Annotated in this window: 103 protein-coding genes (1 of these 103 running past the window's edge); 52 read left to right on the top strand and 51 right to left on the bottom strand. The window is 64.8% G+C overall.

Annotated features, from left to right (window positions below):
• The 4 genes from CHB99_RS21340 to CHB99_RS21325 all read right to left on the bottom strand — a co-directional run.
• Positions 1 to 904 carry the 5' portion of an ABC transporter ATP-binding protein gene (locus tag CHB99_RS21340; RefSeq protein ID WP_042122051.1) on the bottom strand. It extends 134 nt beyond the left edge of the window, so 904 of the gene's 1,038 nt are visible here — the first part of the coding sequence; its start codon is at positions 902 to 904; its stop codon lies off the left edge, out of view.
• A 212-nt stretch (positions 905 to 1,116) separates the two neighbouring features.
• Positions 1,117 to 2,268, bottom strand: coding sequence for a putative ABC transporter substrate-binding protein YdcS (gene ydcS / locus CHB99_RS21335; protein ID WP_042122049.1), 1,152 nt, complete (start codon positions 2,266 to 2,268; stop codon positions 1,117 to 1,119).
• An 82-nt stretch (positions 2,269 to 2,350) separates the two neighbouring features.
• Positions 2,351 to 3,814, bottom strand: coding sequence for a gamma-aminobutyraldehyde dehydrogenase (locus CHB99_RS21330; RefSeq protein WP_042122046.1), 1,464 nt, complete (start codon positions 3,812 to 3,814; stop codon positions 2,351 to 2,353).
• A 118-nt stretch (positions 3,815 to 3,932) separates the two neighbouring features.
• Positions 3,933 to 4,844, bottom strand: coding sequence for a LysR family transcriptional regulator (locus tag CHB99_RS21325; protein WP_042122045.1), 912 nt, complete (start codon positions 4,842 to 4,844; stop codon positions 3,933 to 3,935).
• 33 nt (positions 4,845 to 4,877) lie between these two features.
• Here CHB99_RS21325 and CHB99_RS29620 point away from each other — a divergent pair, with 33 nt between their 5' ends.
• Positions 4,878 to 5,255 (top strand): hypothetical protein, encoded by a 378-nt coding sequence (locus CHB99_RS29620; protein ID WP_141137322.1) that lies wholly within the window; start codon positions 4,878 to 4,880, stop codon positions 5,253 to 5,255.
• Here CHB99_RS29620 and CHB99_RS21320 read toward each other — a convergent pair.
• The 13 genes from CHB99_RS21320 to CHB99_RS21260 form a co-directional block, all read right to left on the bottom strand.
• Positions 5,171 to 5,791 (bottom strand): TetR/AcrR family transcriptional regulator, encoded by a 621-nt coding sequence (locus CHB99_RS21320; protein ID WP_042122043.1) that lies wholly within the window; start codon positions 5,789 to 5,791, stop codon positions 5,171 to 5,173. The genes CHB99_RS29620 and CHB99_RS21320 overlap by 85 nt on opposite strands.
• 120 nt (positions 5,792 to 5,911) lie before the next feature.
• Positions 5,912 to 7,012 carry an endonuclease/exonuclease/phosphatase family protein gene (locus tag CHB99_RS21315; RefSeq protein WP_245655579.1) on the bottom strand — a complete coding sequence of 367 codons (1,101 nt, stop codon included), beginning with the start codon at positions 7,010 to 7,012 and terminating at the stop codon, positions 5,912 to 5,914.
• A gap of 155 nt (positions 7,013 to 7,167) precedes the next feature.
• Positions 7,168 to 8,136: a S1/P1 nuclease gene (locus tag CHB99_RS21310; protein WP_052419375.1), complete on the bottom strand. Its 969-nt coding sequence runs from the start codon at positions 8,134 to 8,136 to the stop codon at positions 7,168 to 7,170.
• Positions 8,126 to 9,355 (bottom strand): phosphopentomutase, encoded by a 1,230-nt coding sequence (locus CHB99_RS21305; protein ID WP_042122041.1) that lies wholly within the window; start codon positions 9,353 to 9,355, stop codon positions 8,126 to 8,128. The genes CHB99_RS21310 and CHB99_RS21305 overlap by 11 nt, the downstream gene beginning before the upstream one ends.
• Positions 9,352 to 10,674, bottom strand: coding sequence for a thymidine phosphorylase (deoA, locus tag CHB99_RS21300; RefSeq protein WP_042122039.1), 1,323 nt, complete (start codon positions 10,672 to 10,674; stop codon positions 9,352 to 9,354). Before deoA ends, CHB99_RS21305 begins: the two co-directional genes overlap by 4 nt.
• The gene (deoC, locus tag CHB99_RS21295; protein WP_042122037.1) at positions 10,674 to 11,450 is read right to left on the bottom strand and encodes a deoxyribose-phosphate aldolase; all 777 of its coding nucleotides are present in this window, start codon (positions 11,448 to 11,450) and stop codon (positions 10,674 to 10,676) included. Before deoC ends, deoA begins: the two co-directional genes overlap by 1 nt.
• A gap of 31 nt (positions 11,451 to 11,481) precedes the next feature.
• A complete protein-coding gene (locus tag CHB99_RS21290) occupies positions 11,482 to 12,741 on the bottom strand; it encodes a NupC/NupG family nucleoside CNT transporter (RefSeq protein ID WP_042122035.1) in 1,260 nt (419 codons plus the stop codon).
• Positions 12,742 to 12,805: 64 nt separating this feature from the next.
• Positions 12,806 to 13,222, bottom strand: a complete 417-nt coding sequence (locus CHB99_RS21285; protein ID WP_042122033.1) for a cytidine deaminase — start codon at positions 13,220 to 13,222, stop codon at positions 12,806 to 12,808.
• Positions 13,212 to 14,924 carry a bifunctional metallophosphatase/5'-nucleotidase gene (locus CHB99_RS21280; RefSeq protein ID WP_042122031.1) on the bottom strand — a complete coding sequence of 571 codons (1,713 nt, stop codon included), beginning with the start codon at positions 14,922 to 14,924 and terminating at the stop codon, positions 13,212 to 13,214. The genes CHB99_RS21285 and CHB99_RS21280 overlap by 11 nt, the downstream gene beginning before the upstream one ends.
• A 16-nt stretch (positions 14,925 to 14,940) precedes the next feature.
• Positions 14,941 to 15,582: a MotA/TolQ/ExbB proton channel family protein gene (locus CHB99_RS21275; protein WP_042122029.1), complete on the bottom strand. Its 642-nt coding sequence runs from the start codon at positions 15,580 to 15,582 to the stop codon at positions 14,941 to 14,943.
• Between the two features lie 62 nt (positions 15,583 to 15,644).
• A complete protein-coding gene (locus tag CHB99_RS21270; protein ID WP_170946403.1) occupies positions 15,645 to 17,945 on the bottom strand; it encodes a TonB-dependent receptor in 2,301 nt (766 codons plus the stop codon).
• A 117-nt stretch (positions 17,946 to 18,062) separates the two neighbouring features.
• A complete protein-coding gene (locus tag CHB99_RS21265) occupies positions 18,063 to 18,830 on the bottom strand; it encodes an energy transducer TonB family protein (RefSeq protein WP_042122028.1) in 768 nt (255 codons plus the stop codon).
• A gap of 3 nt (positions 18,831 to 18,833) precedes the next feature.
• On the bottom strand, positions 18,834 to 19,241 hold the full coding sequence (locus CHB99_RS21260) for an ExbD/TolR family protein (RefSeq protein ID WP_042122026.1): 408 nt from the start codon (positions 19,239 to 19,241) through the stop codon (positions 18,834 to 18,836).
• A gap of 398 nt (positions 19,242 to 19,639) precedes the next feature.
• Here CHB99_RS21260 and aphA point away from each other — a divergent pair, with 398 nt between their 5' ends.
• The gene (gene aphA / locus CHB99_RS21255; protein ID WP_052419374.1) at positions 19,640 to 20,281 is read left to right on the top strand and encodes an acid phosphatase AphA; all 642 of its coding nucleotides are present in this window, start codon (positions 19,640 to 19,642) and stop codon (positions 20,279 to 20,281) included.
• A 42-nt stretch (positions 20,282 to 20,323) separates the two neighbouring features.
• Here aphA and CHB99_RS21250 read toward each other — a convergent pair whose 3' ends face one another.
• From CHB99_RS21250 to CHB99_RS21225, 6 genes are all read right to left on the bottom strand, one after another.
• A complete protein-coding gene (locus CHB99_RS21250; RefSeq protein ID WP_042122024.1) occupies positions 20,324 to 21,586 on the bottom strand; it encodes an FAD-dependent oxidoreductase in 1,263 nt (420 codons plus the stop codon).
• Between the two features lie 3 nt (positions 21,587 to 21,589).
• Positions 21,590 to 23,167: an aldehyde dehydrogenase (NADP(+)) gene (locus tag CHB99_RS21245; protein ID WP_042122021.1), complete on the bottom strand. Its 1,578-nt coding sequence runs from the start codon at positions 23,165 to 23,167 to the stop codon at positions 21,590 to 21,592.
• A 92-nt stretch (positions 23,168 to 23,259) separates the two neighbouring features.
• Entirely contained in the window at positions 23,260 to 24,207 is a 948-nt protein-coding gene (locus CHB99_RS21240) for a dihydrodipicolinate synthase family protein (protein WP_042122020.1), read from the bottom strand.
• A gap of 143 nt (positions 24,208 to 24,350) precedes the next feature.
• Positions 24,351 to 25,277: a 4-hydroxyproline epimerase gene (locus CHB99_RS21235; RefSeq protein WP_042122017.1), complete on the bottom strand. Its 927-nt coding sequence runs from the start codon at positions 25,275 to 25,277 to the stop codon at positions 24,351 to 24,353.
• 33 nt (positions 25,278 to 25,310) lie between these two features.
• Positions 25,311 to 26,324, bottom strand: coding sequence for an Ldh family oxidoreductase (locus CHB99_RS21230; protein WP_042122016.1), 1,014 nt, complete (start codon positions 26,322 to 26,324; stop codon positions 25,311 to 25,313).
• Positions 26,325 to 26,341: 17 nt separating this feature from the next.
• Entirely contained in the window at positions 26,342 to 27,970 is a 1,629-nt protein-coding gene (locus CHB99_RS21225; RefSeq protein WP_042122014.1) for an APC family permease, read from the bottom strand.
• A 463-nt stretch (positions 27,971 to 28,433) separates the two neighbouring features.
• On the opposite strand from CHB99_RS21225, the gene CHB99_RS21220 reads away from it, so the two are divergent.
• Positions 28,434 to 29,222, top strand: coding sequence for an AraC family transcriptional regulator (locus tag CHB99_RS21220; RefSeq protein ID WP_042122012.1), 789 nt, complete (start codon positions 28,434 to 28,436; stop codon positions 29,220 to 29,222).
• 17 nt (positions 29,223 to 29,239) lie between these two features.
• Here the strand turns inward: CHB99_RS21220 and CHB99_RS21215 are convergent, their stop codons facing one another.
• Positions 29,240 to 29,479, bottom strand: coding sequence for a hypothetical protein (locus CHB99_RS21215; protein WP_042122010.1), 240 nt, complete (start codon positions 29,477 to 29,479; stop codon positions 29,240 to 29,242).
• A 570-nt stretch (positions 29,480 to 30,049) separates the two neighbouring features.
• On the opposite strand from CHB99_RS21215, the gene CHB99_RS21210 reads away from it, so the two are divergent.
• The 15 genes from CHB99_RS21210 to CHB99_RS21140 all read left to right on the top strand — a co-directional run bounded on the left by CHB99_RS21210 (position 30,050) and on the right by CHB99_RS21140 (position 46,224).
• Positions 30,050 to 30,724 carry a tellurite resistance TerB family protein gene (locus CHB99_RS21210; RefSeq protein ID WP_042122008.1) on the top strand — a complete coding sequence of 225 codons (675 nt, stop codon included), beginning with the start codon at positions 30,050 to 30,052 and terminating at the stop codon, positions 30,722 to 30,724.
• Positions 30,725 to 30,861: 137 nt separating this feature from the next.
• A complete protein-coding gene (locus tag CHB99_RS21205; RefSeq protein WP_042122006.1) occupies positions 30,862 to 32,484 on the top strand; it encodes a methyl-accepting chemotaxis protein in 1,623 nt (540 codons plus the stop codon).
• Between the two features lie 7 nt (positions 32,485 to 32,491).
• Positions 32,492 to 33,019 (top strand): chemotaxis protein CheW, encoded by a 528-nt coding sequence (locus tag CHB99_RS21200; protein WP_042122004.1) that lies wholly within the window; start codon positions 32,492 to 32,494, stop codon positions 33,017 to 33,019.
• Complete coding sequence (locus CHB99_RS21195) at positions 33,016 to 34,287, top strand: CheR family methyltransferase (protein ID WP_042122002.1); 1,272 nt, start codon at positions 33,016 to 33,018, stop codon at positions 34,285 to 34,287. The genes CHB99_RS21200 and CHB99_RS21195 overlap by 4 nt, the downstream gene beginning before the upstream one ends.
• Complete coding sequence (locus tag CHB99_RS21190; RefSeq protein ID WP_042121999.1) at positions 34,284 to 34,943, top strand: chemotaxis protein CheW; 660 nt, start codon at positions 34,284 to 34,286, stop codon at positions 34,941 to 34,943. The genes CHB99_RS21195 and CHB99_RS21190 overlap by 4 nt, the downstream gene beginning before the upstream one ends.
• Positions 34,940 to 37,234, top strand: coding sequence for a hybrid sensor histidine kinase/response regulator (locus CHB99_RS21185; protein ID WP_042121997.1), 2,295 nt, complete (start codon positions 34,940 to 34,942; stop codon positions 37,232 to 37,234). The genes CHB99_RS21190 and CHB99_RS21185 overlap by 4 nt, the downstream gene beginning before the upstream one ends.
• Positions 37,231 to 38,244: a chemotaxis response regulator protein-glutamate methylesterase gene (gene cheB / locus CHB99_RS21180; RefSeq protein WP_042121995.1), complete on the top strand. Its 1,014-nt coding sequence runs from the start codon at positions 37,231 to 37,233 to the stop codon at positions 38,242 to 38,244. The genes CHB99_RS21185 and cheB overlap by 4 nt, the downstream gene beginning before the upstream one ends.
• Positions 38,245 to 38,295: 51 nt before the next feature.
• Positions 38,296 to 39,300 carry a response regulator gene (locus CHB99_RS21175; protein ID WP_042121992.1) on the top strand — a complete coding sequence of 335 codons (1,005 nt, stop codon included), beginning with the start codon at positions 38,296 to 38,298 and terminating at the stop codon, positions 39,298 to 39,300.
• A gap of 255 nt (positions 39,301 to 39,555) precedes the next feature.
• A protein-coding gene (gene prfB / locus CHB99_RS21170) for a peptide chain release factor 2 (RefSeq protein WP_141137321.1) occupies positions 39,556 to 40,651 on the top strand; the annotation gives its coding sequence in 2 pieces (ribosomal slippage) (positions 39,556 to 39,627 and positions 39,629 to 40,651; 1,095 coding nt in all).
• A 95-nt stretch (positions 40,652 to 40,746) separates the two neighbouring features.
• Positions 40,747 to 42,249, top strand: coding sequence for a lysine--tRNA ligase (lysS, locus tag CHB99_RS21165; RefSeq protein ID WP_042121988.1), 1,503 nt, complete (start codon positions 40,747 to 40,749; stop codon positions 42,247 to 42,249).
• Between the two features lie 182 nt (positions 42,250 to 42,431).
• Positions 42,432 to 43,136 carry a TetR/AcrR family transcriptional regulator gene (locus CHB99_RS21160; protein ID WP_042121987.1) on the top strand — a complete coding sequence of 235 codons (705 nt, stop codon included), beginning with the start codon at positions 42,432 to 42,434 and terminating at the stop codon, positions 43,134 to 43,136.
• Between the two features lie 27 nt (positions 43,137 to 43,163).
• Positions 43,164 to 43,709 (top strand): hypothetical protein, encoded by a 546-nt coding sequence (locus CHB99_RS21155; RefSeq protein ID WP_042121984.1) that lies wholly within the window; start codon positions 43,164 to 43,166, stop codon positions 43,707 to 43,709.
• 19 nt (positions 43,710 to 43,728) lie between these two features.
• On the top strand, positions 43,729 to 45,006 hold the full coding sequence (locus tag CHB99_RS21150) for a flavohemoglobin expression-modulating QEGLA motif protein (RefSeq protein WP_042122179.1): 1,278 nt from the start codon (positions 43,729 to 43,731) through the stop codon (positions 45,004 to 45,006).
• Positions 44,978 to 45,901, top strand: coding sequence for an alpha/beta hydrolase (locus CHB99_RS21145; RefSeq protein WP_042121981.1), 924 nt, complete (start codon positions 44,978 to 44,980; stop codon positions 45,899 to 45,901). Before CHB99_RS21150 ends, CHB99_RS21145 begins: the two co-directional genes overlap by 29 nt.
• On the top strand, positions 45,898 to 46,224 hold the full coding sequence (locus CHB99_RS21140; RefSeq protein ID WP_042121979.1) for a PA3694 family proteiin: 327 nt from the start codon (positions 45,898 to 45,900) through the stop codon (positions 46,222 to 46,224). The genes CHB99_RS21145 and CHB99_RS21140 overlap by 4 nt, the downstream gene beginning before the upstream one ends.
• Positions 46,225 to 46,328: 104 nt before the next feature.
• Here the strand turns inward: CHB99_RS21140 and lptF are convergent, their stop codons facing one another.
• The 3 genes from lptF to CHB99_RS21125 form a co-directional block, all read right to left on the bottom strand.
• Positions 46,329 to 47,117: a lipotoxin F family OmpA-related lipoprotein LptF gene (lptF, locus tag CHB99_RS21135; RefSeq protein WP_042121977.1), complete on the bottom strand. Its 789-nt coding sequence runs from the start codon at positions 47,115 to 47,117 to the stop codon at positions 46,329 to 46,331.
• A gap of 45 nt (positions 47,118 to 47,162) precedes the next feature.
• Positions 47,163 to 47,591 carry a DUF4398 domain-containing protein gene (locus CHB99_RS21130; protein WP_042121975.1) on the bottom strand — a complete coding sequence of 143 codons (429 nt, stop codon included), beginning with the start codon at positions 47,589 to 47,591 and terminating at the stop codon, positions 47,163 to 47,165.
• A gap of 236 nt (positions 47,592 to 47,827) precedes the next feature.
• Complete coding sequence (locus CHB99_RS21125; RefSeq protein ID WP_042121973.1) at positions 47,828 to 48,172, bottom strand: hypothetical protein; 345 nt, start codon at positions 48,170 to 48,172, stop codon at positions 47,828 to 47,830.
• 128 nt (positions 48,173 to 48,300) lie between these two features.
• Here CHB99_RS21125 and ppc point away from each other — a divergent pair, with 128 nt between their 5' ends.
• From ppc to CHB99_RS21095, 6 genes are all read left to right on the top strand, one after another.
• Entirely contained in the window at positions 48,301 to 50,928 is a 2,628-nt protein-coding gene (gene ppc / locus CHB99_RS21120) for a phosphoenolpyruvate carboxylase (RefSeq protein ID WP_042121972.1), read from the top strand.
• A gap of 266 nt (positions 50,929 to 51,194) precedes the next feature.
• On the top strand, positions 51,195 to 51,842 hold the full coding sequence (gene adk, locus CHB99_RS21115) for an adenylate kinase (protein ID WP_042121971.1): 648 nt from the start codon (positions 51,195 to 51,197) through the stop codon (positions 51,840 to 51,842).
• 84 nt (positions 51,843 to 51,926) lie between these two features.
• Positions 51,927 to 52,601, top strand: coding sequence for a tRNA (adenosine(37)-N6)-threonylcarbamoyltransferase complex dimerization subunit type 1 TsaB (gene tsaB, locus CHB99_RS21110; RefSeq protein WP_042121970.1), 675 nt, complete (start codon positions 51,927 to 51,929; stop codon positions 52,599 to 52,601).
• Between the two features lie 129 nt (positions 52,602 to 52,730).
• On the top strand, positions 52,731 to 53,024 hold the full coding sequence (locus tag CHB99_RS21105; RefSeq protein ID WP_042121968.1) for a hypothetical protein: 294 nt from the start codon (positions 52,731 to 52,733) through the stop codon (positions 53,022 to 53,024).
• 4 nt (positions 53,025 to 53,028) lie between these two features.
• Complete coding sequence (locus CHB99_RS21100) at positions 53,029 to 53,898, top strand: DUF72 domain-containing protein (RefSeq protein WP_042121967.1); 870 nt, start codon at positions 53,029 to 53,031, stop codon at positions 53,896 to 53,898.
• Positions 53,899 to 53,928: 30 nt separating this feature from the next.
• Entirely contained in the window at positions 53,929 to 54,759 is an 831-nt protein-coding gene (locus CHB99_RS21095) for an isocitrate lyase/PEP mutase family protein (protein WP_042121966.1), read from the top strand.
• A gap of 29 nt (positions 54,760 to 54,788) precedes the next feature.
• Here CHB99_RS21095 and CHB99_RS21090 read toward each other — a convergent pair whose 3' ends face one another.
• Entirely contained in the window at positions 54,789 to 55,409 is a 621-nt protein-coding gene (locus CHB99_RS21090) for a hypothetical protein (RefSeq protein WP_042121965.1), read from the bottom strand.
• Between the two features lie 91 nt (positions 55,410 to 55,500).
• Here CHB99_RS21090 and CHB99_RS21085 point away from each other — a divergent pair, with 91 nt between their 5' ends.
• Positions 55,501 to 56,280 (top strand): class I SAM-dependent methyltransferase, encoded by a 780-nt coding sequence (locus CHB99_RS21085; protein ID WP_042121964.1) that lies wholly within the window; start codon positions 55,501 to 55,503, stop codon positions 56,278 to 56,280.
• A 72-nt stretch (positions 56,281 to 56,352) separates the two neighbouring features.
• Here CHB99_RS21085 and CHB99_RS21080 read toward each other — a convergent pair whose 3' ends face one another.
• On the bottom strand, positions 56,353 to 56,988 hold the full coding sequence (locus CHB99_RS21080; protein WP_042121963.1) for a TetR/AcrR family transcriptional regulator: 636 nt from the start codon (positions 56,986 to 56,988) through the stop codon (positions 56,353 to 56,355).
• 187 nt (positions 56,989 to 57,175) lie between these two features.
• On the opposite strand from CHB99_RS21080, the gene CHB99_RS21075 reads away from it, so the two are divergent.
• Positions 57,176 to 58,411, top strand: coding sequence for a hypothetical protein (locus tag CHB99_RS21075; RefSeq protein WP_042121961.1), 1,236 nt, complete (start codon positions 57,176 to 57,178; stop codon positions 58,409 to 58,411).
• Positions 58,412 to 58,519: 108 nt separating this feature from the next.
• Here the strand turns inward: CHB99_RS21075 and CHB99_RS21070 are convergent, their stop codons facing one another.
• A complete protein-coding gene (locus CHB99_RS21070; RefSeq protein WP_042121960.1) occupies positions 58,520 to 58,732 on the bottom strand; it encodes a tautomerase family protein in 213 nt (70 codons plus the stop codon).
• 31 nt (positions 58,733 to 58,763) lie between these two features.
• Positions 58,764 to 59,495, bottom strand: coding sequence for an SDR family NAD(P)-dependent oxidoreductase (locus CHB99_RS21065; RefSeq protein ID WP_042121959.1), 732 nt, complete (start codon positions 59,493 to 59,495; stop codon positions 58,764 to 58,766).
• Between the two features lie 123 nt (positions 59,496 to 59,618).
• On the opposite strand from CHB99_RS21065, the gene CHB99_RS21060 reads away from it, so the two are divergent.
• Entirely contained in the window at positions 59,619 to 60,542 is a 924-nt protein-coding gene (locus CHB99_RS21060) for a LysR family transcriptional regulator (RefSeq protein WP_042122177.1), read from the top strand.
• Positions 60,543 to 60,596: 54 nt separating this feature from the next.
• Here the strand turns inward: CHB99_RS21060 and CHB99_RS21055 are convergent, their stop codons facing one another.
• Positions 60,597 to 61,445: a type 1 glutamine amidotransferase domain-containing protein gene (locus CHB99_RS21055; protein ID WP_042121958.1), complete on the bottom strand. Its 849-nt coding sequence runs from the start codon at positions 61,443 to 61,445 to the stop codon at positions 60,597 to 60,599.
• A gap of 16 nt (positions 61,446 to 61,461) precedes the next feature.
• Complete coding sequence (locus CHB99_RS21050) at positions 61,462 to 61,767, bottom strand: putative quinol monooxygenase (protein ID WP_042121957.1); 306 nt, start codon at positions 61,765 to 61,767, stop codon at positions 61,462 to 61,464.
• Positions 61,768 to 61,855: 88 nt separating this feature from the next.
• Here CHB99_RS21050 and CHB99_RS21045 point away from each other — a divergent pair, with 88 nt between their 5' ends.
• A complete protein-coding gene (locus CHB99_RS21045) occupies positions 61,856 to 62,794 on the top strand; it encodes a LysR substrate-binding domain-containing protein (RefSeq protein ID WP_042121956.1) in 939 nt (312 codons plus the stop codon).
• An 8-nt stretch (positions 62,795 to 62,802) separates the two neighbouring features.
• On the opposite strand, the gene CHB99_RS21040 is transcribed toward CHB99_RS21045, so the two are convergent.
• The gene (locus CHB99_RS21040) at positions 62,803 to 63,087 is read right to left on the bottom strand and encodes a type II toxin-antitoxin system RelE family toxin (protein ID WP_042121954.1); all 285 of its coding nucleotides are present in this window, start codon (positions 63,085 to 63,087) and stop codon (positions 62,803 to 62,805) included.
• A 10-nt stretch (positions 63,088 to 63,097) separates the two neighbouring features.
• On the bottom strand, positions 63,098 to 63,331 hold the full coding sequence (locus tag CHB99_RS21035; protein WP_084702555.1) for a Phd-YefM: 234 nt from the start codon (positions 63,329 to 63,331) through the stop codon (positions 63,098 to 63,100).
• A 275-nt stretch (positions 63,332 to 63,606) separates the two neighbouring features.
• Between CHB99_RS21035 and CHB99_RS21030 the strand changes: the two genes are divergently transcribed.
• The gene (locus CHB99_RS21030; protein WP_042121952.1) at positions 63,607 to 64,707 is read left to right on the top strand and encodes an efflux RND transporter periplasmic adaptor subunit; all 1,101 of its coding nucleotides are present in this window, start codon (positions 63,607 to 63,609) and stop codon (positions 64,705 to 64,707) included.
• 6 nt (positions 64,708 to 64,713) lie between these two features.
• Positions 64,714 to 67,785 carry an efflux RND transporter permease subunit gene (locus CHB99_RS21025; RefSeq protein ID WP_042121950.1) on the top strand — a complete coding sequence of 1,024 codons (3,072 nt, stop codon included), beginning with the start codon at positions 64,714 to 64,716 and terminating at the stop codon, positions 67,783 to 67,785.
• Positions 67,786 to 67,860: 75 nt separating this feature from the next.
• On the opposite strand, the gene CHB99_RS21020 is transcribed toward CHB99_RS21025, so the two are convergent.
• From CHB99_RS21020 to plsB, 3 genes are all read right to left on the bottom strand, one after another.
• The gene (locus CHB99_RS21020; RefSeq protein WP_042121949.1) at positions 67,861 to 68,550 is read right to left on the bottom strand and encodes a DUF4197 domain-containing protein; all 690 of its coding nucleotides are present in this window, start codon (positions 68,548 to 68,550) and stop codon (positions 67,861 to 67,863) included.
• 36 nt (positions 68,551 to 68,586) lie between these two features.
• On the bottom strand, positions 68,587 to 68,985 hold the full coding sequence (locus CHB99_RS21015; RefSeq protein ID WP_042121948.1) for a YbaY family lipoprotein: 399 nt from the start codon (positions 68,983 to 68,985) through the stop codon (positions 68,587 to 68,589).
• A gap of 106 nt (positions 68,986 to 69,091) precedes the next feature.
• Positions 69,092 to 71,587 (bottom strand): glycerol-3-phosphate 1-O-acyltransferase PlsB, encoded by a 2,496-nt coding sequence (gene plsB, locus CHB99_RS21010; protein WP_042121947.1) that lies wholly within the window; start codon positions 71,585 to 71,587, stop codon positions 69,092 to 69,094.
• A 219-nt stretch (positions 71,588 to 71,806) separates the two neighbouring features.
• Here plsB and CHB99_RS21005 point away from each other — a divergent pair, with 219 nt between their 5' ends.
• Positions 71,807 to 72,016, top strand: coding sequence for a cold-shock protein (locus CHB99_RS21005; protein WP_009395290.1), 210 nt, complete (start codon positions 71,807 to 71,809; stop codon positions 72,014 to 72,016).
• A gap of 75 nt (positions 72,017 to 72,091) precedes the next feature.
• Here CHB99_RS21005 and CHB99_RS21000 read toward each other — a convergent pair whose 3' ends face one another.
• The 4 genes from CHB99_RS21000 to CHB99_RS20985 all read right to left on the bottom strand — a co-directional run bounded on the left by CHB99_RS21000 (position 72,092) and on the right by CHB99_RS20985 (position 77,280).
• Positions 72,092 to 72,469: a hypothetical protein gene (locus CHB99_RS21000; RefSeq protein WP_042121946.1), complete on the bottom strand. Its 378-nt coding sequence runs from the start codon at positions 72,467 to 72,469 to the stop codon at positions 72,092 to 72,094.
• A 19-nt stretch (positions 72,470 to 72,488) separates the two neighbouring features.
• Entirely contained in the window at positions 72,489 to 73,301 is an 813-nt protein-coding gene (locus CHB99_RS20995; protein ID WP_042121945.1) for a putative RNA methyltransferase, read from the bottom strand.
• Positions 73,301 to 74,452 carry a succinyl-diaminopimelate desuccinylase gene (gene dapE / locus CHB99_RS20990; protein ID WP_042121944.1) on the bottom strand — a complete coding sequence of 384 codons (1,152 nt, stop codon included), beginning with the start codon at positions 74,450 to 74,452 and terminating at the stop codon, positions 73,301 to 73,303. The genes CHB99_RS20995 and dapE overlap by 1 nt, the downstream gene beginning before the upstream one ends.
• A gap of 239 nt (positions 74,453 to 74,691) precedes the next feature.
• The gene (locus tag CHB99_RS20985; protein WP_042121942.1) at positions 74,692 to 77,280 is read right to left on the bottom strand and encodes a glycosyltransferase; all 2,589 of its coding nucleotides are present in this window, start codon (positions 77,278 to 77,280) and stop codon (positions 74,692 to 74,694) included.
• Between the two features lie 303 nt (positions 77,281 to 77,583).
• On the opposite strand from CHB99_RS20985, the gene tcdA reads away from it, so the two are divergent.
• On the top strand, positions 77,584 to 78,408 hold the full coding sequence (tcdA, locus tag CHB99_RS20980; protein WP_042121941.1) for a tRNA cyclic N6-threonylcarbamoyladenosine(37) synthase TcdA: 825 nt from the start codon (positions 77,584 to 77,586) through the stop codon (positions 78,406 to 78,408).
• Here tcdA and CHB99_RS20975 read toward each other — a convergent pair.
• The 4 genes from CHB99_RS20975 to CHB99_RS20960 are packed head-to-tail and all read right to left on the bottom strand — an operon-like array spanning position 78,387 to position 81,475.
• Positions 78,387 to 78,797, bottom strand: a complete 411-nt coding sequence (locus CHB99_RS20975; protein WP_042121940.1) for a SufE family protein — start codon at positions 78,795 to 78,797, stop codon at positions 78,387 to 78,389. The two genes, tcdA and CHB99_RS20975, sit on opposite strands and share 22 nt — an antisense overlap.
• Positions 78,794 to 79,999 carry an aminotransferase class V-fold PLP-dependent enzyme gene (locus CHB99_RS20970; RefSeq protein ID WP_042121939.1) on the bottom strand — a complete coding sequence of 402 codons (1,206 nt, stop codon included), beginning with the start codon at positions 79,997 to 79,999 and terminating at the stop codon, positions 78,794 to 78,796. The genes CHB99_RS20975 and CHB99_RS20970 overlap by 4 nt, the downstream gene beginning before the upstream one ends.
• Positions 80,000 to 80,053: 54 nt before the next feature.
• On the bottom strand, positions 80,054 to 81,088 hold the full coding sequence (dapD, locus tag CHB99_RS20965; protein WP_042121938.1) for a 2,3,4,5-tetrahydropyridine-2,6-dicarboxylate N-succinyltransferase: 1,035 nt from the start codon (positions 81,086 to 81,088) through the stop codon (positions 80,054 to 80,056).
• Between the two features lie 39 nt (positions 81,089 to 81,127).
• On the bottom strand, positions 81,128 to 81,475 hold the full coding sequence (locus CHB99_RS20960; RefSeq protein ID WP_042121936.1) for an ArsC family reductase: 348 nt from the start codon (positions 81,473 to 81,475) through the stop codon (positions 81,128 to 81,130).
• Here CHB99_RS20960 and CHB99_RS30175 point away from each other — a divergent pair.
• Positions 81,469 to 82,191, top strand: coding sequence for a lysozyme (locus CHB99_RS30175; RefSeq protein ID WP_245655578.1), 723 nt, complete (start codon positions 81,469 to 81,471; stop codon positions 82,189 to 82,191). The two genes, CHB99_RS20960 and CHB99_RS30175, sit on opposite strands and share 7 nt — an antisense overlap.
• 59 nt (positions 82,192 to 82,250) lie before the next feature.
• On the opposite strand, the gene pncA is transcribed toward CHB99_RS30175, so the two are convergent.
• Entirely contained in the window at positions 82,251 to 82,901 is a 651-nt protein-coding gene (gene pncA, locus CHB99_RS20950) for a bifunctional nicotinamidase/pyrazinamidase (protein WP_042121933.1), read from the bottom strand.
• Positions 82,902 to 83,179: 278 nt separating this feature from the next.
• Here pncA and CHB99_RS20945 point away from each other — a divergent pair, with 278 nt between their 5' ends.
• A complete protein-coding gene (locus CHB99_RS20945) occupies positions 83,180 to 84,826 on the top strand; it encodes a Na+/H+ antiporter (protein WP_042121932.1) in 1,647 nt (548 codons plus the stop codon).
• A 23-nt stretch (positions 84,827 to 84,849) separates the two neighbouring features.
• Here the strand turns inward: CHB99_RS20945 and CHB99_RS20940 are convergent, their stop codons facing one another.
• The 4 genes from CHB99_RS20940 to map form a co-directional block, all read right to left on the bottom strand.
• Complete coding sequence (locus tag CHB99_RS20940; protein ID WP_084702546.1) at positions 84,850 to 85,503, bottom strand: EF-hand domain-containing protein; 654 nt, start codon at positions 85,501 to 85,503, stop codon at positions 84,850 to 84,852.
• Positions 85,504 to 85,685: 182 nt separating this feature from the next.
• Entirely contained in the window at positions 85,686 to 86,882 is a 1,197-nt protein-coding gene (gene dapC, locus CHB99_RS20935; protein WP_042121931.1) for a succinyldiaminopimelate transaminase, read from the bottom strand.
• A gap of 23 nt (positions 86,883 to 86,905) precedes the next feature.
• A complete protein-coding gene (locus CHB99_RS20930) occupies positions 86,906 to 89,608 on the bottom strand; it encodes a [protein-PII] uridylyltransferase (RefSeq protein ID WP_042121930.1) in 2,703 nt (900 codons plus the stop codon).
• Positions 89,609 to 89,625: 17 nt separating this feature from the next.
• Entirely contained in the window at positions 89,626 to 90,408 is a 783-nt protein-coding gene (map, locus tag CHB99_RS20925; RefSeq protein ID WP_042121929.1) for a type I methionyl aminopeptidase, read from the bottom strand.
• A 340-nt stretch (positions 90,409 to 90,748) separates the two neighbouring features.
• Between map and rpsB the strand changes: the two genes are divergently transcribed.
• The 18 genes from rpsB (at position 90,749) to tilS (ending at position 111,384) form a co-directional block, all read left to right on the top strand.
• On the top strand, positions 90,749 to 91,480 hold the full coding sequence (rpsB, locus tag CHB99_RS20920; protein ID WP_009395267.1) for a 30S ribosomal protein S2: 732 nt from the start codon (positions 90,749 to 90,751) through the stop codon (positions 91,478 to 91,480).
• A 186-nt stretch (positions 91,481 to 91,666) separates the two neighbouring features.
• The gene (gene tsf / locus CHB99_RS20915) at positions 91,667 to 92,533 is read left to right on the top strand and encodes a translation elongation factor Ts (RefSeq protein WP_042121928.1); all 867 of its coding nucleotides are present in this window, start codon (positions 91,667 to 91,669) and stop codon (positions 92,531 to 92,533) included.
• Between the two features lie 195 nt (positions 92,534 to 92,728).
• Positions 92,729 to 93,472: a UMP kinase gene (pyrH, locus tag CHB99_RS20910; protein ID WP_042121927.1), complete on the top strand. Its 744-nt coding sequence runs from the start codon at positions 92,729 to 92,731 to the stop codon at positions 93,470 to 93,472.
• A complete protein-coding gene (gene frr / locus CHB99_RS20905; protein ID WP_042121926.1) occupies positions 93,469 to 94,026 on the top strand; it encodes a ribosome recycling factor in 558 nt (185 codons plus the stop codon). The genes pyrH and frr overlap by 4 nt, the downstream gene beginning before the upstream one ends.
• Positions 94,027 to 94,042: 16 nt before the next feature.
• The gene (gene uppS / locus CHB99_RS20900) at positions 94,043 to 94,798 is read left to right on the top strand and encodes a polyprenyl diphosphate synthase (RefSeq protein WP_042121924.1); all 756 of its coding nucleotides are present in this window, start codon (positions 94,043 to 94,045) and stop codon (positions 94,796 to 94,798) included.
• A complete protein-coding gene (locus CHB99_RS20895; protein WP_042121923.1) occupies positions 94,798 to 95,613 on the top strand; it encodes a phosphatidate cytidylyltransferase in 816 nt (271 codons plus the stop codon). The genes uppS and CHB99_RS20895 overlap by 1 nt, the downstream gene beginning before the upstream one ends.
• Complete coding sequence (gene ispC / locus CHB99_RS20890; RefSeq protein ID WP_042121922.1) at positions 95,610 to 96,800, top strand: 1-deoxy-D-xylulose-5-phosphate reductoisomerase; 1,191 nt, start codon at positions 95,610 to 95,612, stop codon at positions 96,798 to 96,800. Before CHB99_RS20895 ends, ispC begins: the two co-directional genes overlap by 4 nt.
• A gap of 31 nt (positions 96,801 to 96,831) precedes the next feature.
• Positions 96,832 to 98,184 carry a sigma E protease regulator RseP gene (gene rseP / locus CHB99_RS20885; RefSeq protein WP_042121921.1) on the top strand — a complete coding sequence of 451 codons (1,353 nt, stop codon included), beginning with the start codon at positions 96,832 to 96,834 and terminating at the stop codon, positions 98,182 to 98,184.
• Positions 98,185 to 98,259: 75 nt separating this feature from the next.
• Positions 98,260 to 100,614 carry an outer membrane protein assembly factor BamA gene (gene bamA / locus CHB99_RS20880; RefSeq protein WP_042121920.1) on the top strand — a complete coding sequence of 785 codons (2,355 nt, stop codon included), beginning with the start codon at positions 98,260 to 98,262 and terminating at the stop codon, positions 100,612 to 100,614.
• 45 nt (positions 100,615 to 100,659) lie between these two features.
• Positions 100,660 to 101,163 carry an OmpH/Skp family outer membrane protein gene (locus tag CHB99_RS20875; RefSeq protein WP_042121919.1) on the top strand — a complete coding sequence of 168 codons (504 nt, stop codon included), beginning with the start codon at positions 100,660 to 100,662 and terminating at the stop codon, positions 101,161 to 101,163.
• A 1-nt stretch (position 101,164) separates the two neighbouring features.
• Entirely contained in the window at positions 101,165 to 102,232 is a 1,068-nt protein-coding gene (gene lpxD, locus CHB99_RS20870) for a UDP-3-O-(3-hydroxymyristoyl)glucosamine N-acyltransferase (protein WP_042121917.1), read from the top strand.
• A gap of 99 nt (positions 102,233 to 102,331) precedes the next feature.
• A complete protein-coding gene (fabZ, locus tag CHB99_RS20865; protein ID WP_042121916.1) occupies positions 102,332 to 102,772 on the top strand; it encodes a 3-hydroxyacyl-ACP dehydratase FabZ in 441 nt (146 codons plus the stop codon).
• Entirely contained in the window at positions 102,769 to 103,545 is a 777-nt protein-coding gene (lpxA, locus tag CHB99_RS20860; RefSeq protein ID WP_042121915.1) for an acyl-ACP--UDP-N-acetylglucosamine O-acyltransferase, read from the top strand. The genes fabZ and lpxA overlap by 4 nt, the downstream gene beginning before the upstream one ends.
• Position 103,546: 1 nt before the next feature.
• Entirely contained in the window at positions 103,547 to 104,674 is a 1,128-nt protein-coding gene (lpxB, locus tag CHB99_RS20855; protein ID WP_042121914.1) for a lipid-A-disaccharide synthase, read from the top strand.
• On the top strand, positions 104,675 to 105,298 hold the full coding sequence (rnhB, locus tag CHB99_RS20850) for a ribonuclease HII (RefSeq protein WP_042121913.1): 624 nt from the start codon (positions 104,675 to 104,677) through the stop codon (positions 105,296 to 105,298). It begins immediately after the preceding gene.
• 105 nt (positions 105,299 to 105,403) lie between these two features.
• On the top strand, positions 105,404 to 108,928 hold the full coding sequence (dnaE, locus tag CHB99_RS20845) for a DNA polymerase III subunit alpha (protein ID WP_042121911.1): 3,525 nt from the start codon (positions 105,404 to 105,406) through the stop codon (positions 108,926 to 108,928).
• Positions 108,929 to 109,026: 98 nt separating this feature from the next.
• Positions 109,027 to 109,974, top strand: coding sequence for an acetyl-CoA carboxylase carboxyltransferase subunit alpha (locus tag CHB99_RS20840; protein ID WP_042121910.1), 948 nt, complete (start codon positions 109,027 to 109,029; stop codon positions 109,972 to 109,974).
• Between the two features lie 111 nt (positions 109,975 to 110,085).
• Complete coding sequence (tilS, locus tag CHB99_RS20835) at positions 110,086 to 111,384, top strand: tRNA lysidine(34) synthetase TilS (protein WP_042121909.1); 1,299 nt, start codon at positions 110,086 to 110,088, stop codon at positions 111,382 to 111,384.
• Positions 111,385 to 111,704: the final 320 nt, after the last annotated feature.

The raw sequence follows: 111,704 nt of genomic DNA, 5'->3' as shown, positions 1-111,704 counted from the left end.
GCAGCTGGCCGTTGTCCAGTTTCAGTTCGTAGCGGGTCGCGCTGCCCTGGTACTGGATGTCGTGGAGCACGCCGCTGACCTGCACCTGGCCACTGGCCGCGGCTTCGCCGAGGCGGATGTGCTCGGGGCGGATGGAGAACGGCAGGGCGTTGCCGGCGAGCTGGCTGGCGAGGTCGCCGCGGAGCACGTTGGAGGTGCCGACGAACTCGGCGACGAAGGTGGTGGCCGGCTTCATGTACAGGTTGCGCGGGGTGTCGACCTGCTCGATGCGACCGCGGTTGAACACCGCGACGCGGTCGGACATCGACAGCGCTTCGGTCTGGTCGTGGGTGACGAAGATGAAGGTGATGCCCAGCTGGCGCTGGAGTTTCTTCAGCTCGCTCTGCATCTGCTCGCGCAGCTTCAGGTCGAGGGCGCCCAGCGGCTCGTCCAGCAGCAAGACCCGTGGGCGATTGACCAGGGCGCGGGCCAGGGCCACGCGCTGGCGCTGGCCGCCGGACAGTTGTACCGGCTTGCGTGCGCCGTAGCCGCCGAGGGCGACCATGCCCAGGGCTTCCTCGGCGCGGGCGCGGCGTTCCTGCTTGCCGACGCCCTTGACCTTGAGGCCGTAGGCGACGTTGTCCAGCACACTCATGTGCGGGAACAGCGCGTAGTCCTGGAATACCGTGTTGACGTCGCGCTGGTAGGGCGGCAGGCCGGCGGCTTCGGCGCCGTGGATGCGGATCGAGCCGTGGCTGGGTTGTTCGAAGCCGGCGATCAGGCGCAGGCAGGTGGTCTTGCCCGAGCCGGACGGGCCGAGCATGGAAAAGAACTCGCCGTCCTGGATATCGATGGATACCCGGTCGACGGCCTTGACCTCGCCGAACAGACGGGAAACCTGGGTGAACTGGACTGCAAGGGTCATGGTGCGGTGCTCCGGATAGGCGTGGGTGTGTGCAGCGGCCCAGGCCTGGACGACTGTACTGAAGTGTTAAGGAGGGGCGTTCCCGTCGTAGGAGCGTGGCTTGCCCGCGAAGGACCACGTAGTGGTCCCCGATAGCGGTGAGGTCCGGGACCGCTGCGCGGTCCTTCGCGGGCAAGCCACGCTCCTACAGAGGTGTGTGTGACAAGACTCGGTCAGCGCCCACCCATGATCGCGATGTAGTCCTGGGTCCAGCGGCTGTACGGCACGAACTTGCCGCCCTCGGCCTGCGGGGTCTTCCAGAAGGCGATCTTGTCGAACTGGTCGAAGCCGTTGGTCTTGCAGCCTTCCGCCCCGAGCAGCTCGCTGCCGGTGCAGGCCGCCGGTACCGCCGGCAGCGAACCGAACCAGGCCGAGACATCACCCTGGACCTTCGGCTGCAGCGACCAGTCCATCCACTTGTAGGCGCAGTTCGGGTGCTTGGCCTCGGCGTGCAGCATGGTGGTATCGGCCCAACCCGTGGCGCCTTCCTGCGGAATGGTCGAGGCCACCGGCTGGTTGTCGGCCTTCAGGCCATTGACCATGTAGCCCCAGGAGCTGGACGCGGCCACGCCTTCGTTCTTCACGTCGCTCATCTGTACCGTCGCGTCATGCCAGTAGCGGTGGATCAGTGGTTGCTGCTGGCGCAGCAGGTCGAGCACGGCCTTGTACTGGGTTTCGTTCAGCTCGTAGGGGTTCTGGATGCCCAGCTCAGGCTTGGCCGACTTCAGGTACAGCGCCGCGTCGGCGATATAGATCGGCCCGTCGTAGGCCTGCACGCGGCCCTTGTTCGGCTTGCCGTCGGGCAGGTTCTGCGGTTCGAACACCACGCCCCAGCTGGTCGGCGCCTGCGGGAATACCTGGGTGTTGTACATCAGTACGTTCGGTCCCCACTGGTACGGCGTGCCGTAGACCTGCTTGTTGACCACGTACCACGGCCCGTCCTGCAGGCGCGGGTCGAGGTTCTTCCAGTTGGGGATCAGCGCGGTGTTGATCGGCTGCACGCGCTTGCCGACGATCAGGCGCAGCGAGGCGTCGCCGGAGGCGGTGACCAGGTCATAGCCGCCCTTGGCCATCAGGCTGACCATCTCGTCGGAGGTGGCGGCGGTCTTCACCGAGACCTTGCAGCCGGTTTCCTTCTCGAAGCCGGTCACCCAGTCGTAGGCCTTGTCGCTCTCACCGCGCTCGATATAGCCCGGCCAGGCGACGATATCCAGCTGGCCTTCGCCGGCACCCACGGCCTTCAACGGTTCGGCGGCCTGCAGGCTGGCGCTGGCCAGCAGGGCGGTGCTCAGGGCGCTGAGCAGTGCGGTCTTGTGCGCGAACATGGTGTTCCCTCTTGTTCAAATCATTGTCGGGGGCAGGTTGGCAAACGGTGCAGCGGTACAGCTTGTTGTAGTGCGAATGTCGTCAGGTCAGGGTTTCGCCGTGACGCGCCATGATGTGGCGGACCACGCTGTAGTCCTGCAGCGAGTCGCTGGACAGGTCCTTGCCGTAGCCGGAGCGCTTCAAGCCACCGTGGGGCATCTCGCTGACCAGCATGAAATGGCTGTTGATCCAGGTGCAGCCGTACTGCAGGCGCGCGGCGATCTGCATGGCTTTGTCGAGGTCGCGGGTCCAGACCGAGGAGGCCAGGCCGTATTCGGAATCGTTGGCCCAGTCCACGGCCTGGGACAGTTCGTCGAAGCGGGTCACGGTAACCACCGGGCCGAACACTTCGCGCTGGACGATCTCGTCGCGCTGCAGGCAGCCAGCCAGCAGGGTCGGCTGGTAATAGTAGCCGGCCCCCGAATGCACGGCGGCGCCGGTGACCCGCTCGATATGCGGCTGGCTCAGGGCCCGTTCGACGAAGCTGGCCACGCGGTCGCGTTGGCGGGTGCTGATCAGCGGGCCGATCTCGTTGTCGGCGTCGCGCTTGCTGGCGAAGCGCAGGCTGCTCACCGCCCAGCCGAGTTCGGCGACCAGCTTGTCGTGAATACCGGCCTGGGCGTAGATGCGGCAGGCCGCGGTGCAGTCCTGCCCGGCGTTGTAGTAGCCGTAGGTGCGCACGCCCTGGACCACGGCTTCGAGGTCGGCGTCGTTGCAGACGATCACCGGCGCCTTGCCGCCCAGTTCGAGATGGGTGCGTTTCAGGGTTTTCGAGGCGGCCTGGAGGATCTTCTGCCCGGTGACGATATCGCCGGTCAGCGAGACCATGCGTACCCGCGGGTGGCTGACCAGATGGCTGCCGACCCCTTCGCCGCCGCCGCAGACGATGTTCAGCACGCCCGCCGGCAGCAGCTCGGCGAGGGCAGGGGCCAGCGCCAGGATCGACAGCGGAGTGTGCTCGGACGGCTTGAACACCAGGGTGTTGCCGGCGGCCAGGGCCGGGGCGATCTTCCACGCGGCCATCATGATCGGGTAGTTCCACGGCGCGATGGAGGCGACCACGCCGAGCGGATCGCGGCGCACCATGCTGGTGTAGCCGGGCACGTATTCCCCGGCCAGTTGCCCGGTCTGGCAGCGCACCGCGCCGGCGAAGAAGCGGAACACGTCGATGGCCGACTCCAGATCGTCCTGGCGCGCCAGGTGCTGCGGCTTGCCGCAGTTCAGGGCTTCGAGGCGGGCGAGGTGGTCGGCCTGGCGGTGAATGGCATCGGCGATGGCGAGGAGGAGGTTCGAACGCTGCTGCGGGGTGGTTCGCGACCAGTTGGCGAACGCCCGGTGGGCGGCCTGGATGGCGCTTTCCACCTGCTCGGTGCTGGCCTCGGCGATATGGGTCAGCACTTCGCCGCTGGCCGGATTGAAGATCGGCTCGGCGATGCCCGCGCCGGCAACCAGTTCGCCGTCGATCAGCAAGGCGGTGGACAACGGGGTCGAGGGCGCGCCGGACATTGGAATTCTCTTTGTTCTGTTTTTATGCTTCGCCCGACTGGGGTGGGCGATATTTCTTACAGAGCCTAGAGCGGAGCACGCGGGTCGACAAATTCTAAATACTGAAGGGGGCGTTCGATTAAATCGATAGCTTGCGTCCCGTCCCCGGTTCCCGGGCCACGGTCAGGAACGGATCGACCAGCGCCGGCCGCGCCGTGCCCCGGCGCCAGGCCAGGCCGATATCCAGGGTCTGGCTGAGGTCGGCCAGGGGCCGCGCCTCGATGATGTCGCCTTCCAGCGACCACGGACGGTAGGTCATGTCCGGCTGGATCGACACCCCGAGCCCCGCCGCCACCAGGCTGCGCACCGCCTCGGTGGACGCCGTGCGCAGGCTGATCTGCGCCTGCAGCCCGGCACTGGCCCACATGCGTCGGGCGTTCTGCTCCATCTCGTCGACGTTCAGCTGGATCAGGGGTTCGTCGGCCACGTCGGCGAGGCTGATGCTGTCGCGCTCCAGCAGCGGGTGCTGGGCCGGCAGCCAGAGGCGGTGCGGCGAATGGGTGAGGACTTCGGTCTGCAGGGCCAGGCGGTCTTCCAGGTTGGACAGGATCAGCACCCCGACATCGATCTCGCCGGACACCAGCAGGTGCTCGATATACGGTCGTTCGTCCTCGGTGACGCGGATTTCCACGTTGGGGTAGGCGCGCTGGAAGCGGGTCAGCAGGTCGGCGAGGTAATAGCCGGCGACCAGGCTGGTCACGCCGATGGTCAACTGCCCGGCGACCTGGTCGGTGCTCTGCTGCAGGCTGCGCTTGGCGTTGTCCACGGTGGCCAGGATCAGGTGCGCCTGGCGCAGGAACTGATGGCCCTGGTGGGTCAGGGTCATGCCCTTGGCGTGTCGGTTGAACAGACTGACGCCGATTTCCTGCTCCAGTTGCTGGATCGCCAGGGTCAGGGTGGACTGGGAAATGAACACCGCCTGGGCGGCGGCGGAGATCGAACCGGTTTCCGCGACGGCGATGAAGTGGCGGATCTGGCGCAGGGTCATCATCAGAGGAGGGCTTTCATGAGTTTTTAGGGGTGAGTGCCAGTCTATATCTTTTTTTTCGAAGGGCAGGCGCGAGAAACGAATCGGGCAGCGTGCGGCCAACGGCTCATCGTCGAGGGTTGGCGTCGCAACGCCTTTTCCCTGTTCGGTTTCGTCTACCTGCTGCTGGACGACTACCGCGAACTGCTACGCACGGCGAAGAACAGCCTGCTGTTCACCTTCAACCTGCAGGCGCGGGGTCTCGGCAACAAGGTGGATATCTCGGCGTCGTCGTTCGCGAGCAAGCTCGCTCCTGCAGGATGGCGCCGCCGCCTGCCCCTCGGTCCGCTTCAGGGCTCCAGGCCGATGCCCCGCAGCACCACCGCCGTGATGGTCTGCACCGCCTGCTCGAACTGTTCGTCACTCAACGGCTGATGGTCGTTCAGTGCCCGCACCTGGTAGTCAAAGTCGGCGTAGTGCTGGGTCGAGGCCCAGATCAGGTACAGCAAGGCAAACGGCGCGATCGGCTTGATCCGCTTCTCCTCGACCCACTGACGGATCTTGTTCTCCTTGAACTTCGCCCCGGCGAACAGGTGTTCGTCGAGGATGTCGCGGAACAGCGGGGCGCCATGCATGATTTCGTTGGCCCAGAGCTTCGAGCCGTGGGGACGGGTGCGTGAGTGGGTCATCTTTTCCCGCACGTAGCTGGTCAGCACCACCCTGGGGTCGTCGAAGTGGGCGAAGCAGGCGCCTTCCTTTTCCCAGACATTGAGCAGGTTGACCAGTACCTCGCGGTACAGCTCGTCCTTGGTGGTGAAGTAGTAGTGCAGGTTGGAGCGTGGCAGGTCGGCGCGCCTGGCGATATCGGACATGGACGTGCCCGCATGGCCCTGCTCGGCGAACACCTGCTCGGCAACCAGGAGGATTTTCTCGACGTTCTTGCGGCGAATGTTGATCTTGTGATTGCTCATTCCATTCCCGGCCAGGGGTAAGTTGTTCAGGTTCAGACGCCCGATCTCGGGCGTGGCGCCACATCCTGTGGCGCTGCTTGGCATCCTGTCGCGATCAGGCAAGGACGGCATTGCCCCGGGTCAGGGCGTGCGGCGATAGATTTCCGCGTACATCGGCCAGTGATCGGAGACGCCCTGCGGATACTGGCCGCCTTCGAAACGCGCCGGCGAGCCCCACTGGTTGACCTGGTACGGACTTTCCTTCGGCGTGCGGATGCTGGCGCTGTCCACTTTCCAGCCATTGAAGCCGTTGCCGGTCATTTCCCTGGGGAACAGCAGGATGTCGAAGAACGACCACTGCCGTTCGCGATGATAGTAGTAGCTGCCCTTGCACGTGTCGCAGCCGATCAGGTGCGACACGCTCCAGGTGCTGGCCAGGCCGTTGGCGATGTAGTGGTGCTGGCTTTCCTCGCCGGCATTGATGTTGAAGTCGCCGCCGACGATCGGCAGCACGTCCGCCGGCAACTGGCGCTTGAGCTCGGCCAGATGCTCCACCGCCTGGCGGCGCAGGTAGCCTGGCCCGCCACCGGACGGCAGGTGCACGGCGAACACCGCGGCCTTCTGGCCGTCGGGCAGCAGCAGGCGTACTTCGAGGATGCCTCGGGTCTTGCCGGTCTTGTCCGAGGTGTCGCTGTGCTCGTTGCGGTACGGCACGCGATGCAGGATCGGCTCGCCCCACTGCGGCAGGCGACTGAGCACGGCGGTGTCGATGCCGCGCTCGTCCCAGCCTTCGAGCAGCACCCGGGTCTGGTAGCCGGAGGTGTCCAGGCGGGCATTGAGCAGCTCCACCACGGTGCGGTTCTCCACTTCTTCCAGCAGCAGGATATCCGGGCCGCGACCGGCATCGATCTGCTGGATCACCGCCGCCAGGCGGGTGAGTTTTTCCGTGAGCCGGGCATCGCTCCAGTCGTTGTTCTCGCACTCGTCGCGCCAGGCCTGCACGTTGATCCTGGCGCAGGTCGCCAGCCATTCCGGGTGCGCCTGCTTCAGGTCCAGGGGCAGGTAGGCGAAGTCTTCCTTGCCCGCGTCGTGGACGGTGTCGAAGAGGTTCTCGACGTTCCAGGTCATCAGCGAAACACGCTGTTCGCCCTGCGGCGAAACAGGCGTGGAGGCACAGCCGGCGAGGCCGAGGGCGAGCAGCAGGGGCAGGTGGCGCAAGGGCAGGGGGATCATGGTGTTCATATTTCTCAGTCTTATCCAATCGATTTGCACCCATTTCTCGTAGGAGCTGGCTTGCCTGCGAAGGACCGCGCAGCGGTCCCCGACGGCAGTGAAATCCGGGACCGCTGTGCGGTCCATCGCAGGCAAGCCAGCTCCTACAAGGGGGGGGTGCGCCATCAGGCGCCGGGGCGACCGGCGACCAGCGCCGCGTTGAGCAGTTGCGCAAGGCGCACCGAGGCCAGTTGCACCTGCTTCTCGGCCACCGGCACGAAGGTGCTCATGTACTGCGCGTCGATGCCGTCGCCAGCACCCCTGGGCTTCTCGTTCATCAGCTTGTCGCCGCGGCTGTAGTCCTTGCCGGTGCGGTTGTACTCGATGGCCTTGGCGGCATAGTCGACACCGCCGTCATCGTCGTCGCCCTGGGCGCGGTGGGTCGGCAGTTTGCGTTTCTTCTCGGCTTTCTGCGGGTAGATGCCGTCGTCGCGGACGATGCGGCAGGCCTGCTGCGACCACTGCGCCGGATCGGCGGAGTCGGCGCCGGGCAGGCTGGCTTGCAGCTTGTCGGCATAGGCTTTGACGTCCAGCTTCGCCGAGCCGAGCAGGAAGTCGTCCCAGACCTGGCGCAGGTTGTAGGTCTTGCCCCCGGCCTTGACCGGGAAGTCGTAGCCACCCTTGTCATCCTTGAAACTGTTGTTCAGCGGCGAACTGGCATCGCTGCTGTGGTGGATGAGGAACAGCAGGGCCATCAGCCGGGTCTGGTTGGACGCCCTGGGATCGGCGAGGGCGGCGCGATTCTGTTCGATGGCGGCCACGCTGCAGGCCCCGCCGGGGCAGTCGCGGGGCGGCTGGAAGGTGCAGTCGTCGGCTTTGTAGATAACCAGGCGCTGGTTCCTGGTCTGCTCCCACAACTCCCTGGTCTGCGGGTTCTGGTCCAGGTTGCCGGCCCAGTTGGCAACCACGGCGAAGTCGTTCTGCTTTATCAGGCCCAGCAGGCGCGTGGCCTCGGCCCTGGCTTGCGGGGTCAGCTGACGCTGGGCCAGTTCACCGACCAGGGCGGTGCCTTGCTGGCCCCAGGCGAACACCTGGCCAGCCCACAGGCCGGCGAGCAGCGCCAGGCCGTTGCGTAGGGATTTGCTAGCAGTCACTTGCAGGTTCTCCTTGGAGGGCATTGAGGAACGAGCGGCCATGGGCCAGGGCGGGCAGGGCGAAGAACGCCGCGAGGGTCTGGCCGATGTCGGCGAAGCTGTCACGGGCACCCAGGCTGCCGGCGCTCACGCCGTTGCCCCAGGCCAGGACGGGAATGTGCTCGCGGGTATGGTCGCTGCCCGGCGCGCTGGGGTCGCAGCCGTGGTCGGCGGCGAGGATCAGCAGGTCGTCCGCGCCCATGCTCGCCAGCAGTCGCGGCAAGCGTCGGTCGAAGGCTTCGAGGGCGCTGGCGTAGCCTTCGATATCGCGGCGGTGACCGTAGAGCATGTCGAAGTCGACGAAGTTGCTGAACACCAGGGTGTTGTCCGGCGCCTCGGCGAGTGCCAGCAGGGTGATGTCGAACAGGGCGTCGTTGCCGTCGGCCTGGTACAGGCGGCTGATGCCCTGGTGGGCGAAGATATCGCCGATCTTGCCCACGCCGAACACCTGGCCGCCGGCCGCGCAGAGATGGTCGAGCAGGGTCGGCGCCGGTGGCGGCACCGAGTAGTCGCGGCGCTTGCCGGTACGCTGGAAACTGGTCGCGCCCGCGCCGCGGAACGGTCGGGCGATGACCCGGCCGATGGTGTACGGGTCGCACAGCTCGCGGGCCAGTTCGCACAGAGCGTACAGGCGCTGCAGGCCGAACTGCTCTTCGTGGGCGGCGATCTGCAGCACGCTGTCCGCCGAGGTGTAGACGATCGGCTTGCCGCTGCGCAGGTGCTCCTCGCCCAGCTGTTCGATGATCGTGGTGCCCGAGGCATGGCAGTTGCCGAGGATGCCGGGCAGGCCACCGCGGGCAATCAGTGCATCGAGCAGGGCGGGGGGAAAGCTGTTGTCCGGTGCCGGGAAATAGCCCCAGTCGAACAGCACCGGCACTCCGGCCATTTCCCAGTGCCCGGATGGCGTGTCCTTGCCGCTGGAGCGTTCCCGGGCATAACCCCAGGCACCCTCGACGGCGATATCGGCAGCGAAGCCCGGCGGCAAGGTGCCGCCGCTCAGCGCCGCCGCATGGCCCAGGCCGAGGCGGGCGAGGTTGGGCAACTGCAAGGGCCTGCCGTCACGGGCACGGGCCTCGGCGATATGCAGCAGGGTATTCGCCCCGGCATCGCCGAAGCGCTCGGCGTCGGCGCTGGCGCCAATGCCGAAGGAGTCGAGGACCAGCAGCAGGGCGCGTTTCATGCGGGCTCCAGGCACAGGCCGGAAATCAGTGCCGGCGCCTCGTAAGGCACGCTGGTAATGGTGTAGGCCGACCGCACCGCCGCCGCCGCGCGCTCGGCTTGCTCCAGGTCACGGGCATGCACCAGCGCCAGCGGCCGGTTGCCCCCCACCGCCTCGCCGGGGAAGCACAGCTGGCTCAGGCCCACTGCCGGGTCGATCGGGTCCTGCGGATTGCGTCGTCCGCCACCGAGACAGACCACCGCCAGGCCTATTTCCCGGGTATCGATGCGTTGCACGATACCGGCTTGCGGGGCCTCCACCGGGAACACCAGCGGCGCCGCCGGCAGATGGTTGTGCGGACGCTCGACCAAGTCCGCCGGGCCGCCCAGGGCCTCGACCATGCGCGAAAAACGTTGCAGCGCCGCGCCGCTCTTCCACGCCTTCAGCAACTGTTCGCGGGCCAGTTCGGCACTGCTGGCGAGTCCGGCGCAGAGCAGGGTCTGTTCGGCCAGCGCGAGGGTGACCTCCCACAACCGCTGGCTGCGCACTTCGCCGCGCAGCAGGGCGATGGCTTCTTCCACTTCCAGGGCATTGCCCGCCGAACGCGCCAGTGGCTGGCTCATGTCGGTGATCAATGCGCGGGTACGCACACCGGCGCCATTGGCCACGGCGACGATGCTTTCGGCCAGGGCCGCGGCATCGCTGGCCTGGGCCATGAACGCACCGTTGCCGACCTTGACGTCGATCAGCAGCACATCGAGCCCCGCCGCCAGCTTCTTGCTGAGGATCGAGGTGATGATCAGGTCGATCGACTCCACGGTGCCGGTGGTGTCACGGATGGCGTACAGACGCTTGTCCGCCGGGGCCAGGTCGCTGGTCTGGCCGATGATGGCGCAACCGACGCTGGTCACCACCTCGCGCAGGCGGGCCATGTCCGGCTGGCTGTCGTAGCCGGGGATGCTGTCGAGTTTGTCGAGGGTGCCGCCGGTATGGCCGAGGCCGCGTCCGGAGATCATCGGTACATAGCAGCCGCAGGCGGCCAGCAGGGGCGCCAGGGGCAGGCTGACCAGGTCGCCGATGCCGCCGGTGGAGTGCTTATCCACTACCGGGCCGGGCAGGTGCCAGCTCAGCACCCGGCCGGAGTCACGCATGGCCGAGGCCAGGGCGATGCGCTCAGCGACATTCAGGCCCTTGAGCAGCACGGCCATGGCGAAGGCAGCGACCTGGCCTTCGCTGATGCTGAAGTCGGTGATGCCGCTGACGAAGCAGCGGATATCGGCATCGTCGAGCACTTTGCCGTCACGTTTGCGACGAATCACTTCCTGCGCCAGCCAGACCATCAGTAGCGCCCTCCGTGATCGCGCAGCGCCGGGACGCCGAGCCGCTGCAGGAGGTCGTCGAGCAGGCTGGAGGCGCCGAAGCGCAGGTGCCGGGGCGAGATCCACCGTGCACCGTTGATGCCTTCGGCCAGCTCTATGTAGACCCGCGCATCGGCCAGGCTTCTGATGCCCCCGGCCGGCTTCAGGCCGACATTGACGCCGCTGGCGGCGATGCATTCGAGCATGATCCGCGCCGCCTCGGCGGTGGCATTGACCGCGACCTTGCCGGTGCTGGTCTTGATGAAGTCGGCGCCGGCCTCGATGGCGTCCAGGCTGGCCTGGCGGATCAGCGCCGGATCGGCCAGTTCGCCGGTTTCCAGGATTACCTTGAGCAGCGCCCGATCGGCGCACAGGGCCTTGCAGGCACGGACCAGGGCGAAACCGCTGTCGGCATCGTCGGCCAGCAGCGCCCGCCAGGGATAGACCACGTCGATCTCGTCGGCGCCGTCGTCGAGGGCGCGGCGGGTCTGTTCGAGGACCTCGGCGAGGGGCGCGCTACCGGCCGGGAAGTTGGTCACGGTGGCCACCGCCACGGTCTGCCCGCCCAGGGCATCGAGGGTGCGCCGCGCCAGGGCGACGAAGCGCGGGTAGACGCACACCGCGGCCACCGGTCCGACCGCGGTCAGGGCGCGCTGGCAGAGATCGACGATGCGTGCGTCGCTGTCATCGTCGTTGAGCGAGGTGAGGTCCAGCAGCGCGATGATGTTGCGTGCCAGGGTTGCATCGAGTTCTGTCATATCGGCTTCACGGGAATTCATGGGTTCAGGTTCACAGGGCCAGGAAGACCCCGGCGATTGCCGCGCTCATCAGGTTGGACAGCGTGCCCGCCGCCACCGCCTTGAGGCCGAGCCGGGCGATATCGACGCGCTGCTCCGGCGCCATCATCCCCAGGCTGCCGAGCTGGATGCCGATGGACGCCAGGTTGGCGAAGCCGCACAGGGCGAAGGTGACGATCGCCTGGGTCTGCGCGGACAGCACGGCCACGCCTCTGGCGGCGGCTTGCGCCGGGTCAAGGTGACTGGCGAAGTCGACGTAGGCGACGAATTCGTTGAGCACCAGCTTTTCCCCGATCAGCCCGCCCGCGGTAATTGCCTCATGCCAGGGCACGCCCAGTACGAAGGCTAGCGGAGCCAGCAGGTAGCCGAGGAGCAATTGCAGGGTCAGGTGCGGGAAGCCGAACCAGTCGCCGGTCCAGCCGAGCAGACCGTTGAGCAGGGCGATCAGGGCGATGAAGGTCAGCAGCATGGCGCCGACGTTGAGGGCCAGGTGCAGGCCGGCGGAGGCGCCGAGGGCGGCGGCGTCGATGACGTTGGCCGGCGTGCTGCCCGGCTCGTCCGGCAGGTCGTCCGGGTTGTCGTGGAGCTGCTGCGTTTCCGGCTCCATCAGCTTGGCCATCAGCAGGCCGCCGGGGGCGGCCATGAAGCTGGCGGCGATCAGGTACTTCAGGTCGACCCCCAGGCTGGCATAGCCGATCAGTACCGAGCCGGCCACCGACGCCATGCCGCCCGCCATCACCGCGAATAGCTGGGAACGGGTCAGGCGACGGACGAAGGGGCGGATGACCATCGGCGCTTCGGTCTGGCCGACGAAGATGTTCGCCGTGGCCGCCATCGCTTCGGTGCGGCTGGTGCCCAGCACCCGCTGCAGGCCGCCGCCGATCACGCGAATGACCAGGTGCATGATCCCCAGGTAATAGAGCACGGCGATGAAGCTGCTGAAGAACACGATCAGCGGCAACACGCGAATGGCGAAGACGAAGCCGCCGTTGCCGAACACTTCCTGCATCCTGGCGCTGCTCAGGCCGCCGAAGATGAAGTCGATGCCCTGGTTGGCGTAGCCCTGCAACGAGCCCACCGAGTCGGAAATCCCGGCCAGTGTGCTTTGGCCCCAGGGCACATAGAGGGCGAAAGCACCCAGCCCGGCCTGCATGGCGAAGGCCGCGCCGACGGTACGCAAGCGAATGGCCCTGCGGTTGCTGGACAGCGCCACGGCCAACATCAACAGCACCACGATACCGATGAGACCCATCGATGGTTCCCCAGAAGATTCACGTCGAAGTCCGCCGACCTTTGTGGTCGGTCGGCGTGTTTTGTCAGAACTCGCTGAAGGCGCCGGGCAGCAGTTGCCCGACGGTCCAGTGCCGGGTCGCGGTGGCGTCATGGCCGACCCCGATCACCGGGCACTCCGGGTCCAGCAGTTCGATCATCACCTGGCGACACGCGCCGCACGGGGAGATCACCGGCAAGCCGCGGGCGTACACCAGCAGCGCCTTGAAGCTTCCGGGCGCGAGCCCCTGGCTGATGGCGTTGAACAGCGCGCTGCGCTCGGCGCAGTTGCTCAGGCCGTAGGACACGTTCTCGACGTTGCAGCCGCGGATGATCGCGCCGTCGGCGGTCAGCAGTGCGCTACCCACGGGGAACTCCGAGTACGGGCACCAGGCGCTGTCGGCGGCGGAGATGGCATGCGGCAGCAGGCGATGCTGCAGGGCCTGCCAGTCTTCAGGGCGCATTCCCGGCGACCTCCGCGGCAACCTTGCGGATGCGTTGCTCGGCCTGGGCGAAACCGACTGGCTGACCGGCACGATCGCGCGCCTGCAGGTAGGTGATCATCGCGTCGAGATCATTGATGCCGGTATCGAGGCGGTCGCGGGCTTGCTTGAGCACGCTGAAGTTGTCGCCGCCCTCGGCGAGGAAGGCGTTCATGACGATGCGGTAGTCCTGTTCGGGCTGTACCGCCTGGCCATCGACCGTCAGGCTGTCGAGCAACACGCGCTGGCCTGTGGGCCGGCGGTCATCGAAGCGGTAGTTCAGTGATGCCGAGGGTTGCAGCGGGTAGAAACCCGTGCCGCCGTCCTGCCATTGCTGCTCCAGCAGGGCATGCAACTGTGCGCCGCTGAGGGTGACCAGGGTCAGGCTGTTGTTGAACGGCTGCACCGTGGCGACCTGGCCGTAGTTCACCTGCTCCTGGCCTTCGTCGAGGCTGATGTCCATGCGCATGCCGCCCTGGTTCATCAAGGCCACCTGGGCGCCGAGGGCGCGGGTCGCGGCAAGCTGCGAGTCGGCGATCAGGTCGCCCATCGGCGACTCGCCGGCCTCGTTGGTGGCGCGCAGCACTTCGCGGGCCGCCAGGCGGGCGACCGGCTTGCCCAGTTGCGCCTGGCTGCGGCGTTGCACCTCGGCCAGCAACGGCGCGACCTCGGGGCTGGCGCTGTAGCGCTGGGCGTCGATCACCAGGTTGTTCGCCTTGACGTCGAGCAGCTGGTGCCTGGCGGTATCCACGGTCAGGGTCAGCCGGGTCAGCAGGCGACCGAACGAGGCCCCCTGGGTCACCAGCTTGTCGCCGACGCGACACAGGTAGCCTTCGTGGGTATGGGCGGTGACCACCACCTTGATCTGCGGGTCGAGACGCCTGGCCACTTCCACCACATCGCCGCTGAGTTGGCTGCAGTCCTGCTGGTCGAAGCGCTCGGGAGTGGCGCCACCCTGGTGGATCACCGCGACGATCGCGTCGACCTTCTGCCGGCGCAGTTCCGGCAGCAGGGCGTTGATCGCCTCGGCCTCGTCGAGGGTGTAGAGGCCGTCCATGTGCCTGGCGCTGACATAGGCGCCGAGATCGCGCAGGGTGGCGCCGACGAAGGCGATCTTCGCGCCATGGGCCTGCTCGATGTGGTAGCCGGCGAACAGCGGTTTTCCGCTGTGCTTGTCCATGAGGTTGGCGGAAATATAGGGGAAGCCGGCGCCCTTGTAGTCCTTGTCGAACTGGCAGGCCTGGTCGGCACGCGCGGACTGGCAGCCGCCCTTGATCTGGCGCAGCAGCTCACCCTTGCCCTGGTCCAGCTCATGGTTGCCGACCACGGAGAACTTCAGGCCGAGCAGGTGCAGCGCCTTCAGGCTCGGCTCGTCGGCCCACATCGAGGAAATCGGTGGACTGCCGCCGATCATGTCGCCGGCGCCGATCAGCAGCAGTTGCGGGTCTTGCTGGCGCAGTTCGGCCAGGGCGCCGCTGAGGGCCGCCAGGCCACCGGCCTTGAGCTTCACGCTGCCACTCGCGCCCGGGTACTGCAGCGGACTGGCCAGGAGGTTGCCGTGGAAGTCGTTGAGGGCCGCGATCGTGACCTCGACCGGTGCCGGGGCTTTCTCGCAGCCGCTGACCAGCAACAGCGTGGCCAGCAACAGGGACAGCGGGCGTACAGCATGACGGGTGCGGGACATGGCGATTCTCGGCCTCTCAGGCGGGTTGCAGGCTGGTGGCTGGAGCGGCGACCGCCTTGCTGGCGAACGGAGTACCCATGCCGGCGCGCAGCAGGAGCATCTTCAGGTGGTCGTTGATCAGTTCCAGGCGGTCTTGCAGGTGGTTGTTGAACACCAGGCCGACCAGGGCGATGGCGATACCCAGGGCCGTGGCGTACAGCGCGGTGCCGATGCCGCGGGAGACTTCGCCGGGATCGGAAACGCCAGCTTCGGCGAGGGCCTTGAAGGTATCGATGATGCCGAGGATGGTACCGAGCAAGCCGAGCAGCGGCGCACCAGCGACCACGGCTTCGAGGATCCACAGACCCTGGGACAGCTTGCCGCGCATGGCGATGTAGATGGCCTGGCCGAGGTCTTCCAGCTCATGGTGCGAATGCACCTGGCCGCGGCCTTCGAATAGCTGGCGCAGCAGTTCCAGGGGCAGGCTGTCGCGCTGGCGCAGCTCGGCGGGGAGCTCGTCGAAATAGCGGGTTTTCCTGTGCAGGGCCGCCTCCAGGCCGCGCGCCTTGCGCAGGTTGTAGGCGAAGAAGATCCCCCGTTCCACCACCACGAAGGCGGCCAGGGCGGCGGCGCCGTACAGGATGTAGAAGGTGATGGCGTGGAGCAGGTCCATGTTCATGCTGGGTTACCTCGGGTGCTGGGCATGGCCGGGACCGGCGTGATCGCCGGCCCCGGAGGGTTTCAGAAGTTGGCTTCCACGGAGAGCGCGACGGTCTGCTCTTCGCCGATGGTGTAGTACGGGGTCTGCGCGCCGGCGAAGGACGCGCCGTTGCCGTTGTAGCGCACCGAGTTGAAGACGGTGGTCTGCACGCCGGAGAGGTACTCGCGGTTGAACACGTTGTTCAGCGACAGGCGCACGGTGGCGTCCTTGACGAACTTCTTGTTCACCGGCAGGCGGTAGCCGACGTTCATGTCCACAGTGGTGTAGTGCGGGATGCTCTGGTTGTTGGTCAGGTCGCCGAACTGGTTGTCGACGAACTTGCCGATGACGTTGCCGTAGAAGCGCCCGTCGTCGTAGCCCAGGCTCAGGTTGAACAGGTTCTTCGGCACACCAGCGATCTGCTTGCCCTTGGTCGGCACGTACACGCCGTAGTAGAGGGTGTCGTTCTGCTGTTCGGCCTCGGTGTAGGTGTAGGAGGCGTAGTAGTTGAAGTTGTGTGGCAGCAGGCCGCTGAACTCAAGCTCTACACCGCGGTTCTCGACCTTGCCGACGTTGAGCATCTCGTATTCGCCGGTCACCTCGTCGCGGCTCGATACCTGGCGATCCTTGAACTTGAGGTAGAACAGGGTGGCCGACAGCGCCATGTCGTCGGTCGCGTAGCGCCAGCCGAGTTCCTGGTTCCAGCTCAGTTCGGGCTTGAGGCTGATCGAGTCCGCGGTGTTGTAGAGCACGTAGTTCGGCGGCGTGCGCATGTTCCGGGTGATGTTGTAGAACGCCTGGTGTTCCTCGTTGACCTGGTAGCGCGCGCTGAAGCTCGGGAGGAACTGGTGGTAGGTCTTGTCGCGCTTCTCCGGTTTGTCGTTCAGGCTGGCCTTCATGTCGCCGTCACGCTTGGAGTGCTCGTAGGCGATGCCGGCGGTCAGGGTCAGGTCGGGTGTTGCGCTCCAGGTGTCCTGGAGGAACAGCTTGTGCACCGGGGTGACGGTGAAGTAGTTGCGGCCTTGCACGACATTGCCCTTGGCGTCGCGGACCTGGTTGCCGCTTTCATAGTCGCCCCAGATGTCCGTCGGGCTGCCATCGGCCTTGAGCGGGATGAACGGCTGGGTCTGGCGCTGGCGGGCGCGCTCGTACCAGTAGCCGACATCGATGGTGTGCTCGTCGTTGAACGCCCAGCTCAGCTTGGTGTTGATCCCCGGACGCCAGGTCTCGGTCCAGGAGGGACGGTAGTAGCGGCCGCTGACCGGATCGCGGTCGGCGTTGTACTGGGCGTTGGTCTTCAGGTTGCTGAAGTCGTAGTTGCCGGAGCTGCTGGTGGTGCGGTTGAGGATGGCCGGCGAGCCGAAGGCGCGGTAGCTGCCGCCGTTGGCCCAGTAGTAGTAAGGGGCGACGGTCAGTTGCAGGTCATCGCGTAGCTGCCAGCGGCTGGTCAGCGAGGCGGTCACGGTTTCGAACGGGTTGACGCTGGTCTTGTAGCTGGCGGTGGTGAGCTTGCCGGTGGTCGGGTTGTAGGTCGGCACGTTGGGGAAGTCGTAGTCGTGGTCCGACTTGTACTGCGCCAGGCTCGGGGAGACGTAGTTGTAGTTTTCCTGCTTGTGGTACTTGATGATGCCGTTGATCGAGTTGCCTTCGCCGAACTTGAACAGGCTGTTGAGTTCGAACTTCTCGGCATCCAGGTCGCCTTTGCCTTTCCATTTGTCGCTGTTGGTTTTCGACGCGGAAATGTAGTTGCTCAGGCCGTTGTATTCGCCGGTGTTCAGGCGCACGAAGGTCTTGGTCAGGTTGTTGCTGCCGACGGTCTGCTTGAAGAACACTCCGGCGTCCTTGGTCGGGGCCATCGACACCAGGCCGATATTGCCGCCGCTGGAACCGATATGCGGTGCGTCCAGTTCGGAAGAGCCCTGGGTGAGGAAGACTTCCTGGAGGTTTTCCGGGTCGCCCAGCAGGTTCGGGTACACGGCGTAGTTGCCCGAATCGTTGATCGGCACGCCGTCCATGGTCATGCCGATCTGGTCGGAGTTCATGCCGCGCATGGTGAAGTTGAAGCCGGAGAGGCCGCTGCTGTCGTCACTGGAGACGTTGATGCCGGGGGTGTATTTCAACTTGTCGATGCCGTTGCCGGTCGGCGACATCTTTTCCAGGGCTTCCCTGGTCACGGTGGAGCGTGCCTTGGCCGCTTCTTCCTGGATCATCTGGCCATTGCCGACGGTCTGGCCGGTCACGTTCACCTGACCGACATCCACGGAATCCTGCGCCAGGGCCGAGGCAGTCCAACTGCCGCAACCTACAGCCAACATCATGACGAACAGCCGATCGAGTTTCACCGAGCTTCCCTCCCATATCTGAATGTGGTTTGTGTCGAAGACAGGTTTCGGGTTTCCGCGGGCAGCCGCCCGCGCGACGCCAGGGGTGGGGCGTCGGCGGGCAGCGTTCCTTGGAAACTAGTTTTCTATGTTGTAAACAAGCGTCGCGATAAAACGGTACTTATCCCTGCCCTCGAAAACCGCGTCGGGAAAGGGCCTTACTTGCTCGATCCGGCGCAGACTGGTTTGCGCCGCCTTGTTCAGCAGCATGTTCGCTGCCTTTTTCTCGATCCCTGAGTCGAGCACTTTTCCTCCCCGGTCGATCAGCAGCCAGACCACGACGTTGCCTTCCGGGCGTTGCAGCGAGGCCTCGCGGCCGCGCGGGTATTGCTTGTACTTCTCCAGCTCCCCGTGCAGGGCAGCGATATAGCTGTTTTCCAGTGCCGCCACGTTGACCGCGGGAGCCGCCGGGGGTGGTGGCGGGGCGGGCCTGGCGACCACCGGCGTCGGGGCCGGTTTGCTCGGTGCCGGTGGGGTGACCGGCTGGGGCGGCGCGGGGGTGGGCGCCGGCTTTGCTGCGACTTGCGGTTTCGGCTTCGCTGGCTGCGGCCTGGGCTCAGGCGGCTTGGGCTTGGGCTTGGGCGGCGGCTCCGGTATCTCCACTAGCGGTTCCGGGTCGGGCTCCGGCAGTGGCTCGGGCTCAGGCTCGGGTTCCGCTGGCGGCGGAGGTGGCGGTGGTTCCGGCTGCAACTCGGCCGGATCGATCAGTGCCACCTCCACGGTGCTTTCGTCGTATTTCGGGGTGATCTTCAGCTCCGCCTTCAAGGCGCTCTGCACGGCCACCATCAACAGGCAGATCGCCGGCAGGCACGCGAGGACTTTTCGCGATTTGAACAGGGCCGACATGACTTACAGCTTTCGCGTGGCGATGGAGACGGAAGAAAAGCCGTTGCTCTTGAGCAGGTCCATCACTGCCACGAGCCGACCCACTTCGACGACCTGATCGCTGTTGAGGATGATCACCAGCTTCTCGCTGCTGTTCTCCAGCGACTTCAATTGGCGGACCAGTGCGTCTTCGCGCAGGTCCTGGCCGTCCAGTTGCAGGCGGTCGTTCACGCCGAGGGTGATGACTGCCTTGTTCTGCGGCTTCAACTGCTGGGCATGGGCGGCGCCGGGCAACTGGGTCTTGATGCCCAGGGCCGGAATCACGTTCAGGCTGATCAGCACGAAAAACACCAGCAGGAACATCATCACGTCGATCATCGGAATGATCTCGATGTGCAGGCGTTTCTTTTTCGGTTCTTCCCAACTGCGCATGGCTTTGGCTCTCCAGCTTCTTCGTCGGTCGAGCCTCGCTGGCAGGACGACTCGGATGTGAATGTGAGAGCCCCGTCACGCAAATTCGAAAGCTGTCACTTGTGTCAGGAACACCCTATGGGCAAGAAGTTACAATTTGATTAAGTGGCGAAATGCCAGGTCGTGAGCGCTCCGGACGAGCGGATTTAGCGGATGAAATGGGGCTATTGGCGAGTTTAAACCGGGAAGTTGCTCGCAAAATCAGCATTTGAGAACGAGTTTCCAGCATTTGGTCGCGGTTCGAGCAGGCGGGACGAGGTTTGAAATATAACTGACACTGCTGTCAGGTATTAAGGTTCGCTCCGTGAATGCTGACAGTGCTGTCAGGACTTGTGCTTTCTTCGACCCATGAGGTTTTCGTGCGAATTTTCCCCACCACCCTGGCCGTCGTGCTGGCCGTTTCGCTGCTGGGCTGTTCCGCGCCGGCGGAGCAGCGCGAGGTACGCTGGATCACCCTCGAGCAGTTGTTCGCCAGCCTGGGCAACACGGCGCCGATGGCGGTCGGCTTCGATGTCGATGACACCGTGCTGTACTCCAGCCCGTGTTTCTACGAAGGGCAGCAGACGTATTCGCCGGGCAGCAACCAGTACCTGCAGAACATGGCGTTCTGGGCGCGAGCTAATGGCGGCTGCGACCGCTACTCGATTCCCAAGGATGTGGCGCGGGCCTTGATCGCCGCGCATCAGCGACGCGGGGACACCCTGTATTTCATCACCGCGCGACCGCGGACCGAGGGTGAGCAACTGACCGGGATCCTGCGGCAGACCTTCGCCATCGAGGACATGCAGCCGGTGGTGTTCAGCTCGGGGCCGGACAAGACCCGGTTTATCCGTGACCGGGGTTTGCGGGTGTACTACGGGGATTCCGACAACGACATCACCTCGGCCCGCGATGCCGGCGCGCGGCCGATCCGGGTGATGCGGGCGAGCAACTCGACCAATCAGCCGCTGCCGGTGAACGGGGCACTGGGGGAGGAGGTGCTGATGGACTCGGAGCACTGACGCAGGTGCAGCAAGGTCGGTGTGGGAGGTGTTTCCGGTGTGTCAGAACCGTCCCAACCGATACCGCTCGTACCCCGGCAGCCCAGCCACTTCGGCACCGACCAGTCCTGCCACCATCTCTGCCGTCACTGCCGCCTGGGTCAGTCCCAGGTGCTGATGCCCGAAGGCCAGCAGCACTTTGCCGTCGCCTACCCGGTCGATCACCGGTAGCGAATCCGGCAACGACGGCCTGAAGCCCATCCATGGCGTGGCATCGCCGACATCCAGTTCACGCTTGAACAGGCCCTGGCTCAGGTGCTGCAGCTGCCACGCCCGGCCCATGTTCGGCGGGCTGCGCAAACCCGCGAACTCGACTGTGCCGGCCAGGCGCAAACCACCCGCCATCGGCGTCATGATGAACTTGCGTTCCAGCGAGGTGACCGCGAACGGCAGCCGTCCATGTTCCCTGGGCAGCATCAGGTGATAGCCGCGTTCGGTGTCCAGCGGTATGCGCTTGCCGGTCAGGGCTTGGGTCAACTCAGCCGAATGCGCGCCACAGGCGATCAGCACCTGTTTCGCGCTCAGCTCGCCCTGATCGGTATGCAGCGCAACACCATCGGCCGTCACCCGGCCACCGCGCACGTCACGCCGGATGAAGCGCACGCCGATCGCCCGCGCGGCTTCGTACAGCGCCTGTACCGCCTGGTGCGGATCGAGAAAGTGCCCGGTGGCGGGGAAGAACAGCCCGCCCAGCAGGTGCTCGCTGAGTTGCGGCGCAGCCGCCTTCACCGCCTCCGCCGGCCAGTGCTCCACTGCCACGTTCTGCTGGCGCATGCGCGCCTGCAGGGCGTCGATGAGCGGCCGCGATTCCGGCTTTTCGAACACCAGCAGCGAGCCGTCCTCGCGCAGCAATTCGTCCTGGCCGATGGAGCCCAGCAGCCGTTGCCACGCCGCCAGGCTGGTTTCGTTCAGCGCGCGCAGGCCGGCCACGCTGCGGCGAAACGGCGTCGAGCGCAGGTTCAGCAGCAGCCGGACGAACCACGGCAGGGCCCTGGGCAGGTACTTCCAGTCCAGGCGCAGTGGCCCCATGGGGTCCATGAGCATGGCCGGCAGACGCTTGAGAATCGACAGGTCGGCAATGGGAAATACCTGTTCGGTGGCCAGGTGCCCGGCGTTGCCGAACGACGCGCCCATCCCCGGCGCCTGCCGATCCAGCAGCACCACCCGCTTGCCCTGCCGCGCCAGTTGCAGCGCGCAGGCGACACCGACGATGCCGGCGCCGACCACGGCAATATCCAGATCATTGGAAGTGAACGTCGTGCCCATGCTTCACGCTTCTCTCTGGCCGTCGAGCAGACGCCGCAGGTGCAAGGGATTGCCATGCTGCAGGGCGGCCGGCAGCAGGCTGTCGGGAAAGTCCTGGTAGCACACCGGACGCAGGAATCGCTGGATCGCGGCGGTGCCCACCGAGGTGCTGCGGGCATCGGCGGTGGCCGGGAACGGTCCGCCGTGAACCATCGCGTCGCAGACTTCCACACCGGTCGGCCAGGCGTTGACCAGCAGGCGCCCGGCCTTGCGCTCGAGGACCGGCAACAGCGCGCGGGCGGCATCCAGGTCGGCGTCATCCAGGTGCAGCGTAGCAGTCAGTTGCCCTTCCAGATGCTCGGCGACGTCGCGGATCTCCGCCTCGTCGGCGCAGGTCACCACCAGCGAGGCGGAGCCGAAGACCTCGCCGCGCAGGCGCGGGTCGTCGAGGAAGTTGCGCGCCGAGGTGACGAACAGATGAGTCTGGCACTGGTTCGGACCATCGCCGACCAGGCCCGCCGCCGCGGTATCGGCATTGGGGTTGGCGCTGAGGTCTTCGACCCCGTTGCGGTAGGCGCTGTAGATGCCCGGGGTGAGCATGGTCTGGGCCGGGCTCTGCCAGATGTGCTGGGCGGCGCTGGCGATGAAGCGGTCGAGGTCCGGTCCCTGGCGGGCGATGACCAGGCCGGGGTTGGTGCAGAACTGGCCCGCGCCCTGGTTCAACGAGGCGACGAAGCCCTGCGCCAGCGCCTCGCCACGGGCCTGCAAGGCCGCGGGGAAGAGCAGCACCGGGTTGATCGAGCTCATTTCGGCGTACACCGGAATCGGTTCGGGACGCGCCTGGGCCGCCTGGCACAGGGCGATGCCACCGCTGCGCGAACCGGTGAAACCCACTGCCTTGATCCGCTCGTCGCAGACCAGGGCGATGCCCACCTCACGACCGGAACCGTAGAGCAGCGAGAACACCCCCTCCGGCAGCTCGCACTGTTTCACCGCACGGGCGACGGCCTGGCCGACCAGTTCGCTGGTGCCGGGGTGCGCACCGTGGGCCTTGACCACCACCGGGCAGCCAGCGGCCAGGGCCGAGGCGGTATCGCCACCGGCCACGGAGAACGCCAAGGGGAAGTTGCTGGCGCCGAACACCGCCACCGGGCCCAGCGCGACCTGGCGCTGGCGCAGGTCGGCGCGGGGTAGCGGCTGGCGCTCGGGCAGCGCATTGTCGACGCGCACATCGAGCCATTCGCCGGCGCGCACGGTACGGGCGAAGGTGCGCAACTGGCCGCAGGTACGGCCGCGCTCGCCCTGGATGCGCGCCCGCGGCAGGCCGCTTTCGGATACCGCGCGGTCGATCAGTTCGTCACCGAGGGCTTCGATCTGCGCGGCGATGGCTTCGAGAAACGCCGCACGGGCGTCGAGCGAGGTTTCCCGGTAACGGTCGAAGGCCGCCCAGGCCAGGGCGCAGGCCTGCTCCACATGAGCGAGGGTACCGCCCAGCCAGGCCGGCTCGAGGGTCAGGTTGGTGGCCGGATCGATCGCCCGGATGGCTTCGCGGCTGCCGGCAACGGCTTGCTGGCCGATCAGCATGGTGCCTGTCAGGGTCATGGCGCCTCCTGAAAAGAATGCGTGGCCGAGTGCGCGACGACACGCCGCGCGCTCGGCGAGAAAAGAAGCGACGCGCAACGCGCCGCGAGGGGTCAGACCAGGTTGTGCCGGGTCGACCAGTTGGCGTACCAGGCACGGAACAGCGCGTACTGGGTTTGCGCGTAGTTGCGCTGGGCATCGCTGAGCACATCGCTGGCGTTGAAGTGCAGGGTGTATTCCAGGTCGCCGTTGATGACCATCAGGTACTTGTAATACAGCACCAGGTCGCAGCCTTCGTCGAAGGACGACAGCACGTTCAGCGCCTCGGACAGCTCCAGCGCGCGGCTGCGCGCGTCGGCGTCACCCTTGGCGGCGCGCTTGCTCAGCTCGACCAGCAGCAGGACTTCGCGCGGCAGGGCGTTGCCGATACCGGTGATGGCCCCGGTGGCGCCGCAGTTGACGAAACCGTGCACCACCTGGGTATCGACGCCGGCCATGAGGATCACCTCATCGTCCTGCGAGGTGATGTGTTCGGCGGCGTAGCGCATGTCGGCGGCGCCGCCGAACTCCTTGAAGCCGATCAGGTTCGAGTACTTGCGGCGCAGCTTGAAGAACAGCTCGGCGCGGGTGGCGAAGCCGTAGTACGGACTGTTGTAGATCACCGCCGGCAGGTTCGGCGCGGCTTCGAGGATGGCCGCGAAGTGGGCTTCCTGCGCCGCTGGCGAGGCACCGCGGGACAGCACGCGAGGGATCACCATCAGGCCGTGGGCACCGACCTTGGCGGCATGGGCGGCATGGGACACGGCCTCGCGGCTGTTGACCGCGCCGGTGCCGACGATGGTCGGCACGCCGGCGGCGACCAGGCGCGCCACGCCTTCCTGGCGCTCGGCTTCAGTCAGCAGCGGCCAGTCGCCCATGGAGCCGCAGTAGACCACGGCGCTCATGCCGATCTCGATCAGTTCCTTGCCCTTGCGCACCAGGGCGTCGAAGTCCGGCTTGCGCTCGGCGGTGCAGGGGGTCATCAGGGCGGGGATGGTGCCGGTGAAGATGTTGGTGGTCATGCGGGTGTTCCTTCTGGTTTCAATTAGGGGGTGGGCTTGCGGGCCTCATCGCTGGCAACGCCAGCTCCCACAGGCGCTGCGGTGCATGCGATCGCTGTGGGAGCTGGCTTGTCGGGGCGCCGAACCGCAGCGATGGGGGCGACTCAGATGCCCCAGGCAAACGGGTCGGTTTCATCGATCAGCAAAGTGCTGTCGGCGGTCATGTAGGCCTTGCCGGTAATGAACGGGCGAATCCGCTCGCCCTCCCATTCGAAGCGGCCGTCGAAACGGCTTCCGGTGATGCTGGCCTGGACCCAGGTGTCCCCGGCGGCGAGCTTGCCGTCGGCGGCCAGGCAGGCCAGCTTGGCGCTGGTCCCGGTGCCGCAGGGCGAGCGGTCGTAGGCCTTGCCCGGGCACATGACGAAGTTGCGGCTGTCGGCTTCGGCGTCGTCGGCGAACAGCTCGACATGGTCGATCAGTGCCCCGCCCTCGCCGGTGATGCCCTGCTCTTCCAGGGCGCGGAGCATCTTCCAGGTCAGCTCGGTGAGCCGCTCGACGTTGTCCAGGCGCAGGTCCTGGCCATGCTCGGAAACCAGGAAGAACCAGTTGCCGCCCCAGGCGATATCGCCGAGGAAGCGCCCATACCCCGGCACCTCCACCGCGACCTGCTGGCGGTAGCGGTAAGAGGGCACGTTGCCCACGGTCACCGTGCCGTCGTCGTGCAGGGTGGCGCTGACCTGGCCCACCGGCGTGTCGATGCGGTGCACGCCCGGCGCGATCAGGCCCAGGTGCTGCAGCGAGTTGACCAGGCCGATGGTGCCGTGGCCGCACATGCCCAGGTAGCCGGCATTGTTGAAGAAGATCACGCCACAGGTGGCATCGGCCGAAACCGGCTCGCAGTAAAGCGCACCGACCAGCACGTCGTTGCCGCGGGGCTCCAGCAGGCAGGCGCGGCGCCACGGGTCATGCTGCTCGCGCAGGGCGTCGCGTTTCTCCGCCATGCTGGCCCCGGCCAGGGACGGGAAGCCCTTGAGCACCAGGCGTGTCGGTTCGCCGCCGGTGTGTGAATCGATGACATGGATCTGTTTCATGAAGCTGTCCCCTTCGTGAATTGTTTTTATGGGTCAGGCCATCAGGCCGTGAATATCGTTGAGCAGGCCTTGCTCGACCCAGACGCCTTCGGCCTCGGCGCGCCGGCGAGCGGCAAAGCGCCGTTGCGAGGGCAGGCGCGCGCCCTGGTCGGTGATCGCGGCGAACAGCCGTTCGGCGCGCTGCTGCCCGGCGACCAGGTCGGTGCCGGCGAAGCGTTGCGGGTCGAAGGCCAGCAGCAGTTCGCCATGGCACGGCGTGGCCCCGGCGCCGGCATCGAAGGCCAGGGAATCGGCGCTGGTCAGGTCGCCGATCAGCGCCCCGGCCAGCAGTTCGATCATCGCGGCCAGGGCCGAGCCCTTGTGACCGCCGAAGGTCTGCATGGCACCGTCGAGCACGGCGCGGGCGTCGGTGCTCGGCGTGCCCTCGGCATCCACGCCCCAGCCCAGCGGAATCGCCTTGCCCTGACGGGCATGCAGTTCGATATCGCCACGGGCGATGGCGCTGGTGGCGAAGTCGAAGACAAACGGCTCCTGTCCCGCCCGTGGCCAGGCGAAGGCCAGCGGGTTGGTACCGAACACGCCACGGCTGCCCCCCTCCGGCGCCACCCAGGCATGACTCGGGGTCATCGCCAGGCCGACCAGGCCGTGGCTGGCGATGGCCTCGACTTCCGGCCACAGCGCCGAGAAGTGAAAGCAGTTGCGGATCGCCAGGGCGGCGACGCCCTGTTCGCGGGCCTTCTCGACCAGCAGCGGCAGCCCCTGCTCGAAGGCCAGCAACGAATAGCCGTGGTGCGCATCGACCTTGACGATCGACGGCGCCGGCTGGCTCAAGGTCGGCCGCGCCAGCGCATCGACCTTGCCCGAGCGCAGCGAACGCACGCACACCAGCACCCGATACAGGCCGTGGGAATGGCACTCGTCGCGCTGGCCCTGGGTGATCACCGCGGCGATCGCCCGGGCATGGTCTTCACCCATGCCGTTGGCGGTCAGGGCACGCAGCGCCAGGTCGAAGACCTGCTGCAGGCTGAGGTTGATACGTTCGCTCATCGTGCTGGCTCCGCGTCTCAGGACAACTGGGCACGGGCGCCCGCCGGGGCTGCCACGTCGCCGTGCTCGATTTCGCTTTCGGCGTCTTCGGCATCCAGGCGCACCAGGTGTGCCGGTACGCCGGTGGCCGCGCCCCAGTAGTAGATGCCCAGGGCACACAGGGCCACGACCACAGTGTCGAACGGATGGCTGATGACGCCCATGCCGCCGAAGCTGCCCAGCCAGGACAGGAGGATGGTCACCGCGTAGAAACCGATCAGCCAGGCCGAGGAGCGCACCTGCTGGGCCAGGCTCAGGTGCATGGTCGGCACGAAGCGGCCGCACAGCAGGTAGATGACGAACATCAGGATCTGCAGGCTGAGCAGCCAGGACACCGTCTTCCAGCCGGACCAGTAGACGATCAGCGCGGCGATGATGAACGACAGCGGACCGAGCAGGCCCATATGCCGAACGCGGAACGGACGCACCAGCTCAGGGGCATTGCGGCGCAGCGCGGCGACGGTTACCGGGGCCACGGCGTAGCTGAGGATCAGCGCCGCGGACACCACGTTGATCAGCGCTTCCCAGGACGGGAACGGCAGGGTCCAGAACACCGACAGACCGAAGGTCAGCCACAGCGCCGGACGCGGGATACCGGACTTCTCGTCGATACGGGTGAAGACACTGAAGAATGTCCCGGTGCGGGCCCAGCCGTAGACCACGCGCGGGGTGGCGTTCATGTAGATGTTGCCGCAGCCGCTCGGCGAGATGACCGCGTCGGCCACCACCAGCCAGGCCAGCCAGCCAACCCCGAGGGCGATGGCGATATCGCGGTACGGCAGCGCCAGTTCCTTGGTCACCCCGGCCCAGCCGTTGGCCAGCATCTCGGTGGGCACGCCGCCGAGGAAGGCGATCTGCAGCAGCGCGTAGATCGCGGTGGACAGCAGCACCGAAAGGATCAGCGCGATGGGGATGGTGCGTTGCGGGTTCTTCACTTCCGAGGCCACCGAGATGATCGGCGTCAGGCCCAGGTAGGCGAAGATGATGCCCCCGGCCGAAACCGCCATTTCAATGCCGGACAGGCCGAACGGGGCGAAGCCGTGGGAGGTGAAGTTCTCCGGCTTGAAGAAGGTGAACAGCACGCCGATCACCAGCAGCGGGACGATGAACTTGAACACGCTGACCAGGTTGTTGGACTTGGCGAAGGTCTTCACGCTGTTGTAGTTCAGGGCGAAGAACAGGCACAGCAGGCCGAACTGCACCAGCCAGCCGAGGACGGTCGGATCGCTGGAGCCGGCCTTGGTCAGTTCGGGAAACCAGGCCGCGGCGTACTGCCGGGCGGCGACCACTTCGATGGCCACCAGGCTGGAGAAGGCGATCAGGGTGATGAAGCCCATCAGGTAGCCGAGCAGCGGACCGTGGGAATACACCGGGTAACGCACCACGCCACCGGCCCGGGGCAAGGCCGCACCCAGCTCACAGTAGACGATGCCCAGCAGCAGCACGGCGAAACCGCCGAGCAGCCAGGAGAAGATCCCGGCGGGACCGGCGATGGCGGACACATGACTGGCGGCGAACAGCCAGCCCGAACCGAAGATGGCTCCCAGTCCGATAAAGGTGAGGTCTATCAGTGAAAGTTGTTTCTTGAACTTGCCTTTGCCTGACATGGGCGTCGCCTTCTTGTGGGTTATTGGATAGGCAGAATGGATGTCGTTGCGGCACGGTCGCGGGGATCACCTGCAGGCCGTGAGTACGGCTGTGGGCAGCCGCGTTTTTTATAAAGGTCCGTCTTCAAGAGTCATTGTCTTGCGATCGCCGGACACACTTCTGGCGACCCTTCACGCACTTTCGCCGACCCGTAGCCGAAATTTCCGACGACCCGGTCGATGGGCAATACAGTGGACTCATCGGCGCGTCGGCGCTTGATGGTTTTCTTCAAGGAAGATGACGAAATCAGCACAGTTAGGAAATTTCCCTATGACTCTTCGGAAATTTTCTGAAGCCTTGCAAGCCACGCTCCATAAGGCATGCAGCAAGGCTCGACAGCGCGTCCGGGCTGCGGCAAGCTGCCCCGCGCTTGCCGCTTCGCTGCGAGTTTTTACCAGTCGGTCAACAACGGGAGTGACGCACATGAACCCCAGCGCCTTTGCCATCCTCTGCCAGGGCAACCCCGAGCAGCGTCCGCGGAGCATCGAAGAGCTGTTGTCCGGCCTGGCCTTCCTGCTGCCGTTGTTCGATGCCATTCCCAATGCCACGGTGTTCATCAAGGACCTGCAGGCGCGCTACCTGCTGGCCAACCTGGCGCTGGTCCAGCGTTGCGGGCTGAAGCACATGAAACAGATGCTCGGCAAGACCAGCGCCGAGGTGTTTCCCTCGCAGCTCGGCCCCGGCTATACCGAGCAGGACCGGCGCGTGCTGGAAGAAGGACGGGTACTGGAAGACCAGCTGGAACTGCACCTGTACGGCACCCGCGAGCCGGGCTGGTGCCTGACCCACAAGCGGGCGCTGTACAACCGCGATGGCGACATCATCGGCCTGGCCGGGATCTCCGTGGACCTGCAGTCAGCCAGCGACACGCACCCGGCCTACCAGCGCCTGGCCGCGGTGGACAAATACATTCGCGGCAACTTCCACCGCTCGGTGACCCTGGGCGAGCTGACGAAGATCGCTGGCATTTCCGTGGCGCAGCTGGAGCGCTACTGCAAGCGGGTATTCCACCTGACGCCGCGGCAACTGATCCACAAGGTACGCCTGGAGCACGCCCATCGCCTGCTGCACACCGACCTGCCGATCACCGAGGTGGCGCTGCAGTGCGGGTATACCGATCACAGCGCGTTCACCCGGCAGTTCAGGGTGCTGACCGGGTTTACCCCGACGCAGTATCGGCAGGCGACCGGGGTCATCAGAGAGCGCCGCTGAGCGGCGATGGCATCACGTCAGACCGGCACGCTCACCGTCGAGCGCGACAACGCCACCGTCAGCAACGCCTTGCAGATCCGCATGTCCAGCAGCGCATCACTGAGCATTCGCTGATGCTTCACGCTGGTGTGAGCGGGCAGATAGGAGGTGAGGGCGATGGCCTTCTTCAGATGGTCCTCGGCACGGCGGAGCGCGTCTTCATGGGACAGGCCGGGACCGACGCAGAGGATGGGGGGATCGGGGACTGGCTTTTTCATGGTTTCGGGTCTCGGAAATTGAGGGTCGAAAAACCACGATTCGCTGCTAAACGAAGGGTGGCGACTGTACGCGGGTTAGCAGACCGAGCTCCGAAACCCAATACCCGGCGCACCAGAAGGTGCCCACGCGCACAGCCGCCATAAACATGGTTGCTGGTAGATTTCGAAAACGGCGGACTGCTAAATCCGGTCGTTGATTTGGCAACGACCGACGCAGACTAGGCACCCTTTCCAGGCCACGCAACCGATAAGCGGGCCGGGGAGTATGCTTGGGAAATTGCCTACAAGAAAGTCGGAGATCGGTGAACGTTCCGAGCTTTATGCGACATTTTGTGCCTGACTTTCCTTACCGAAAGATGGCCGGTTCCGGACGGGGTCGATCAAGGGAAGGCCGTGGATCAATGCCCGAAATCCGCGGAAATATAATTTCCTCAAGCCCGGATAAAACCACCGGCTAGCATCGGCTTCTTATCCATCAGTATTTTCCCTATTGATCAGGTCGATTTTCAGACAGTCATCAATGAACTTTCATCGATGCAAATCCGAAAACTCCACCTCAGGAGGCGTGCAATGAATACCCGCGGGTTACTCGATCAACTGCTCAAGTCCGGCCAGGACCTGCTGCAGAAACAGAGCGGTGGTGCCTCGAAGAGCACAGGAGGCCTCGGCGGCCTGCTTTCCGGTGTCGGTGGCGGGGCCGCGGCGGCGGGGGCCCTGGGGTTGTTGCTGGGCAGCAAGAAGGCCCGCAAGTACGGCGGCAAGGCGCTGACCTACGGCGGCCTCGCCGCCCTCGGCGTGCTGGCCTACAAGGCTTACGGCAACTGGCAGGCGCAGCAGGCCGCGGCGCCCAGGGGCGAACCGCAGACCGTCGACCGGCTGCCGCCGGCCCAGGCGGAGCAGCACAGCCAGGCGATCCTCAAGGCCCTGGTGGCCGCGGCCAAGGCCGACGGGCATGTGGATGAGCGCGAGCGCGAGTTGATCGAGGGCGAGTTCGTCAAGCTGTCCGGCAACGACCACGAATTGCGCGGCTGGCTGCACGCCGAGCTGAACAAGCCGCTGGACCCGAGCGATGTGGCCCGCGCCGCCGGCAGCGCGGAGATGGCCGCGGAAATGTACCTGGCCAGCGTCATGCTGGTGGACGAGGAGCATTTCATGGAACGCGCCTACCTCGACGAACTGGCGCGGCAACTGCGCCTCGACCCGATGCTCAAGAACGAGCTGGAAAAGCAGGTTCGCACGACCTGAGTCAATAAAATGGGCAGATGGCCACTTACGTAGTCATTTTGCCCATTCAAACCTGTAGGATCAGTCCCATAGTCGTGTAGGTCGTGGGCTATAATCAGCCCATTTTTCCTGCCGCGTACATCGCTTGAGGGCTGATTGTGAAGAACTGGACATTGCGCCAACGGATCCTGGCAAGTTTCGCCGTGATCATCGCCATCATGTCGCTGATGGTCATCGCCGCGTATTCGCGTCTGCTGGCCATCGAGGAAAGCGAGCAGGACGTCCGTTCCGACAGCATTCCCGGCGTTTACTACAGCTCGATGATCCGTAGCGCCTGGGTCGACAGTTTCGTGCAGACCCAGCAACTGCTCGGACTGAGCAACCAGCGCGACATCACCGATGCCGACCTGACCCTGTACAAGGCCAACGAAGACCGCCTGCGCCAGCAGATGGACAACTACCGCAAGACCATGAACGACGCCGAGGACATGGCCAACTTCGAGACCTTCAACGGCCTCGTGCAGAACTACCAGGCGGCCCTCGCCTCGGTACTGAATGCCTATCGCAAGAAGGACTACGCCGAGGCCCAGCGCCTGCTGCTGGCCGAGATGGCGCCGGCCTGGAGCGAGGGCCGCAAGCATCTCAACGGTCTGATCGACTGGAATCGCCGCTACGCCGATCACGCCACCGACGAAATCGTCGCCGCCGTGGCCACGGCCAAACTGAGCATGGGCATTTCCCTGGCCCTGGCGATCATCGCCGCGGCCATCTGCGGCTTGTTGCTGATGCGTGTCATCACCGAGCCGATGCAACGTATCGTGCGGGCCCTCGAAGTCCTGCGCGGCGGCGACCTCAGCGTGCGCATGGACCTGGCGCGCAACGACGAGTTCGGCGCGGTGGAGACCGGTTTCAACGAGATGGTCAGCGAGCTCACCGGCCTGGTGTCCCAGGCCCAGCGCTCGTCGGTACAGGTCACCACCTCGGTGACCGAGATCGCCGCCACCTCCAAGCAGCAACAGGCCACCGCCACCGAGACCGCCGCGACCACCACCGAGATCGGCGCGACCTCGCGGGAAATCGCCGCCACCTCGCGCGACCTGGTGCGGACCATGACCGAAGTGACGTCCGCCGCCGACCAGGCCTCGGTGCTCGCCGGTTCCGGCCAGCAGGGCCTGGCGCGGATGGAAGAAACCATGCACCAGGTGATGGGCGCCGCCGACCTGGTCAACAACAAGCTGGCAATCCTCAACGAGAAGGCCGGCAACATCAACCAGGTGGTGGTGACCATCGTCAAGGTCGCCGACCAGACCAACCTGCTGTCCCTCAACGCCGCCATCGAGGCGGAGAAGGCCGGGGAATACGGTCGCGGCTTCGCCGTGGTGGCCACCGAGGTGCGCCGCCTCGCCGACCAGACCGCGGTGGCGACCTACGATATCGAGCAGATGGTCCGCGAGATCCAGTCGGCGGTGTCCGCCGGGGTGATGGGCATGGACAAGTTCTCCGAAGAAGTGCGTCGCGGCATGTTCGAGGTGCAGCAGGTCGGCGAGCAACTGAGCCAGATCATCCATCAGGTCCAGGCCCTGGCGCCGCGGGTGCTGATGGTCAACGAGGGCATGCAGGCCCAGGCCACCGGCGCCGAGCAGATCAATCACGCCCTGGCTCAGCTCAGCGACGCCAGCAGCCAGACCGTGGAGTCGTTGCGCCAGGCCAGTTTCGCCATCGACGAGTTGAGCCAGGTCGCGGTCGGTCTGCGCGGCGGTGTGTCGCGGTTCAAAGTCTGACGTGGCGATGAACGATCTCAAGCCCCGCCACAACCAGGACGTGGCCAGCCAGGGGCGCCTGTTCTTGGTGTTCCGCGTCGGCGGCGAGCGCTTTGCCCTGGATACCCGGGAAATTGCCGAGGTGCTGCCGCGCCTGCCGCTCAAGCCCATCGCCCAGGCCCCGGACTACGTCGCCGGGGTGCTGGCCCACCGTGGCGCGCTGGTGCCGGTGATCGACGTCAGCGCCCTCAGCTTCGGCCTGCCCGCGCCGCAGCGCACCAGCACACGCCTGGTGCTGGTGCATTACCGGGTCGATCCGTCGCGTCCGGAGCTGTTGCTCGGGCTGATTCTCGAACAGGCCAGCGATACCCTGCGCTGCGATCCCGCGGAGTTCCGGCCCTACGGTGTCGACAACCGCGAGGCGCCGTATCTCGGCCCGGTCCGCGAGGACGCCCAGGGGCTGCTGCAGTGGATCGGGGTGCAGGACCTGCTCAGCGACGCGGTCCGCGCCTTGCTGTTTCCGCCTGACGGACGAGCCCTCGAGGTGTCGGTATGAGCATCGAACAGCGCTTCTTTCGTTTTCTTCAGGAACGCATCGGCCTGGATGTCGCCTCGGTCGGCGAGCCGATGGTCGAGCGCGCCCTGCGCCAGCGTTGCGCGGCCCTGGCCGCCGTCGACCTCGATGACTACTGGCTGCATCTGCAGCAGTCGCACCAGGAGCAGCAGGCCCTGATCGAAGCGGTGATCGTTCCGGAGACCTGGTTCTTCCGCTACCCGGAGTCGTTCACCGCGCTGGTGGAGCTGGCGCGCAAGCGCCAGGTGGAGCTGGGCGGGGTGCGCCCGCTGCGGATCCTCAGCCTGCCCTGTTCCACCGGCGAGGAACCCTATTCCATTGCCATGGCCCTGCTCGATGCCGGTGTGCCGCCCCACGCCTTTCGCGTCGATGCGCTGGACATCAGCCCCAATTCCATCGGCCGCGCCCAGCGTGCGCTGTACGGGCGCAATTCGTTTCGCGGCAGCGACCTGGCGTTTCGCGAACGGCATTTCAGCGAGAGCGAGGATGGCCATCGCCTCGGCGAGCGGGTCCAGAAGCAGGTGCAGTTCGAAGTCGGCAATGTCCTCGACCCGGCGCTGCTGGCGCGGGAGGGCAGCTACGACTTCGTGTTCTGTCGCAACCTGCTGATCTATTTCGACCTGGCCACCCAGCAGCGGGTGTTCGAGGTCCTGAAGAACCTGACCCATGCCGATGGCGTGCTGTTCATCGGTCCGGCCGAAGGCAGCCTGCTGGCGCGGATGGGCATGCGCCCGCTGGGCATCGCCCAGTCGTTCGCCTACGTGCGCCTGGTGCCGGCGCAACCCGTTCCGGGCAGGCCCGTGGTAGCCATCCCGGCGGTCGCGCCAGCAGCGCCGCCACCCCGGCCGGCGGCACTGGCGCCGCCCCCTCGGCGTTCGCTGGTCGCACCCGCGCCAGCGGCGAGTCGCGCGGTGCTCCCGGAGCGCAACGAACAGGCCGCGCAACTGCTGGCGCAGATCGCCGCGCTCGCCAACGGCGGCAACAGCGCCGAGGCCCGCGCCGCGTGCCAGCGCTACCTGAAGCAATTCGAGCCCTCGGCCCAGGTGTTCTACTGGCAGGGCCTGCTCAGCGACACCGCCGGCGACAGCGCCGACGCCATCAGCCAGTACCGCAAGGCGCTCTACCTCGAACCGCAGCACCCCGAGGCGCTGGCGCACCTGGCGGCGTTGCTGGCCTCCCAGGGCGATACCGTGGGCGCCCGGCGCCTGCAGGAGCGCGCCGCGCGCCGTGAGCGGGAGGCTGATCGATGATCGATGGCATCAACATGCTGACCGGCGACGTCGAGCATATCGACGACTGCTGGAACCGTATCGGCGTGCATGGCGACAAGAGCTGCCCGCTGCTCGCCGAGCACGTGCACTGTCGCAACTGCGCGGTATATGCCGCGGCCGCCACGCGCCTGCTGGACCGCTATGCCCTGGCCCAGGACGCGCATGTCCGCGACACCGCCGAGGAGCAGGTCGAGCACGGGCCGTCGTTGCTGCTGTTCCGCCTCGGCGAGGAATGGCTGGCCCTGGCCACCCGCTGTCTGGCCGAGGTCGCACCGCTGCAGCCGGTGCATTCGCTGCCGCACCAGCGTTCGCGGGTACTGCAGGGGGTGGCCAATGTGCGCGGTGCGCTGGTGCCGTGCCTGTCCCTGATCGATCTGCTCGGTCTCGAACTGACCCCGGCGGCGGTCAATTCCGCCCGGGTCATGCCGCGCATGCTGATCCTCGCGGCCAAGGGTGGCGCGGTGGTCCTGCCGGTGGACGAAGTCGACGGTATCCACGCCCTCGACCAGCACCTGCACGGCGAGGCCGGCCATGAAAACCGCTTTACCCGTCAGGTCCTGCAGTGGCGCGGGCGAAGCGTGCGAATTCTCGATGAAGACCAGGTGTTGTCCGCAGTCGACCGGAGCCTTTCATGACCCCAGAGCAAATGCGCGATGCCTCGCTGCTGGAGCTGTTCAGCCTGGAGGCCGAGGCCCAGACCCAGGTGCTCAGCGCCGGGCTGCTGGCACTGGAGCGCAATCCGACCCAGGCCGACCAGCTCGAAGCCTGCATGCGCGCCGCGCACTCGCTCAAGGGCGCGGCGCGGATCGTCGGCATCGATGCCGGGGTCAGCGTCGCCCATGTCATGGAGGATTGCCTGGTCGAAGCGCAGGAAGGGCGCCTGCGCCTGCGTCCGGAACATATCGATGCCTTGCTCCAGGGCACCGACCTGCTGATGCGCATCGCCACGCCGGGGGATGCCGCCGTCGACGCGGCGGTGCAGGCGTTCCTGGTGCAGGTGGCCAGTCTGTTGCAGCCCGGTGCGGTGGTTGCACCGGCGCCCCTGGTCGCGCCGAGCGTGGCGCCGCTGGTCGAGCCCGAGCCGCTGCCCGCGCCCGTGGTTCCCGAGCCTGACGTCGAGGCCGAAGCCGAGCCGGAACCCGAGCCGCGCCCGCCACGCAAGGGCAAGAGCGCCGAAGGCGGCGAGCGTGTGCTGCGGGTCACCGCCGAACGCCTCAACAGCCTGCTCGACCTGTCCAGCAAGGCGTTGGTGGAAACCCAGCGGTTCAAGCCGTTTCTCGCCACGCTGCAGCGTCTCAAGCGGGTGCATGGGCAGAGCATGCGCGCCCTTGACGGGCTCAAGGCGCAGATCGAGGCGGGAGAGCAGGGCGATGAGGTCCGTGAAGCCCTGGCCCTGACCCAGCAATTGCTGGGCGAGGCGCAGCAGATGCTGATGCAGCAGGTGACCGATTTCGACGAATTGGGCTGGCAGGCCGGGCAGCGCGCGCAATTGCTCTACGACACCGCGCTGGCCTGCCGCATGCGCCCGTTCGCCGATGTCCTCACCGGGCAGAGCCGTATGGTCCGCGATCTCGGCCGCTCCCTGGGCAAGCAGGTGCGCCTGGAGATCGAGGGCGACAAGACCCAGGTCGATCGCGATGTCCTGGAAAAGCTCGAAGCGCCGCTGACCCACTTGCTGCGCAACGCTGTCGACCACGGCATCGAAATGCCCGAGCGGCGCCTGCTGGCGGGCAAGCCGAGCGAGGGCAGCATTCGCCTGCGTGCCTCGCATCAGGCCGGACTGCTGATTCTCGAACTCAGCGACGACGGTGGCGGGGTCGATCTCGAACGCCTGCGTCGCAGCATCGTCGAGCGCAACCTGTCGCCCGCCGAGACCGTGGCGCAGATGAGCGAGGCGGAACTGCTGACCTTCCTCTTCCTGCCCGGCTTCAGCCTGCGCGACAAGGTCACCGAGGTGTCCGGTCGCGGCGTCGGCCTGGACGCGGTGCAGCATATGGTCCGCCAGTTGCGCGGACAGATCGAGATGACCCAGAGCGACGGCCAGGGCAGCCGCTTCCACCTGGAAGTGCCACTGACCCTGTCGGTAGTGCGCAGCCTGGTGGTGGAAGTCAGCGGCGAAGCCTATGCCTTCCCCCTGGCCCATATCGAACGCACGCTGGAGCTGCCGCCCGAAGCCATCGTGCAGATCGAGGGGCGCCAGCAGTTCTGGCACGAGGCGCGGCATATCGGCCTGGTCTCGGCCAGTCAGTTGCTCAACCGTCCGGTCAGCCAGAACAGCGAGCAGAGCATCAAGGTTGTGGTGATCCGCGAGCGTGACACCCTCTACGGCGTGGCCGTGGACCGCCTGATCGGCGAGCGGGTGCTGGTGGTGATGCCGCTGGACGCGCGCCTGGGCAAGATCCAGGACATCTCCGCCGGTGCCCTGCTGGACGACGGCTCGGTGGTGTTGATCGTCGACGTCGAGGACCTGCTGCGTTCGGTGGAAAAGCTCCTCAGCACCGGGCGCCTGGAGCGTATCGAGCGCCGCGGCGCGGCCCGCGAAGTGGCGCGCAAGCGTGTGCTGGTGGTGGACGACTCGCTCACCGTGCGCGAGCTGCAACGCAAGCTGCTGAGCAACCGCGGCTACGAGGTGGCGGTGGCGGTGGATGGCATGGACGGCTGGAACGCCTTGCGCAGCGAGGATTTCGACCTGCTGATCACCGACATCGACATGCCGCGCATGGACGGTATCGAGCTGGTCACGCTGCTGCGCCGCGACAGCCGTCTGCAATCGCTGCCGGTGATGGTGGTGTCGTACAAGGATCGCGAGGAAGATCGGCGGCGCGGGCTGGACGCTGGCGCCGACTATTATCTGGCCAAGGCCAGCTTCCATGACGATGCCTTGCTGGATGCCGTGGTCGAATTGATCGGGGGAGCGCAGGGATGAAGATCGCTATCGTCAACGACATGCCGCTGGCCGTCGAGGCCCTGCGCCGGGCGCTGGCCTTCGAGCCGGCGCACGAGGTGATCTGGGTCGCCAGCGACGGTGCCGAGGCGGTGCGCCGCTGCGCCGAGCAGCCCCCCGACCTGCTGCTGATGGACCTGATCATGCCGCAGATGGACGGGGTCGAGGCGACGAAGCGGATCATGGCCGAGTCGCCCTGCGCTATCGTCATCGTCACCGTCGATCGCCGGCAGAACGTGCACCGGGTGTTCGAGGCCATGGGCCATGGCGCCCTCGATGTGGTCGACACCCCGGTGCTCGGCGGCGGCGACCCGAAGGAGGCGGCGGCGCCGTTGCTGCGCAAGATCCTCAACATCTCCTGGCTGATCGGTCAGCAACGTGCCAGCAGCGTGCGTCCGGTCTCGGCGCCGTTGCGCCAGGCCGCGCAGCGCCAGGGCCTGGTCGCGATCGGTTCGTCGGCGGGCGGGCCGGCGGCCCTGGAAGTCCTGCTCAAGGGGTTGCCCAAGGCGTTTCCGGCGTCCATCGTGCTGGTCCAGCACGTCGACCAGGTGTTCGCCGCGGGCATGGCCGAATGGCTCAGCAGCACCTCCGGCCAGTCGGTGCGCCTGGCCCGCGAGGGCGAGCCACCGCAACCAGGTCAGGTCCTGCTGGCCGGCACCAACCACCACATCCGCCTGCTCAAGGACTGCACCCTGGCCTATACGGCGGAGCCGGTGAACGAAATCTATCGCCCCTCGATCGACGTGTTCTTCGAGAGTGTGGCGCGGTTCTGGCGTGGCGATGCGGTGGGCGTGCTGCTCACCGGCATGGGCCGCGATGGCGCGCAGGGGCTCAAGCTCATGCGCGAGCAGGGCTTCCTGACCATTGCCCAGGACCAGCAAAGCAGCGCGGTGTACGGCATGCCCAAGGCGGCCGTCGCCATTGATGCAGCCGTGGAAGTGCGTCCGCTGGAGCGGATCGCCCCACGACTAATGGAATTTTTCCCGAAATGACGATATGTATTCAGCCACGCCGGCCAGCCGGCAGTGCCCAGGTGACAGCGCATGAATGATCTACCGATCGACGGCTTTTCAACTGCTGACGAGAATTCGGCGATGGTCCTGCTGGTCGACGACCAGGCGATGATCGGCGAAGCCGTGCGCCGCGGCCTGGCCCAGGAAGACAACATCGACTTCCACTTCTGTGCCGATCCGCACGAGGCGGTGGCCCAGGCCGTCCGGATCAAGCCGACGGTGATCCTGCAGGACCTGATCATGCCGGGCCTAGACGGCCTGACCCTGGTCCGCGAGTACCGCGCCAACCCGGCGACCCAGGACATCCCGATCATCGTCCTGTCGACCAAGGAGGACCCGCTGGTCAAGAGCGCGGCCTTCGCCGCCGGGGCCAACGACTACCTGGTCAAGCTGCCGGACAACATCGAGCTGGTGGCGCGCATCCGCTATCACTCGCGCTCCTATATGACCCTGCTGCAGCGCGACGAGGCCTACCGGGCCCTGCGCGTCAGCCAGCAGCAGTTGCTCGATACCAACCTGGTGCTGCAGCGGCTGATGAACTCCGACGGCCTCACCGGGCTGTCCAACCGCCGTCATTTCGACGAGTACCTGGAGCTGGAATGGCGCCGGGCGATGCGCGAACAGGCGCAGCTGTCGCTGCTGATGATCGACGTCGACTACTTCAAGGCGTTCAACGACACCTTCGGCCACCTGGCCGGCGACGAGGCCCTGCGCCAGGTCGCCGAGGCGATCCGTGCCTGCTGCGCGCGGCCCAGCGATCTGCCGGCGCGTTATGGTGGCGAGGAATTCGCCCTGGTCCTGCCGAACACCTCGCCGGGCGGCGCGCGCCTGGTCGCGGAAAAGCTGCGCCAGACCGTGCAGGCCGCGGGCATTGCCCACACCAAGCCGCAGCCGGACTCCTGGCTGACCGTGAGCATCGGCCTGGCCACCCACACCCCGGCCATCGGCAGCCATTGCCGGCAACTGATCTCGGCGGCGGACGATGCGCTGTACCAGGCCAAGAACAACGGGCGCAACCGGGTCGGCGTGGCCTGATTGCTGCGCTCCACGGGCCCTTGTAGGAGCTGGCTTGTCGTGTGACGAACCACTGCGAAAGGACCGCAACGCGGTCCCGAAGATCTCATTGCCGCATTCATTCGGGACCGCTACGCGCTCCTTTCGCAGGCAAGCCAGCTCCTACGGGTATGCAAGACGCCAATGCCGCTTGTAGCTTCCTGCTTGTCGTGCGTCCCCCCGCCTGCGCTATACTCCCCGGCTTTTCACCGAATTACGCACGAGAGCTGCCCGCCCATGGAAATCAACCCGATTCTGAATACCATCAAGGACCTCACCGAGCGTTCCGAGTCCATTCGGGGGTATCTTTGACTACGATCACAAGCATGACCGCCTGATCGAAGTCAACCGCGAGCTCGAAGACCCGAACGTCTGGAACAAGCCGGAATACGCCCAGGGCCTGGGCCGCGAGCGCGCCATGCTGGCGCAGGTCGTCGAAACCCTGGACAAGCTCTCCGGCGGACTGGCCGACTGCAAGGACCTGCTCGACATGGCCGTCGAGGAGAACGACGAGGGCACCGTCGAGGACGTCGTGACCGAGTTGCAGAACCTCGAAGAGCACCTGGCCAAGCTCGAATTCCGCCGCATGTTCAGCGGCGAGATGGACATGAACAACGCCTACCTGGACATCCAGGCCGGCTCCGGCGGCACCGAGGCGCAGGACTGGGCCAACATCCTGCTGCGCATGTACCTGCGCTGGGCCGACAAGCGCGGTTTCGACGCGACCATCATCGAACTGTCCGAAGGCGAGGTCGCCGGCATCAAGGGCGCCACCGTGCACATCAAGGGCGAGTACGCCTTCGGCTGGTTGCGCACCGAGATCGGCGTGCACCGCCTGGTGCGCAAGAGCCCGTTCGACTCCGGCGCCCGCCGCCATACGTCGTTCTCGGCGGTGTTCGTCTCGCCCGAGATCGACGACAAGGTCGAGATCGAGATCAACCCGTCCGACCTGCGCATCGACACCTACCGTTCCTCGGGTGCCGGTGGTCAGCACGTCAACACCACCGACTCGGCGGTGCGTATCACCCACGTGCCGACCAACACCGTGGTGGCCTGCCAGAACGAACGCTCCCAGCACGCCAACAAGGACACCGCCATGAAAATGCTGCGGGCCAAGTTGTACGAGCTGGAGATGCAGAAGCGCAATGCCGCCTCCCAGGCGCTGGAAGACAGCAAGTCGGACATTGGTTGGGGTCACCAGATCCGTTCCTACGTGCTGGACGACTCGCGCATCAAGGACCTGCGTACCGGCGTCGAGCGCAGTGACTGCCAGAAGGTCCTGGACGGCGACCTCGACCAGTACCTGGAAGCGAGCCTCAAGCAGGGGCTGTAAGCCGCACACCACTGCCGCGGGACCCCGGCCTTGCGCCGGGGAGCGCGTGCCCTGCCCGAAAAGGGCAACGAATACCTGATGGAAAGAATGACGATATGAGCGACCTCAAGACCGAATCGCAAGACCTGCAACAGGAAGAAAACGCCCTGATCGCCCTGCGCAAGGAAAAACTTGCCGCCGAGCGCGCCAAGGGCCAGGCCTTCCCCAACGACTTCCGCCGCGACAGCTACTGCAACGACCTGCAGAAGCAGTATGTCGACAAGACCAAGGAAGAGCTGGAAGCAGCGGCGATCCCGGTCAAGGTAGCCGGTCGCATCATGCTCAACCGCGGTTCGTTCATGGTCATCCAGGACATGACCGGGCGCATCCAGGTCTACGTCAACCGCAAGACCCTGCCGGAAGAAACCCTGGCCGCGGTGAAGACCTGGGACCTCGGCGACATCATCGCCGCCGAAGGCACCCTGGCCCGCTCCGGCAAGGGCGACCTGTACGTGGAAATGACCAGCGTGCGCCTGCTGACCAAGTCGCTGCGCCCGCTGCCGGACAAGCACCACGGCCTGACCGACACCGAGCAGCGCTATCGTCAGCGCTACGTCGACCTGATCGTCAACGAGGAAACCCGCGAAACCTTCCGCGTGCGCTCCCTGGTCATCTCGCACATCCGCAGCTTCCTGGCCAAGCGCGACTTCCTCGAAGTCGAGACGCCGATGCTGCAGACCATCCCCGGCGGCGCCGCGGCCAAGCCGTTCGAAACCCACCACAACGCCCTGGACATGCCGATGTTCCTGCGTATCGCGCCGGAGCTGTATCTGAAGCGCCTGGTGGTCGGTGGCTTCGAGAAGGTCTTCGAGATCAACCGCAACTTCCGCAACGAAGGCGTCTCGACCCGGCACAACCCTGAATTCACCATGCTCGAGTTCTACCAGGCCTACGCCGACTACACCGACAACATGGACCTCACCGAGGAACTGTTCCGCGAGCTGGCGCAACTGGTCCTGGGCACCACCGACGTGCCGTACGGCGACAAGGTGTTCCACTTCGGCGAGCCGTTCGTGCGCCTGTCGGTGTTCGACTCGATCCTCAAGTACAACCCGGAGCTGACCGAAGCCGATCTGCTGGATGTCGACAAGGCCCGCGAGATCGCCAAGAAGGCCGGTGCCAAGGTTCTCGGCCACGAAGGCCTGGGCAAGCTGCAGGTGATGATTTTCGAAGAACTGGTGGAGAGCAAGCTGGAGCAGCCGCACTTCATCACCGAATACCCGTTCGAAGTCTCGCCGCTGGCCCGTCGCAACGACCGCAACCCGAACGTCACCGACCGCTTCGAGCTGTTCATCGGTGGCCGCGAGATCGCCAACGCCTATTCCGAGCTCAACGACGCCGAAGACCAGGCCGAGCGCTTCCTCGCCCAGGTGGCCGAGAAGGACGCCGGTGACGACGAAGCCATGCACTTCGACGCCGACTTCGTTCGCGCCCTGGAATACGGCATGCCGCCGACCGCGGGTGAAGGCATCGGTATCGACCGTCTGGTCATGCTGCTGACCAACTCGCCGTCGATCCGCGACGTGATCCTGTTCCCGCACATGCGTCCGCAGGCCTGAGTGATCTGAACAAGCCGCCTTTCGAGGCGGCTTTTTCATGTCCTTCAAAATGTGCGGTCCTTCGCGGGCAAGCCACGCTCCTACGGGGCGCGCGTTCCTCTGTAGGAGCGTGGCTTGCCCGCGAAAGGGCCGCACAGCGGCCCCCGCTCACCGAACCCGAGGTAACCCCAGTGACTCCCGCAATGGCTCAACAAGGCGCCGCCGGCGTCGCCACCGCGGTCGCCGAAAGCGTCCAGTACCAGGGCCGCAAGGCCAGCCGCCAGGGCAGCGAGCAGCGCCGCCAGCAGATTCTCGACGCGGCCATGCGCATCGTCGTGCGTGACGGCGTGCGTGGCGTGCGCCATCGCGCCGTCGCGGCGGAGGCGGGTGTGCCGCTGTCCGCCACCACCTACTACTTCAACGATATCCAGGACCTGCTCAGCGACACCTTCGCCCAGTACGTCGAGCGCAGCGCCGCCTACATGGCCAAGCTGTGGGAGAACACCGAGGTGCTCCTGCACCAGCTCGTCGCCCAAGGCGACGGCAGCCCGGCCTCCCGCGCGCGGCTGGCCGACGAGGTGGCGCAGATGACCGCCGAGTACGTCCAGCGCCAGTTGCACAACCGACGCGACTTCCTCATGGCCGAGCAGGCCTTCCGCCAGGAAGCCCTGCTGTGTCCGCGCCTGGCCGAACTGGTGAGGGCCCACGAGCAGATTCTCCTGCGTGGCACCTGCCAGCTCCTGCAGGTGGTGGGCTCGCGTCAGCCGCAACAGGACGCCATTGTATTGACGGCAATCATCGAGCAGATGGAGTATCAGGGGCTGCTCGATGCCGCAAAACCGCAGGCTGAAGGGCAGATGCTCGCTATTCTTGTCCGTTACCTGCATCTGGTGCTGGCGGCGGAATAAGCCGCGAGCGCCTTCAAGGAGATTTCGATGACCCCCTGGCGCGTGTTGTTGGCCCTGTCCTTCCTGCTGTTGAACGGCTGCCTGGTGACCTTCAACGAGCCCATTCCGGCCAACGAGGCGGCGCCCAAGGCGCTGCTCGGCAGTTGGTCGAGCAAGGATGCCTGGGGCGAGCCGCTGACCCTGCGGATCAGTCGCACCGGCGGCAACGCCTACAAGGCCGTGGCCAGCGCCAAGGGCAAGCCGCGCGAGGAATACGCCTTTACCGTGTCCCACCATGGCAACCGCTGGTACCTCTCCGCCGGTGTGCCGAAGAAACTCGGCGGCAATTTCCTCATCGGCGGTTTCGAAGTGATCGATAACAACGAGCTGGTGGTCTACAACCTCGATGTCGAGCAGGTCACCCAGGCCCTAGACAAGAAGGAACTGAGCGGCCGCACCGTTGAAATGCCCGATGAGAATGGCGACGGGGTGTTGATCGACAGCCCGACCGAGCGTGTGCTGGCGTATCTGGATGATCCGGCCAACTCCGACCTGTTCGTCGAAGTGGCGCGCTTCCAGCGGGCCGGCAAATAAAGAGAAACGAGGAGTGAGCGTGGACGAGTACCAGCAGACGATCCGGGCCCTGTCAGACCGCATTGTCCAGGCACAGACACCGATTCGCGTGCTTGATGCGGTGAAATGGGACGACGGCATTCGCCAGGGCTTCCTCAAGGCCAAGGGCAAGGAGCCGCCGGCGGTGGACCGCGCCTATTACCTGAACCGGCCACTGTCGTTCGATTCCGCCGCGTTGAAGCTGGAATTCCAGAACATCGAGCGTGATATCACCCGTCAGTTGGGGCAGTTCAACCCGGTCGGGCAGATCATGCGGCGCATGTGCAAGGAATACCGCATGGTGGTGCGCATGCTCGAAGCGCGCGGCACCGAGGACTTCGGTCTGATTTCCCAGGAACTCTACGGTGCCGCCTCCGACGCTTTCCACGCCGGCGATCCGACCCTGGCCGACCTCGGCCTGATGCTCTCGGACTACCTGAACAACATCGACGGTCGCGGCGACCTCAAGGACGAGCCGAAAAGCCTCAGCGCCAAGCAGGCCGTGGAAATCCTCCAGCAGCGCCTGAACAAGGTGTTCGGCGAGGCCGAGGAAACCATCCGCGTGTTCGAGTCCGACGGTATCGTCGCCGATGCCGCGGCGGGCGCCGACTACATCAAGATTCGCGCCGACGCGATGTTCAACAGCCGTGACGTGCGCGCCCTGGAGGTCCACGAGGGCCTGGTGCATGTCGGCACCACCCTCAATGGCCTCAATCAGCCGATCTGCACCTTCCTCGCCAAGGGCCCGCCCTCGTCGACGGTGACCCAGGAAGGCCTGGCGATTCTCATGGAGGTGATCGCCTTCGCCTCCTACCCGAGCCGCCTGCGCAAGCTGACCAACCGTACCCGCGCCATCCACATGGTCGAGGAGGGCGCCGACTTCCTTCAGGTCTTCGAGTTCTTCCGCGCCCAGGGCTTCGAGATGGCGGAAAGCTATTCCAATGCCAGCCGGGTGTTCCGGGGCTCGGTGCCCGATGGCATGCCGTTCACCAAAGACTTGTCCTACCTCAAGGGCTTCATCATGGTTTACAACTACATTCAGTTGGCCGTGCGCAAGGGCAAGCTCGAACAGATCCCGCTGTTGTTCTGCGGCAAGACCACCCTGGAGGACATGCGCACCCTGCGCCAGCTGGTGGACGAAGGGCTGGTGGCGCCGCCCAAGTACCTGCCGGAGCAGTTCCGTGACCTCAACGCCCTGTCGGCGTGGATGTGTTTCTCCAACTTCCTCAACCACCTGAGCCTGGACCGGATTGAAGCCGACTACTCGAACATTCTCTGAACGCTGGCGCGGGATTCTTTTCCTGTGCCTGGCGTTGCTGGGGATGTCCGGTTGCAGTTCGCTGTTGTTCTATCCCGAGCCGGGACAGCCGTTCACCCCCGAGAAGGCCAGGATCGCCTGGCGCGACGTGACCCTGACCGCCGCCGACGGCACCCGTCTGCATGGCTGGTGGCTGCCGGCCAGCGCAGGCGTCGAGGTGAAGGGCACGGTGCTGCACCTGCACGGCAATGGCGGCAACCTGGCCTGGCATCTCGGCGCCAGCTACTGGTTGCCGGAGCAGGGCTACCAGGTGCTGATGATCGATTACCGCGGCTACGGCCTGTCCCAGGGCAAGCCGAGCTTGCCCGAGGTCTACCAGGACATCGGCGCCGCCTTGGCCTGGCTGGACCAGGCGCCGGAGGTGCAGGGCAAGCCGCAGGTGCTGCTGGGCCAGAGTCTTGGCGGGGCCATGGCGATCCACTACCTGGCGCAGCACCCGGAACAGCAGGCGCGCTTCAAGGCGTTGGTATTCGACGGCGTGCCGGCGAGCTATCGCGAGGTCGGGCGCTTCGCCCTGAGCACGTCGTGGCTGACCTGGCCATTGCAGGTGCCGCTGTCGTGGCTGGTCCCCGATGGTGACAGCGCGATCCACTCCATCGCGCAGCTGAAGCGCACGCCGAAACTGATCTTCCACAGCATCGATGATGCCCTGGTGCCCATGGCCAACGGCATCCGCCTGTACCAGGCCGCACCGCCGCCGCGGGTGCTGCAACTGGTACGCGGTGGGCACGTGCAGACCTTCGGCGATCCGACCTGGCGCCAGGTCATGCTGCGTTTCCTCGATGACCCCGAGCATTTCAACGGCCTGCGCCGCCTGGCCGAAGTCCCCAATTATCCTGACGAGAAGTCGCAATGAGTGAAGAACGCAACGCCATCCCCCTGATCATCACCGGTGTCTGCAGCATCGTCGGTACGGTCTGCGCCCTGTGGTACTACGGCTACCTGCATTTCGCCAAACCGGAGGATGCGCTGCTGCTGTCGGAGTTCACCATGCTCAAGAGCGTGCCGGGGGAGGACTACAAGCTGTCGATCAACCCCGCGCCGCAAATGGCCCAGTGCATCGATGGCGTGCTGGTTCTGTTCGACATGCAGCAGAAAGGTCTGACCGGCGTGCTGGTGGACAACAAGAAGCAGGCGGTGCGCTGCATGGGGCAGGAGACGCCGCAGGAGGTGAAGTGAACATTGGCCGACGATCCCCGTAGGAGCAGGCAAGCCAGCTCCTACCGGGTAGAGCAAAAAATCCCGCCTGACGAGGCGGGATTTTTCATTCCAGTTGGCAACCGTTACTGCAGGCTGCTCACGCTGCGCGGCGCCACCGGCTGGTTGTCGTTGGAAATGGTCACTTCCACCCGACGGTTCTGCGCGCGGCCCGAGTTGCTGCTGTTGTCGGCCACCGGGTACTCCTTGCCGTAGCCCTGGGAGACGATGCGGGTCGGGTCGACGCCGGCCCGTACCAGCGCCATGCGTACCGAGTTGGCGCGGCGCTCGGACAGGGTCTGGTTGTAGTTGGCACTGCCGACGCTGTCGGTGTAGCCCTCGACGATCACCTTGCGGTCAGGGTTTTCCTGGAGGAACTGCGCCAGCCTGGTGACGTTCGGGTAGGCGCTGGCTTTGAGCTCGGCCTTGTTGAAGTCGAACAGCACGTCACCGAAGGTCACCAGGGTGCCACGTTCGGTCTGCTTGGCATTGAGACTTTCCTGCAGCTTCCTGATCTGCGCGTCGCGGGCATCCAGGCGAGCCTGGGCGCGTTGCGCGGCGGCGTTTTTCAGGTTGGCTTCGGCACTGCGCAGGGCGATGGTCTGCTTGGCCACTTCGACACGTTGGTTGGTCAGGTACGCCAGTTGATCGACCTTCTTCGCGTCTTCCTTGTCCATGTACGCCTTGTCGGCCTTGTTCAGCCAGTCCTGGGCGTCCTTGGTCTCCAGAGCGGCGACCTTGCTCGACTGCGGATCGCTCTGCAGGGCGGAGAAGTTGCTCCGGGCCGATTCCAGGTTCGGGTTCGGTTGGGTGGCGCAGGCCACCAGGCCCATGCTCAGGGCGAGGAGGGCGGGAATCATCACGTGGTTACGCATAATGTTCATCCTTTGATCGATTTCGAATGCACGGGTCGGCGGCGCTTATGGCTGCGGCTGCATCGGGTCGGCGGCGCGCATGCCTTCCTCGCGCACGTCCTGAACACCCTGGCGGGCATCCTGCACGGCCTTCTGGGCTTTCATGGCCTGGGCCTTGCGCTCGGCGACGCGGGCGTCCCATTCGGCCTGCTCGGCGAGCATCTTCGCCTCGTCGTACTGCTTGTCGTGCATGGCGATTTCGGCCTGCTTGAACTTGTCCTGCGCGGCTTTCATTTCCACGGCGGCGTATTCGGTGCCACCGGCGCTGACCGCGGCATTCACTGCCGATTGGGTCACGGCGTACTGCTCGGTGGGTGGCTTGCCGGCGCAACCAGCGAGAACCAGGCTGCTGCCCAGGGCCAGGGCGGCCAGTTTGATCCCGCGCAGCTGGAACGGGGATTTCTCGATGCGGGTCTTCATGGTGGTCAACTCCATTGGATCACTCCTGATGAACGACGAGGTCCGTAACAGTCCATCGACACGCCTCACCGGATCAGGGCCCGGGAGGGATTTTTGCCGTAGTGGCTAATGGCTCGGAGTCGGGCGTTTTCGCAAAAGTTCAGAAAAATTGCCGCTTGATGGCGACTTTTTCTGACTGATTGGTCAGTGCGAAAGGGCGGGAACTTTTCGTGTGAAAGGAGGGTAGGGGCCGCCTCGCGGCCCCGGAAATTTCAGTGGCCCGAGCCTTCTCCGGGCGGGTTCAGGGCGTGCAGGTGCTGGCGTGAAAGGGCAAGAAAACGCGGGGTTGGCCCGACATCTTCATACAGCGGGTCACCTTCTTCGTCGGTGGCGATCACCTGTTGTCCCTGGATGTAGGGAAAGCTGGCTTCCAGTTCTTCCAGCGCCGCGCCGAGCAGCTCGCCCAGCAGTTCCTCCGGGCTGCGCTTGGGGTACATCTCGGCCAGCGCCGCCAGGCGTGCGGTGGCTTCGACATCGAGGTGCAGGATGTGGCCGGTGGGACTGAGACGTCCTTTGGCGTTCTGTTCCCAGGACTGCACGAGTTCGCGAATTTTCATGATGCCCTCCGTAAGACCATTGGAACTGGTTAAAGCGTAGCCAGTTCGTCCGCGTCCGTGCCTTGAAAGCACGACCGGTACTGGGGCACTCTGCAAGAAGGCAATGTTTCCAGGTACGGAGAAGGTTGATGACCGATATCGATGTGCGCTTGCGAGAAGATGTCCATCTGTTGGGCGAGCTGTTGGGAGACACCGTGCGCGAGCAGCACGGCGAAGCCTTCCTGCAGAAGATCGAGGCGATCAGGCACAGTGCCAAGGCCGATCGCAGCGGTGGCGAAGAACAGCTCAGTTCGGCCCTCGCCGACCTCGCCGACGACGAGTTGCTGCCGGTGGCCCGGGCCTTCAACCAGTTTCTCAACCTGGCCAATATCGCCGAGCAGTACCAGTTGATCCGCCGCCGCGATGCCGATCAGCCGGAGCCTTTCGAGGCGCGGGTGCTGCCGGAACTGCTGGCCCGGCTCAAGGCTGCCGGCCACACCGACGACGCCCTGGCCCGCCAGCTCGGCAAGTTGAATATCGAACTGGTACTGACCGCCCACCCCACCGAAGTGGCGCGGCGCACGCTGATCCAGAAATACGATGCCATCGCCGCGCAACTGGCGGCCCAGGATCACCGCGACCTGACCCCCGCCGAGCGCGAGCAGATCCGCGAGCGCCTGCAACGCTTGATCGCCGAGGCCTGGCACACCGAGGAGATCCGCCGCACCCGGCCCACCCCGGTGGACGAAGCCAAGTGGGGTTTCGCGGTGATCGAGCATTCCCTCTGGCAGGCCATCCCCAGCCATATGCGCAAGGCCGACCAGGCCCTGCACGCCGCCACCGGCCTGCGCCTGCCGCTGGAGGCGGCGCCGATCCGCTTCGCGTCGTGGATGGGCGGCGACCGCGATGGCAACCCCAACGTCACCGCCGCGGTGACCCGCGAAGTCCTCCTGCTGGCGCGCTGGATGGCCGCCGACCTGTTCCTGCGCGATGTGCATTCCCTCGCCGCCGAGTTGTCCATGCAGCAGGCCAGTCCCGCCTTGCGCGCCAAGGTCGGCGACTGCGCCGAGCCGTATCGCGCGGTGCTCAAACCACTGCGCGAGCGCCTGCGCGAGACCCGGGCCTGGGCCCAGGCCGCCCTGACCACGGCGCAGGCCCCCGGTCCGCAGGTGCTGCAGGACAACCGCGAACTGTTCGAACCGCTGCACCTTTGTTTCGAGTCCCTGCACGCGTGCGGCATGGGGGTGATCGCCGATGGTCCGTTGCTCGACTGCCTGCGCCGCGCGGTGACGTTCGGCCTGTTCCTGGTTCGTCTCGACGTGCGCCAGGACTCGTCCCGGCACAGCGCCGCGCTCAGCGAAATCACCGATTACCTCGGTCTCGGCCGCTATGCCGAGTGGGACGAAGACACCCGCATCGACTTCCTCCAGCGTGAGCTGAACAATCGCCGGCCGCTGCTGCCGGCGCACTTCAAACCCCAGGCCGACACCGCCGAAGTGCTTGCCACCTGTCGCGAGATCGCCGCGGCGCCGGCGGCGTCGCTGGGCTCCTACGTGATCTCCATGGCCGGCGCCGCTTCGGATGTGCTGGCGGTGCAGTTGCTGCTCAAGGAGGCCGGCCTGCTGCGGCCGATGCGCGTGGTACCGCTGTTCGAAACCCTCGCCGACCTGGACAACGCCGGCCCGGTGATGCAGCGCCTGCTGGGCCTGCCGGGTTACCGCGCGGGCCTGCACGGTCCGCAGGAGGTGATGATCGGCTACTCCGATTCGGCCAAGGACGCCGGCACCACCGCCGCGGCCTGGGCGCAGTACCGGGCACAGGAAACCCTGGTGCGGATCTGCCGCGAGCAGGAAGTCGAGTTGCTGCTGTTCCACGGTCGCGGCGGTACTGTCGGGCGGGGTGGCGGTCCGGCCCACGCGGCGATCCTGTCGCAGCCGCCGGGCTCGGTGGCCGGGCGCTTCCGCACCACCGAGCAGGGCGAGATGATCCGCTTCAAGTTCGGCTTGCCGGATATCGCCGAACAGAACCTCAACCTGTACCTGGCCGCGGTCCTCGAAGCCACCTTGCTGCCTCCGCCACCGCCGCGGCCGGCCTGGCGTGAGCTGATGGACCAGCTGGCCGCCGACGGGGTCAGGACCTACCGGGGCGTGGTGCGGGAGAATCCGGACTTCGTCGAGTACTTCCGCCAGTCCACGCCGGAGCAGGAACTCGGTCGCCTGCCGCTGGGCAGCCGGCCGGCCAAGCGCCGGGCCGGTGGCATCGAAAGCCTGCGGGCGATTCCGTGGATCTTCGGCTGGACCCAGACCCGCCTGATGCTGCCAGCCTGGCTCGGCTGGGAGGCGGCGCTGAGCGATGCCTTGGCGCGGGGTCAGGGCCCGCTGCTGGCGCAGATGCGCGAGGAGTGGCCGTTCTTCCGCACGCGCATCGACATGCTGGAGATGGTTCTGGCCAAAGCCGACGCGGAAATCGCCCGTTCCTACGACGAACGTCTGGTGCAACCAGAACTGCGACCTTTGGGGGAGCATCTGCGCGACCTATTGTCGCAGGCGTGCCAGGTGGTGCTGGGTCTGACCGGGCAGTCAGTGCTACTGGCGCACAGTCCGGCGACCCTGGAGTTCATCCGCCTGCGCAATACCTACCTGGACCCCCTGCATCTGCTCCAGGCCGAACTGCTGGCCCGCTCGCGGGGACGTGAAGCCGCTCTGGACAGCCCGTTGGAGCAGGCCCTGCTGGTGACGGTGGCGGGTATCGCGGCGGGTTTGCGCAACACGGGTTGAGTGTCAGATGAGTAGCTTCGGGGTGTCGGATGGCACCCCGAGGCTCGTAGGAAATGACCGTTTTGGCAGTCGGTTGCGCCGGGCGCAACCCGTATGCACCGTGGCTTCGTGTCGCAGGTTTTTCCGACTTTCGACCGCTTGTATGGTCCCGGTGCGCTGTGTATCTTGGGCAGCCTTTTGACCGATTTGCGGTCATCGCCCGATTTCCTGCGATTCGCCAATCCTGCGAATCCATTGATTTGCTTATAAAAAATGAGGAGCACAAGATGCGCGTAATTCTGCTGGGAGCTCCCGGGGCCGGTAAAGGTACTCAGGCAAAGTTCATCACCGAAAAATTCGGTATTCCGCAGATCTCCACCGGCGACATGTTGCGTGCCGCGGTCAAGGCCGGCACCCCGCTGGGCCTGGAAGCCAAGGCCGTGATGGATGCTGGCAAGCTGGTCTCCGATGACCTGATCATCAACCTGGTCAAGGACCGTATCGCCCAGGCCGACTGCGCCAACGGTTTCCTGTTCGACGGTTTCCCGCGCACCATTCCTCAAGCTGAAGCCATGGTTGCCGCCGGCGTTTCGCTGGATGCCGTGGTCGAGATCGCTGTCGACGACGAAGAGATCGTCCAGCGCATCGCCGGTCGCCGCGTGCACCTGGATTCCGGTCGCGTCTATCACGTGGTCTACAACCCGCCGAAGGTTGAAGGCAAGGATGACGTCACCGGCGAGGACCTGATCCAGCGTCCGGACGACAACGAAGAAACCGTGCGTGGCCGCCTCAAGGTCTACCACGAGCAGACCAAGCCGCTGGTGGACTTCTACCAGAAGCTGGAAGCCGCCAATGGCAAGCCGAAGGTCAGCCACATTCCTGGCGTCGGCTCGGTCGAAGCGATCACCGCCAAGGTGCTTGCAGCCCTGAGCTGATCCCCTCCGCTTCATCGTCGACGGCCCGCTTGCGGGCCGTTGTCGTTTATACTGCCGCTCTTTTTTTCTCGCCTGGAACCCTCGATGACCACCTTGCTGGCCCTGGATACCGCCACTGAAGCCTGCTCTGTCGCTTTGTTGCACGATGGCAAGATCACCAGCCACTACGAGGTGATTCCGCGCCTGCACGCGCAGAAGCTGCTGCCGATGATCCAGACCTTGCTGGCCGAGGCCGGTGTCACCCTGAAAGACGTCGATGCGATCGCCTTCGGGCGCGGTCCGGGCGCCTTCACCGGTGTGCGCATCGCCATCGGCGTGGTCCAGGGCCTGGCCTTTGCTCTGGAGCGTCCGGTGCTGCCGATTTCCAACCTGGCGGTGCTGGCCCAGCGTGCCTTGCGCGAGCACGGCGCGCACCGTGTGGCGGCGGCCATCGATGCGCGCATGGACGAAGTCTATTGGGGCTGCTACGAGGACGTCGCCGGGGAGATGCGTCTGCAGGGCCTGGAAGCGGTCTTGCCGCCCGAGCAGGTTACGCTTGCCGAGGGAGCCACTGGCGCGTGGTTCGGCGCCGGCACTGGCTGGGGTTACGCGGAGCGTCTGGCGGTCGAGGTCGAGGGCCAGGACGCCAGCATGCTGCCCCATGCGCTGGACCTGCTGACCCTGGCGCAGTTCGCCTGGCAGCGTGGCGAAGGCGTTCCCGCGGAGCAGGCCCAACCGGTCTACCTGCGCGACAAGGTGGCGACCCCCAAGAAGGGCTGATGACCTCCTGTCGTTTATCGCCGTTGGCCGTAAACCAAATTGTGTATATGTGGTCCAGTTATCAGTAGCGCATTTGCAAGGGATCTCAGGTGCCGCTAAATTGCCATCATCGCCCTGAGATTATTCGCCATGCGCATCGACGGTTTTTCCTCGCAGAGTTACCCGCTCAAGCGCCCCCAGCGCAAAGGGCCGGTGCGCGTGGAGGAGTCGGATGACGACATCGTCGGCGAAGTCGAGGCGCAACCCGCGGGCAACGCGGGCAATGCCCAGCGCAGCACCGCCAACCTGCCCGCCCGTCCCCAGGACATGATCTTCCCCCGCGCCCGCGATCGGCGCACCGCGGGTGCCCTGGCCAGTTACCTGACCACTGCCGGCTTCGTCGATTGGGAGATGGAAGTACTGGGGCTGGATCTGTACATTTGAGCCAATGAGCTCAGCATCCCTACCTTATTTCCTCGGTTGTCCCTCCTGGAGCGAAAACGCCTGGCGCGACTACCTGTATCCCGCCGACGCGAAAAGCAGCGATTTCCTTGGCCTGTACTGCCAGGTGTTCAATGCCGTCGAGGGCAATACCACCTTCTATGCCCGGCCGGCACCGGCCACGGTCCAGCGCTGGGCGCAGATCATGCCCGCGCACTTTCGCTTCACCGCCAAGTTTCCCGGTGATATCAGCCACAGCGGCGATCTGTACGCGCAACTGGAAGCCGCACGCACCTTCGTGCAGTTGCTCCAGCCATTGGGCGCGCGGGTCGCGCCGTACTGGCTGCAACTGCCGGCGAGTTTCGGTCCGGCGCGCCTGGGTGAACTGATGCACTTCATCGACGAGATCGGCGTGGCGGTGGCCGTCGAGGTGCGCAACGACGCCTTCTTCGCCAAGGGCGAGGAGGAGCGCCAGCTCAATCGCCTGCTGCACGAGCGCGGCATCGAACGCATCTGCCTCGATCCGCGAGCGCTGTTCAGCTGCACGTCCCGCGAGGCCAGCGTGCTGCATGCCCAGTCCAAGAAACCACGGGTGCCACCACGGCCCACGGCCTTCAGCCAGCACCCGCAGGTGCGTTTCATCGGTCATCCCGAGCTTGCCGCCAACGAGCCGTTCCTCCTGCCGTGGCTGGACAAGGTCGCCGCCTGGATCGAGGAAGGCCGCAGCCCCTATGTTTTCCTGCATACCGCCGACAACCGCCTGGCCGCGGCCCTGGCCCAGCGTTTCCATCACGGGTTGATGGAGCGCCTGCCGGGGCTGCCGGTCCTGCATGAACCCGACCGGGGACCGGAGGTCGAACAACTCGGCCTGCTGTGATTTCCCGTCGTCTGCTCTGGGAGTACCACCATGGATGTGCAAACCCTGCGTGCCGAAGCCTTCAAAGCGCTGCATGAGCGCCCCGGTACGTTCGTGATTCCCAACCCCTGGGATGCCGGCTCGGCGAAACTGCTCGCCAGTCTCGGCTTCGAGGCCCTGGCCACCAGCAGCGCCGGCCTGGCGTTTTCCCTCGGCAGGCCTGACGCCGAGGGTGCGATCAGCCGCGACGAAGTCCTGGTCAATGCCGCGTCCATCGTCGGTGCCACAGCTCTGCCGGTCGCCGCCGACCTGGAAAACGGTTTCAGCGACGAGCCCTCCGGGTGTGCCGAAACCATCCTTCAGGCAGCGCGCATCGGCCTGGTGGGCGGCTCCATCGAAGACGCCACGGGGCGCAGCGATGAGCCGATCTACAACTTCCATCGCGCGGTGGAGCGGGTCGAGGCCGCGGTGGCCGCCGCCCGCAGCCTGGATTTCCCCTTCATGCTCTGCGCCCGCGCGGAAAACCTGCTGCACGGTCGCAACGACCTCGATGACACCATCGCCCGTCTGCAGGCCTTCGCCGAAGCCGGCGCCGACGTACTCTACGCCCCCGGCCTGCGCAGCGCGGAAGAGATCCAGCGGGTGGTCAAGGCCGTGGCACCGAAGCCGGTCAACGTGCTGATGGGGCTGGCCGGGGTCAATCTCGGGTTCGATGATCTGCAGGCCCTGGGCGTCAAGCGCATCAGCGTCGGTTCGTCCCTGGCCCGGGTTGCCTACGGTGCGTTCTTCGAGGCCGCGACGCGGATTCGTGGAGAGGGGCGTTTCGATCACGGTGACAAGGCGCTGTCCTTCGCCCAGCTCAACGACCTGTTCCGGCGCTGAGTCGGCTCATGCGCCTGGCGGCCCTGCCGTCAGGCGGCGATACGGACGTTGTTGAGCACGACCGGGCGCGCCCACTGCAGGTCGAAGTCCAGGTCATGCTGCTGCTTGGCCAGGGTGGCTTCGTCGAATGGCTCCGGCGCCGGGTCCAGCAGGTTGCGCTCCAGTTCGGCGATCGGCAGATGCAGCGGGTAGGACGCGGGCGCCGGGCCTGGCTCCGGATGCGGATGGCCCTGGCTCATGACGATCGGGCGTACCCAGTTGTTGCTGATGTCCAGCTGGCGCTGCTGCTCGATCAGCTCGGCGGCGCTGAAGGGCGGGGCGGGCTTGTCCAGCAGGTCCAGCTCGAATTCGGCGATCGGCAGGAACAGCGGCTCCGGCGGTGCGATTTCGCTGTCGGTGACATTGCACAGACGCTGGCTGTGGATCTGCGCCAGGGTCTGGCTGCCGGTGATCGGCTCGCCGGTCGCGACATCCACTTCCTCCACCGGCAGTGGCTCGCGGACCACGCCTTCTTCCTGCTGCGCGGCCAGGGCGCGAGCGAAGAAGTCCCCCCACAGGTGGCTGACGCCGCCCAGGGCCTGGGTGTTGTGGCGGCTGTAGTCACCGACGGGTGACAGGTAGCCTGAGGGAAGTTGAAGAATCTCTGACATCGGCGTCGAAGAGCTCTGGCAAAATGGCGCGTACTTTGTGTATCGGCCACGGGCGCCGATCTTTAACTTTTTTTGCAGCAGGAAGGTGAGTGTGGAGCAGCAGGTCGAGGGCGGGATCCGGGTCGAGGCACTGACCGCCGACTATCAGGCGCGGGCCGCGGAGTGGGCGGCGCGCCTGGGCTTGCCGTTGCACGACGAGGGCGCCGCGTTTGCCGTGCAGGTCGGGGTGGATGGCTTGCAGATCCAGCAGCTCGGCCCGCAGGCGCCGGGGCCGGTGCGGGTGGATTTCCTCGAGGGTGGCGCCGCGCATCGGCGGCTGTTCGGCGGTGGCAGCGGACAGATGATCGCCAAGGCGGTGGGCATCGCCCAGGGCGTGCGGCCGCGGGTGCTGGATGCCACGGCGGGGCTGGGCAAGGATGCCTTCGTCCTGGCCACGCTGGGTTGCGAGATGCAGTTGATCGAGCGTCAGCCGCTGGTGGCGGCGTTGCTGGAGGATGGTCTGGCGCGGGCTGCGACGGATGTCGAGGTGGGGCCGATCGTCGCGCGCATGCGCTTGCTGCACGGCAATGCCATCGAGCGCATGCGCGACTGGCAGGGAGAGCCGCCGCAGGTGATCTACCTTGATCCGATGTTTCCGCATCGCGACAAGAGTGCCCTGGTGAAGAAGGAAATGCGTGTGTTCCGCCCGCTGGTGGGCGATGACCTGGATGCCCCGGCGCTGCTGGAGGCGGCGTTGGCCCTGGCCAGTCACCGGGTGGTGGTCAAGCGCCCGCGCAAGGCGCCGATCATCGAGGGGCCGAAACCGAGCCATAGCCTGGAGGGCAAATCCAGTCGCTATGACATCTATCCGAAGAAAGCGCTGAAGCTGTAGGAGCGAGCTTGCTCGCGAACGGGCATTCGCGCTGCACCCGGCGTACCGCGGACAACAGGGACAGGCCGCCCATCAGGTTCGATAGGCGCGCACGAACAGCTCCACCACCTCCCGCACATGCGCTTCGGTGGCTTCCTGCGCCTCTGGCTCGGCGCAGCCCAGCAGCAGGCGGAAGTGCGCCCCGCCCTTGAGCAGGCAGAAAAAGTGCTCGGCCGCCGTAGACGGATTTGCAATCCGCAGCATCCCGCGTTCGTCAGCCAGGCGCAGCAGGGCTTCCGTCTCGCCGAGGATCCGCTGCGGCCCCGCCTCGTAGAAAATCTGCCCCAACTGCGGGTCCTGCGGGCCCTGGGTGATGATCAAACGGTGCAGCTTGATCGAGTGATCGCTGTTGATCAGCGCCTGGAACCCCCGGCCGATGTTCATCAGCACCTGTTCCAGCGGCACCCCCTCGGGCAGCTCGAAGATCAGCCCGGGCAACTGCGCCTGGCAGGTGGCGAGGATAGCGGCGGTGAACAGGTTCTCCTTGTCGTTGAAGTGGCTGTAGACCGTGAGTTTCGACACACCTGCCGCTGTCGCGACCGCATCCATGCTGGTGCTGGCATAGCCATTGGTGAGAAACAGCGTCTTGGCTGCTTCGAGGATGGCCTGGCGCTTGGCCAGATCCTTGGGCCGTCCTGGGCCGCTGGATACGCTGGAGTCTTGAGGCATGGGGCACGTTTCGGACTGATAGGCGGGAAATAGTACAACGCAGGCGCTGTGTCGTCAGGCGGCACTCATCGACTGCTGCTTATTGGCTTTTTGCCATTATCGTTGTCGGGATCCTCCTTGACCCGGCTAAGATGGCCCGTTGCCAGGCTGGTGCGAGCTGGAGTACCAGGACAGACAAGGAGGTGGAATGGCGCTAGTCAAAAATCCGGGAGCCAATTGCACGGTGGCATTCGATAGGGCGTTCAGCACGGCTCATCTGCGTGCCCGAAGTGGTCCGGCGCCGTATCCGGAGCCGGACCTGGTCCAGCATCTGATTTCGCGCGAGACGCTCCGTACGCTCAATAGGCAGTGTTCGAGTCTGTACGATAGGTCGCAGAACATTGTCAGGTTCCGTGGCGTCTTTCTTCACTCTTCACCGATGGCCAGCTATATGGCGGGAAGCCAGAGCTGCTGTCGTGAGCTGGCGGATGCCATGTTCGTGGTGTACGTGAGCGAGCCTGATGCCAACGGCATGCATGTGATCGTTCGTCGCAGCGCTTTTCTGCTGATGTTCAAGAAGACCGGCAGCCGCCGGCCGCGTGCTTTTCGCTATGATCCGGGCGGCGGTATTGACCCCCAAGGCACTGATCAGCAGCAGTTCTACCTGTACAACCAGTGGCCCAGGTTCGAGTTGCGGCTCGCTCACAACGGCGCGCTTGCGGGGGTGTACGACATCAACACGGGTGGCGTGCCGCACGACATCGGCAAGTACGCGCTGGTCTGGGACCCGAGGGCCGGAAGAGCGCGCTGGTCGATCGGCACTCAGGATGTGCACTGGTTGGCAGGGCAGCCGGTTCCCCGTTTTCCGATGGATCCGAGCACTACTTCGCTTGGACGACAACTCGAGGCATTGATCGACGGTGCACCCGGTACCGTCGGCCGGGATTTCTCTCCCAGGCCAGCGGCCGCAGGTGACTGGGACGGATTGATGGGGACATTGCTCGGCTACCCGTCAGCGCCCGGCATACCGGCAGGGGGCAGCCTTCTGGACCACTCGAAGTGGAAGGGCGTGCCACGTCACGTCAATCCGGCGGCGCTGGGACTGATGAGCTTCGGCAGCAGCCTTGGCATGGAACGCCTGGAACACCTGAGCCTGGTTCAGGCCACGCTTCGGCAGGAGCTGCGAGACGGGTACCACTCACCTTATCTTCCAGGCGCCCTCCGCCGCTCGTCCAGGGCTCTGAATCGGCTGGCGGAGCATCTTTCTGCTCAAGGTTCTGCGCCCTGCGCAGGCGCACGCCGATTTCCGGTGCTCATTGCCAGCGTGACCCGTTTCAATTCCGCGGAGCGGAGGCCAGTAGCGGAAAAACGAGCGGACCAACCGGGCGGGGAGCGTGACAGGTTGCTCGATACTCTTGTCGAATGTGTATTCGACTACCTGTGATCGCAGGAGGCAGGAGCTGCGAAGGTCCGTCCAGCCTGTTGGGCGGTACGGACCTTCGCAGTGGCTTGCGTTCATCTGAGCGGGCCTGTCCCGGAGACAGCCGAAAGGCTAGCGGCTCTTCTCTTCCCTGCTGCGATATTCGGTCGTGGTCATTCCCGCATAGCCCCAGTTATCGGTATCCACTTCCTCGATCACGATGTGGGTCAGGTCCGGCCGCTTGCCGAGGACCCGTTCCAGGGTCTCGGTGAATTCCTTGATGACCTGGGCTTTCTGTTCCCGGGTCACCCCGTCGCGGGTGATGCGAAGGCTTACGAAAGGCATGGCGTGCGCTCCTGTGAGATGGGGGCTGCGGTTACCAGGTGCCGGTGCTCATGCCGCCATCCACCGGCAGGACCACGCCGGTGGTGAAGTCGGCATTCGCCAGGTACAGCACGGCTTCGGCGATATCCTCGATCCGGCCGATCCGCCCGCTGGGCTGCAGGCCGGCGAGGAATTCGTGGATCGCCGGGTCGTGCATCGGCGTTTCGATGATGCCGGGGGCCACCGCGTTGACCTGGATGTTGTACGGCGACAGCTCCAGGGCCAGGGCGCGGGTCATCTGGTTGAGGCCGCCCTTGATCAGCACCGGCAGTGCCGCCGGTACCGCACGATTGGCCTGCAGCGCCACCGCCGCGGTGATGTTGACGATATGTCCCTGCCGACGCTCGATCATGTGCCGCGCGGCGGCCTGGGAAGCGTAGACCACGCCCTTGAGGTTGGTTTCCAGCAGGCTGTCCAGCTCGGCCGGGGTGTAGTCGGTGAACGGCTTGGGCAGGAAGAAGCCGGCATTGTTCACCAGCACATCGACCTGGCCGAAGGTTTCGATTGCCGCCTTGACCAGTTGCTCGGCGGTTTCCGGCCGGGCGATATCGCCCGCCACGCCGATGTAGTTGGCCGGGTTGCCGAGGGCCAGTTTGCTTTCCCACAGCCGTTCTTCGCTGCGGGCGTTGCCGACGACATTGAAGCCGCGTGCCAGGAACGCCCGGGCCAGGCCCAGGCCGATGCCGCTGGAGGTGCCGGTGATGACGACGGTCTGCTTGCTCATGAAGGTGTCTCCACAAAGGTTCCGAAAGGGTGTTCAGCGCGCTGTTGGGAGGACTATATTTTTGCGGCGAGGTCGGATAAATAGGGCTTCCGGTACTTCAGTTGATACACGGTGTAATCAATGGTGAAGCGACAATTCGACGATGTGCTGCTGGGCAGCATCGAGCTGTTCTGCCTGGCGGCGGAGGAGCGCAGTTTTACCGCGGCAGCGCTGGCTGCGGGGGTGACGCCGGCAGCGGTGAGCCGTTCGGTGGGGCGGCTGGAAGAGCGCCTGGGTGTGCGCCTGTTCGTTCGCACCACGCGCAGCATTCGTCTGACCGACGGTGGCCGGGGTTACTACGAGCAATGCCGTCAGGTGCTGGCCCAGCTGGTCGAGGCGGAGCGCGAAGTGATGGGCCAGCAACAGGAGCCGACCGGCACCCTGCGTATCAGCCTGCCCACCACCTACGGGCATCACCGCATCCTGCCGCTGCTGGCGGAGTTTCGTGGGCGCTATCCGGGTGTCACCGTGGATATCCATCTGAGCAATCGCAACATCGACTTCGTCGGCGAGGGTTACGACGCGGCCATCCGCGTGCGCGCCCAGCCGGACTCGACGCTGATCGCCCGGCTGCTGGAGGACGCGGCGCTGGTGGTGGTGGCGACTCCCGAGTACCTGGCCCGGGTCGGCGAACCGGTCTCGCTGGACGACCTGGAGCGACATGAGTGCATCCAGTTCGAGTTGCCCAGCAGCGGGCGGCGTATCGCCTGGCTGTTCAACGAAGGCGGCGAGCCGCGGGAGATTCTCGCCGATGGCGGGTATGTCTGCTCCGACGATGTGCTCGGCGGCGTGACCCTGGCCAAGAGCGGCGCAGGCTTGTTCCAGACCTATCGCTTCATCGTCGAGCGGGAGCTGGCCGAGGGTGCCCTGGTCGAGGTGCTGAAGGATTTCGGCGGGCGCTCGCGGCCGTTCACCCTGCTGTATCCGCATGGTCGGCACGTGCCGTTGCGGTTGCGCGCGTTCATCGACTTTCTGCTGGAGAAGAAGCGCGCCTGGGACGCTGCTTGAGGTGGCAGCGAGCTCACGCGCGAAGCGCCGCGTGAGCGGCGCCGATGGCACGGATCAACGACGCGGGGCCTCACCCAGCTTGCTCACCAGTGCCTTGCCCAGTGCATGATCGGAAAACGGGTTCTGCCCGGTGATCAGTTCCCTGTCGACCACCACATTCGGGTTCCAGGCCTGGACATAGCTCATGTCGCCACCCGCCGTTTCCATCGCCTTCGCCGGATAGAACAGGATGCGATCGCCGTTGAGCGAGCTTTCGAACACCTGCTCTTCCGCGTCGGCGAAGATGGTCATGCGGTAACCCTGGTAGATCCAGTCCTTGGCCGCCGGCTTCTCGCCACGCGCCAATGCGGCCTGGTAAGTGGCCGGATCCGCCTGCGCCGAGAGCAGGGAGATCGGGCCGTGGCAGATCGCCGCCGTCGGTTTGCCGGCCTGGTGGAAATGCCGCAGCAGGGCGCCGACCTCCGGGTTGTTGGCCAGGTCGATCAACGGCGCGTGGCCACCGGGAATCAGCAGCCCGGCGTAGTGATCCAGATCGCCCGCCAGCACTTCCTTGAGCGACAGGGTGTCGTCGATCCCCGGCAGGCTCGCCACCAATTGCTGGATGCGCTTCATTTCCGCCGCGTCGCCGGCGAAGTACTGCGGATCCACCGAGCGCTGGTCGACGCTTGGCGCATTGCCCTTCGGGGTCACCAGCACCAGCTTGTAGCCGGCCTTGAGCAGATGGTCGGCGGGTACGCCGAACTCGTTGAGGTAGTAACCGGTGGGGTATTGCTTGCCGCCCTTGAGCGGCAGCACGTTCTCGCTGGACAGCAGCACCAGCACTTCACCCTTGGGCGCGGCGGTGGCGGACGCGGAGAGCAGGGCGCCGGCGACTGCCATTGCCAGTTTGGTGGTCTTGGTCATGCGCGTGGTTCCTGATTCAGTTGAAGGGGGCGAGGTCCAGTGGGCGGGCCAGGCGCACTTCGGTGGGGGCTGCCGTCCAGTCGGCGCTGGCCGTGCGGTAGTGCTGGTAGTGCGCACTCTGGCGGTGAGCCTCCACGGCGGCGCTGTCGACATAGAGCTCGAACAGGTCGAACGCCAGTTGTTCGCCTTCACGGATGAACAGGTCATAGCGCAGGTTGCCGGGCTCGCCGCGGGACTGTTGCACCATGGTGCGCAATGCCTGTTCAACGGCATCACGGTGTTCCGGGCGGGGGGTGATGGTGGCGAAAATACTGATGGTCATGAAAGAACTCCCGAGGTCGATGGACGTCATCTTCCGACAGTCACTATGATTCGAGAATTCGAAAGCATTTATCACAGCCTTCCAAAAAATGAATATCGCCAAGAAAGACCTCAACCTGCTGCTGGTCTTCCATGTGCTCTATCAGGAGCGCAATGCCTCGCAGGCGGCCGCGCGCATGGCCCTGAGCCAGCCGGCCCTGAGTCACAAGCTGAACAAGCTGCGTCATCAGTTCGGCGATCCGTTGTTCGTCCGTGCGCCCCGCGGTCTGACGCCGACACCGCGCGCGCACGAACTGGCGCCGCGGGTGCGGCAACTGGTAGGCGACCTGGAAGCCTTTTACGACGTTTGCGACGGCCAGGACTTCCTCGCCCGCGCCGAGCGCCTGCACCTCTACAGCACCGACTACATGGAGCAGATCCTCCTGCCACGGTTGTTGCCGGTCCTGCGCAGTCAGGCCCCGAATCTCGTGCTGATCACCCACAACACCCGTGGCGTGCTGCCTCGCGAGGAACTGGAGAAGGGCACCTGCGACCTGGCCATCGCCGGTTTCTACACCGACCTGCCGGACACCTTTCATCAGCAGCGGCTGTTGAGCGAGGACTTCGTCGTGCTCGCCTCCCAGGGCAATCGCCGGTTGACCGAGGGGCTCGATCTGCAGGCCTTTCTCGACTGCGAACACCTGATCACCACCCTCACCGGCGACCTCGACGGGCTGGTGGATCGAGCGCTGAAGGCTCGTGGACTGGAGCGGCGAGTGGTGGCGGGATTGTCCAGTTTCATCGCCCCGACACGTCTGGTGCGGGGCACCGATCTGCTGCTGACCTGCCTGCGCTCACTGGCCGAGGAAGCGGTGGAGCGGGACTCGGACCTGCGCATGCACGCGCTGCCATTGGCGCTGCCGCAGGTGGAGGTGATGCAGATCTGGCACGCCCGCACCCATGGGGATGGACTGCGGCGCTGGTTTCGCCAGCAGGTGGTCGAGCTGTTGCGGGGGCAGTGCGCTCACCAGGATTTCCCGCCGCAGTAGGGGCGGGATCAAAGGCGCCAGGTGGCAGCCTTGTAGACTTTGTCGTCGCGCCGGGCACCGACACAGAGGATCAGGACGATTTCAGTGCCATCGATGCGGTAGACGATACGGACATCACCCGTGCGGATTCGACGGTAGCCGGCAAGCGTACCGCGCAAAGGCTTGCCGATCTTGTCCGGCTCGCCTTCGGCGATGCGCTCGCGGATCACTTTGAGGATTCTGCGGGCTTCAGTCGTGCCCAGATGCTTGAGGTCCTGCTCGACTTCCGGGTGAAAGCGTACGTTCCATCGCATTGGCTCTTGCCTACTTGAAGCGAGCCTCCATGTCCTCGAGGCTCACGGTCCTTTCTTCGTCCAGGGTGGACAGGCGATCAATGGCCTGGCGTTCGGCACGGAGCTCTTCGAGTTCATCCTGCAGTGTCTGGTAGTTCTCGACACTCATCAGTACGGCGGCTGGCTCGTTGTCCTTGAAAATAACCAGATGGGATACCTTCCCGCTGGTAACTTCCTTCAATTTCGCGCTGAAGCCACGAACCATCGCGGTAGCAGACACTGCCTGGTCGGCCCGGTCAAGAAGTGCACTCATGGGCTTTTGCCTCATTTTGTGTGTTTGTCAGAATCCCGGAGTGGGAGACACATGGTTTGCAGTATATGCAATGTAATACGTAAAACAATACGCATGAGTAGTGCCATCCCTCTCAGCGGAAAAGGCTGGCCAAAGTACTGCCCCCCACCTTTCGCAGCGCAACACCCTGATTTAATATACCCGCCAGTATAAATATTCGAAGCACCCTTCGCGAAAGGTCATTTCCCATGTTGCGTCATGCCTTGCCCGTCGCTTTGCCCGCCGTTCTGGTCGCGCTGCTGTCTGCCTGCGGGCAGGAAAGCGCTCCACCCACCGTCATTCGTCCCGCCATGGTGGTGCAGCCGCAACCGGCATCGGCGGCGGTCGACAGCTACCCCGGCGAGGTGCGCGCGCGCTTCGAGCCGGAGCTGGCGTTCCGTATCGGCGGCAAGGTGAGCAAGCGCCTGGTGGAGGAGGGGCAGCGGGTCAAGGCCGACCAGGCGCTGGCCGAACTGGACCCGCAGGACGTGCGCCTGCAACTGGAAGCGACCCGTGCCCAGGTCGCTGCCGCCGAGGCCAATCTGAACCTGGTGCAGGCCGAGCGCGATCGCTACAAGAAGCTGCTCGACCGGCAGATGGTCAGCCATTCCCAGTACGACAACGCGGAAAACCTCTACCGCGCCGGCCAGGCGCGGCTCAAGCAGGTGCGCGCCGAGTTCGATGTGGCCGGCAACCAGGCGGGCTATTCGGTGCTGCGCGCGTCCCAGGATGGCGTGGTGTCCAAGCGCCAGGTGGAGGTCGGTCAAGTGGTCGCCGCCGGGCAGACCGTGTTCACCCTCGCCGCCGATGGCGAGCGCGAGGTGTTGATCAGCCTGCCGGAGCAGAATTTCGGCCGCTTCGCCGTGGGCCAGGCGGTGACCGTGGAGCTCTGGTCGCAACCGGGGCAGCGCTTCGACGGGCGTATCCGTGAACTGTCTCCCGCCGCCGATCCGCGCTCGCGCACTTTCGCCGCGCGCATCGCCTTCAACACCGGCAAGGTCCCGGCCGAGCTGGGCCAGAGCGCCCGGGTGTTCATCCAGCATGCCGAGCAGGTGCCGCTGGCGGTGCCGCTGTCGGCGCTCAGCGCGGAGAACGGCCAGACCTACGTCTGGCGCGTCGACGCCAACAACACCCTGCAGCGCACCGTGGTGCGGGTCGGCGCCTATGGCCAGGACAGCGTGCCGGTGCTCGAAGGCCTCAGTGCCTCCGACTGGGTGGTCGCCGCCGGCGGCCACGTGCTGCACGAGGGACAACAGGTGCGGCCGGTGGACCGGTCCAATCGTACGGTGAATCTGGCGGCCAAGGAGTAAGTCCCGATGGGTTTCAACCTTTCCGCCTGGGCCCTGCGCAATCGGCAGATCGTGCTGTTCCTGATGCTCCTGCTGGCGATCGTCGGAGCGCTGTCCTACACCAAGCTCGGCCAGAGCGAAGACCCGCCGTTCACCTTCAAGGCCATGGTCATCCGTACCCTGTGGCCGGGTGCCAGCGCCGAGGAAGTCTCGCGCCAGGTCACCGAGCGCATCGAAAAGAAGCTGATGGAGACCGGCGAGTACGAAAAGATCGTCTCGTTCTCGCGCCCTGGCGAGTCCCAGGTCACCTTCATGGCCCGCGACTCCATGCACTCGGCGGATGTTCCCGAGCTCTGGTACCAGATCCGCAAGAAGACCGCGGACATCCGCCAGAGTCTGCCGCCGGGCATCCAGGGGCCGTTCTTCAACGACGAGTTCGGTACCACCTTCGGCAATATCTACGCGCTGACCGGCAAGGGTTTCGACTACGCCGTGCTCAAGGACTACGCCGACCGCGTGCAGATCCGGCTGCAGCGGGTCAAGGACGTGGGCAAGGTCGATCTTCTCGGCCTGCAGGACGAGAAGATCTGGATCGAGTTGTCCAACACCAAGCTGTCCACCCTCGGCCTGCCGCTGGAAGTGGTGCAGAAGGCCCTGGAGGAACAGAACGCGGTGAGCACCGCGGGCTTCTTCGAGACCGCGAGCGAGCGCCTGCAACTGCGGGTCACCGGGCGTTTCGACAGTGTCGAGCAGATCGAGCAGTTCCCCATTCGCGTCGGCGAGCGCACCTTCCGCATCGGCGACGTGGCCCAGGTGCATCGCGGCTTCAACGATCCACCCGCGCCGCGCATGCGCTTCATGGGCGAGGACGCCATCGGCCTGGCGGTGTCGATGAAGGCCGGCGGTGACATCCTGGTGCTGGGCAAGGCCCTGGAAGCCGAGTTCGCCCGCATCGCCAGCAACCTGCCGGCGGGCATGGAACTGCGCAAGGTCTCCGATCAGCCAGCGGCGGTGAAGACCGGCGTGGGCGAGTTCGTCCGGGTCCTGGTGGAAGCGCTGGCCATCGTGTTGCTGGTGAGCTTCTTCTCCCTCGGCATGCGCACCGGCCTGGTGGTGGCCCTGGCGATTCCGCTGGTGCTGGCGATGACCTTTGCCACCATGTATTACCTGGGCATCGGCCTGCACAAGATTTCCCTCGGGGCACTGGTGCTGGCCCTGGGCCTGCTGGTGGACGACGCGATCATTGCCGTGGAGATGATGGCGATCAAGATGGAGCAGGGGTTCGACCGGCTCAAGGCGGCCAGCTATGCCTGGACCAGCACGGCGTTCCCCATGCTCACCGGCACCCTGATCACCGCGGCGGGTTTCCTGCCCATCGCCACCGCGCAGTCCGGCACCGGTGAATACACCCGCTCGATCTTCCAGGTGGTGACCATCGCCCTGCTGGCCTCGTGGATCGCCGCGGTGGTGTTCGTGCCTTACCTGGGCGAGCGCCTGCTGCCGGACCTGGCCAAGTTGCATGCGAAGAAGCACGGCACCACCGAGGACGGCGAGACCGACCCGTATGGCACGCCGTTCTACCAGCGCATCCGGCGTCTTGTCGGTTGGTGCGTGAGCCGACGCAAGACGGTGATCGTGCTGACCGTGGCGCTGTTCGTCGCAAGCGTCATGAGTTTCCGTTTCGTCGAACAGCAGTTCTTCCCGGCGTCCGGGCGCCTGGAACTGATGGTCGACCTTAAGCTGACCGAGGGCGCCTCGCTGAGCAACACCGCGGAGCAGGTCAAGCGTCTGGAGGAGATGCTCAAGCAGCGCGAAGGCATCGACAACTACGTGGCCTATGTCGGGACCGGCTCGCCGCGCTTCTACCTGCCGCTGGACCAGCAATTGCCGGCGGCCAGCTTCGCGCAGTTCGTTGTCCTGGCAAAAACCATCGAGGAGCGCGAGGTCCTGCGTACCTGGCTGATCGATACGCTGAACGAGCAGTTCCCCGATCTGCGCTCGCGGGTCACCCGTCTGGAGAACGGTCCGCCCGTGGGCTACCCGGTGCAGTTCCGCATCACCGGCGAACATATCGAGGAAGTCCGCGCCCTGGCGCGCAAGGTGGCGGCCAAGGTGCGCGAGAACCCGCATGTGGCCAACGTCCACCTGGACTGGGAAGAGCCGAGCAAGGTGGTCTACCTGAACATCGATCAGGACCGCGCCCGCGCCCTCGGCGTGAGCACCGCCGCCCTGTCGCGTTTCCTGCAGAGTTCGCTGACCGGCAGCAGCGTCAGCCAGTACCGCGAGGACAATGAGCTGATCGAGATCCTGCTGCGCGGCACCGAGCAGGAGCGTACCGAACTCGACCATCTGGCCAGTCTCTCGGTGCCCACCGACAACGGCCGCAGTATCGCCCTGTCGCAGGTGGCGACCCTGGAGTACGGTTTCGAGGAAGGCATCATCTGGCACCGCAACCGCCTGCCCAACGTCACCGTGCGCACCGACATCTACGGCAAGGACCAGCCGGCGACCCTGGTCAAGCAGATCCTGCCGACCCTGGAGCCGGTTCGCGCGCAGTTGCCGGACGGCTATCTGCTGGAGGTCGGCGGCACCGTGGAGGACTCGGCCCGCGGGCAGAACTCGGTGAACGCGGGCGTGCCGCTGTTCGTCGTGGTGGTGCTGACCCTGCTGATGCTGCAACTGCGCAGTTTCTCGCGCACGGCCATGGTCTTCCTCACCGCGCCGCTGGGCCTGATCGGCGTGGTGCTGTTCCTGATGGTGTTCCGCCAGCCGTTCGGCTTCGTCGCCATGCTCGGGACCATTGCCCTGTCGGGGATGATCATGCGCAACTCGGTGATCCTGGTGGATCAGATCGAGCAGGACATCGCGGCGGGACTGGGGCGCTGGCAGGCGATCATCGAGGCCACGGTGCGGCGTTTCCGGCCGATCGTGCTGACCGCGCTGGCGGCGGTGCTGGCAATGATCCCGCTGTCGCGCAGCGTGTTCTTCGGACCGATGGCGGTGGCGATCATGGGTGGGTTGATCGTGGCGACGGCGTTGACCTTGCTGTTCCTGCCGGCGTTGTATGCGGCGTGGTTCAGGGTCAGGAAGGAAGAGTGAATATGACGCGGCCCCTGTGGGAGCGGGTGAACCCGCCCACAGGGGCCGCGTCGTTCTTTCGATCAGCGGATCAGATCAAAGCGCGCCGAACACCTTCTTCGCCAGGCTGGTCGCCGCTGCCGCCGGGTTTTCGCGAATGCTGGCTTCCTGCTTGCCGATCATCTCGAACAGACCATTCAGCGCCTGCTCGGTCACATAACCCTCGATATTGGCGCTCTTCTGATCGACCACGCCGAAGGCCGCGGCCTGGCCGGCGAACTGGTTGTACTTCTGGGCCACGCCGACCTTGTCGGTGGCCGCCTTGACGATGGGCAGGAACTTCTCGCGGATCTGCTCGCGGCTGGTCTTGCTCAGGTATTGGGTCGCGGAGTCGTTGCCGCCGCTGAGGATTCCCTTGGCGTCGTCCACGGTCATCTTCTTCACCGCATCCAGCAGGATCGCCTGGGCTTGCGGCACGGCGGCTTCGGCGGCCTTGTTCATGCTGGTTTCCAGTTCCTCGACCTGGGCCCCCATGCCGAACTGTTTCATCTTCTTCGCCGCCTTGCCGAGGTTGCCCGGCAGTTCGATGCGCACCTCGGGGTCATTGCTGAACCCGCCGGGCTTGCCCAGTTGCTTGACGGCGATCTGCGCGCCCTGGCTGAGGGCATCCTTGAGGCCGCCGGCGGCGTCGTTCTGGCTCAGGTCGCCCAGGGACAGCGCCATGGCACTGGCTGACAGCAGCAGGCCGGCGCACAGGCCGGTGAAGGTGAGGGTACGGCGGAACATGGTGGCATCCTTGATCGGAACGGGTGAACGAAAGAATCAGCGAACCGCGTCAACCCTGATGCGCAGCGGTTGCGGATCGCTGCCGTCGAGTTTAACGCTGTGCTGCTCGGTGTTGATGAACAACAGCTTGCCATCCAGCTCGATTCGCGCGCTGACCGCATAACGGTGGCCAGGCTTGAGCTGGGCGGGGTCGTAGGACAGATGGAAGGGCAGTGGCACCTGGCCCTTGACCGGACCGTTCTGGCTGGCGAGGGTCACCGCCGGGGCGTCGGCCAGGGAAATGTCCTGCAGGGCGACATTCAGGGTTGCGCTGGGTGGCAGGGCGATACGTTGCAGGTAGAACACTTCGCCATCGAGGCTGGCTTTGTTGGCGGGGCTGTGGCTGGAACAGGCGGCGAGCAGCGAGGCGCAGCACAGCAGGAAGAGTTTTTTCATGAGGTCTCCAGAATCTGAATGCCGGCTTGGGGCCGGCATTCAGGACTTTAGCGGATTTTATGGTAGCCGACGTCCTGACATCTTGTAGGAAACGTCTGGCAGAAGGTCATGCCACCGTGGGCTGTTCGCTGGTGCTGTGCTCGTCGCGGTGCAAGGCCACCTGGCGAATCGACAGGCGCACCTCCGCGGACAGCACGCGTTTGGCCGCGCCCTCGGCCAGTTCGCCGAGTTTCTCGTGGAAGCCCAGCTTGCCGGCTTCGTCAGGGCGCAGCACGCCCTGTTCCACCAGGGTCTGGATGAAGTGGCGGAACAGGCTCTTGTCGAAGAACTCCGGGGCATTCAGGCCATGCAGGATCGACAGGCGCTGGGCCATGACCACGCAGAGGTCTTCCAGTTCTTCGGCGCTGAGGCTGTGCTGGCCGCTGTTGAGCAGCAGCGCGGTGGCCATGTAGAAGCGCTGCAGGGTCTGGGTAATGGCCCGGGCCAGCAGGGTCAGCAGGACGAACTGTCGCGAGCTCGGCGCCGGGCGCAGGTACACGCCGTTTTCCTCGCGCAACAGGCCCTGTTCGACGAAGGCGGCCAGCCACTGGTCGACCACCGCATCCAGGTCGTCCAGTTCCCAGCGGATGAACAGCTCCGATTGCAGGTACGGATAGAGGGCGCGGGTGTAGCGCAGAATCAGCTCGCGACTCATCCGCGAACTGCTCTGGAAGAAGCTCGCCAGCAGCGCCGGCAGGGCGAAGATGTGAAGGACGTTGTTGCGGTAGTAGGTCATCAGGACCGCGTTCTGCTCGTCCAGATACAGGATCCGGCCGAGGGCATCGCGCTGCTCGGCCAGCAGGTCCATGCCACGGACATGGCCGATCAGGGCCAGGCCGTCGCCTTCCGGCAGGGTGGTGTGCGGCGAGTACGGCACCTGGCGCAGCAGGGCCAGGTACAGATCCAGTACTCGGGTCAGGGCGCGCTCGTCGAGGGCCAGGCGGCTGGTGGAGAGCAGGGCGAGGGCCACCAGGTTGACCGGGTTGATCGCCGCCGCTTCGTTCAGATGCCGGGCGACTTTCTCACCCAGGCGCGAGGTGGTTTCGTTCAGCCAGGCCGGCCGGAACTGCGGGGCCAGTTGCTCTTCGCGCCAGCCGGGTTGCTGCTGGTCGAGGAACTGGTTGAGGCGGATCGGCTCGCCGAAGTTCACCGACACCTGGCCGAAACGCTGCTTGAGCGCGCCGAGGACCTTGAAGATGTCGAAGACCGATTCCTTCTTCTTGCTCGCACCGCGCAGCTCGCCCAGGTAGGTACGGCCTTCCAGTACCCGCTCGTAGCCGATGTACACCGGGACGAAGACGATCGGCGTGCGCGAGGAGCGCAGGAAGCTGCGCAGGGTGATCGCCAGCATGCCGGTCTTGGGCTGCAGCATGCGCCCGGTGCGCGAGCGCCCGCCCTCGACGAAGTACTCCACCGGGAAGCCCTTGGTGAACAGGGTGTGCAGGTATTCGTTGAACACCGCGGTGTACAGCGGGTTGCCCTTGAAGGTGCGGCGCATGAAGAAGGCCCCGCCACGGCGCAGCAGGCCGCCGATCACCGGCATGTTGAGGTTGATCCCGGCGGCGATGTGCGGCGGGGTCAGGCCGTTGCGGAACAGCAGGTAGGAGAGCAGCAGGTAGTCGATATGGCTGCGGTGGCAGGGCACGTAGATCACCTCGTGACCGGGGGCGATGCCCTGCACCTGCTCGATGTGGTTGACCTTGATGCCGTCGTAGATCTTGTTCCAGAACCAGCTCAGCACCACTTCGAGGAAGCGGATCGCCGTGTAGGTGTAGTCCGAGGCGATCTCGTTGCCGTACTTCAGCGCGGTGGCCTCGGCCTTGGCCAGCGGGATCTTCTCGCGCTCGGCCTCGTCGAGGATCGCCTGGCGCACCAGCGGGTCATGCACCAGGCCCTTGACCAGATTGCGCCGGTGGGAAATGTCCGGGCCGATCACCGCGCTCTTGAGGTTGCGGAAATGCACGCGCAGCAGGCGCTGGGCCATGCGCACGGTGCGCTCGTGGCCCTTGTTGTGCCCGACCAGTTCGCGCAGGTGGATCGGCGCGGAGAACTGCACGCGGGTCTTGCGCCCGAGGATGAGGATGGTCAGCAGGCGGCGCAGGCGCCCGGTCACCGCCCAACTGTCGGCGAACAGCAGTTTCCACGGACTCGACTCGCTGGCCGGTGACTGCCCCCAGAACACACTGACCGGAATGATCTGCGCGTCCTGCTCCGGCTGCTGGCTGACCGCGCTGACCAGGCGGCCCAACGTCGGCGGCGCGCCGCGTTTGTACTGGCGCCCCAGCCAGTCCGGCTCAGGGGTCAGGTAGAAGAAGGCGGCCGGCTCCATCAGGCTGCCGACGGCCACGGGCAGCACCGGGCGCGGCAGCCCTGCTTTGGTGCATTCGCGGTCGAGCACGGCGAGATCGGTCAGCGATGGCGACTGGATCGCGTAGAACACCGGACGACTGCGGTCCAGGTTGAGGGTGAAGGAGGACTGGTTGATGGTCTCGGAGCGAACCCACAGGTACAACAGTCGGCGCAGGGCGCCGAAGATCAGGCGGCGCAAGGGTGAACGGGTCATACGGAGTGTGCTCTGGAATATGGGACGCAAGTACAGACAGCGGGCAAGTGTGCCGTATCCGCGCAAGTTGAGCAAAAACCGGCCTGGTCATGAAATTTAATTTATGTCTGTCTTATACTCGGTCCGCCGCTTGCAGGGATTTTCCGCAAGCGGCGTACGCAGGGGCGAAAATCCCCTGCAGACAAGGCGAGTCCAAAATAAAAATCCGGAGTGTTACAGATGTCGTCTCGTGAGACTGGAAGTGTGAAATGGTTCAATGACGCCAAGGGCTATGGCTTCATTCAGCGTGAGGGCGGGGCGGACGTCTTCGTTCACTACCGTGCGATTCGTGGCGAGGGTCACCGTACCCTGCTCGAAGGGCAACAGGTTGAATACAGCCTGACCCAGGGCCAGAAAGGCCTGCAGGCCGAGGATGTAGTCGGACTTTAAGCGGTCAGCTACAAGCCACAAGCTGCAAGTTGATCGTGCTCGTCTTGCAGCTTGCAGCTTGGAACTTACAGCGTGTCAGTGGGTTCTCCAGGTGATTTCTTCTTCGCCGTCGGCGCTGATACGAATCCAGCGGTCGGCGTCTTCTTCCCCTTCTTCCTCGACCCAGCTACCCGGCGCGCAGCGTACTTCGACGTTCAGCGCGGCATGGGCGGCGCGGGCACAGGCGATGTCGTCTTCCCACGGGGTCTTGTCACTTTCCAGATAAAGACTGTTCCATTTTCCTACGGCCTTGGGCAGCCAGGTAACAGGAATGTCACCGGCCGTGCACTTGAAGGTCTGGCCTTTCTGCTTCCACTCGCTGCATGGACCGAGGGCAGCCTCCAGCCAGGCGGCGATCTGTTTGTGGTCGACGTCGGCGTCCTTCAGGTAGATCTCGATATCGGGTTGGCGCATGGGGATTCTCCGGGAAGGCTCAGTCCTGCAGGACAAAATAGTCGTAACGCATCGACACCGTTACCTGCAACGGCGCCGCCTGCTCGATCACCGCGGCGCGCCGTTCGGCGCTGGCGCGCCAGCCATGGGGCGTCATCGCCAGGAGGTTGGCGCGGTCGGCGGGGGCGGCCAGGCTCAGGCGGAATTCGAGGACTTCGCTGTGGGCGTGGACCATGTCCGCCGGGACCAGCGTCAGGTGCTTGTCATCGGCGTAGTCGCGGACCTCGTCGTAGAGCTTCTCGCGCAGCTCCATCAGGTGGCCGCTGGTCGGGCCGACACGCATCAGGCCGCCGCCGGGGCTGAGCAGGCGACGGGCCTCCTGCCAGTCGAGCGGGCTGAAGACGCTGGCGATGAACTGGCAACTGGCGTCGGCCAGCGGCACCCGCGCCATGCTCGCCACCAGCCAGGTCAGCTGCGGGCTGCGCCGGCAGGCGCGCTTGACCGCCTCGCGGGAGATGTCCAGGGCATAGCCGTCGGCGTTCGGCAGGGCGTCGGCGATCTGCGCGGTGTAGTAACCCTCGCCACACCCGATGTCCAGCCAGCGTCCTGGCGCCTGCTCGGCCGCCAGCGCGGCCAGGCGCGCGGCGACCGGGGCGTAGTGGCCTGCGTTGAGGAAGTCGCGGCGGGCTTCGACCATGGCCTGGTTGTCGCCCGGATCGCGGCTGTTCTTGTGCTGCACCGGCAACAGGTTCAGGTAGCCCTGGCGGGCACGGTCGAAACGGTGGCCGGCGGGGCAGCCGACCCCGTTGTCGAGCTTGTCCAGCGGTGCGGCGCAGAGAGGGCAGGTGAGCATCAGGCGAGCAACCGGGTCAGGGTCTGGTAGTAGATCTCGGTCAGCACGTCGAGGTCGCTGGCCAGGATGCGCTCGTTGACCTGGTGGATGGTGGCGTTGACCGGCCCCAGCTCGACCACCTGGGTACCCAGGGTGGCGATGAAGCGACCGTCGGAGGTGCCGCCGCTGGTGGAGGCCTGGGTTTCGCGACCGGTGATGGCCTTGATGCTGGCCGAGACGGCATCCAGCAGTTCGCCCGGCTCGGTGAGGAACGGCAGGCCGGACAGCGCCCAGTCGATCTCCCAGTCCAGCTGGTGCTTGTCGAGGATCGCCGCGACGCGTTGCTGCAGGCCTTCGACGGTGGACTCGGTGGAGAAGCGGAAATTGAACAGCGCGACCAGTTCGCCCGGGACCACGTTGGTGGCGCCGGTGCCGGAGTTCAGGTTGGAGATCTGGAAGCTGGTCGGCGGGAAGAATGCGTTGCCTTCGTCCCAGTGCTCGGCGGCGAGTTCCGCCAGGGCCGGGGCGGCCAGGTGGATCGGGTTCTTCGCCAGGTGCGGGTAGGCCACGTGGCCCTGCACGCCGCGCACGGTGAGGCGGGCACCGAGGGAGCCACGACGGCCGTTCTTGACCACGTCACCGACCAGGGTGGTGCTCGACGGTTCGCCGACGATGCACCAGTCCAGGCGATCGCCGCGTTCGCGCAGGCGCTCGACCACGGCCTTGGTGCCGTGGTGGGCCGGGCCTTCTTCATCGCTGGTGATCAGGTAGGCGACCTTGCCGCGGTGGTTCGGGTAATCGGCGACGAAGCGTTCGGTGGCGACGATCATCGCCGCCAGGCTGCCTTTCATGTCGGCGGCGCCGCGGCCGCAGAGCATGCCGTCGGCATCGATCAGCGCCTCGAACGGATCGTTCTGCCAGGCCTGCACCGGGCCGGTGGGGACCACGTCGGTGTGACCGGCGAAGCACAGCACCGGGCCGTCCTGGGTACCGTGGGTGGCCCAGAAATTGTCGACGTCCTCGATGCGCATCGGTTCGAGGGTGAAACCGGCATCGTCCAGGCGCTGCATCATCTGTTTCTGGCAATCGAAGTCGAGCGGGGTCACCGAAGGCCGGCGGATCAGGTCGCAGGCCAGTTCGAGGGTAGGCGAGAGTTCGGCGGGGGCCGTCATGAAGGACTCCGGGAGCAAGGCGGGGGTACGATTTTGGGGCGTTATCTTATAGCAAAAGAGGTGACAGGGCTCGCCCGTCTGGCGCGCTCGCGAATGGGGGGACGTCTCGATTGCCGTAGGAGCGCGGCTTGCCCGCGAAGGGCCGCAACGCGGCCCCGGAATCTGGTCGACTGCACAAACCTGGGACCGCTTTGCGGTCCTTCGCGGGCAAGCCACGCTCCTACGGGGGAGGTGTGTGGTCAGGCGGAGGCCGGCTCCACCGCTTCGGCAGGCTTGGGCAGCGACGACAGCATCGCCATCACCAGCGCCGCCACATACGGCAGCGACTGCACCAGCAGCATCGCCACCCAGAAGCGCATGTCGTTGCTCGGCAGGCCCTGGACCAGGTAGATCCCGGCCGCCGCACCCCACAGCAGGAGCATGATGAACAGCTCTTCACGGGCTTCCGACAGCGCCACCAGCAGACCATGGCTGTCGGCGTTCTTCGGCGTGCGGAAGAACGGGATGCTGCTGGTGAAGAACCCGTACAGCACCGCCTTGGCGATGGTGTGCGACAGCGCCAGGCCGGCCAGCGCCGCGGCGAAGGCGTCCTTGAGGTTGACCCCCACCGCGCGGCGGTAGAGGAAGACGATCTTGCCGACCTTGAACACGAACAGCGCCAGCGGTGGAATGGCGAAGATCAGCAACGGCGGGTCGACCCGCTGCGGCACGATGATCATCGCCGCCGACCACAGCAGCGCGCCGACGGTGAAGAAGATGTTCATGCCATCGGCGATCCACGGCAGCCAGCCTGCGAGGAAGTGATAGCGCTGGCCGCGGGTCAGTTCGGTGTCCGTGCCGCGCAGCAGGCTGGACGCATGGCGCTTGATGATCTGGATGGCGCCGTAGGCCCAGCGGAAGCGCTGCTTCTTGAAGTCGATGAAGGTGTCCGGCATCAGTCCCTTGCCGTAGCTGTTGTGGGCGTAGGCGGCGGAATAGCCCTTTTCGAACACGCGCAGGCCGAGTTCGGCGTCCTCGCAGATGCACCAGTCGGCCCAGCCCAGTTCTTCCAGGACCGAGCGGCGGGTCATGGTCATGGTGCCGTGCTGGATGATCGCGTCGCGGTCGTTGCGGGTGACCATGCCGATATGGAAGAAGCCTTTGTATTCCGAGTAGCAGAGCTTCTTGAAGGTGCTTTCGTTCTGGTCGCGGTAGTCCTGCGGCGATTGCACCACGGCGATCTTCGGATCGGCGAAGTGCGGCACCATGTGCTTGAGCCAGTTGCGGTCGACGCAGTAGTCCGAGTCGATCACCGCGATCACTTCGGCGTCCGCGGCGGTATGTGGAATCAGGTAGTTCAGCGCACCGCCCTTGAAGCCGGCCAGCGGCGAGACGTGGAAGAACTTGAAGCGCTCGCCGAGCAGTTCGCAGTGCGCCTTGATCGGTTCCCACACCGCGGGGTCCTTGGTGTTGTTGTCGATGATCAGGACTTCGTAGTCCGGATAGTCGAGGGCAGCCAGCGCATTCAGGGTCTGTTTGACCATCTCCGGCGGCTCGTTGTAGCACGGCACATGCACCGAGACCTTCGGCCGGTAGGCGTCGTCCCCCTGCACCGGCAGGAATTCGCGCCGACGCTTGTGGGTCCACACCGTTTCGGCCAGTTCGTGGGCCTCGGTCAGCAGGACGATGAACACCCCCAGCGCGCCGAGGGCGAGCAGGAAGCCCACGGTCAGGCTGAACCAGGTGCTGTACTGCTGGCTGTAGTCGTAGCCGATCCATACCAGCACCGAACCGCAGAGGAAGGTGATGAAGGTCAGGAAGGTCCGGCCGCGCTGGCGCAGGGCCGAGCCGTCGATCAGCAGCAGGGTCAGCGAGAGCAGGGCGAGGACCACCGAGCCCACCGCCAGCACACGCCACTGCGGGATCGCCACCACCGGGCCTTCGAAATTGAATTTCTGCTGGCGAGCGGCGTTGAACACACCCCAGTAGGCGCCCACCGAGCCTTCGTCACTGACTTTCCACGGCTGGTCGTAGGCCTCGATGACGAAGTAGTTGTAACCCTGGCGGTTGAGCTTGTTGACCAGGGTGCGCAGGTAGATCGCCTGATCGGCCTGGGTCGCGTCGGCACCGCCGCGCATGCGTCCGTTGCTCGGCCAGCCGACTTCGGAGAGCAGCAGCGGCTTGCGCGGGAACAGGTGCTTGAGGTCGCGGGCGCGGTCGAGGACGAACTGCCCGGCGTCCTTCATCGGGATGAATTCCCAGTACGGCAGGATGTGCGCGGCGATCAGGTCGACGTGCCTGGCCAGTTCCGGGTGTTCCTTCCAGATGTGCCACTGCTCGGAGGTGGTCACCGGCACCTTCACCGCGGCGCGCACCCGGTCGAGGTACTTGATCAGGTCTTCGGGAGTGATTTCCTTGCGGAACAACGCTTCGTTGCCGACCATCACCCGCACGACGCTGCGCGAAGTATTGGCCAGCTCGATGGCCTTCTGGATTTCCCGTTCGTTGCGCTCCTGGTCCGGGCTGATCCACACGCCCAGGGTCACGCGCAGACCGAATTCCTCGGCCAGCCGCGGGATTTCCGCCTGGGTGCCTTCGACGGTGTAGATACGGATGCTGTCGGTCAGCTTGCTCAGTTGCTCCAGGTCTTCACGTATTTCCGCTTCGCTGGGGTACTGGCCTTTCTGTGGGCTTTCGCCGAGGCGGAATGGGGAATAGGAGAAACCGGAGATCTGTTCCGGCCAGTTGGGAGCGGAGACCGGGCGGTTGATCAACGCCCAGAACCCGGTGAAAAGCGCGGCGATCGCCATGACGATCACCAGGTTGAGACCAAATTTACGCGATGACATAAGTTGTTCGAGTTCCGGAGAGTGGAACGGGCCCGCGCCGAAAGCGCGGATCCAGGGGGTGTCGGGGCAGTTCTTGTAGGAAGGTTGACCAGACAGCCATTGGATTTTCTTCAGGTAACGAAGTTCTGAAGACCGTTATATGTCGTCCAAGACTTTTTGCAGCGTAGGACACTTCGCCGGACATTAAAGCAGCTTTGCCATCATCCTGACCAATGCGCGGGCCGTCCGAAGGCACGCCCGGCGGGCTGTCATTGCCCGCGCGGGGGCCTATAATGCGCGCCGGTTTTTTGCGGGGTGTGCGGCATGAGTACTGAAGATCCACGGTTCGCCGGCATCGCCCGGCTGTACGGCGTCGACGGCCTGCAGCGCCTGGGTGCGGCCCATGTGGCGGTGGTCGGCATCGGCGGCGTCGGTTCGTGGGCGGCGGAAGCGCTGGCGCGCAGTGGCGTCGGCGAGATTTCGCTGTTCGACCTGGATGATGTCTGCGTGAGCAACACCAACCGTCAGGCCCACGCCCTGGAAGGCAATGTCGGGCGGGCCAAGGTCGAGGTGATGGCCGAGCGCCTGCGTGCGATCAATCCGGCCTGCACCGTGCATGCGGTGGCGGACTTCGTCACCCGCGAGACCATGGCCGAGTACATCGGCGAAAACCTCGACTGCGTGATCGACTGCATCGACAGCGTGATGGCCAAGGCCGCGCTGATCGCCTGGTGCAAGCGCCGCAAGATCACCATCATCAGCACCGGCGGCGCCGGTGGGCAGATCGACCCGACGCAGATCCAGGTCGCCGACCTCAACCGCACCTACAACGACCCGCTGGCTTCGCGGGTGCGTTCGACCCTGCGCCGCGACTACAACTTCTCGCGCAACACCAGCCGCAGCTATGGCGTGCCGGTGGTGTTTTCCACCGAGCAACTGCGTTATCCGGGCGAGGATGGCGGGGTGTGCCTGAGCAAGAGCTTCGTCGGCGAGGGGGTCAAGCTGGACTGCGCCGGTGGCTTCGGCGCGGTGATGATGGTCACGGCCACCTTCGGCATGGTGGCCGCGAGCAAGGCGGTGGACAAGCTGGTGGCCGGAGCGCGCCGGCCAGCCGAACGCAAGGCCGCTCAGCCACCCGCGGCGAGCTGAGCCATGCGTTGCAGCACGGCGTTCAGGCCGTTGCTGCGCGACGGTGAGAGCTGCCGGCTCAAACCCAACTGATCGAACCAGTCGGGCAGGTCCAGTTGCCGCAGTTCGGCGCTGGACAGGCCGTCGACCCGCACCAGCAGCAGCGCCAGCAGGCCGCGGATCAGGCGTGCATCGCTGGCCGCGGCGAAACGCCAGCGACCGGCCTCCTGCTGCGCCACCAGCCAGACCTTGCTTTCGCACCCGTGGACGCGGTTGTCGTCGGACTTTTCCGCGTCCGTCAGCGGTGCCAGGCGCTCGCCCCATTGCATCAGCAGGCGGGCGCGCTGTTCCCAGCCGGAGGCGGCGGCGAACGCATCGAGGGCTTCCCGGGCACTGTTGGGCAGGCTCATCGCAGCAGCTCCAGGGCCTGGTCCAGCGCATCGAAGAAGCGCTGCAGGTCGTCCGAATCGTTGTACAGCGCCAGCGACACGCGGATCGCGCCGTCCAGACCGAGGCTGTTGACCAGCGGCATGGCGCAGTGATGACCGGCACGCACCGCGATGCCCTGTTCGGTGAGCAGGTGCGAGAGGTCGGCGTTGTGCACGCCGTCGACCACGAAGCTGGCCAGGGCCGCCTGGGGCGCGGCGAGGACGCGCAGGTCCTCGCGGTCGCCGAGGCCGCGCAGCAGGTGCTGGTGCAGCGCGGTTTCGTGGGCGATCACGGCATTGGCGTCGAGGCTGGCCAGGTAGTCCAGGGTCGCGCCCAGCCCGATCACGCTGGCGATGGCTGGCGTGCCAGCCTCGAAGCCCAGCGGCGCGGGGCGGAAGCTGGATTCCTGGTAGCCGGCCAGTTGCACCATCTCACCGCCGAACTGCCAGTGGCGCAGCAGGGCCAGGGCTTCGTTGCGGCCGTAGAGCACGCCGAGGCCGTCGGGACCGTAGAGCTTGTGACTGGAGAACACATAGAAGTCGCAGCCCAGCTGGCTGACGTCGTGGCGACCGTGGACGATGCCCTGGGCGCCATCGACCACGGTCAACGCGCCCTGGGCACGGGCGTGATCGAGCAGTGGCTGCAGGGGTTGCCAGGTGCCGAGTACGTTGGATAACTGGCTCACTGCCAGTACCCGGGTACGCGGCCCGATCATCTGCAGCGCGGCGTCGAGGTCGATCTGGCCGTTTTCCGCCAGGGGCAGGATCATCAGTTTCAGGCCGCGGCGCTGCGCCAGCTGTTGCCACGGCAGCAGGTTGGCATGGTGTTCGAGGGCGCTGACGGCGATTTCCTCGCCCGCCTCGAAACGGTGTTCAAGGCCATAGGCGAGCAGATTCAGCGCCGAAGTGGCGCCGTGGGTGAACACGATCTGCCCGTTGCCGCTGGCATTCAGCCAGGCGGCGACCTTGTCGCGACTGGCTTCGAAGGCTTGGGTCGCCAAGGCGCCTGGCAGGTGCTGGGCACGGTGCACGTTGGCTGCGCCATGGCCATAGTAGTGGCTCAGGGCGTCCAGCAGGGCCTGGGGTTTCTGGGTGGTTGCCGCGCTGTCCAGATAGGTCTGGTGCTGGCGTTGCAGGGCGGCGATGGCGGGAAAGTCCGCGCGCCAGGGAGAGGGTTGGAACATGATCTTCGGGCCTGGATATCGGGTCTGGCGAAAGGCCAGACCCGATCGTACCACTTAGTTGTGGGCGTGCAGCGCTTCGTTCAGCTCGATGGCCGACTTGTGGGTCTTGCACTCCACCGCGCCGGTCACCGAGTTACGACGGAACAGCAGGTCGGTCTGGCCGGCCAGGTCGCGGGCCTTGACCACTTTCACCAGCTGGTTCTGCTCGTCGAGCAGTTGCACCTTGGTGCCGGCGGTGATGTACAGACCAGCTTCCACGGTGTTGCGGTCGCCCAGCGGGATGCCGATACCGGCGTTGGCGCCAATCAGGCAGCCTTCGCCGACCTTGATCACGATGTTGCCGCCGCCGGACAGGGTGCCCATGGTCGAGCAGCCGCCGCCCAGGTCCGAACCCTTGCCGACGAAGACGCCAGCGGAGACGCGCCCTTCGATCATGCCCGGGCCTTCGGTGCCGGCGTTAAAGTTGACGAAGCCCTCGTGCATGATGGTGGTGCCTTCGCCGATGTAGGCGCCCAGGCGTACCCGCGCGCTGTCGGCGACACGCACGCCGCTCGGCACGACGTAGTCGGTCATCTTCGGGAACTTGTCCACCGAGAACACTTCCAGCAGCTCGCCTTTCAGGCGCGCTTCCAGTTGCGCTTCGGCCAGTTCGGCCAGGTCGACGGCGCCCTGGCTGGTCCAGGCGACGTTCGGCAGCAGTGGGAAAATGCCGGCCAGGCTCAGGCCGTGCGGCTTGACCAGGCGGTGCGAGAGCAGGTGCAGCTTCAGGTAGGCTTCCGGCGTCGAGCTCAGGGCGGCGTCTTCGGCCAGCAGGGTGGCGACCAGCGGCTTGCTGCTTTCCGCCAGGCGGGTCAGCAGGGCGGCTTGTTGCGCATCGACGGCTTTCACCGCTTCGGCCAGTTGCGCAGCCTGGGCGTTGCTGAAGGCGATGGCCTGGTTGCCACCGGCATAACCCAGCACCGGAGTGATGGCCGCGATCAGCTCGGCGCTCGGGTTGAGCAGTGGCTGGGCGTAGAAGACTTCCAGCCAGGCACCCTGGCGGTTCTGGGTGCCGACACCGAAGGCCAGGCTGAACAGGGAATTGGACATGCGGTTACCTCGTACTGAAATGGATTGAAAGCGGGCGGCTCACTGCAGGGCGGCCGCGTACAGGTCCGGTTTGAAACCCACCAGGGTCTTGTCGCCGAGGTCGAGGACCGGGCGCTTGATCATCGACGGTTGGGCGAGCATCAGCTCCACGGCCCGGGTCTGGTCGAGATCGGCTTTCTGCGCGTCATCGAGCTTGCGGAAGGTGGTGCCGGCGCGGTTCAGGATCTTTTCCCAACCGTGCTCGGCGCACCAGCGGTTCAGGCTGTCGCGGTCGATGCCCTGGGTCTTGTAGTCGTGGAAGTCGTAGCCGATGGCTTTTTCATCGAGCCAGGTACGTGCCTTTTTCATCGTGTCGCAGGCTTTGATGCCGTACAGAGTGTATGTCATTGATTCATATTGGGTTCATCGCTTGCCTGAAGCGCTCCCGATACCTCCCGAAAATTCAGCCGGTGATTATGCCACGTCACTCTGGTCCTTGCCTCGCGGTCGTAAGGCTGGGGGAACAGTACCGCCTTTTGGGCAAGCGCTCAGGTATGACGCGAAACGGGCGATACAGCGATGCTGTTGTCACTCGCCTGTCGAGCGAGTTGTTGACGCACGTTAATGCTGAGACGTGCGTTTACGGTATTTCTGGTTTTTCCATCACTGTTCAAGGAATTGAAATGCGCACATCGGAAGCAGGCCTGGATCTGATCAAACGATTCGTCGGGTTACGTGTTACCGCCTATCAGGATGTTGTTGGCGTCTGGACCATTGGCTATGGCGACACCACCGGTGTTCGCCCCGGCATGGTCATCAGTGCGTCCCAGGCGGATGCCATGTTCAGGGAACGAATCAAGTCCCTTGAGGTGGACCTGGGGCAGTTGCTCAAGGTGCCAGTCAATCAGGGGCAATGGGATGCACTCATGAGCTTTGCGCTTGATCTCGGTCTGCGCAATATGGGTTCTTCCACGCTTTTGCGGCTTCTCAACGCGGGCAACTACGCCGGGGCTGCCGATCAGTTTCTTCACTGGGATCGGAGTGGCGGAAAGGTTGTTGCGGGTCTGCATGCGCGGCGCCTGGCCGAGCAGGAACTGTTTCTCGGTGCCGCACCGTCCGCCTGATCTTCAGCGCATGTCGCAAGCCCGCGACACTCGTGGAGCGGGCTTGCTACGGGCGCGCTTCAGGCGCGGGCGAGCAACTGCCGCGATTCGATGAAAATCACCCCGGCAGCGCTCATGTCGGCCATGGCCCGCTCCAGCGAGCCGTCGTTGTCGATGGCCCGGCAGGCATCCAGCACCACGTAGGTGACGAAGCCTTCCTGGCATGCATGGAGGGCGGTCCAGGCCACGCAGAAGTCCAGGGCCAGGCCCACCACGTAGACCGTGGTGATGGCCTTTTCCCGCAGATAGCCCGCCAGTCCGGTGGTGGTCTGCTGGTCGGCTTCGTAGAAGGCCGAATAGCTGTCCACCGCCGGGTTGCCGCCCTTGCGCACGATCAGTTGGGTGTGCGGGATGTCGAGTCCGGGGTGGAACTGCGCGCCGTGACTGCCCTGGATGCAGTGATCCGGCCACAGTACCTGCGGACCGTAGGGCAATTCGATGACGTCGTAAGGTTCCTTGCCTGGGTGGCTGGAAGCGAAGGAAATATGCCCGGCGGGGTGCCAGTCCTGAGCCTGGACGACAGTGCGAAAGCCCGAGGCGATCTGGTTGACCAGCGGCACGATTTCGTCGCCGCGGGGCACTTCCAGGGCACCGCCGGGGGTGAAGTCGTTCTGGATATCGATCACGAGCAGGGCGCGATCGGGGCTATCGTTGTTCGGTGCGGTGCTCATTGGAAGACCTCCCTGGTTTCACGGTAATTGCGTTTGCTCAGATTGTTATGCCGGGTGTTTGTACCCACGCCCCATAGGAGCGAGCGTACTCGCGAAGGGCTGCAAGGCAGGCCCAATCAGCATCCTGATGTGTAGCATGGTGTTACATATTGCTCCGCGACCTGCGACTTTTGTGCAGCGGCCCGCAACGGGTGCAGCTCGTTACTATATGTGTCCAAGGTTGCGCTGCTGTCCAGCGTGCCGGGAACGCTTTCGATTCGAACAGGAAAACACGCCGTATGCAGTCAGCCTACACCGTCCTCATTCTGCTGATGCTGGTCAGTGTCTCCAAACTGGTCGGGCGCATGGTGCCGCTGCCCTTGCCGCTGGTGCAGATCGCGGCTGGCGCGCTGCTGGCCTGGCCGACCCTCGGCCTGCATGTGGCGCTCGACCCGGAGCTGTTCCTCTTTCTGTTTCTCCCGCCGCTGCTGTTTTCCGATGGCTGGCGCATGCCCAAACGCGAATTCTGGCGCCTGCGCGGGCCGATCCTGACACTTGCCGTGGGCCTTGTGCTGTTCACCGTGGTCGGCGCCGGCTACTTCATCCACTGGATCATCCCGAGCATTCCGCTGCCGGTGGCCTTCGCCCTCGCCGCGGTGCTGTCGCCCACCGACGCCGTGGCGGTTTCCGCCATCACCCAGGACCGCCTGCCGACACCGCTGATGCACATGCTCCAGGGCGAGGCCTTGATGAACGACGCGTCCGGCCTGGTGACCTTCAAGTTCGCCCTGGCCGCGGCCATCACCGGGGTGTTTTCCCTGACCGAGGCCAGCCTGACCTTCGTCCTGGTGGCGCTGGGCGGCCTGGCGATCGGCGTCGCCCTGAGCTGGCTGGTGGGGCGCCTGCGTGCCTGGATGATCGCCCGTGGCTGGGACGACCCGGCGACCCATGTGGTGTTCATGCTGTTGCTGCCGTTCGCCGCCTACGTGCTGGCCGAACGGTTGGGGGCTTCCGGCATTCTCTCGGCGGTGGCGGCGGGGATGATGCAGAGCTGGCTCGACCTGCTGCCACGGCAGACCAGCACCCGGCTGCTCAACCGCAGCGTGTGGTCGTTGCTGGAGTTCGCCTTCAACGGCCTGATCTTCCTGCTGCTGGGCCTGCAACTGCCCGACATCATCAAGGCCGTGACCAGTCACGAGGCCTCGCTGTGGCCGACCCTGGCCTGGCGCTGCCTGGACGTGGTGGCGATCTTCGTCGTGCTGGTGTTGCTGCGCTACGTCTGGGTGCAGAGCATCTGGCGCCTGATCGGCACGATCCGGCGCTGGCGTGGCAAGCGCGACCTGGTGCTGCTGCCCAATGCGCGCTCCTGCTGGCTGCTGACCCTGGGCGGCGTGCGCGGTGCGGTGACCCTCGCCGGCGTGATGTCGGTGCCCTTGCTGATGGGCGCGGGCACGGCGTTTCCCGAGCGTGACCTGCTGATCTTCATTGCCGCCGGAGTGATCCTGTTGTCGCTGGTGGCTGCGTGCGTCGCCTTGCCGCTGTTGCTGCGCGGGGTGCAGAAGAGTCCCGATGATGCCTTGCAACAGGAGGCCGACGACGCTTGGCGGCGCACCGCCGAGGCGGCGATCCATGCCCTTGAGGCGGAGGAAACCGCCGAGCCGGGCGCCGCGCAGGATGCGTCCCAGGCGGCCCTGGCCGCCGAGCTCAAGGCGCGACTGATGGCCGAATACCGTCAGCAACTCGACGCCTACAACGACAGCGCCGAGGCCCGCGCCCTGGCCGAGCAGATGGACCAACTGGAGCGCCGCTTGCGCCTGCGCGCGTTGCGGGCGCAGCGCCTGGAGCTGTACCGGTTGCATCGGCACCACGAAGTCGGTGACGACGTGGTGCGCAAGGTGCTGGGCGAGCTGGACCTGAGCGAGGCCAATCTGGGGCAGGTGAAGTAACGCGGCCATGGTCGGCGACCGCGTCAGTTGCCGGAGATCCAGTCCAGGTAGTAGTCCTTGAGGTACTCGACGAAGGTGATCTCGGCATCGTTGTTGAGGTTGATCTTCTTGAGCAAGGCCTGCAGATCCTCCTTGGGCAGGTAGGGGCCGATGACCTCGCTGAACTCTTTGACGCTGACCTTGCCGTCGTTGTTCAGGTCCTTCCGCCCCAGTTCGCCGAGGATCCGTTGCAACTGCTCGTCGCTCAGGGTCTTCGAGCCGGCCCGGCCCACCTCCAGGCCATCGAAGGCTTCGATATGAGACAGCTGGCCATCGTTGTCGGCATCGAGCTCCTTGAACGCCAGTTCGTACATCTTGCGTTGCGAGGCCGTCAGTTGCATGTCCTTGCTCAGCGCGGCGATGAACTCGGCACAGGTGACCTTGCCGTTCCTGTCGGTATCCCAGTTGTCCAGTTTCTTCTGGATGAGGATCAGATCGGGTAGCTCGGAGCGTTCGATGAAGCTGTTACTGCTCTTGTCCATCAGATGCAGCAGCCTGTGCACCGAGTCCTTGCTGTAGCCCTTTGAAATCAGCGTTTCGCCGAGCAGGTAGGTGCTGATCTTGTCGACGCCGCTCAGGAGGGGAGTCTTGGAGTCCGTGCCCATGATTGCCATGACCGCCTGGAGTGTTGCTTCCATGTTGCCACCTTCGAAGGGTTTGCCAGCCTCGGCAAGGCTGTCGCGAAGGTAGTGTTCGGCGAGGGGCGATCGGGCGCAACTGACAGAAATATCAGTTGCGCGACGACGGGATCAGGGCTACGGCGGGGCAGGAAGGCAGGTGTTGTCGCGCCACGGCCGGGCACGACAACCGGATGAGCGGATCAGCCTTCGACGAATGTCCGGATCCGCTTCGCCGCCTCGACGCACTCCGCCAGCGGCGCGACGAGTGCCATGCGCACGCGGCCGGCGCCCGGATTGACGCCATCGACTTCGCGGGACAGGTACGAACCCGGCACCACGGTCACATGCTGTTGCTCGAACAGGTCGCGGCAGAACGCGGCGTCGTCATTGCCCGGCACCTTGGCCCACAGGTAGAAGCCGCCGTCCGGTTTGCCCACGTCCAGCACCGGGGCGAGGATGTCCAGCACGGCGTCGAATTTCTCGCGGTACAGGTCGCGGTTGTCGCGCACATGGGCTTCGTCGTTCCAGGCGGCGATGCTGGCCAGTTGGGTCTGCACCGGCATGGCGCAGCCGTGGTAGGTGCGGTAGAGCAGGAAAGCCTTGAGGATCTCGGCGTCGCCGGCAACGAAGCCGGAGCGCAGGCCCGGCAGGTTGGAGCGCTTGGACAGGCTGTGGAACACCACGCAGCGCTTGAAGTCGCTGCGGCCCAGCTCGGCGCAGGCGCTCAGCAGGCCCGGCGGCGGGCTCTGCTCGTCGAAGTACAGCTCGCTGTAGCACTCGTCGGCGGCGATGACGAAGTCGTACTGGTCGGCCAGGGCGATCAGTTTCTTCAGGGTTTCCAGTGGCACCAGCGCACCGGTGGGGTTGCCCGGGGAGCACAGGAAAAGGATCTGGCAGCGCTGCCAGACGTCCGCCGGCACTGCGTCGAAGTCCGGGTTGAAGCCGTTGCTGTCCAGGCACGCCAGGTAGTGCGGCTTGGCCCCGGCCAGCAGGGCCGCGCCTTCGTAGATCTGATAGAACGGGTTCGGGCTGACGATCAGGCCGTCGTCGCTGCGATTGACCATCGCCTGGGTGAAGGAGAACAGCGCCTCGCGGGTGCCATTGACCGGCAGCACATGACGCGCGGCATCGAGCCAGCCGGCGGGTACGCCGAAACGCCGCTCGCACCAGCTGGCAATGGATTGGCGCAGGGCAGGCAGGCCGAGGGTGGTCGGGTACACCGCCATCTGGTCGAGATTGTCGGCCAGGGCCTTGGCCACGAAAGCCGGCGAGGTGTGCTTCGGCTCACCGATCGACAGCGCGATGGCACGCTTGTCCGCCGCCGGCGTGACGCCGCCCAGCAGGGCGCGGAGTTTCTCGAACGGGTAGGGCTGAAGCTGGTTCAAAGCGTTGTTCATCGGCGCGTGGTCTCGTCAAGGCATTAAATGGTCAGGCGAAAGGATTCGATTCCGCTGGCCTGGTCGATCCGCAACTGTTCGACGATCGCATCCTGCAGGCGGCTGCACAGTTGGGGGTCGGAAAGGGGCTGGTTGTCGGCGTCGGTGATGAAGAACACGTCTTCCACGCGCTCGCCGAGGGTGGCGATCTTGGCGTTCTGCAACGACAGGTCGAAGTCCAGGAAGATCTTGCCGATCCGCGCCAGCAGCCCGGGGCGGTCGGGGGCGATCAGTTCGAGGATGGTCACCGGGCGCTGGGCGTCGTTGAGGATGGTGACCTGCGGTGCGAAGTTGAAGTGCTTCAATTGCCGCGGCACCCGCCGGTGGATGATGCTCGGGTAGTCGTCCGGATTGCGCAGGGCGTCGGTCAGGCCGTCGCGGATCTGCTTGACCCGTTGCGGATTGTCGCCGATCGAGCCGCCATCGTTGTCGAGCACGATGTAGGTGTCGAGGGTGAACTGGCTGCTCGACGTGATGATCCGCGCGTCATGGATGTTCAGGTTGAGCTGGTCCATGGCCGCCACGGTCACGGCGAAGAAGTCGTGCTGGTCCGGGGCGTAGATGAAGATCTGCGTGCCGCCCTCGAACTCGCGCTGGGTGGTTTCCTTGATCAGCACCAGCGGGCCGCTGCCGGCGGGCTGCTGGAGGATCGCGTCGGAGTGCCAGGCGACGTCCGCGGCGGTATGCCGGAGGAAGTAGTCGTCGCCCAGTTGCGACCACAGTTGCTCGACGTCGTCCTGGTCGTTGCCTTCGCGGACGAGGATGTCCAGGGCGGCGCTCTGGGTCTGGCGGATCTGCTCTTCGCGGTCCAGCGGGTTTTCCAGACCGCGGCGCAGCGCACGCTTGGTCTCGGTGTAGAGCTGGCGCAGCAGACTGGCGCGCCAGGAGTTCCACAGGCTGGGGTTGGTGGCGTTGATATCGGCCACGGTCAGCACGTAGAGGTAGTCCAGGTGCACCTGGTCGCCGACCATCTGGGCGAAGTCGTGGATCACCTGTGGGTCGGAGAGGTCCTTGCGCTGCGCGGTGGTGGACATCACCAGGTGGTTCTGCACCAGCCAGACGATCAGGCGGCTGTCCCACGCCGGCAACTGGTGGCGAGCGCAGAAGGCCTCGGCGTCCACCGCGCCGATCTCGGAATGGTCGCCGTGACGGCCCTTGCCGATGTCGTGATAGAGGCCGGCAAGGTAGATGAGCTCGGGTTTGGGCAGGCGGCCCATGAGCTTGCTGGCCAGTGGGAACTTCTCGGACACCGGCGTGTACTGCAGTTTGCGCAGGTGCTTGATCAGGTTCAGGGTGTGCGCGTCCACCGTATAGATGTGGAACAGGTCGTGCTGCATCTGCCCGACGATCAGGCCGAACTCCGGCAGGTAGCGGCCAAGGATGCCGTAGCGGTTCATCCGCCGCAGGTTGCGGTGGATACCGATCTCGCACTTGAACAGCTCGATGAACAGGCTGGTGTTGCGGATGTCGTTGCGGAAGTCGTCGTCGATCAGGTGGCGGTTTTCGCGCAGCAGGCGAATGGTGTCGGCGCGCACGCCCTTGATTTCCGGGTGCTGGGCCATCAGCACGAAGATTTCCAGCATGGCGAACGGCGTGCGCTTGAACACGTTCGGACGCACCGCCTCGATATAGCCGTCGTGGAGCTGGAAGCGCGCGTTCAGCGGCTGGGTATTGCTGCTGCTGTCCTCGCTGAGGATGACTTCCTCGAAGTGCTGGATGATCAGGTCGCTGAGCTCGGCGATGCTCATCACCACCCGATAGTACTGCTGCATGAACTGCTCGATGGCGCGCTTGGGGTTGTCATCGGTGAAACCGAGCAGGGCGGCGATGCTGCGCTGGTGGTCGAACAGCAGGCGGTCCTCGGCGCGTCCGGCGAGCATGTGCAGGGCGTAGCGCACCTTCCAGAGGAACTCCTGGGATGAGGCCAGCAGCTTGTTCTCGCTTTCGATGAGGAAACCTTCGCCGGCCAGGGCGTGCAGGTTCAGGGTGCCGTACTGACGACGAGCCACCCAGAGCAGCGTCTGGATGTCGCGCAGGCCGCCGGGGGAGCCCTTGACGTTGGGCTCGAGGTTGTACTCGGTGTCGTTGTACTTGTGGTGGCGGGCCTTCTGCTCGGCGCGCTTGGCCAGGAAGAACTCCTTGCTCGGCCACATGTGCGCGGTGCTGGTGACGTCCAGCATGCGCTGGCGCAGGTGTTCGGGGCCGGCGACGGTGCGGCTTTCCATCAGGTTGGTGATCACCGTCAGGTCGGCGCGGGCCTGTTCGGCGCATTCGTCCACCGAGCGCACGCTCTGGCCTACTTCCAGGCCGATGTCCCACAGCAGGGTGAGAAAACGCTCGATCGAATCGCGGAAAACCTCATGATCGGCACTGTCCAGCAGGATCAGCAGGTCGATATCGGAGTAAGGATGCAGTTCGCCGCGGCCGTAACCGCCCACCGCGACCAGGGCGATGTCGGCATCCTCGCTCCAGTCGAACTGCTTCCAGGCCTGTTGCAGGACATTGTCGACGAACCAGGCGCGATCCTCGATCAGCCGGCGGATGTCGCGGCCTTCGCGAAAACGCTGGTCAAGCACCTCGCCGGCGCGGCGGATGGCCTTCTTGAACGCCGCGATGGGGCTTGACTTGAGGGCCAGTTCCGCCTGGAACTGGCCGCGATCGAACAGCTCGGGATCCACCTGGGGCATCGAATCGTCCTGTCTGGTCAGGCTGAAGTACGGGGGATGGTGTCGTCTTTGCGCAGGGTGAAGATTTCGTAACCGGTCGCGGTGACCACCAGGGTGTGTTCCCACTGGGCCGAGAGCTTGCGGTCCTTGGTGATGGCGGTCCAGCCGTCGCCCAGCACCTTGGTGTCGGCCTTGCCCTGGTTGATCATCGGTTCGATGGTGAAGGTCATGCCTTCCTTCAGTTCCATGCCGGTGCCGGCGCGGCCGTAGTGGAGGATCTGCGGCTCTTCGTGGAACACCTTGCCGATGCCGTGGCCGCAGAATTCGCGAACCACCGAGAAACCATTCTTTTCCGCGTGTTTCTGGATCACTTCGCCGATGTCGCCCAGACGGCAGCCCGGCCGGACCAGCTCGATGGCCTTGTACAGGCATTCCTGGGTGACCTGGGACAGCCGCTCGGCCCAGACCGGCACGCCGCCGACGTGGAACATGCGGCTGGTGTCGCCGTGGTAGCCGTCCTTGATCACGGTGACGTCGATGTTCAGGGTGTCACCGGCCTTGAGCGGCTTTTCATTGGGGATGCCGTGGCACACCACATGGTTGATCGAAGTGCAGATCGACTTGGGAAAACCCTTGTAGTTGAGCGGGGCGGGGATGGCCTGCTGAACGTTGACGATGTAGTCGTGGCAGATGCGATCCAGTTCTTCGGTGGTCACGCCAGGCTTGACGTGCTCTTCGATCATTTCCAGGACTTCGGCGGCAAGGCGGCCGGCGACGCGCATCTTTTCGATGTCTTCGGCGGTTTTGATGGTGACGGTCATTGCAGGCTCTCTACGGCGCCCCGGGGCGCGGGCGAACGGGAAAGGCGCGATTCTAGCAGAGCGAGCGCCGGTTCAGGGCCTCGCACGGCGACTGCTGCCTTCATGGATGCTGGCATTCTGGCGCGATTGTGCCCGGGGTGCAAAAGCCCGCAAGGGCATTGGTATTTCGGGTTTCGTTCGTCATTCGAGTGTGGTATAAAATGCGCCGCTTTCCGGGGATGGCCCCGAAAGCTCTAACCCACACACGTATCGACACGGTGACCTGGGTGCCCCGATCCACGGATCGCGGGTTGGTCATTGGGATGCGTGGAGGCCCAACCCGACTTATCAAGGAACTATCATGTCCCAAGTCAACATGCGCGATATGCTGAAGGCCGGTGTGCACTTCGGCCACCAGACCCGTTACTGGAACCCGAAAATGGGCAAGTTCATTTTCGGCGCGCGCAACAAGATTCACATCATCAACCTGGAAAAAACCCTGCCAATGTTCAACGAGGCTCTGACCTTCGTAGAGCGTCTGGCCCAGGGCAAGAACAAGATCCTGTTCGTCGGCACCAAGCGTTCCGCTGGCAAGATCGTTGCTGAAGAAGCAGCACGTTGCGGTTCGCCATACGTCGACCACCGCTGGTTGGGCGGCATGCTGACCAACTACAAGACCATCCGTGCTTCGATCAAGCGTCTGCGCGAGCTGGAAACCCAGGCTGAAGACGGTACTTTCGCCAAGCTGACCAAGAAAGAAGCCCTGATGCGCTCCCGTGATCTGGAAAAACTGGATCGCAGCCTGGGTGGTATCAAGGACATGGGCGGCCTGCCTGATGCCCTGTTCGTGATCGACGTCGAGCACGAGCGCATCGCCATCACCGAAGCCAACAAGCTGGGCATTCCGGTCATCGGCGTTGTCGATACCAACAGCAGCCCGGAAGGCGTTGACTACGTCATCCCAGGTAACGATGACGCCATCCGCGCTATCCAGCTGTACATGGGTTCGATGGCTGACGCCGTCATCCGTGGTCGCAACAACGTAGCCGGCGGCACCGAAGTTTACGCTGAAGAAGCGCCAGCTGCCGAGTAAGCGACGCTAGCGTCGATTGGCACGCAAAAAGGGGGCTAGGCCCCCTTTTTGCCACCTTGAAATCCTCCTGTCGCCAAGTGCCCGCATCATCGACGCGCCGCACACAGACAGGTAGTTGATTTCCAGAATTGAACCCCCGTGAACAGCGGGTGGAATGGTTGAAAACCTATCCAAGAGGATTTTGAAATGGCAGAAATTACTGCAGCGCTGGTAAAAGAACTGCGTGAGCGTACCGGCCAAGGCATGATGGAGTGCAAGAAGGCACTGGTAGCCGCTGGTGGCGATATCGAAAAAGCCATTGACGACATGCGTGCTTCGGGCGCCATCAAGGCTGCCAAGAAGGCTGGCAACATCGCCGCCGAAGGTTCGATCGCCGTTCGCGCCGAAGGTAATCGTGGCCTGATCATCGAAGTCAACTCGCAGACCGACTTCCTGGCTCTGCAGGACGACTTCAAAGGCTTCGTCAAGGACAGCCTGAACGAAGCGTTCGAACAGAACCTGACCGACGCCGCTCCGCTGATCGCTTCCCGCGAATCCGCTCGTGAAGCCCTGGTCGCCAAGTGCGGCGAGAACGTCAACATCCGTCGTCTGTCGGCTGTCGAAGGTGACGTGATCGGTTCCTACCTGCACGGCCACCGCATCGGTGTCCTGGTTGTCCTGAAAGGCGGCAACCCTGAGCTGGCCAAGCAGATCGCCATGCACGTAGCGGCCAGCAACCCTGCCGTCGTTCGTCCGGAAGACGTTTCCGAGGAACTGGTTGCCAAGGAAAAAGAAATCTTCCTGCAGCTGAACGCCGAAAAAATCGCCGGCAAGCCAGAGAACATCGTCGAGAACATGGTCAAGGGCCGTATCGCCAAGTTCCTGTCCGAAGCCAGCCTGGTCGAGCAAGCGTTCATCATGGATCCGGAAGTCAAGGTCGGTGAACTGGCCAAGAAAGCCGGCGCCGAAGTCGTTTCCTTCGTTCGTTACGAAGTAGGCGAAGGCATCGAGAAGAAAGAAGACGACTTCGCTGCTGAAGTTGCTGCTCAAGTGGCTGCTGCCCAGAAGCAATAAGACGGATTTACATCTGTCGCCCCAAAGAGGCTGCCCGCTCACGCGCGCAGCCTCTTTGTCAAAGCGCAGGCGCTTTTTGTGCCAAAAGCCGAAATTCGCTTGTGCTCTGGCGCCCCGAGGGTGCCAAGCTACAGTTGGCGCAGACTGAAAACAGTCCGCCCGGAATTTATACAAACGCCGCAGGAGAGATTCGCAATGGCTCAGCAGGTGAGTGGTCGTCAGCCTCGCTATAAACGCATTTTGCTCAAACTTAGCGGCGAGGCCCTGATGGGCTCGGAAGACTTCGGGATCGACCCGAAGGTGCTGGACCGCATGGCGCTGGAAGTGGGTCAGCTGGTCGGTATCGGTGTCCAGGTGGGCCTGGTGATCGGCGGTGGCAACCTGTTCCGTGGTGCGGCCCTGAGCGCGGCCGGCATGGATCGCGTCACCGGTGACCACATGGGAATGCTGGCGACCGTGATGAACGCCCTGGCCATGCGCGACGCGCTGGAGCGCTCGAACATCCCGGCCATCGTCATGTCGGCCATTTCCATGGTTGGCGTCACCGACCACTACGATCGCCGCAAGGGCATTCGCCACCTGAACTCTGGCGACGTGGTGATCTTCGCTGCCGGTACCGGAAACCCGTTCTTCACCACCGACTCGGCCGCCTGTCTGCGCGCGATTGAAATCGATGCTGACGTCGTGCTGAAGGCAACCAAGGTCGACGGCGTGTACACTGCCGATCCGTTCAAGGATCCGCATGCCGAGAAATTCGATCGTCTGACGTACGATGAAGTACTCGACCGCAAACTGGGTGTGATGGACCTGACCGCAATCTGCCTGTGCCGTGACCACAAGATGCCATTGCGGGTATTCAACATGAACAAGCCTGGCGCCTTGCTGAACATCGTAGTGGGCGGCGCTGAAGGAACTCTGATCGAGGAAGGCGAAGAATGATCAACGATATCAAGAAAGACGCTCAGGACCGCATGGGCAAATCCATCGAGGCACTGGGTCGCAACCTGGCCGCGATCCGCACCGGCCGTGCCCACCCAAGCATCCTCGACAGCGTCAAGGTTACTGCCTGGGGTAGCGAGATGCCGCTGAACCAGGTCGCCGCGATCAGCGTCGAGGACGCCCGCACCCTGAAGATCGTCGCTCACGACAAGAACCTCAGCGCCGCCATCGAGAAGGCCATCCTGACCTCGGATCTGGGCCTGAACCCGAGCAGCGCCGGCACCACCATCCGCGTTCCGATGCCGGCCTTGACCGAGGAAACCCGCAAGGGCTACACCAAGCAGGCTCGCGGTGTTGCCGAGGATGCCAAGGTCGCCGTGCGCAACGTGCGCCGCGATGCCCTGGCCGATCTGAAGAAACTGTCCAAGGACAAGGAAATCAGCGAAGACGAAGAGCGTCGCGCCGCTGACGAGCTGCAGAAGCTCACCGACAAGTTCGTCGGCGAAGTCGACAAGGCTCTGGAAGCAAAAGAAAAGGACCTGATGGCCGTTTAAGGTCGGGGTTTTTTCAATGGAAAAGAGCAAGCAGGGTGTGCCGTCCTCGGTGCCGCGTCATGTCGCGATCATCATGGACGGAAATAATCGCTGGGCGAAGAAGCGCCTGTTGCCTGGCGTGGCCGGGCACAAGGCTGGCGTGGACGCGGTGCGGGCCGTCATCGAGGTCTGTGCCGAGGCCAAGGTCGAGGTGCTGACCCTGTTCGCCTTCTCCAGCGAGAACTGGCAACGCCCGGCCGACGAGGTCGGGGCGTTGATGGAGCTGTTCTTCTCGGCCCTGCGCCGGGAGGCCAGGCGCCTCAACGAGAACAACATCAGTCTGCGGATCATCGGCGATCGCTCGCGCTTTCACCCTGAGCTGCAGGCCGCCATGCGCGAAGTCGAAGCGCTGACCGCTGGCAACAACCGTTTCATCCTGCAGGTCGCCGCCAACTATGGCGGTCAGTGGGATATCGCCCAGGCCGCCCAGCGCCTGGCGCGCGAGGTACAGGCTGGCCATCTGCGACCGGAAGACATCACCCCCGATCTGTTGCAGACCTGTCTGGCCACCGGTGACCTGCCGCTGCCGGACCTGTGCATCCGTACCGGAGGCGAGCACCGCATCAGCAATTTCCTGCTGTGGCAACTGGCCTATTCCGAGCTGTACTTCTCCGACCTCTACTGGCCGGACTTCAAACACGAGGCCATGCGCAATGCGTTGGCCGATTTCGCTTCGCGCCAGCGCCGCTTCGGTAAAACCAGCGAGCAGGTCGAAGCTGGAGCCCGTGCTTAATGCTCAAGCAACGCATCATTACCGCGCTGATCCTGCTGCCGATCGCTCTGGGTGGGTTCTTCCTGCTCGACGGGGCGGAGTTCGCCCTGTTCATCGGTCTGGTGGTTACCCTTGGCGCCTGGGAATGGGCGCGCCTTGCCGGCCTGGTGGCCCAGGTAATGCGCGTGGCCTACGCCGCCGTCATCGCCGGTTTGCTGATGTTGCTCCACCTGCTCCCGGAGCTGGCACCCTGGGTGCTCGGCGCCGCGGTTCTGTGGTGGGGCGTCGCGACCTGGCTGGTGATGACCTACCCGCGCAGCAGCGAGCTGTGGGCCAGTGCCGCCTGTCGTCTGCTGATCGGCACCCTCATATTGTTGCCGGCCTGGCAAGGTCTGGTGCTGCTCAAGCACTGGGCCATGGGCAACTGGCTGATTCTCGCGGTCATGGTGCTGGTCTGGGGGGCCGATATCGGGGCCTACTTCTCCGGACGAGCCTTCGGTAAGCGCAAGCTGGCGCCGCAGGTAAGCCCTGGCAAAAGCTGGGAAGGGGTCTACGGTGGCCTGGCGCTGAGCCTGGTGATTACCCTCGCGGTCGGCCTGACCCGGCAGTGGAGCATCGGTGAACTGATACTCGGCCTGTTTGGCGCGGCCCTGGTGGTGATGGGCTCGGTGGTCGGCGACTTGACCGAAAGCATGTTCAAGCGCCGCTCCGGTATAAAGGACAGCAGCAACCTGCTGCCAGGCCATGGCGGTGTGCTTGACCGGATCGACAGCCTGACCGCGGCCATTCCGCTGTTCGCCGTGCTGCTCTGGGCGGCCGACTGGGGCGTCCTGTGAGTCGTGTTCAGCGTATTACCGTGCTGGGGGCCACCGGCTCGATCGGCCTGAGCACCCTGGATGTCATCGCCCGCCATCCCGATCGTTACGAAACCTTCGCCCTGACCGGCTATTCGAGGCTCGACGAGCTGCTGGCGCTGTGCCTGAAGCATACGCCGGTGTTCGCCGTCGTGCCTGACGAGGCCAGTGCCGCCACCTTGCGCGCCGGGCTCGATGCGGCAGGCTCGCGCACCGAAGTGTTGGTCGGCGAGCGTGGTTTGTGTGCGGTCGCCGCCGATCCCCAGGTCGATGCGGTGATGGCGGCCATCGTCGGTGCGGCGGGCCTGCGTCCGACCCTGGCGGCGGTGGAGGCGGGCAAGAAAGTCCTGCTGGCCAACAAGGAAGCGCTGGTGATGTCCGGTGCCCTGTTCATGGAGGCGGTACGGCGCAACAACGCGGTGCTGTTGCCCATCGACAGTGAACACAACGCAATCTTCCAGTGTCTGCCCGGCGATTATGCGCGGGGTCTGACTCAGGTGGGGGTGCGTCGGATTCTGCTCACGGCCTCCGGTGGCCCGTTCCGTCAGACCCCGGCCGCCGAACTGGCGCAGGTGACGCCCGAGCAAGCCTGTGCCCACCCCAACTGGTCCATGGGGCGGAAGATTTCCGTCGACTCCGCGAGCATGATGAACAAGGGCCTCGAACTGATCGAGGCCTGCTGGCTGTTCGACGCGCCGCCGTCCCGGATCGAGGTGGTGGTCCATCCGCAAAGTGTGATTCACTCCCTGGTCGACTATGTGGACGGCTCGGTATTGGCCCAACTGGGCAACCCTGATATGCGTACGCCGATCGCCAACGCCCTGGCCTGGCCCGAGCGCATCGATTCCGGTGTGGCGCCACTGGACCTGTTCGCCATCGCCCGCCTGGACTTCCAGGCTCCGGACGAACAGCGTTTCCCTTGTCTGCGCCTGGCACGCGAGGCGGCCGAGGCCGGCAACAGTGCTCCGGCGGTGCTCAACGCCGCCAACGAAGTTGCGGTGGAAGCCTTTCTTCAGCGGCGCATCCGCTTCCCGGAGATCGCGAGTATGATCGGACAGGTACTGGAGCGGGAGCCGGTGGTTGCCGTGGATTCGCTCGATGCGGTATTCGCCGCCGACCAGCGGGCCCGGGAACTGGCGGGAGAGTGGCTGACCCGCCACGGGCGTTAGGGGTCCTGCTGAACGTTATTCGGAGAAAGACATGAGCGCGCTCTACATGATTATCGGCACCCTGGTCGCCCTGGGTGTTCTGGTTACCTTTCACGAATTCGGGCACTTCTGGGTGGCCCGGCGTTGCGGCGTCAAGGTGTTGCGTTTTTCCGTGGGCTTCGGCATGCCACTGTTTCGCTGGCATGACCGCCAGGGCACGGAATTCGTCATCGCCGCCATTCCCCTGGGTGGCTACGTCAAGATGCTCGATGAGCGCGAGGCCGATGTCCCGCCGGCGTTGGCTGAGCAATCGTTCAATCGCAAGACGGTTCGTCAGCGCATAGCCATCACCGCGGCCGGGCCGATTGCCAACTTTCTTCTCGCCATCCTGTTCTTCTGGATTCTCGCCATGCTGGGCAGCCAGCAGGTACGGCCGGTCATCGGCAATGTCGAGCCGGGCAGCCTGGCTGCCGTCGCCGGGCTGAGCGCGGGGCAGGAAATCGTTTCCATTGATGGCGAGGCGACCAACGGCTGGTCCGCGGTCAACCTGCAACTGGTGCGGCGCCTGGGTGAAAGCGGTGCGCTGCAGGTAGGCGTTCGAGAAGAAGGCACCGCTGCCGAGAGTATTCGCACCGTGGCCCTCGACAGCTGGCTCAAGGGCGCCGACGAGCCGGACCCGATCAGTTCCCTGGGTATTCGCCCGTGGCGCCCGGCGCTGGCGCCGGTGCTGGCCGAGCTGGATCCAAAAGGACCGGCGCAGGCCGCTGGCCTGAAGACCGGCGATCGCCTGATCAGCCTCGATGGCCAGGCGCTGACCGACTGGCAGCAGGTCGTGGACAGCGTGCGCAGTCGTGCCGGCAGTCGCGTGGTGCTGGTCGTCGAACGCGACGGTGCGCGCATCGACCTGCCGGTCACCCTCGCCAGCCGTGGCGAAGGCAAGGCCGCCGCCGGCTACCTCGGTGCCGGCGTGGCGCAGCCGGAATGGCCGGCGCAGATGCTCCGCGAAGTCAGCTACGGACCGCTCGAAGCGGTGGGCGAGGGCCTTTCCCGCACCTGGAACATGAGCGTCCTGACCCTCGATTCGCTGAAGAAAATGCTCTTCGGCGAGCTCTCGGTAAAAAACTTGAGCGGACCGATAACCATTGCTAAAGTGGCGGGCGCTTCAGCCCAGTCCGGCCTCGGGGATTTCCTGAATTTCCTTGCCTATCTGAGCATTAGCCTTGGGGTTCTTAACTTGCTGCCCATCCCCGTTCTGGATGGGGGGCATTTGCTGTTTTATCTGATCGAGTGGGTGCGTGGCCGTCCGCTATCCGATCAGGTGCAAGGTTGGGGGATCCAGATCGGTATCAGTTTGGTAGTCGGGGTGATGTTGCTCGCCCTGATCAACGATTTGGGTCGACTGTAACGCTTCGTTCAATTGCGAACCTGCCGCGTCCTTGCGGAAGGTCGTTTATTGCCAGTTGGAATAAGAAAGGACTTCATGAAACGTCTGCTGCTAACTGCGGCTCTCGCCGCACTGATGATCGCTGAAGTTCACGCCGAGTCCTTCACCATCTCCGATATTCGAGTCAACGGTCTGCAGCGGGTTTCCGCGGGCAGCGTTTTCGGCGCCTTGCCATTGAACGTCGGCGACCAGGCCGACGACGGTCGTCTGGTGGAGTCGACCCGTTCCCTGTTCAAGACCGGGTTCTTCCAGGACATCCAGCTGAGCCGCGACGGCAATGTCCTGATCATCAATGTCGTCGAGCGTCCGTCGGTCTCCAGCATCGAGATCGAAGGCAACAAGGCGATCAGCACCGAAGACCTGATGAAGGGCCTGAAGCAATCCGGCCTCGCCGAAGGCGAAATCTTCCAGCGCGCGACCCTTGAGGGCGTGCGTAACGAACTGCAACGCCAGTACGTCGCCCAGGGCCGCTATTCGGCCGAGGTGGACGCCGAAGTGGTACCTCAGCCGCGCAACCGCGTCGGCCTGAAGATCAAGATCAACGAAGGCACGGTCGCCGCGATCCAGCACATCAACGTCGTGGGCAACACCGTGTTCTCCGACGAAGACCTGTCCAGCCTGTTCGAACTGAAGACCACCAACTGGCTGTCCTTCTTCAAGAACGACGACAAGTACGCCCGCGAAAAACTCTCCGGTGACCTCGAGCGCCTGCGTTCCTACTACCTGGACCGCGGCTACATCAACATGGACATCGCGTCCACCCAGGTGTCGATCACCCCGGACAAGAAACACGTCTACATCACCGTCAACATCAACGAAGGCGAGAAGTACACCGTTCGCGACGTGAAACTGTCCGGTGACCTCAAAGTGCCGGAAGAGCAGGTCAAGGCACTGCTGCTGGCCCAGCCAGGCCAGGTCTTCTCGCGCAAGGTGATGACCACCACTTCCGAGCTGATAACCCGTCGCCTGGGTAACGAAGGCTATACCTTCGCCAACGTCAACGGCGTGCCACAGCCGCACGACGAAGACCATACCGTCGACATCACTTTTGTCGTCGATCCGGGCAAGCGCGCCTACGTCAACCGTATCAACTTCCGTGGCAACACCAAGTCCGAGGACGAAGTGCTGCGCCGCGAGATGCGTCAGATGGAAGGTGGCTGGGCCTCGACCTACCTGATCGATCAGTCCAAGACCCGTCTGGAGCGTCTGGGTTTCTTCAAGGAAGCCAACGTCGAGACCCCGGCCGTTCCGGGCACCGACGACCAGGTCGACGTCAACTACACCGTGGAAGAGCAGGCTTCCGGCTCGATCACCGCCAGCGTCGGCTTCGCCCAGAGCGCCGGTCTGATCCTCGGTGGCTCGATCAGCCAGAACAACTTCCTCGGTACCGGTAACAAGGTCTCCATCGGTCTGACCCGTTCCGAATACCAGAGCCGATACAACTTCGGCTTCGTTGACCCCTACTGGACCGCCGACGGCGTCAGCCTGGGTTACAACGCGTTCTACCGCACCACCGACTACGACGACCTCGACGTCGATGTTGCCAGCTATGCGGTGGACAGCCTGGGTGCCGGGGTCAACGTCGGCTACCCGATCAGCGAGACTTCCCGCCTGACCTTCGGCCTGAGCGTGCAGCAGGACAAGATCAAGACCGGTCGCTACACCGTCGACGAGATCTTCGACTTCCTCGAGAAGGAAGGCGACGACAGCTTCCTGAACTTCAAGGCATCGGCCGGCTGGTCCGAGTCGACCCTGAACAAGGGCGTGCTGGCAACCCGCGGTCACTCGCAAAGCCTGACCCTGGAAGCGACTACCCCGGGCAGCGACCTGTCGTTCTTCAAGCTCGACTACCGTGGCCAGATGTTCAAGCCGATCACCAACGACTACACCCTGCGTCTGCACACCGAGCTGGGCTTTGGTGACGGTTACGGCTCCACCTCGGGCCTGCCGTTCTATGAAAACTACTATGCTGGTGGTTTCAACTCGGTTCGCGGCTTCAAGGACAGCAGCCTTGGCCCGCGCAGCACGCCAAGTCAGGCCAACGCCCAGCGCGGCACCGCGACCGACCCGGATCAGGATCCGCTGCCGTTCGGTGGTAACGTCCTCGTGCAGGGTGGTGTGGAGTTGCTGTTCCCGCTGCCGTTCGTCAAAGACCAGCGTTCCCTGCGCACCTCGGTATTCTGGGATGTGGGTAATGTCTACGACACCAATTGCGGCTCCAAGCCCGATTGCGAGAAATTCGGTCTTTCCGGCCTGGCCAGTTCCGTCGGCCTGGGCGTGACCTGGATTACCGCGTTGGGTCCGTTGAGCTTCAGTCTGGCGATGCCGGTGAAGAAACCGGACGACGCCGACACCCAGGTGTTCCAATTCTCTCTGGGTCAGACCTTCTAAGGGTCTGGTCCACGTAAACGACAACGGATTCTGTAGGAGTGCATCGTGCGTAAGTTGACTCAACTGGCGGTACTGGCCGCGGCCCTGGTCGCGACCCCGGCGTTTGCCGAAATGAAAATTGCCGTTCTGAACTATCAGATGGCGCTGCTGGAATCCGACGCGGCCAAGGCTTACGCGGTCGATGCCGAGAAGAAGTTCGGTCCGCAACTGACCAAACTGAAAAACCTGGAAAGCAGCGCCAAGGGCATCCAGGATCGCCTGGTCAAGGGCGGTGACAAGATGCCGCAAGGCGAGCGCGAGCGCCTGGAGCTTGAATTCAAGCAGAAAGCCCGCGACTTCCAGTTCCAGTCCAAGGAACTGAACGAAGCCAAGGCCGTGGCGGACCGTGACATGCTCAAGCAACTGAAGCCGAAGCTGGATGGCGCCGTCGAGGAAGTCATCAAGAAAGGCGGTTTCGACCTGGTTCTCGAGCGTGGCGCGGTCATCGATGTCAAACCTCAGTACGACATCACCCGCCAGGTCATCGAGCGCATGAACCAGTCCCGTTGATATGACGGCGACCATGAAACTCGGCCAGTTGGCTGAGTTCCTCGGGGCCACGCTGCAAGGCCCCGAAGAGCTCGAAATCACTGGTCTCGCGACCCTGCAGGAAGCTGGCTCCGGCCAGTTGAGCTTCCTGGCCAATACCCAGTACCGCAAATATCTGGCCGATACCCGCGCCAGTGCGGTACTGCTGCGCACCAGCGATGCCGAGGGCTTTACCGGCAATGCGCTGATCGTGCCTGATCCTTACCTGGCGTATGCCCGCATCTCCCACCTGTTCGACCCCAAACCAAAGGCTGTGGCGGGAATTCATCCCAGCGCCGTGGTGGCGGTGGACGCCCAGGTGGATGCCAGCGCCAGTGTCGGCGCGTTCGCGGTCATCGAGAGCGGTGCGGTGATCGGTGCCAATGTCACGGTCGGCGCGCATTGCTTCATCGGCGCGCGGAGCGTGATCGGCGAGGGTGGCTGGCTGGCTCCCCGGGTAACCCTGTACCACGACGTGCGCATCGGCAAGCGTGTGGTGATACAGTCCGGCGCCGTGCTGGGTGGCGAAGGTTTCGGTTTTGCCAACGACAAGGGTGTCTGGCAGAAGATTGCCCAGATCGGCGGTGTCAGCATTGGCGACGATGTCGAGATCGGTGTGAATACCGCCATCGACCGTGGCGCACTGGCCGACACCCGCATCGGCGATGGCGTCAAGCTCGACAACCAGATCCAGATCGCCCACAACGTGCAGGTGGGCGACCACACGGCGATGGCGGCCTGTGTCGGCATCTCGGGAAGCACCAGAATCGGCAAGCATTGCACCATCGCCGGCGGTGTCGGCATGGTCGGTCACATCGATGTCTGCGATAACGTTTTCGTTTCCGGCATGACCATGGTCACCCGCTCCATCACCGAGCCTGGCGGTTATTCTTCCGGCACGGCAATGCAGACCTTGGGCGACTGGCGCAAGAGCGCGGCGAGGATTCGCCAGCTGGATGAACTGGCCAAGCGTCTTCAACAACTGGAAAAGCGTGTCGAAACCGTGACCTCAGGCGGCCAGCCATCATCTGATGCTGATACCCTTTCCTGATCAGGGCGCGGCGTGATTGCCGGTTGGCGTTCTTGATTTGCAAAAGGTGCATGGCGCCAGGCGCATGCTCCCTATCTTTACTACAGGCTTCCCCCAGAAATGATGGACATCAACGAGATTCGCGAATACCTGCCTCACCGTTACCCGTTCCTGCTCGTGGACCGCGTGGTGGAACTGGACGTCGAGGCTCAGCGCATTCGTGCCTACAAGAATGTCAGCATCAACGAGCCGTTCTTCAATGGTCACTTCCCGGCGCATCCGATCATGCCCGGCGTGCTGATCATCGAGGCCATGGCCCAGGCAGCCGGCATCCTCGGTTTCAAGATGCTCGATGCCAAGCCGACGGATGGCACGCTGTATTACTTCGTCGGCTCCGACAAGCTGCGCTTCCGCCAGCCGGTGCTGCCGGGCGACCAACTGATCCTGGAAGCCAAGTTCATCAGTTGCAAACGCCAGATCTGGAAGTTCGACTGCCAGGCAACGGTCGATGGCAAGCCTGTCTGCTCCGCCGAGATCATCTGCGCGGAACGTAAACTATGAGTTTGATTGACCCTCGGGCAATCATCGATCCCTCGGCCAGGCTGGCCAAGGGTGTCGAGGTCGGTCCTTGGTCGATCGTCGGCCCGAACGTCGAGATCGGGGAGGGGACCGTCATCGGTCCGCATGTGGTGCTCAAGGGGCCGACCCGCATCGGCCGGAACAACCGCATCTATCAGTTTTCCTCGGTCGGCGAAGACACGCCGGACCTCAAGTACAAGGGCGAGCCCACTCGCCTGGTGATCGGTGACAACAACGTCATCCGCGAAGGTGTGACCATCCACCGCGGGACCATCCAGGACCGCTCGGAAACCACCATCGGCGATCACAACCTGATCATGGCCTACGCCCATATCGGTCACGACAGCGTCATCGGCAACCACTGCATCCTGGTCAATAACACCGCGTTGGCGGGGCATGTGCACGTCGATGACTGGGCGATCCTCTCCGGCTTCACCCTGGTGCACCAGTTCTGCCATATCGGCGCCCACAGCTTTTCCGGCATGGGTACCGCCATCGGCAAGGACGTCCCGGCGTTCGTCACCGTCTTCGGCAACCCCGCCGAAGCGCGCAGCATGAACTTCGAGGGCATGCGCCGTCGCGGTTTCAGCGAGGATGCCATCCATGCGCTGCGACGCGCCTACAAGATCGTCTACCGCCAGGGTCTGACCGTCGAGCAGGCAATCGTCGAGCTGGAAGAGTCGGCCAAGCAGTTCCCTGAAGTCGAGCTGTTCCGTCGCTCGATCCAGAATTCCGCCCGCGGCATCACGCGCTGACATGGCGGCACTCTGCGTAGCGCTGGTGGCCGGTGAGGCCAGCGGCGACATTCTCGGTTCGGGCCTGATGCGTGCGCTCAAGGCCAGGCATCCGGACATTCGTTTCATCGGTGTCGGCGGTCCTCTGATGGAGGCCGAAGGGCTGAGCAGCTACTTCCCCATGGAGCGCCTGGCGGTCATGGGCCTGGTCGAGGTGCTGGGGCGTTTGCCCGAGCTGCTCAAGCGACGCAAGCTGCTGATCCAGACCCTCATCGAAGAACAGCCGGATGTCTTCATCGGCATCGATGCGCCGGATTTCACCCTCAATATCGAGCTGAAGCTGCGTCAGGCCGGGATCAAGACCGTGCACTATGTCAGCCCGTCGGTCTGGGCCTGGCGGCAGAAGCGCGTGCTGAAGATTCGCGAAGGCTGCGACCTGATGCTCACCCTGTTCCCCTTCGAAGCGAAGTTCTACGAAGAGCAGGGCGTACCGGTGCGTTTCGTCGGTCACCCGTTGGCCGACACGATTCCCCTTGAAGCCGATCGCGACGCCGCGCGGCAGACCCTTGGCTTGCCCGACGGGCCGCTGGTGGCGCTGATGCCGGGTAGCCGTGGTGGGGAAGTCGGTCGCCTTGGTGAACTGTTTCTCGACACCGCGCAGCGCCTGCGTGAACTCATTCCCGGTGTGCGCTTCGTGTCGCCCTGTGCGAACGCCACGCGCCGCGCGCAGCTGGAGCAGATGCTGGTCGGCCGGGATTTGCCGCTGACCCTGCTCGACGGCCAGTCCCATCAGGCGCTGGCGGCTTGCGACGCTGTATTGATCGCTTCGGGTACCGCGACCCTGGAAGCCTTGCTGTTCAAGCGGCCGATGGTCGTGGCCTATCGCCTGGCCCCGCTGAGCTACTGGATTCTCAAACGTCTGGTGAAGAGCCCCTACGTTTCGCTGCCCAATCTGCTGGCCCAACGCCTGCTGGTGCCGGAGCTGCTGCAGGAGGCCGCCACCCGCGAGGCCCTGGCACAGACCCTGGCGCCGCTGGTGCGGGATGGCGCGCAGCAGACCGAAGGCTTCGATCGGATTCACCGCACCTTGCGCCGTGATGCCTCGAATCAGGCTGCCGACGCCGTGCTGGCCTTGCTGGAAGATCGATAAATGCAAATGGGACTGGACTTCAACCTGGTCGAAGAGCTGGTCGCCGGCGTCGATGAAGTCGGCCGTGGCCCGCTTTGTGGCGCCGTGGTCACCGCCGCGGTCATTCTCGATCCGGCACGACCGATCCTCGGTCTGAACGATTCGAAGAAACTGACCGAGGCGCGCCGCGAAAAGCTCTTCGACGAGATCTGCGAAAAGGCCCTGAGTTTTCATATCGCCCGCGCGGAAGTCGAGGAAATCGACGAGCTGAACATCCTGCACGCCACCATGCTGGCGATGCAGCGTGCCGTCGAGGGCTTGCACATCACCCCGAAACTGGCGCTGATCGACGGCAATCGCTGTCCGAAGCTCAAGATGCCGGCGTCGCCGGTGGTCAAGGGTGATAGCCAGGTTCCGGCGATCGCCGCGGCTTCGATCCTGGCCAAGGTCACCCGGGACCGGGAGATGTCGGCCTTCGAGCTGATCTACCCGGGTTATGGCATCGGCGGGCACAAGGGCTACCCGACCGCCGTGCATCTGGAAGCATTGGCCCGCCTGGGGCCGACGCCGATTCACCGGCGTTCTTTCGCCCCGGTTCGCGCAGCCTACGAGGCGCTGGCGGGCGGTCAACCGACCCTGGTCTGATACCAGGTTTCCACCTTCAGTCCGGATCGCCATGCGCCGGCTGTTGTTTTGATCGGGGCCCGGTACAATCCGGGCCTTGTCGTTTTGCGTTGCTATAGGATCATCATGTCGGCTTCCTTCGTTCATCTTCGCCTGCATACCGAATTCTCGCTGGTCGACGGACTGGTGCGGATCAAGCCGCTCGCCAAGGCCCTGACCGGGATGAACATGCCGGCGGTGGCGGTGACCGACCAGAGCAACATGTGTTCGCTGGTCAAGTTCTACAAGACCGCCATGGGCGCCGGGATCAAGCCGATCTGCGGCGCCGACCTGTGGCTGGCGAGCGATGATCCGGATGCCGCCCTGGCGCGCATCTGCTTCCTGGCGATGGACGCCACGGGCTACCGCAACCTCACCGAACTGATTTCCCGTGGCTGGGTCGAGGGCCAGCGCAATGGCCTGGTGATCATCCAGCGCGAATGGATCGCCGAAGCCGCCGAGGGCCTGATCGCCCTGTCCGCGGCCAAGGAAGGCGACATCGGCATGGCCCTGCTGTCAGGCAACGAAGCCGAAGCCGAGGCCCTGCTGCGCGACTGGATGGGTATGTTCCCGGATCGCTTCTATGTCGAAGTACAGCGCACCAACCGCGCTGGCGACGAGGAATACCTGCATGCCGCCGTGGCCCTGGCCGACCGCCTTGGTGCGCCGCTGGTGGCCACCAACGATGTGCGTTTCATCAAGCAGTCGGACTTCGACGCCCACGAAACCCGCGTGTGTATCGGTGAAGGCCGGGCTCTGGACGACCCACGGCGCTCGCGCAACTACAGCGACCAGCAGTATCTGAAAAGCCCGGAAGAAATGGCCGAGCTGTTCAGCGACCTGCCCGAGGCACTGGAAAACACCGTCGAGATCGCCAAGCGCTGCAACATCACGGTGCAGTTGGGCAAATACTTCCTGCCGGACTTCCCTACGCCCAACGGCATGGGTATCGACGATTACCTGCGTCACGTTTCCCATGAAGGCCTGGAAGAGCGTCTGGCGGTGCTCTGGCCGAAGGAGACCACGCCGGATTACGAAGAGAAGCGGCAGACCTATCTGGACCGGCTGAAGTTCGAGCTGGACATCATTATCCAGATGGGTTTCCCCGGTTACTTCCTCATCGTTATGGACTTCATCAAGTGGGCCAAGAACAACGACGTGCCGGTCGGCCCGGGCCGGGGCTCGGGTGCAGGCTCGCTGGTGGCCTACGTACTGAAGATCACCGACCTCGACCCGCTGGCCTATGACCTGCTGTTCGAACGTTTCCTCAACCCTGAACGGATTTCCATGCCCGACTTCGACGTCGACTTCTGCATGGACGGCCGCGACCGGGTGATCGACTACGTGGCCGAGGCCTACGGGCGCAACGCGGTGAGCCAGATCATCACCTTCGGCACCATGGCGGCGAAGGCGGTGGTGCGCGATGTGGCGCGGGTGCAGGGCAAGTCCTACGGTCTTGCGGATCGTCTGTCGAAGATGATTCCGTTCGAAGTCGGCATGACCCTGGAAAAGGCCTACGAACAGGAAGAAATGCTCCGGGATTTCCTCAAGACCGACGAGGACGCCAAGGAAATCTGGGACATGGCCCTCAAGCTGGAAGGGGTTACCCGCGGTACCGGCAAGCACGCCGGCGGCGTGGTGATCGCGCCGACCAAACTGACCGACTTCTCGCCGATCGCCTGTGACGAAGAGGGCGGTGGCCTGGTGACCCAGTTCGACAAGGATGACGTCGAGGCGGCGGGCCTGGTGAAGTTCGACTTCCTCGGCCTGCGTACCCTGACCATCATCAAATGGGCGATGGAGATCATCAACCGCGAGCAGGCCAAGCAGGACCTGCCGGACGTCAACATCGACTTCATCCCGCTCGACGACAGGCGTACCTACGAGCTGCTGCAGCGGGCCGAGACCACCGCGGTGTTCCAGCTCGAATCCCGCGGCATGAAGGAACTGATCAAGAAGCTCAAGCCTGACTGCCTGGAAGACCTCATCGCACTGGTGGCGCTGTTCCGTCCCGGCCCGCTGCAATCGGGCATGGTCGACGACTTCATCAACCGCAAGCACGGTCGCGCCGAACTGGCCTACCCGCACCCGGATTACCAGTACGACGGCCTTCAGCCGGTTCTGGCACCGACCTACGGCATCATCCTGTACCAGGAACAGGTGATGCAGATCGCCCAGGTCATGGCCGGCTATACCCTCGGCGGCGCGGACATGCTGCGCCGGGCGATGGGCAAGAAAAAGCCCGAGGAAATGGCCAAGCAGCGTGGCGGCTTCATCGAAGGTTGTGCCAACAACGGCATCGATGGCGACCTCGCGGGCAACATCTTCGACCTCGTGGAAAAGTTCGCCGGTTACGGCTTCAACAAATCCCACTCCGCGGCCTACGGCCTGGTTTCCTACCAGACCGCCTGGCTGAAGACCCACCACCCGGCGGCGTTCATGGCCGCGGTGCTGTCGGCGGATATGCACAACACCGACAAGGTGGTTATCCTGATCGAGGAAGTGCGCAGCATGAAGCTGCGCCTCGACGCGCCGGACGTGAACTTCTCCGACTTCAAGTTCACCGTCAACGACGATGGCCGTATCGTCTATGGTCTCGGCGCGATCAAGGGGGTCGGCGAAGGCCCGGTGGAAGCGATCATGGAGGCGCGGGCCGAAGGCGGTCCGTTCAAGGACCTGTTCGATTTCTGCGCGCGCGTCGACCTCAAGCGCATCAACAAGCGTACCCTCGACGCCCTGGTGCGCAGCGGCGCGCTGGATCGTCTCGGGCCGTTCTTCCATGACGAGATCAAGGCCTATCAGGCCAATGTCGACCAGAACCGCGCGGTACTGCTGTCGGCCATGGAAGAGGCGATCAAGTCCGCGGAGCAGACCGCGCGGACCCACGACAGCGGTCACTCGGACCTGTTCGGCGGGCTGTTCGACGACGCCGATGCCGACGTCTATGCCAATCACCGCAACGCGCGCGAACTGACGCTCAAGGAGCGCCTGCGTGGCGAGAAGGACACCCTTGGCCTGTACCTCACCGGTCACCCGATCGATGAATACGAAGGCGAGATCCGCCGCTTCGCCCGCCAGCGCATCGTCGATCTGAAACCGGCGCGCGACACCCAGACCGTGGCCGGCATGATCATTGCGTTGCGGGTGATGAAGAACAAGAAGGGCGACAAGATGGGCTTCGTCACCCTCGACGACCGTTCCGGGCGTATCGAGGCCTCGCTGTTCGCCGATGCCTTCATGGCCGCGCAGTCACTGCTGCAGACCGACGCCATGGTGGTGATCGAGGGTGAGGTGAGCAACGACGACTTCTCCGGCGGCCTGCGCCTGCGGGTCAAGCGGGTGATGAGCATGGAGGACGCGCGCACCAACCTGGCCGACAGCCTGCGTCTGAAGATCCATGTCGATGCCCTCAAGGGCGACCGTCTGGCCTGGCTCGGCGACCTGCTCAAGCGCCATCGCGGTGCCTGTCCGGTGAGCATGGAATACACCGGCAGCGATGCCCGCGCCCAGTTGCAGTTCGGCGAAGACTGGCGGATCGACCCGGCCGATGGCCTGATTCAGGCCCTGCGTGACCAGTTCGGCCGAGAGAACGTCTTTTTGCACTATCGATGAATTTTTAATCTCGACCTGAATGCGCCTGATCCCTTAAGGTAGGGCGCCAAACGGATCAACCGGCCGGCCGCCTGGCCGTCGACCCAAGACGGATGCCTATGAACCCGAACTTTCTGGATTTCGAACAGCCGATTGCTGACCTGCAAGCCAAGATCGAAGAGCTGCGCCTGGTGGGCAATGACAACTCGCTGAACATCGGCGATGAAATCGGCCGGCTGCAAGACAAGAGCAGCGAGCTGACCAAGAGCATCTTCGGCAACCTGACCAGCTGGCAGATCGCTCGCCTGGCGCGCCACCCGCGCCGGCCTTACACCCTGGACTACATCGAGCACATCTTCACCGAGTTCGACGAACTGCACGGCGATCGTCACTTCGCCGACGACGCCGCGATCGTCGGCGGTATCGCCCGCCTGGCGGACCGTCCGGTGATGGTCATCGGTCACCAGAAAGGCCGTGAAGTGCGCGAGAAGGTCCGCCGCAACTTCGGCATGCCGCGTCCGGAAGGCTACCGCAAGGCCTGCCGTCTGATGGAAATGGCCGAACGCTTCAAGATGCCGATCCTGACCTTCATCGACACCCCAGGCGCCTACCCGGGCATCGACGCCGAAGAGCGCAACCAGAGCGAAGCGATCGCCTGGAACCTGCGCGTCATGGCGCGCCTGAAGACGCCGATCATCGCCACCGTCATCGGCGAGGGTGGTTCCGGCGGCGCCCTGGCGATCGGTGTCTGCGACCAGTTGAACATGCTGCAGTACTCCACCTATTCGGTGATCTCGCCGGAAGGTTGCGCCTCGATCCTGTGGAAGACCGCCGAGAAGGCCGCCGATGCCGCCGAGGCCATGGGCATCACCGCCGAACGCCTGAAGGGTCTGGGTATCGTCGACAAGGTCATCTCGGAGCCGCTGGGCGGCGCCCACCGCGATCCGGCCGCCATGTCGGCATCGGTTCGGGAGGAACTGATCCAGCAACTGGACATGCTGAAGAAGTTCGACAACGACGCGCTGCTCAAGCGCCGTTACGATCGCCTGATGAGCTACGGTCTCTGACCTGACGCTATCTTGTCAGCTATTTGGGGCTGCTTTGCAGCCCTTCGCGCCGAACCGTCGCGAAGGGCCGCAAAGCGGCCCCAATTGTTTTGATCTCGAAGATTGTTGAGCATGACTGATCTCGCTTCCCGACTGCAGGATAACCTGGCCCCCTGGCGTGACGCGCCGGGCTGGTGCGTTGCGCTATCGGGCGGGCTGGATTCCTGTGTGTTGCTGCATCTGCTCGCTTCCCTGAAAGACCGTCCCGCGCTGCGCGCCGTACATATCCATCACGGTTTGCAATCCGTTGCAGATGCCTGGCCCGAGCACTGCAGGCGTCTGTGCGATTCACTGGGTGTCGACCTGCTGGTGCGACACGTCCGGGTGGAGCAGGGTGCCAGCCTGGAGCAGTCTGCGCGGACGGCTCGCTACGAGGCATTCGCCGAAGTCTTGCAGGCAGGCGAGATCCTTCTGACCGGCCAGCATCGCGACGATCAGGCAGAAACCCTGTTGCTGCGCCTGTTGCGTGGCGCGGGTGTGCGTGGGCTGGCGGCGATGCCGGATCAGCGTTCGCTGGGGCAGGGCAGGCTGGTGCGGCCGCTGCTGGATATTTCTCGCGATGAGCTGCTGGCCTATGCCCATGAGCATGGCCTGCAATGGGTCGATGACCCGTCGAACGCGCAGACGCAGTTCGACCGCAACTACGTGCGCCACCAGGTGCTGCCGGCGATGATTGCGCGCTGGCCACAGGCGAGTCGCGGGCTGGCACGCACGGCTGCGCACCTGGCGGAGGCCGGTGCCTTGCTGGAGGAACTGGCTCGGGACGATCTGGCGTCGGCCCAGGCACCGGGTGGCTTGTCCTGGCTGACGCTGCCATCACTCGACCTGCCCAGTCTGGTCCGACTGTCTCCGGCCCGCCAACGTAACGTCTTGCAATACTGGCTGGCACGCCACACCCGCTTGCCCGACACCCGCCACTGGGCCGGATGGAATGACCTGCGTGACGCCCGTGGCGACGCCTCGCCGGTCTGGCGCCTGACCGATGGCGAACTGCATCGCGCAGGCCAGCGAATCTACTGGCTGAGTGCTGACTGGCTGGCACCGGTTGGTGGTCCGGTGGCCTGGAGCGAGCCGGGGACGCCCCTCGAGTTGTTCCGCAATGGCTGTGTCAGCCTGCGGGGCGAGCTGCCGCGGGAAGCCCTGCGCATCGCCTACCGCGAGGGCGGCGAGACCCTCGAAATTCCTGGCCGCGGTCGCCGTGATCTCAAGCGCCTGCTCAACGAGGCGCAGGTGCCGGCCTTCGTTCGCGCGCGCCTGCCGCTGCTGTTCGCGGGTACGTGCCTGGTGGCGGTGGCCAATCTGCCGGAGCTCACTGATGGCGATTTGCAACTCGTGTGGAGTGTACCGACGAGTGAGCAAGGTTTGAGGTGATGGGCATCTTCGGGTAGACTACGCTCCCTTCTTGATACAGCTTCTGTGAGCTCCATTCGAGCCACGGCAGTTGCCGATTACCAAGCAGTTTTTTGCTGGGCGATTCTCAAAATGTGTAGCGAGCTCCGTACCGGGTTTTCAACCCCCGGTCTGTACAGACGCGGCAGTATTTTCGGATGCACTGTGATTGACGCAGGTGATCGGGGGCTTCGGCCTTCCTTCGCTTTCCCCGGCGGCGCAGACCGCTTTAACGCAGACTTCTAGGGTTTTTCATGACGCGCTACATATTCGTCACGGGCGGTGTTGTTTCTTCATTGGGG

The organism is Pseudomonas japonica, from assembly GCF_900188455.1.
In the GTDB taxonomy this organism is placed as follows: Bacteria; Pseudomonadota; Gammaproteobacteria; order Pseudomonadales; family Pseudomonadaceae; genus Aquipseudomonas; species Aquipseudomonas japonica.
The sequence above is the reverse complement of the archived record's forward strand: the minus strand, read 5'-3'. Positions and strand labels throughout refer to the sequence as shown.

What these genes read in the sequence shown, in the direction of transcription:
- CHB99_RS21125 (WP_042121973.1), bottom strand. Translation starts at nt 48,172, where the DNA reads ATGAAAATTCGCGAACTCGTGCAGTCCTGGGAACAGAACGCCAAAGGA.
- CHB99_RS21065 (WP_042121959.1), bottom strand. Translation starts at nt 59,495, where the DNA reads ATGAGCAAGCAGACCGTCGTCATCACCGGCACCTCCAGCGGCATCGGC.
- ydcS (WP_042122049.1), bottom strand. Translation starts at nt 2,268, where the DNA reads ATGTTCGCGCACAAGACCGCACTGCTCAGCGCCCTGAGCACCGCCCTG.
- CHB99_RS21025 (WP_042121950.1), top strand. Translation starts at nt 64,714, where the DNA reads ATGGGTTTCAACCTTTCCGCCTGGGCCCTGCGCAATCGGCAGATCGTG.
- CHB99_RS20930 (WP_042121930.1), bottom strand. Translation starts at nt 89,608, where the DNA reads ATGCCCCAGGTGGATCCCGAGCTGTTCGATCGCGGCCAGTTCCAGGCG.
- CHB99_RS21050 (WP_042121957.1), bottom strand. Translation starts at nt 61,767, where the DNA reads ATGACCATCAGTATTTTCGCCACCATCACCCCCCGCCCGGAACACCGT.
- CHB99_RS21200 (WP_042122004.1), top strand. Translation starts at nt 32,492, where the DNA reads ATGAACGATCTCAAGCCCCGCCACAACCAGGACGTGGCCAGCCAGGGG.
- tsf (WP_042121928.1), top strand. Translation starts at nt 91,667, where the DNA reads ATGGCAGAAATTACTGCAGCGCTGGTAAAAGAACTGCGTGAGCGTACC.
- CHB99_RS21210 (WP_042122008.1), top strand. Translation starts at nt 30,050, where the DNA reads ATGAATACCCGCGGGTTACTCGATCAACTGCTCAAGTCCGGCCAGGAC.
- CHB99_RS20945 (WP_042121932.1), top strand. Translation starts at nt 83,180, where the DNA reads ATGCAGTCAGCCTACACCGTCCTCATTCTGCTGATGCTGGTCAGTGTC.
- CHB99_RS21225 (WP_042122014.1), bottom strand. Translation starts at nt 27,970, where the DNA reads ATGTCAGGCAAAGGCAAGTTCAAGAAACAACTTTCACTGATAGACCTC.
- lpxD (WP_042121917.1), top strand. Translation starts at nt 101,165, where the DNA reads ATGACGGCGACCATGAAACTCGGCCAGTTGGCTGAGTTCCTCGGGGCC.
- CHB99_RS21315 (WP_245655579.1), bottom strand. Translation starts at nt 7,012, where the DNA reads ATGAACACCATGATCCCCCTGCCCTTGCGCCACCTGCCCCTGCTGCTC.
- CHB99_RS20960 (WP_042121936.1), bottom strand. Translation starts at nt 81,475, where the DNA reads ATGACATACACTCTGTACGGCATCAAAGCCTGCGACACGATGAAAAAG.
- map (WP_042121929.1), bottom strand. Translation starts at nt 90,408, where the DNA reads ATGACCGTCACCATCAAAACCGCCGAAGACATCGAAAAGATGCGCGTC.
- CHB99_RS21220 (WP_042122012.1), top strand. Translation starts at nt 28,434, where the DNA reads ATGAACCCCAGCGCCTTTGCCATCCTCTGCCAGGGCAACCCCGAGCAG.
- CHB99_RS21080 (WP_042121963.1), bottom strand. Translation starts at nt 56,988, where the DNA reads ATGCCTCAAGACTCCAGCGTATCCAGCGGCCCAGGACGGCCCAAGGAT.
- lysS (WP_042121988.1), top strand. Translation starts at nt 40,747, where the DNA reads ATGAGCGACCTCAAGACCGAATCGCAAGACCTGCAACAGGAAGAAAAC.
- CHB99_RS21035 (WP_084702555.1), bottom strand. Translation starts at nt 63,331, where the DNA reads ATGGTTCGTGGCTTCAGCGCGAAATTGAAGGAAGTTACCAGCGGGAAG.
- CHB99_RS21320 (WP_042122043.1), bottom strand. Translation starts at nt 5,791, where the DNA reads ATGAGCAATCACAAGATCAACATTCGCCGCAAGAACGTCGAGAAAATC.
- rnhB (WP_042121913.1), top strand. Translation starts at nt 104,675, where the DNA reads ATGCAAATGGGACTGGACTTCAACCTGGTCGAAGAGCTGGTCGCCGGC.
- CHB99_RS21075 (WP_042121961.1), top strand. Translation starts at nt 57,176, where the DNA reads ATGGCGCTAGTCAAAAATCCGGGAGCCAATTGCACGGTGGCATTCGAT.
- CHB99_RS21260 (WP_042122026.1), bottom strand. Translation starts at nt 19,241, where the DNA reads ATGCGCAGTTGGGAAGAACCGAAAAAGAAACGCCTGCACATCGAGATC.
- dapD (WP_042121938.1), bottom strand. Translation starts at nt 81,088, where the DNA reads ATGTCCAATTCCCTGTTCAGCCTGGCCTTCGGTGTCGGCACCCAGAAC.
- CHB99_RS21130 (WP_042121975.1), bottom strand. Translation starts at nt 47,591, where the DNA reads ATGGAGTTGACCACCATGAAGACCCGCATCGAGAAATCCCCGTTCCAG.
- uppS (WP_042121924.1), top strand. Translation starts at nt 94,043, where the DNA reads ATGGAAAAGAGCAAGCAGGGTGTGCCGTCCTCGGTGCCGCGTCATGTC.
- CHB99_RS21215 (WP_042122010.1), bottom strand. Translation starts at nt 29,479, where the DNA reads ATGAAAAAGCCAGTCCCCGATCCCCCCATCCTCTGCGTCGGTCCCGGC.
- rseP (WP_042121921.1), top strand. Translation starts at nt 96,832, where the DNA reads ATGAGCGCGCTCTACATGATTATCGGCACCCTGGTCGCCCTGGGTGTT.
- CHB99_RS21230 (WP_042122016.1), bottom strand. Translation starts at nt 26,324, where the DNA reads ATGAGCGAACGTATCAACCTCAGCCTGCAGCAGGTCTTCGACCTGGCG.
- deoA (WP_042122039.1), bottom strand. Translation starts at nt 10,674, where the DNA reads ATGGTCTGGCTGGCGCAGGAAGTGATTCGTCGCAAACGTGACGGCAAA.
- CHB99_RS21040 (WP_042121954.1), bottom strand. Translation starts at nt 63,087, where the DNA reads ATGCGATGGAACGTACGCTTTCACCCGGAAGTCGAGCAGGACCTCAAG.
- CHB99_RS21030 (WP_042121952.1), top strand. Translation starts at nt 63,607, where the DNA reads ATGTTGCGTCATGCCTTGCCCGTCGCTTTGCCCGCCGTTCTGGTCGCG.
- tilS (WP_042121909.1), top strand. Translation starts at nt 110,086, where the DNA reads ATGACTGATCTCGCTTCCCGACTGCAGGATAACCTGGCCCCCTGGCGT.
- CHB99_RS21250 (WP_042122024.1), bottom strand. Translation starts at nt 21,586, where the DNA reads ATGGGCACGACGTTCACTTCCAATGATCTGGATATTGCCGTGGTCGGC.
- CHB99_RS21160 (WP_042121987.1), top strand. Translation starts at nt 42,432, where the DNA reads ATGGCTCAACAAGGCGCCGCCGGCGTCGCCACCGCGGTCGCCGAAAGC.
- CHB99_RS21275 (WP_042122029.1), bottom strand. Translation starts at nt 15,582, where the DNA reads ATGAACATGGACCTGCTCCACGCCATCACCTTCTACATCCTGTACGGC.
- pncA (WP_042121933.1), bottom strand. Translation starts at nt 82,901, where the DNA reads ATGAGCACCGCACCGAACAACGATAGCCCCGATCGCGCCCTGCTCGTG.
- deoC (WP_042122037.1), bottom strand. Translation starts at nt 11,450, where the DNA reads ATGACAGAACTCGATGCAACCCTGGCACGCAACATCATCGCGCTGCTG.
- CHB99_RS21045 (WP_042121956.1), top strand. Translation starts at nt 61,856, where the DNA reads ATGAATATCGCCAAGAAAGACCTCAACCTGCTGCTGGTCTTCCATGTG.
- tcdA (WP_042121941.1), top strand. Translation starts at nt 77,584, where the DNA reads ATGAGTACTGAAGATCCACGGTTCGCCGGCATCGCCCGGCTGTACGGC.
- CHB99_RS21185 (WP_042121997.1), top strand. Translation starts at nt 34,940, where the DNA reads ATGACCCCAGAGCAAATGCGCGATGCCTCGCTGCTGGAGCTGTTCAGC.
- CHB99_RS21155 (WP_042121984.1), top strand. Translation starts at nt 43,164, where the DNA reads ATGACCCCCTGGCGCGTGTTGTTGGCCCTGTCCTTCCTGCTGTTGAAC.
- bamA (WP_042121920.1), top strand. Translation starts at nt 98,260, where the DNA reads ATGAAACGTCTGCTGCTAACTGCGGCTCTCGCCGCACTGATGATCGCT.
- plsB (WP_042121947.1), bottom strand. Translation starts at nt 71,587, where the DNA reads ATGACCCGTTCACCCTTGCGCCGCCTGATCTTCGGCGCCCTGCGCCGA.
- rpsB (WP_009395267.1), top strand. Translation starts at nt 90,749, where the DNA reads ATGTCCCAAGTCAACATGCGCGATATGCTGAAGGCCGGTGTGCACTTC.
- CHB99_RS21330 (WP_042122046.1), bottom strand. Translation starts at nt 3,814, where the DNA reads ATGTCCGGCGCGCCCTCGACCCCGTTGTCCACCGCCTTGCTGATCGAC.
- CHB99_RS20895 (WP_042121923.1), top strand. Translation starts at nt 94,798, where the DNA reads ATGCTCAAGCAACGCATCATTACCGCGCTGATCCTGCTGCCGATCGCT.
- cheB (WP_042121995.1), top strand. Translation starts at nt 37,231, where the DNA reads ATGAAGATCGCTATCGTCAACGACATGCCGCTGGCCGTCGAGGCCCTG.
- dnaE (WP_042121911.1), top strand. Translation starts at nt 105,404, where the DNA reads ATGTCGGCTTCCTTCGTTCATCTTCGCCTGCATACCGAATTCTCGCTG.
- dapC (WP_042121931.1), bottom strand. Translation starts at nt 86,882, where the DNA reads ATGAACAACGCTTTGAACCAGCTTCAGCCCTACCCGTTCGAGAAACTC.
- CHB99_RS21240 (WP_042122020.1), bottom strand. Translation starts at nt 24,207, where the DNA reads ATGACCACCAACATCTTCACCGGCACCATCCCCGCCCTGATGACCCCC.
- CHB99_RS21055 (WP_042121958.1), bottom strand. Translation starts at nt 61,445, where the DNA reads ATGACCAAGACCACCAAACTGGCAATGGCAGTCGCCGGCGCCCTGCTC.
- CHB99_RS21245 (WP_042122021.1), bottom strand. Translation starts at nt 23,167, where the DNA reads ATGACCCTGACAGGCACCATGCTGATCGGCCAGCAAGCCGTTGCCGGC.
- CHB99_RS20840 (WP_042121910.1), top strand. Translation starts at nt 109,027, where the DNA reads ATGAACCCGAACTTTCTGGATTTCGAACAGCCGATTGCTGACCTGCAA.
- CHB99_RS21015 (WP_042121948.1), bottom strand. Translation starts at nt 68,985, where the DNA reads ATGAAAAAACTCTTCCTGCTGTGCTGCGCCTCGCTGCTCGCCGCCTGT.
- CHB99_RS21090 (WP_042121965.1), bottom strand. Translation starts at nt 55,409, where the DNA reads ATGTCAGAGATTCTTCAACTTCCCTCAGGCTACCTGTCACCCGTCGGT.
- pyrH (WP_042121927.1), top strand. Translation starts at nt 92,729, where the DNA reads ATGGCTCAGCAGGTGAGTGGTCGTCAGCCTCGCTATAAACGCATTTTG.
- CHB99_RS21020 (WP_042121949.1), bottom strand. Translation starts at nt 68,550, where the DNA reads ATGTTCCGCCGTACCCTCACCTTCACCGGCCTGTGCGCCGGCCTGCTG.
- lptF (WP_042121977.1), bottom strand. Translation starts at nt 47,117, where the DNA reads ATGCGTAACCACGTGATGATTCCCGCCCTCCTCGCCCTGAGCATGGGC.
- CHB99_RS21305 (WP_042122041.1), bottom strand. Translation starts at nt 9,355, where the DNA reads ATGAAACGCGCCCTGCTGCTGGTCCTCGACTCCTTCGGCATTGGCGCC.
- CHB99_RS21285 (WP_042122033.1), bottom strand. Translation starts at nt 13,222, where the DNA reads ATGCGCCCTGAAGACTGGCAGGCCCTGCAGCATCGCCTGCTGCCGCAT.
- CHB99_RS21280 (WP_042122031.1), bottom strand. Translation starts at nt 14,924, where the DNA reads ATGTCCCGCACCCGTCATGCTGTACGCCCGCTGTCCCTGTTGCTGGCC.
- CHB99_RS21095 (WP_042121966.1), top strand. Translation starts at nt 53,929, where the DNA reads ATGGATGTGCAAACCCTGCGTGCCGAAGCCTTCAAAGCGCTGCATGAG.
- CHB99_RS21190 (WP_042121999.1), top strand. Translation starts at nt 34,284, where the DNA reads ATGATCGATGGCATCAACATGCTGACCGGCGACGTCGAGCATATCGAC.
- adk (WP_042121971.1), top strand. Translation starts at nt 51,195, where the DNA reads ATGCGCGTAATTCTGCTGGGAGCTCCCGGGGCCGGTAAAGGTACTCAG.
- CHB99_RS20995 (WP_042121945.1), bottom strand. Translation starts at nt 73,301, where the DNA reads ATGCTCACCTGCCCTCTCTGCGCCGCACCGCTGGACAAGCTCGACAAC.
- CHB99_RS21005 (WP_009395290.1), top strand. Translation starts at nt 71,807, where the DNA reads ATGTCGTCTCGTGAGACTGGAAGTGTGAAATGGTTCAATGACGCCAAG.
- CHB99_RS20940 (WP_084702546.1), bottom strand. Translation starts at nt 85,503, where the DNA reads ATGGAAGCAACACTCCAGGCGGTCATGGCAATCATGGGCACGGACTCC.
- CHB99_RS21175 (WP_042121992.1), top strand. Translation starts at nt 38,296, where the DNA reads ATGAATGATCTACCGATCGACGGCTTTTCAACTGCTGACGAGAATTCG.
- lpxA (WP_042121915.1), top strand. Translation starts at nt 102,769, where the DNA reads ATGAGTTTGATTGACCCTCGGGCAATCATCGATCCCTCGGCCAGGCTG.
- CHB99_RS21140 (WP_042121979.1), top strand. Translation starts at nt 45,898, where the DNA reads ATGAGTGAAGAACGCAACGCCATCCCCCTGATCATCACCGGTGTCTGC.
- CHB99_RS20985 (WP_042121942.1), bottom strand. Translation starts at nt 77,280, where the DNA reads ATGTCATCGCGTAAATTTGGTCTCAACCTGGTGATCGTCATGGCGATC.
- CHB99_RS21290 (WP_042122035.1), bottom strand. Translation starts at nt 12,741, where the DNA reads ATGGGTCTCATCGGTATCGTGGTGCTGTTGATGTTGGCCGTGGCGCTG.
- frr (WP_042121926.1), top strand. Translation starts at nt 93,469, where the DNA reads ATGATCAACGATATCAAGAAAGACGCTCAGGACCGCATGGGCAAATCC.
- CHB99_RS21235 (WP_042122017.1), bottom strand. Translation starts at nt 25,277, where the DNA reads ATGAAACAGATCCATGTCATCGATTCACACACCGGCGGCGAACCGACA.
- CHB99_RS21105 (WP_042121968.1), top strand. Translation starts at nt 52,731, where the DNA reads ATGCGCATCGACGGTTTTTCCTCGCAGAGTTACCCGCTCAAGCGCCCC.
- CHB99_RS20970 (WP_042121939.1), bottom strand. Translation starts at nt 79,999, where the DNA reads ATGTTCCAACCCTCTCCCTGGCGCGCGGACTTTCCCGCCATCGCCGCC.
- ppc (WP_042121972.1), top strand. Translation starts at nt 48,301, where the DNA reads ATGACCGATATCGATGTGCGCTTGCGAGAAGATGTCCATCTGTTGGGC.
- CHB99_RS21325 (WP_042122045.1), bottom strand. Translation starts at nt 4,844, where the DNA reads ATGATGACCCTGCGCCAGATCCGCCACTTCATCGCCGTCGCGGAAACC.
- CHB99_RS21195 (WP_042122002.1), top strand. Translation starts at nt 33,016, where the DNA reads ATGAGCATCGAACAGCGCTTCTTTCGTTTTCTTCAGGAACGCATCGGC.
- dapE (WP_042121944.1), bottom strand. Translation starts at nt 74,452, where the DNA reads ATGACGGCCCCCGCCGAACTCTCGCCTACCCTCGAACTGGCCTGCGAC.
- CHB99_RS21070 (WP_042121960.1), bottom strand. Translation starts at nt 58,732, where the DNA reads ATGCCTTTCGTAAGCCTTCGCATCACCCGCGACGGGGTGACCCGGGAA.
- tsaB (WP_042121970.1), top strand. Translation starts at nt 51,927, where the DNA reads ATGACCACCTTGCTGGCCCTGGATACCGCCACTGAAGCCTGCTCTGTC.
- lpxB (WP_042121914.1), top strand. Translation starts at nt 103,547, where the DNA reads ATGGCGGCACTCTGCGTAGCGCTGGTGGCCGGTGAGGCCAGCGGCGAC.
- CHB99_RS20975 (WP_042121940.1), bottom strand. Translation starts at nt 78,797, where the DNA reads ATGAGCCTGCCCAACAGTGCCCGGGAAGCCCTCGATGCGTTCGCCGCC.
- CHB99_RS21265 (WP_042122028.1), bottom strand. Translation starts at nt 18,830, where the DNA reads ATGTCGGCCCTGTTCAAATCGCGAAAAGTCCTCGCGTGCCTGCCGGCG.
- CHB99_RS21000 (WP_042121946.1), bottom strand. Translation starts at nt 72,469, where the DNA reads ATGCGCCAACCCGATATCGAGATCTACCTGAAGGACGCCGACGTCGAC.
- CHB99_RS21100 (WP_042121967.1), top strand. Translation starts at nt 53,029, where the DNA reads ATGAGCTCAGCATCCCTACCTTATTTCCTCGGTTGTCCCTCCTGGAGC.
- CHB99_RS30175 (WP_245655578.1), top strand. Translation starts at nt 81,469, where the DNA reads ATGTCATTGATTCATATTGGGTTCATCGCTTGCCTGAAGCGCTCCCGA.
- fabZ (WP_042121916.1), top strand. Translation starts at nt 102,332, where the DNA reads ATGATGGACATCAACGAGATTCGCGAATACCTGCCTCACCGTTACCCG.